The organism is Endozoicomonas sp. G2_1, assembly GCF_017744155.1.
Lineage (GTDB): Bacteria > Pseudomonadota > Gammaproteobacteria > Enterobacterales > Alteromonadaceae > JAGHQT01.
Genome location: NZ_JAGHQT010000002.1, coordinates 403,701 through 487,633, shown reverse-complemented (window position 1 = coordinate 487,633; position 83,933 = coordinate 403,701). Strand labels below are relative to the sequence as shown.

Here is an 83,933-nt window from a genome sequence, read left to right as displayed (position 1 = left end):
TACGGCATCAAGACAAGATGGAGAAACAAGAAGAGAAACGTCAATTACATTTACTAGGATAACCCAGCCCCCTTGTTTAGGGGGCTTACGCAAAGCCACCTTCTTTAGAAGGTGGATTCTTTACTTTCAGTAGTTTACATTTTTCGTTTCAGGAGAATGTTAATAGTGTCGAAAATAACTCGAGATCTTCGTGTATTATAAAAAATTGTTCAATGTTTGATAACGAGGCGTGGTATGAATAAACAACGTTGGAGTTGGCTAATGGAGTCGATGGGGCTAACGGCTTCATTTGACTGTTACGATTCGTTAGTAACAGCCTACTCAGAAAAGCATCGCTACTATCATACTAGTAAGCATATCAATGCTATGCTCAATCACTTTGACAAAGTGAAACACGTGTCAAAAAAGCCTGATGAACTTGAGTTGGCAATATGGTTTCACGATGCTATATATCAGCCTTTTTCCAAAACAAACGAGCTTGATAGTGCTAATTGGGCTAAAAATTTTCTTATCACATCTGGCATTGATTCTCAGATAAGTGAATTGGTTCATAGTTTAGTTATGGCAACAGATCACAGTAGTGATGTTACGACTAACGATGAGAAGCTGATTGTCGATATTGACTTAACAATTTTGGGGGCAGGAGCAAACGTCTACGATCAGTTTGAGCACAATGTTCGTAAAGAATACAAATTGGTGCCATCTTTTGTTTTTAATAAGAAGAGAAAAGAAATTTTGGTATCATTCCTCCAGCAAGATAGCATTTATCGACTCGATTATTTTAAAGATAAATTTGAAGCGACTGCGAGAAAAAATCTTGAACGAACTATTAGTCGTTTGTAATTTTATTTAGGTCATATATCTTCGGCGTTTAAGTTAAGCCAAGTGCCAAGTTACGCGAACAAATAAGCATTAAGGTAAAAAGGTGAATCGATTAAATACAATAACAACAAGCTTAGCGATTAGTTTTGCTTCAACAGCTTTGATAAGCGCCCATGCCATTGCTGACGAGTTATTAGCCATTGATGCTCATGGTATTTCGAGCATTACAGCCACAGAAGACAAAGTTTTGTTTCTCGGGGAAACTGGCCCAAGTGTTTATGTGACTCAGTTTGATGATTTGCAAGCGGCATTTGAACAGGGCAGTGAGCAGGTCTATCAATTGACTGAAGTTACTTTAGTTGGCTTCCCTGAAGATGTCGACGGCGTTTCTTGGGAAGCGATAGCTGTTGATACCTCTGGTAAGCATGTTTGGTTACTTGCAGAAGACAGTGTAAACGGGCGTTACCAGCTTTTTCTAGCTGAGTTAACAAAGGTTGCGACGGGCTATCAGCTAGTAGCTGAGTCAACAGCTAAATGGCAAGGGCAAGGTCGCATTACTGAGCCTAGATTTAGCGCGCGATTGCGTAACGATGGCAAAACCAAGCAAAATTACGATAACTGGAATCACGGCTACGAAGCGTTAGCTCTGCTCGATAGTAACCGTGCTATGGTGTTTCATGAAACTAGCCTTATTGCCCCCGCTTCAATCGATAAGTCGGGCACCAGTGAGCTAGTTACTAGCTTTGAACACAGCTTTCGCTGGAGTGATGTAACTGTTATTCCAGAGTCAAACGGTCAGTGTTTGTTAGGTGTATCATTTTGTTGGCATGGCGATGCGGCTGAATTGTGTCACAGTAGTAAAACACAAAGTGCGTTTCACGTTTTTGGTATTAGTGTCGACGGCAAAAAGGTAACGCTTGATGGCATTTCAAGTAACTTACTCGCCAATTTACCGACAACGAAGTTCAACGCTGAAGGCATTTTTGCCAAAGCGGGCTATGTCTTTATTGCTAATGACAACAGCGCGCCAAAAGACGCCATCAGCTACTTGTATCGAACTGATATCAAATCGTTGAATTTAGCTCAATGGGACAGTGAAGCTTGGTATGAGCAATGTACTGTAAACGCTAATTAGTGTTTGACTAGGTTACCCTGACGGAATACAACGCCTTGGCTTGGGCGCTGATATCCGTCAATTTCTGGGTTGTTAGATAAATAACCGTGAAAGCCGAAAATACTGTATTTTCGGCGAATGTGTTCAGCCCACAAAACCCCTGTAATAAATCCTGCCAGTGCAAATAGGGCAGCTATGTAAGTCAATTCTGCTGGCGAAATGAAATAGAGAAGTACAAGGCTGGCTAGTGTTAATAGTGCCGTCGGTACTAGAACAATCTGTCCATAGAGAACGATAAAAATTAATGTTGCGAGCAAGTAGATGAATAGTTCTAGAGGAGCTGAAACAATTCGCTTAAACACGGCATTTTCCTTAATCGTTTCTTTTTTACAAAAACGCCAGCGATCATTGTGATGCTGGCGCTTTGTGTTTACATAAATCTTTTAATTATTAATCGAAGCTAAACTCGATAAAGGCTTTACCTTCAGCTGAACGCAATGGAATAATTACTACTGGGCCTTCAGCTTTGTGCTGGATGCTATGGCCAGGGCCTGAAACAACCATAGGGGTTGCCATATCAAACTCAAAACCTTTTTCACTGAGTTGACGCTTAGCACCACCAGTTACCATGTTGGTAATTTCACCCACTAAATCAGTAATTTCGTCGTTAACTTCGTCTGGGCCTTCACCAACCATTTTTTTCATGGTGGCAATCGCTAACGATGCTTCAAAAGTGATAGACAAAGAGCCTTTGGCTTGTTCACTAACCATACCAATTAAACCTGATACGTCACCTTTGGCAACTTGTTCTTTTTTTAATTGTGGCTTTTCTGGGGTTAATTCCATTTGCGCCATAGTAGACATGACATTGAGCATGGAAGATAAAAATGGATTAATAAACTCTACGTTCATGAGAAGCTTTCCAAGCCTTAATAAGTTTTATTTCTAAATAACTGGTCAATTTTGCCCGCTCAGCCGCCAAATGTAAATTGTTATCGCAAATAAGTTATTGCACAATTTGCTAAATAATCTTGACGCTTAAATCGACGGTTATTTTGTCTTTGATTAGTAACAGTATTTACCTGACGCGAACAAGTATCAAGCAGTAAATCAGTTTTTCTTGTGATGTTGATCAAAAAATCGACGCCACAGCCTTTTGATTAATAAAAATTTATTTTTTTGTTGTCTGTAATACCGACCTAGATTAGTCAGTTTTTCTTTCTTGAATAAATGAATACTCGTACTGCTAAGAAAGCAGTTAACGGGTGTTGAATTTTTGTGGAATGATTGGATTGCCTCAACAGCCTTTAACACTGCTGAGGTAGGTAACTATTTAAGGGCAGCGTTGGCACTTGCCGTGTGCTTCAACGATTTGGTGGCTAATGTTAAAGCCACTGGCATCAGCCATTGAACGAATAGCTAAGTCTAAGTTTTGTGATTGAATTTCTTCAACATGGCCGCATTGATCACAAATTAACAATTGTACCGGGTGGCTACAATCACTGAAGTGGTGACACATGACAAAGGCATTAATCGACTCAATTTTGTGGACAAAACCTTGTTGGCCAAGAAAGTCTAGCGCGCGGTAAATTGTTGCTGGCTTAGCAGCGGGATCTATGGTTTGTAACTCAGATAACAAATCATAAGCGCCAACCGCGTTACTGTGCTTTGCTAACAACAAGAAAACTTGTTCCCTCACCGGGGTGAATCTAACGCCGCGTTGTTGGCAAACATTTTTTGCTTGTTCAAGCAGTGCTGAAATTTCCATAAAAGACATTGATTAAACTTTTTTGCCAGTCTAACACAAGTTTTTTCAGTTTAGTGAATGAAAATCGCGATATATTGAAAGTCAATTTTACGATTGAGCAATACAGGTATTGGCAAGCCAGTGCTTAATTTCCTTAGCATATGTTGCTTGCCACTTTTGTGCTGCTTGTGACTCAGTTAGGCCGTCGGCAATAACATAGGCAGCAGCTTCGCTGATCATTGTATTGTTGAATTCAAGGTTACCAATAAACTGGTGAACACAAGGTTGGTACTTAGCAAGCCCAGGCCAGGCAGCTTTTTTAATCCAGCCTTGCTTAATATTACCGCAGTCGTGAACATAGTCGGGGTTGATGCCCCAACTTGGCTCTTGTTCACATTGTTTTGTGTGATCAGGAAACTCAACAAATTTGCCATCAATACGGCTATCAGTCCAGTTTGGTGACCAGTTTAACAAGACAATAGCTTGTTGTTGAACAACAGACTTTTTCAATTTTTTGACTAGTGTTAAATCGTCGTCAAACCTTTCAATGGTAAAGTTGAGATTAAGAGCGCGAATGATATCTGCGTCGAGATATTGCCAAGGGCCTGAAAAGTAAGTGCCTTTATTGCCTGTTTTAGCACTAAATAAGCTTGAGCATTGGTTAAGTGCTTGCCAATCAGGTAAGCCTGGACAAAGCTCTTCAACATATAATGGGTACCACCAATCTTCTCTGGAGACTGCTTGGTGTTTGCCAAGATCGACAATGTAACCTTGTTCAAAAAAACGCTGGGTCGCCATCTCCATCGACTGTTGCCAAACTTCTAATTGAAAGTGAATAATGCCTTGTCGCAAAGCGCCCCATTGATCGTTTACGCTGATGTCTTGATAGGTAATGTGGTAGTTATGTTTGGCCAGTGTTTGCCCGATTGCAAGTGACAACACGCGCTGACTAGTCCAGTTGTTTAGGGGAATTGTCAGTGAACGATGGCTTGAGCTTTGAGTAAATGCCGATTGACAAAGTCCAAGTCCCACGATCAAACAAAGTACTCTAAACATAGTGCCCAAGACATAAACTAAAAGTGGCGGTATTTTATTTTAAATAGTTGTCGAAGCAAAGACCGTTGTTGAATTATTACACTAGTTGTTGGCTAGGTTTGTCGTTAAATAATCGATTAAACTTCGCACTTTAGGGGATAAAAATCTGTTTTGTGGATAGACCGCCCAAATGCCCTCAATGGTTTGATTAAACTGACCAAGTACGGGAACGAGTTTGCCCGCTGAGATATAGTCTTGCAGGTAGTAATTTGGCAATTGAATAATACCAATACCTTTTAGCGCAGCATCAACCAGCCCAATACCTGAGTTACAGCGCAGATTCCCACTAACACGTACGCTTTTTTCTTTGCCGTTAACCTCAAACAGCCAGTAGTCTCTAGTACCTAATAAGCAATTGTGTTGATTGAGTTCAGAAAGTGAATGCGGCGTGCCAAAGCGGTTCAGATAATCAGGTGATGCGCAAACGTAATGTTGTCGTGTACCGAGTTTTTTAGCTACTAAGCTTGAGTCGGGTAGCTTGCCTAAACGAATTGCTAAATCACAGCCTTGTTCTATTAAGTCGACGCGCTGATTAGTCAGCTGGCATTCGAGTTCTATTTTGGGCTGTTGGCTTAAAAAGTCATTGAGCAGTGGCAAAATTCTTTGTTCGCCATAAGTCACCGGCGCGGTTAGCTTAATTTTACCTTGCGGCTGACTTTGCCATTGGCTAACTGCTTGCTCGGCGTGGTTGAGGCCGTCTAAAACGTGTCGGCAGTGCTGATAAAACACTTGCCCCTCTTGTGATAACGACACCTGACGAGTGGTGCGGTGCAGTAGTTTAACGCCAAGCCTTTGTTCAAGCGCATTAATTTGCCGACTAACCTGCGCCGTAGAAATAGCCAGATACTTAGCTGCTAGGGTAAAGCTATTGTATTCGGCGACTGCGACAAATTCGGTGATACCTTGCCATTGAAACATAGTAGTGAGTACAGAAATCGTGATGCTAAGACTTTATTATTACCATATGGTAAAAGTGATTTGCAATTTCGAGATATTATCATTAATGCTGAAATAAATATAATGCACTAATCTATGTAATTAATGTTGAAAGACTAAAAGCGTTCAAGGGGAAGACGATGACTGAACAATTTATTAAATCACGAGCAGCTGTAGCATGGGGGCCAAAACAGCCTTTAGTTATTGAAGAAGTCGATGTAATGCTACCGAAAAAGGGCGAGGTACTGATTAAAGTAGTTGCTTCAGGGGTTTGTCACACCGACGCATTTACCTTATCAGGTGAAGATCCTGAAGGTATTTTCCCGTGTATTTTAGGTCATGAAGGCGGTGGTATTGTTGAGCAAGTGGGTGAAGGTGTCACCAGTGTTGCCGTTGGCGATCACGTTATTCCACTTTATACACCTGAGTGTGGTGAGTGTAAGTTTTGTTTGTCGGGTAAAACAAATCTGTGCCAACAAATTCGCGAAACGCAGGGTAAAGGTTTAATGCCTGACGGCACCACGCGTTTTTACAAAGATGGTCAGCCAATTTACCACTATATGGGCTGCTCAACATTTTCTGAGTACACTGTTTTACCTGAAATTTCATTGGCTAAAGTAAACAAGAAAGCGCCACTAGAAGAGGTTTGTTTACTCGGTTGTGGTGTTACTACCGGCATGGGGGCGGTAATGAATACCGCAAAAGTTGAAGAGGGCGCAACCGTTGCCGTATTTGGTTTGGGTGGTATTGGTTTATCTGCTGTGATTGGCGCTACTATGGCCAAAGCAAGCCGAATTATTGCTATTGATATCAATGAGTCTAAATTTGATTTAGCCCGTAAGCTTGGCGCGACAGATTGTATTAACCCGAAAAATTACGACAAGCCAATTCAAGAGGTCATTGTTGAATTAACCGATGGCGGTGTTGATTACTCATTTGAATGTATTGGCAATGTTGATGTTATGCGCTCAGCACTTGAGTGTTGCCATAAAGGTTGGGGTGAGTCTGTCATTATTGGTGTTGCTGGTTCTGGTCAAGAAATTTCAACGAGACCATTTCAGCTAGTCACTGGCCGAGTATGGCGCGGTACCGCTTTTGGTGGCGTAAAAGGCCGCAGTGAATTACCTGACTATGTTGAGCGCTACTTAGATGGCGAATTCAAGTTAGATGACTTTATCACCCACACCATGGGATTAGATAAAATTAACGAGTCATTTGATTTGATGCACAGCGGTGAAAGTATTCGTTCCGTCATTCACTTTGACAAATAGTCATTGTGATAACTACATGTTTCGAGAAATAACCAGTCGAAAAGGGTTCAACTGATGGAATTAGAAAATCTTGCCAGTAATAAAGTGGCAGGCGGGTGGCATAAACAGTATAGCCATCAATCAAACACGGTTAACTGTTCAATGCGCTTCGCGATATTTTTGCCGCCGCAAGCTAACGATAATTATCGCGTGCCAGTGATGTACTGGCTCTCGGGCTTAACCTGCACGGATGAAAATTTTATGCAGAAAGCAGGGGCTTTTAAGCTTGCCGCTGAGCTCGGTATCGCGATTGTCGCGCCTGACACCTCACCGCGTGGTGACGGCGTTGCAGACGATGAAAATGGTGCTTACGATTTAGGACTTGGCGCGGGCTTTTATGTCAATGCGACGCAAGCACCGTGGCAGCAACATTATCAAATGTACGATTACATTGTGCATGAACTGCCTGAATTGATCGAAGCCAACTTTCCGGTCAATCAGCAACGCGTTATTAGTGGTCACTCTATGGGGGGACATGGTGCACTAACCATTGCTCTGCGAAACCCTCAGCGATATCAGTCGGTCACTGCTTTTGCACCAATTAGTAACCCAATGAATTGTCCTTGGGGACAAAAAGCATTTTCGGCTTACTTGGGAGACGATCAAACAAGCTGGCAACAATACGATGCCAGTGTGCTCATGGCAAAAGCAGCAGCTGAATCACAACAGTTGCCGACGTTAGTCAGCCAAGGCGACGGAGATAGCTTTTTAGTTGAGCAGCTTAAACCAGAGAGCTTAGTTGCAGCGGCTGAACAACATGGCTATCCGCTGACCGTTGAAATGTGTGAAGGTTATGACCATAGCTACTATTTTATTAGCAGCTTTATAGAACAACACCTGCGCTTTCACGCTGAGCACTTAACTGAAGTGTAACGGCTTGGCTCGGTAACTAGTATTTTTGGACAGGGATGTCTAGTACTAGAGCGTATTCATAAAGATCGGCATTAACAGTACCAAAGCTAGTAGCACAATATGTGGATAGGCAACTGTAGGTCGACAGGCGTTTTTAACGTATTCAGTAATCAGTTTGCCAGCGCCTGCGCGGTTTTTTAAAAAGTGCTGATTAAACTGACATGGTGCTGTCTCGTTGTTGGCTTCATTTACGTTAGTGTTTGGGGCAAGCGCAACTTCAACTACCAATAACCGTTGTTCAATGCGTTGTTGGAAGGTTTTCCAAATACCGTCTTGTAACCATACTATGCTGATGATCACCAGGCTAATTAGCGTTGGCATTGCTAGTGTAATAGAGAACACAGTAAAGCCAATATTAAACAGCTTAATGACTAGCGAAAACTTTTCGTAACTATCAAATTGAGTTTGCAGTATTTGCCATTCTTGGCTCAAGAGCTCTTTGTTTTGATTAGGGTTATCACTCATTACTATTGTCTCGATAAAAGGCTGTTTGCTGAAAAAATGCCTTAGTAAACCGAGCTTAACGCAATTTGTTTAAGGCGTGTTGACCTTTCAGGATTATTTTTGCAGCAGTCTGTTTGGTTTTTATGCAAGGCGGAGCAGATGTCGTGTAGTTATTCTACATCAATCCTGCGACAACGCCGCAGAAAGGCCAAACAGGCGCTGCCCTTTGGGTTCATCTAAACGCTTCCTGCTCATTGTTGCTCGGTTTTTATATAGAACAACTATACTACAATCCGAGCGTCGCGATCAGAAAGCGTTTAGATTGAACAAAACTTAATCTCGAAAGATTAACACGCCCTCGTTTTTAGAAAAAAAGCAATCAAGTGCCTAGGACGATGACACTTGATTACCGGGGAAGGTTAAACACTAGAATTAGTGTGCTAGCCTAAAGAGGTTAAGGTTGCTGCTTAGTGGCAGCGAGCACGATTTCTCGAATACAAACACTTTGCGGTTGTTGGTAGGCAAAGTTGATGGCGTTAGCAACGTCAACAGGAGCTAATACCGTGCCCATTTGCTCTTTCCACGCTTCGTAACCCGCAATAATTTCTTCTGAAGTTGTATGTGATAGCAACTCAGTTTCAACCGCACCTGGTGCAATGGTGATGACCCGAACATTGGCGTCAGCCACTTCTTCACGAACGTTTTCAGAAATAGCATGAACCGCGAATTTAGTACCACAATAAGCGGCGTGGTTGCCAAAGGTTTTGCGACCGGCAACAGAGCTAATGTTGATAATAGTACCCGTGTTACGCGCTTTCATATCGGTAAGTACGGTTTGCATACCGTTTAATAAACCGAGTACGTTGACGTTGTACATAGTTTGCCACTCGCTGGCGTCTTGAACATCAATTTGTCCAAGCTGCATAACCCCAGCATTGTTAATCAACAAATCAACTGGACCATATTGCTCAGTTGCTTGCTCAATAGCTGCTTTAAATACGTTTTTGTCGGTGACATCTACCTGCGCACAAATTGCGTTAGGTAAATTAAGGGCTTTTAAGCGGTCAAGACGACGAGCAACTAACAGTAATGGATGACCTTGGGCACTGAGTAACTTAGCTGTTTCTTCACCAATACCTGAACTTGCACCTGTAATCACAACGAGCTTTTTCATAAATCACCTTTTAGTTAAGAAATTTTATGATGTTATGGTAAAGCGATTTATTTTGATGATATATAGTGTTTAAATTACATCTTTGTTTACTATTAGTTGACAATTGGGTGGATTATTGTGCTTGCCAAAAATAATATTAATCTCGCCGATGTTAGAACCTTTGTTGTACTTGCCCAAGCGGGCAGTTTTACTAAAGCTGCGGAGGTACTCGGGTGTTCACGCTCCCATATTTCGAAACAGCTGGCGCAGTTAGAAGCTGAACTGGGTGTAAGTTTGTTAGTGCGTACTACCCGTAGCCAGCATTTAACACAACAAGGGCTTCGACTTTTTGAGCAGTGTCAGCAATCACTACATACAATAAATAGCGCCGTTGAAGAAGCGGTTGGCAGCGCTGAGCGCGCAGCTGGAGAAATTCGTATCAACTGTGTAGGTGGAGCGATTGGCGAAGACATTGTCGCTCCTTTGGTAACAGATTTTATGGCGCGCTATCCAGATATTAACGTTGAATTAGACTTTGCCAGTCGTAGAGTTGATTTAGTTGCTGGCGAGTTTGATTTTGTCTTTAGAATGGGGGCATTACAAGACTCAAGTTTGATCGCACGCAAGCTCACCGACTTAACTATTAACACCTATGCTAGTCCTCAATACCTAACGCAATTTGGTCGACCAACGGCACCTAAAGAGTTAACGGAACACCGATGTATTAGCGGCAGCTTACGGCAATGGCGCTTTATCGATAAGCAAACGGGTAGTGAGCAAGATTGCGTTATTAGCAGTGTTTTGACCTGTAAAAACGGTCGAGTGATGTTGTCGGCAGCACTTGCTGGGCAGGGTATTATTCGGGTGCCAGAGCTCTATTGTCGCGAGCATGTTGAACAAGGTTTACTCGAACCCGTATTTGAAGATTGGCAAGTGGCTTCAACGCCTTTTTATTTGGTGTACTTGCAAGACAATTATCAACCCGCCCGTTTGAAGCTGTTTAAAGAATTTGTTGTGAGTGAATTTTCTCGCTATTTAATCTAGTTGCTTTCTTGGGCTTCTTTGCCTTAGCTGCGATAGCACTAATTTTCTTTGTCTGGATTAGCAACAGCGATTATAATTGCACGATTGTGGCTGATATTAGCCACTAACTGGCTACTTTCAACTTAACTGTCTTTAAATTAACCAATATGATTTCTCATAAACTCTCTGTTGCCCCGATGCTCGATTGGACTGATCGCCACTGTCGTTACTTCTACCGTTTAATGTCAGCTAATACTGTGCTTTATACCGAAATGGTGACAACTGGTGCGATTATTTACGGTAAATGGGATTATTTGAAGTTTAATCAAGAGGAACAGCCGGTTGTATTGCAACTTGGTGGTAGTGATGTTGCCGCTATGGTGGAATGCGCTAAAAAAGCCGAACAATACGGCTACGATGAAATTAACATCAACGTTGGCTGTCCGTCTGATCGCGTGCAAAATGGTCGTTTTGGTGCTTGTTTAATGGTTGAGCCTGAGCTAGTTGCTCAGTGCGTTAACCAAATGCAAGCAGCGGTAAAAATTCCGGTGACGGTAAAATCTCGTATTGGCATTGACGACTGTGACAGCTACCAGTTCTTACACGACTTTATTCGCATTGTTGGCGAAGCAGGGTGTCAGCACTTTATTGTTCACGCTCGCAAAGCTTGGCTTTCGGGTTTAAGTCCAAAGCAAAATCGCGAAATTCCACCGCTCGATTACGATCGCGTTTATCAAATCAAACAAGACTTCAGTGATTATCAAATTTCGATTAACGGCGGTATTAAAACTTACGCTGAGTCACTTGAGCATTTAAAGCACATTGATGGTGTGATGATCGGGCGCGAAGTCTATTCTAATCCATATATGTTAGCTAAGGCAGATCAAAACATTTGGCAGGCAGATAAGCCGATCATTTCTCGTCGTGAAGTTGTCGAACAAATGGTGGAATACATTGATCGTCATATTGCCGAAGGTGGCAAGGTTGGTCATGTCGCTCGCCATATGCTTGGCCTATGCAATGGTTTGCCAGGCGCCAAACAATTCAGGCGTTACCTCAGTGAAAACATGGGTAAGGTGGAAGCAACTGGACAGTTGTTGTTAGACGCTTTTGCGCTAGTTGGCGACGCTGCCCCAACAACTGTTGCTCAAGACACTTAAGCTCTTATTATCTCAGTGAAATCAGAGTTGTTAATTTAACCAATAGTTAGTCAGCTCTGCTAACTGTGATGACTAAATGTAACAATGAGGGGAATTTAAAATTTTCCCATAAAAATAAAAACTTATATTTTTCAATGATATGAAAAATAATTTGAGTTTGGCACAACCTTTGTAAACGTTATTGCGACTTAGTTAATACAACTTGTAAATAGTTTGTCTGAATTTGTAACTTAGTGCGTTAACGTGAGGGGAAGGAAAATGCCGAGTTTAATGATGGTTTTTATTTTGATGATGGTACCAGCGCTATCCGTTTTATTGATTTCACTGTTGGTGAGTGTTTTTGAAAATAATACCGAGTTTGAGCAAGACGCTGACAAACTCAGTATTTCAGCATAGCAGTGCAATTATCACTTCACTGCTTTTCTCGATACCTATTTCCTAGTTACCGCCCGGTAATGGTGTATCTGGTCTAACTAAGCCAAGGTGCTTAAGCTCTGCCCAGAAGTCACTATTAATCTCCATATTAAATAAATCGATTGTTTGCTGAACGCGACGAACATTACCCATACCCGGAATAACGCTGGCCACGCTTGGGTGCGCTAATGAAAATTGCAATGCAGCGGCTGCCAATGGCACTTGATAGCGTTCGCACAGGTCTTCGATTTTTGCCACTTTATCGATAATGTGTTGTGGCGCGGGGCCATAATCGTAATGTACCGTGCCGCCTTTTTTAACGCCTGTGGCAAGAATGCCTGAGTTGTAAGCACCACCAATAATGATTGAACAGTTTTGTGCCTCGCATTTCGGCAAAAAGGTTTCTAACGACTCCTGTTCTAACAGGGTGTAACGACCAGCGAGTAAGAAACAATCCCATTGTCCATACTCCATTGCCTGTTCACACACTTGGTATTCATTAACACCAAGGCCAATCGCTTTTACCAAGCCTTGTGAGCGCAACTCATCCATAGCTTTGTAGCCGCCTTCCATGGCAATAGGGAAATGGTGCTTGTTGTTATCGCCATGGGTCACTTCGCCAATATCGTGCATATATAAAATATCGATGCGATCGAGGCCAAGGCGCTGAACGCTGTCTTCAAACGAGCGCATAACACCGTCGTAACTGTAGTCGTAATGAATATCAAACGGCATTGGCGACTGATAACAGTGACGTTCTTTGGCATAGCCAGCAGGCTTTAATAGTCGGCCAACCTTAGTTGATAAGACGTAATCTTGCCCTTGGAGCGGTCTTAAAATATCTCCAACGCGACGTTCACTGAGGCCTTGACCATAATGTGGTGCGGTATCGTAATAGCGAAAACCGTGTTGCCATGCCGTATTTAATAGTTCGTCGGCGTCTTGATTTGTCACTGGTGTATACAAGTTGCCCAGTGGTGCACAGCCAAAGCCTAAGGTGTCTACCTTAAGGTCGGTATTGCCGATTATTCTTTGTTTTATTGTTGTCATCGTTAACCTTAGCGAGTCAGTTGCTGCTGTTGTACTTGCAGTAAAAAGTTAATTAAATCAGCTGTTGAATAATGCCAAGTGGGTATTTGGTCGCAATAATTAACCCAGTTCACTAGCTTACCTAACTTAGGTGATGATATCTCAACTCTATCGCCTACTTTATGGGTGAAACCCATACCGGGTTCGGCGCGGTCTTCCGTTGGCGCAAACATAGTTCCCAGCATAATGGTTAAGCCATCAGGATATTGATGAGAGCGATTGCAAACTTGCGCAATAATACTGCCGGGTGTACGGCTGATTTCCGACATAATGTTGGCGCCAGAACTAACAAAGCCATCTTCACCGGTAATGGTTAATGACACCTCGGCATTAGCGGCATCGGCCAAGCTGTAGGTATGATCAAACAATCGGAACATAGGGCCGATTGGACAGCTACCGTTTTGATCTTTCGCTTTACCTAATAACAGTGCACTGCGACCTTCGTAATCGCGCAAGTTAACATCATTAGCTAAAGTAGCGCCAAGAAATTTACCTTCGGGCGATACCAAAAAAGCAATCTCTGGTTCTGGGTTGTTCCAACCACTGGTGGCTAAAATTCCCAATTGGCTGCCATGAGCAATAGCCGACATAGGTTGTGATTTAGTGAATACTTCGGTGTCTGGGCCAATGCCAACTTCTAAGTATTGCGACCAAATACCCTCAGCAATCAGCTTCTCTTTCAACGCTTGTGCTTGTTCACTGCCAGGCACAATATCTTGTAGATTATCACCAATAGCGGAATGAACTATCGCGCGAATTTCTTCTGCTTTGGCCGCATCGCCAAGTGCACGCTCTTCAATTACTCGTTCAATTAAACTGGCGGCAAATGTTACGCCAGCGGCTTTAATTGCTTGAATATCATTGGGTGCTAATAATACCGGTTTATCGGCATCTGCAATATTTTCTGGCACTTGGTGAAATAAACTGTTGTCGAATAATTCACTTAAGCGACAAACGGTGCTGCCAGTTGCTTGTTGCACCGCGGCTGTTGGCTCTGGGTGTCGAGTAACATCGGCAATGGTTTTAAAGCTCGAGGATAGCTCGACAATGTCCTCGCCTCTAATGGTGATGACATGAGGGCCGGCAATACCGCTTGGACTAAAGCCAGCTGGCAGCCATGCGCGCCCAAGCCACGTGCCTTCTCGGCCGTTGTTTGGCAAGCTGTCTTGCAAGGAAATGTCTTGTACTGTTTGGTAGTGTTTAATTGTCATAGTAATACCTGTTGTGTCACTTGCCGTTATACCGTTGTTTGACTGAACTCGCCGTCGACTAAACGCCAGATACCCAGTGGATTGGCGTTTTGCAAGGCCGCGGGCAATAAATTATCAGGGCAGTTTTGATAGGCCACGCGACTAACAAAGCGGTTAATGGCGGCTGTGCCAACACTGGTTGCCGTTGCTGACGATGAGGCAGGGTAAGGACCGCCGTGAACCATTGATGGGCAAACCTCAACGCCGGTTGGGTAACCGTTAAATAGCACGCGACCTGTAGTAGCACTTAATGCGGCAAGTAAGCTTTTTACTGCGTCATCATCAAAAGCTTGAGTGTGAATGGTCGCGGTTAAATTACCTTGAATGTGCTTAGCAACTGCTTGCATTTGCGTTACTGAGTCACACTCCACCACTAGTGACACCGGACCAAATAACTCTTCGAGCAGTTCATCGTCGGATAGAAATGTTTCCGCGCTTACTTTCATTAAGCTGTTACAAGGTTTTAGTGGTGTTTCTTTTGCTAAACCGCCGGTGAGTAGTTCAACTTTACTATTGCCTAAACGCTCTTGAATACCACTGTTTAACGCACTAGCAATGCCTGGGTTAAGCATAACACCCTGTGGCTGTTCGCTCAGGTGAGCTGCGGTTTTCTCTGCAAGCTCGCTTTTTAAGGTTACTACCAGCCCTGGTGATGTACAAAATTGGCCAGTACCCATGACAATTGATCCGGCTAAACCAGCGGCAATATCATCCAAGTTATTATCGAGGGCGTCAGGCATAACAAATACTGGATTGACACTGCCCATTTCAGCGTAGACAGGAATCGGCGTTGCTCGTTTGGCGGCAATGTCCATTAAGGCGCGACCACCACCTAATGAACCAGTAAAACCAACAGCTTTAATTGCTTCGTGCTCAACTAAAGCGGTGCCAAGCTCGTGGCCACTGCCTTGTAATAGTGAAAATGTTGCCGTTGGGAAGTCACATTTTTCAATGGCGGTCGCCGTAGCTTTAGCAAACAAACTTGAAGTTTGTGGATGACTTGGGTGACCTTTTGCTATAACCGCATTGCCAGCAGCGAGTGCGGCAGCAGTATCACCACCTAAACAGCCAAAGGCGAATGGGAAGTTTGATGCGCCAAAAACGGCAATTGGCCCTAGTGGCTGAAAACAAGCGCGAATGTCAGGCTTAGGCAGTGGCTGGCGATCAGGTTGCGCAAGGTCAATACTGGCTTGCAAATAGCTGCCATCGGCAACCAAATTGGCAAAGGCGCGAATTTGGCCACAGGTGCGGCCACGCTCTCCTATAAGTCGAGCTTCAGGTAAGCCTGTTTCAGCCATACCGGTTTCAATCAACTCGCTGCCAAGTGCTTCTATTTCATCGGCAATGGTATTGAGCAGCTTGGCAATGTCATCGGTTGATTTTGCTCTTAGCACAGGCATTGCCGCTGCGGCTGCATTTGCTGCTGTTTCGACATCTTCACGCGTACAACTGCTAACTTCTGCGATAGCGCTATCGGTGACCGGATTCCACGACGAAAATTTGCCACCTGTAGGTACGACCCATTGACCGTTAATATAAGATTGCCCTTGAATGCTCATGTTTTGCTCCTGATCTTGTCAATATACCCGCAACATTGATTAAGCGTTTGGCGCGAGCAGTAAATTACATTTAAAGTTGATAGAATTTTTCAGCGTTATCAGCAAAAATTTGCTGCTGTTGTTCTGGTGTTAGCTTGACTAACAGTGATTTGGCCATGGTGAGCCATTCTTGATAACTCGTATTCGCCAGTTGTACTACTGGCCAATCGCTGCCCCAAATTAAGCGCTCAGCACCGAATAAATTCACTAAGGCATTAACATAAGGTTGCAACTTGGCGGCGCTAGGTGAGTCACCCGCTTCCGTCACTAACCCGGACAATTTGCAATATACGTGTTTAAAGTTGGCAATCTCAGTCATTGATTGCTGCCATCTTGCAATTTCGTTATTGGCGATATCCGGCTTAGCTGCGTGGTCGATGACCATTGGTAATGTTGGGTAGCGTTCGATTAGTGTTTTGATATTGGCTAAGTGTTTTGGCAGTACTAAAGCGTCGAATCTAAGTTTGTGCTTTAACAAGGCATCAAACACTGGTGCTAACTGGTCTTGCAAAATCCAATCGACGTCAGCGATATCTTGCAACATAGGTCGAATACCTTTGAATTTAGCGTGTTGGCTCAACCTTTCTATTTGTTTTACGGCATCTTCACTTTGCATATCTACCCAGCCAACAACACCTTGAATAAAGTCGTGTTGGTCAGCCAAACTCAGCATGAAGTCAGTTTCTGCAACTGATGCTGCTGCTTGTACTAATACCGTTTTACAGACACCCGCTTGTTCGAGTTGTGGTGATAAATCTGTTGGTAAGAAGTCTTGATAAATAGCACTGAGTTCGGGTGTTAGCCAAGTGTAGTCGCCTCGATTAATTTGCCAAAAGTGCTGGTGACTATCGATGATCTTCATATTGTCTGCTCTGTTAACTTATTTTTGTCATAGTTTTATCGGCTCTTTGGCGAGTAATAAAGACTATTCTTTAAATCTTATTTGTAAAATATCATTTCTTATATAAAATGCAAAGTGATTTTATATTTAACTTGGCGTTTTTTATTTACCACTATTTAGTTGACTTACTTATCGTTATCAGCAACTTTAGTGTTAAAATAACAACACTTTAATTATCACAACATTTGAAAGGTTATCGATATGACCACTGAGGCTAAGAGCAAAACCCAGTATTCAGCTCCTGCGTTGAGTAAAGGTTTAGACATTTTAGAATTGTTGGCTAAACAGTCTGAGGCATTTAGCTTAAAGCAGATCAGCGACATGCTTGGAAGACAAAAAAGTGAATTATTTCGCATGCTGGTGGTATTGGAAGAGCGCGGTTATATCCAACTGGATAACGATTCAGATAAATACTCTATTACCATGAAGTTACTTGAGCTTGCGCATCAGCAACCCGACGTAAAGAGGGTGTCTGCGATAGCGGCACCATTTATGGCAAAGTTAAGTAATGCAATTCGACAGTCGTGCCACTTGGTAATAGAACGTGGTGAGTCAGGGATTGTTATTGTTAAAAAAGACAGTCCTTCAGACCTAGGGTTCTCAGTTCGAGTTGGTGCGCGTGTTCCTATTCAAAATACGTGTTCGGGCCATGTATTACTGGCGTTTTCTGATAAAGAAAGTAGAACCGCAATGCTTGATTGTGTCAGCAAAAACAAACGAATGTCGAAAAAAGCACTTAACGAAATAGTTGAGCGTGTTCAAGAGCAAGGCTATGAATGTATTGAAAGTCAGCAAGTTAACGGCGTTCAAGATATCGGTTTTCCAATTTTTAACTACACGGGTAAAGTTGTTGCCGCTTTGGTTGTACCGTTTTTGTCTCATTTAGATAATTCACATCCTGTTGATCATGAACAAGTTATTTCACTGTTGGGTGAAACGGCAGAAAACATCTCAAGAGCGCTTGGAAAAACGGAATTATCAGACACGTAATTTGAGTTTTTACTCAAGGTTTATTATCACTAAAAGCTAACTGTCGGGAAGTTTTACAAAAGATTAAAGTTAACACTTTAATCTTTTTTTTAACTTTTTTATTATTGATTTACAATAGGTTAGATTTTGTTTTTGATGTTTTTTTAATGGTGCTGAAAATATTTTGAATGTTTTGTAGAAAAAACGTTGTTTTATGTGTAAGGTGATTGTGGGGTTGCTACTACACAAATCCAACTTCGGATAAAAAATAGTTAAAAACGATAAACCTAATAATTATTATTCCAAGTTGAAGTTTAATAACAGATATTCATAGAGACACTATGACAAGGTAGCAAATTTATTTACAACAAATAATATAGTCGAGCGGTTGGACCATGTCAGAGAGTTCGAAGCAAGAATATACATCGGTGGTCGATGTCTACAACGAAATGAGAACGTCACTTGTACGTTTTGCATATCGTTACTTAAAAAAGCCAAATGACATCGAAGATGTCGTCCAAGAAGCATTTGTCAGAGTTATTCACAGTGCTCAGAAAAATGAAATAACACATATAAAATCATACATTTTTCAAACAGTTAAAAATTTATCATTTAAGCAGATGGAAAAAGCTGAATATAAATTGGCAGATTCAGTAGGGGATTTCACGGAACCAGGACTCTTATTAGATAGTCAAACGCTTGAACAAGAATTTGAGTCGCGACAAAGGTTCGAATTATTTTGTCGCGCTGTTCGCGTTTTGCCTGTAAAATGCCAAAGAGTGTATATACTGAGAAAAGTATATGGCTTTTCGCAAAAAGAGATTGCTGAGCGCTTAGATATTAGTGTGAAAACCGTAGAAGCACATTTAACTAAAGCGATCGTGAGATGTACCGATTACATGGACGAACACGAGAATAAATGCGCAGATCAGCAAGAGGACTTAACACGCCGATTAGGCTAACTTATGAAACCAACTGATAACAACTCGAACGTTACTGCTTTTCCTGATAAAGCAGCCATTAAGGAAGAAGCAGGCACTTGGATCGTTAAAATCGATCAAGGCGAACTGAGTCCTGAACAAGTTATTGAGTTTCAAGCTTGGTTGTCGCAAAGCCGTTATCACAAAGAATGCATTGAAAAGCTCGCGCAAAACTGGGATTCAATGTCTATCCTATCAGAGCTTGCTGAGCTCTTTCCACTGCCTGAATCTGTGCAAGAAGAAAAAAAGTCGCCTAACGTAAATTGGTTGCCAATGTGGGTAATGACCAGTGTATCAGTCTGCTTTCTTGTTGCAATGCTGGTTTTCGATCTCAACTTAAATTTCACTAAAACAGAATATATGACTGTGGTTGGCCAACAAAGCGATGTTACGTTGGACGATGGTTCTATCGTCAGCCTGAATACGGATAGTCATTTAGAAGTCGATTTTTCTGGCGATATTAGAATGGTGCGCTTACTCAAAGGAGAAGCGCATTTTGAGGTTGCCAAAAACCCGAAAAGACCATTTGTTGTTTATGCCGGCAAAGGCATGGTGTGGGCGGTGGGCACCGCGTTCAATGTGCGATATACCGATGTTAATGTCGATGTGATGGTTACCGAAGGGACAGTAAAAGTATATGCTGAATCTGAAGACATTAAGCCGGGCAGCAGGCGATTATCACCAGCACATAGTCAAATAGATGAATCGGCGGTCAGCGCTATCACTCAGCATGAGGTCATTGCCAATGCGGGGCAAACGGTGAGCTACCGTGAGGCGATTGAAGAACACATAGAAGTAACGCCGCAAGTTGTAGACAAAAAGCTCGCTTGGCAAACGGGTTATTTAACTTTTAGCGGCGAATCTTTAGAGCATGCTTTAGCCGAAATCGCTCGTTACACTGATAAAGAAATTATTATCATGGATGACAGTATAAAAACACTGCAAATTGGTGGTCACTTCAAAACCAATGATATCGATGGATTATTGGTTAGTTTAGGTCAAGGTTTTGATTTAGACATTCGTTACACAAGCGATAATCGTATCCGCATTTCTGACAAAGCTCTATAGCCTTAAGCTTACCTGCTTAAATACACGAGTGATATTGTATTCGTAATGATTCGCTAACATTTACGACGTGCTTCTTTGTCGTGTTACAACTTATTTTAAGACCGATTAAAGTAATTGTTTTGTGATGAAATGTAGGGCTCGGTTTAGGTTATAAAAAATAGAAATAGTGATAATTCTTTTGTTTTATTTCTGTTGTGTTATTTTAAATATGAAATTTTTTTTAGTTTTGAATAGGGGATTATGATTCGCTATCGGTCTCAATACTCAGGAACACCCGCAGGAGGTAAAGATCTCTCTCCTGTTGTGGTGATGTGTAACGAAGTCAAGAAGAGTAGTGCCATTAAACGTACTGGCTTTACTTGGTTAATATTCTTTGTGTTGTTGTTTATTAGTGTCTTGGGGAAGGCTCAGGAACAGCAGGAAAGCATAGAATTTAACATTCGTTCACAACAAGCAGACAAAGGGTTGAAAACCTTTGGTCGGCAAGCTGATGTGACCGTACTGTATCGTTTTGGTATCATTAAAAAGTACCAAACGAATAAGCTAATAGGTAATTATACAATTGCTCAAGCAATTGATATTTTACTTAAAAATACTCAGTTGACCGGCCAGTTTGATCAATCTGGCAATTTGCTCATTAAAGAAAAACAACAAAGTCAAACTGAGGACGAAAACATGATTCCAGGAACCAAGCGTACACTAATAGCTGCAGCAGTTGCTGCTAGCTTGTCACCATCGGTTAACGCGCAAGAGCAGCAAGCAAGCCAAGCCGAATCTGAAACTGAGGTTATTGAAGTTAGAGGGATTTGGTCTAGTTTAGAAAAATCAATGGCGATTAAGCAAGATGCTACTGGTTTTGTTGATGCCATTAGCTCTGAAGATGTAGGTAAATTACCAGATCAAAATGTCGCTGAAGCACTACAACGTATAACCGGTGTTTCTATTCAACGTAATCGCGGTGAGGGTGACTTCGTATCAATTCGCGGGTTAGGACCTGATTTTGTTCGTGGTACAGTAAATGGTAGGTCATTGCTAAGTGCTACTGAGTTTGTTGATCCGAATATCAATGGCGGTATTGACACTAGTACAGGTCGAGCAGCAAACTTTGATGTACTACCATCTGAAATGATTAGTACTTTAGAAGTTGTTAAATCAGCATCAGCCAAGCATGTCGAAGGTGGTATTGGCGGTGTTGTCAATGTTAGAACAGCACGCCCATTAGCAATGGGAAATAAAGTTGTTGGTTCTGTGCAAGGTGTTTATCGTGACTTTAACGAAGAGACTGATCCTATCGCATCTGTACTCGGTAGCTGGAAGAACGATGAAGATACCTTTGGTATCTTAACAACTCTAGCCTATTCAGAGAGAAATATTAGAGAAGATTACACTCGTACATTTGGTTATTTTCCTTCTTCAGCGGTTGGAACTACAGGTCCTTTTGATTTGAACAATGACGGAGTCACTGACAATGTTACTAGCATTCCATTTCCATTATCCAATAACTTAGAATCAATTGATGAAGAGCGTGAGCGTTTAACAGTATCATCAACACTACAATGGCGACCGGACGAAAATACAGAGCTTTCAGTTGATGTTTTGTATAGTGATAGAGAAATATCATCTAGTGGGTCAAATTTTATTTTTCTACCCATTCCAACTGCTGCAGACTTAGCTGGGCAAACAGTTAACCCTGACGGTAGTATTCAAGTGGGTAACTTGGTCACTAATGGTGGTTTCACTACGTTAAATACTTCACTGAGACCAGAAGCGACGACTGATTTGCAGCAAGCAGAAGATGATGTGGTTTCAGTAGGTGTTAACTTCAGCAAAATCATTAACGAGTGGACATTGACAGCTGATTTAAGTTACTCAAAAGCTGAAGGTAGCAATGATTTTACTCGTGCGAGATACGATGCAAATAATGGTACCTTTAATTTTACAACGACGGTAGCAAACGACGAATTTATTATTAATCAAAATAACTTTGACGCTAACAACCCAGCTACTAGTTTAGGTAATACCGGCAACTATGTATTATCGCTATTTGACCTACGTGCCGCCGTTAATGAAGATAAAGAAACGGCCTTTCAACTAGACGCATTACGCGAAATAGAAAGCGATGTTATTTCAAGTATTGAAATGGGTATCAGAGTGCGTAAGCGTGAAAAATTCCGTACTGCTACTCGTAAAGATACTGTTGTTGGCAGCGCTGGTATTTTAGCCACTAATGCCGGTTTTAATCGCGGTGCTTCAAACTTCTTGGACGGCGATTTCAATGCCTCTTTCGCATATAATGACATCCCTTTCCCTAACCCAACGTCGGCTATTGCAGCATATAGTGCCACTACTGGTGCTGAGAGCTTAACCCCGGTCGCTAACCCTTTTGGTACTTATGATGTTGAAGAAGTTACTTATGCAACTTATTTCCAGTTGAATTTGGATGGTGAAATTGGTGGTGTGCCATACGTTGGTGATGTAGGTTTTAGAATTGTTACGACTCAACAAGATATTAGCGGCTTTGATGCAGAGCTTAGAATTACTGACACAGGTGGCCAAGCGACCACGTCTCCAGATGTTCTTGCCATAGGTAGTGCAACGCCATTTTCATCTAATGAAACATATACCAATGTCTTACCAAGTTTCAACTTGCGTTTTGAATTGGCAGATGATTTATTCTTACGTGTGGCAGCGTCAGAAACGTTAACCCGTCCAACATTTAATGACTTACAGCCTGGTCTAACACTTAATCCTAACTGTTCGTGTGACAACAATGGTGATAACTTTGCTATTGCTGCAACGGCAGGTAACCCTGGCTTAGCACCTTATGAAGCGACTAATTATGATTTAGGTTTGGAGTGGTACTTTGGTGAAAAAGGTGCAGCTTACGCTGGCTTCTTCCATAAAGACTTAGAAAATTACATTGCAGTTGTTACTAACGAACAAGTTAGTACTCTGGGTAGTGCGCCGATTCGTGCTATTGGTATTGAGCAAAACGGCACATCTAACAGCATACCGTTGGATCAAGTCAGCCAACCTGACAACCAAGGTGAAGCTGAAGTTACAGGTCTGGAAATTGGCTATTTACAATCGTTTGATAACGGTCTTGGCTACAACTTGAATGCGAGTTTTACTGAAAATTCAGCTGAGTTTACTGAAACCGGAGCCGATATTGATTTCCCAGGTGTTTCTAAAAACAGCTATAACGCAACAGTGTTTTATGAAAATCATGGTTTCTCTGCTCGTTTGAGTTATAGCTACCGCGGTAGCTACTTACTAGTGCCAGATGGTGTTGGTGGTTTAGGTAGTCAAATTGTTGCTGAAAGCTACGGCCAATTAGATGGCTCAGTGAGCTACGAAATTAATGAAAATTTCACGGTTTTTGCTAATGCCGTTAACTTAAATGACGAAGAGCAACAACTAAGGGAAGAAATTCCTAACGTTGGTAGTCGTTTCTACTCACGCTCTCACATTGGCCCGCGTTTCACGTTAGGTGTTCGTGGTTCATTCTAAATCTTAATATGTAGTCTTTGTAAAATGGCCAAACTTAGTTTGGCCATTTTTTATCAGAGGTTTAAGCTGTTCTACTATTTAAAAGTAACAGTCATAAAGGCGCTGGAATTGTATACAATTTCAGCGCCTTTTTTTAATGGTTGAAAACCAAAGATTAAAGATGTTTGTTTTGTAATTAATTTATTGATTTAAATATAAAATAATGGTGTGACTTTTAATGAGCTTATCTATTTGCGGTTTTAAAATATAAAATTTGTTTGTTTTTTATTCGATCGGGTAGGGGTTTTTTGTTGCTCAACAGTCTCAACTTTTGAATGGTTGTTCTATTTTGGTGCGACTTGCACTCAGTTGGTTAAGCAACTATCTAACCATGGGGATTAGTAATGAATAAAAATCACAATAAGATTACTTGTACTTTGTTAAGTAACCTTTATAAGACAACAGGTATTGTCGCTCTTACCGCGTTTAATGCGGCGGCTATCGATATTTATGTGTCACCAACAGGCAACGACTTTTTTGCTGATGGCAGTTCATCTGCACCGTTTAAAACGCTGCATCGTGCACAGATGCAAGCGAGAAACGTATCAAAACCTCTGACAGAGAATGTTAATATTATTTTGAAAGACGGTACTTACTATCTGCCTTCAACGTTAAATTTAACTTCTGCTGACTCAGGTACTGACAGTTTTAAAGTGACTTATCGAGCGGAAAATCCAGGTCAAGCGACAATTAGTGGTGGCTCATTGATTACCGGCTGGAGCGATAGCAATAATGACGGTATATGGGAGGCTACAGTTCCTGCTGGCACCGACTCGAGGCAATTATTTGTCAATGATAGTCGAGCTGTGCGTGCACGCAGTGTTGATGGTGCCGGTTGGACTGAGAGTGGCAATGGTTATGTCACATCATCTGGCGCTGGAAATTGGAATAATATTCAAGACATTGAACTTGTCTTTGAGTTTCGTTGGAAACAAAATCGCGGTGGTGTCTCGTCAATAAATAATGCAGGTTTTGCGGCACTCGATAGTGAGTTCACCAGCGCTTCTGGGCTTGAACCTTTTGGCCGTCGCTCACAAACCAATGGCCCTTCTTGGGTTGAAAATAACTTAGCCTTACTCGACGTCGAAGGTGAGTGGTATTTAGATAAAAATACTAATACCTTGTATTACAAACCACGAGCGAACGAAAGTCTTACCGGAGCGAATGCCGTCCCTGTCATTATACCTCGATTAGAAACCTTAATCGCCGGTGATGGTGTCGAACACATTCGCTTTGAAGGCTTAACGTTCTCTCACGCCACTTGGCTCTTTCCAAACACGTCTACAGGCTATGTTTCGGTTCAAGCGGGTGTCACAATGCGTGATATCAATTACGTGTCCATTGAAGATGCCTTTGAAGGTGTAGAGGCAACACCTGGTCATGTTACTTTTGACAATGCTAAGCATGTTGTGTTTAGTGGTAACACCTTTAAGCGCTTGGGTGGAGCAGCGTTAGAGTTTGGTCCAGGTACCCAAGATAGCACTATGTATAACAATGTCTTTGAAGACATCTCGTCTAGTGCGATTGTTATTGGTTCAGCCCAGCAACATCATCCAGTTGGTGAACCAACCAAAGACAACTTAGTCGATAACAACTTGGTGAGAAATGTTGCGGTCGAGTATCGCGATAATCCAGCAATTATCAGTTTATGGGCTGACGGTAGTGTGATTACCAATAACGATATTCAGAATGTGCCATATTCTGGTGTTTCTGTTGGCTGGGGCTGGGGGCGTTATGATCCCGATGATTTTGCCTTTACCAGTGATAACTCAGGTAAGGCCTTCAATAAGCCGACAATCTTGCAAAACACTTTGGTTATGGATAACGACATCAACGGTTTGATGTTGGTACTACACGATGGTGGTGGTATTTACAATTTATCAGCTAACCCTAATGCGCGCGTGTCAGGCAATGTCGTTACTGGAGCCGCTGATTTAAATGGTGCTGTTTATTTAGACGATGGTTCTCGTGGTTTCCAAGTTAACAATAACGTCTCATATAACAACCGTGGACCGCGCAGAAACGAGCATATTAAAGGTGGTCAGTACCATGTTGTGCAAGGTAATGATTGGTCTGGTACTAATGCAAGTTTCAATCCTGCTTTCCAAAGTGTTGTTGATGCCGCAGGTCGCAAAGCGTCACCGGTCGAACGCACTATTGCGACAATTCGCGCTGGCTTACCTGCTGCCTTACCACTGCCTTCGGGGTCTGTGCCTTTGGAAGACGGCTTGGTGATTGGTAAAACTGCCACTGCCAGCGTCAATAGCGCAGGTGCTAACAATGCTATTGACGGCAACACTCAAACCGCATGGGAAGCCGGAGCTGGTGTTACTTCAGGTTCATTAACCATTGATTTAGGCGCAAACTTTAATCTTGGTCACGTCGCGATGGCCTTTGGTCGTATTGTCAATGGTGAGCCTCAATACATTCGCAATAATATTGAGTTTGAAATACAAAGCTCAACCGATAATGTGACTTATACGACTCAAACCTTCTCAGCTGGTGGTGCAGCGCCAATTCCTAGCACTCAGCGCTTTACCACGCGTCAAGCAATTAACGACGCTTTGATTGCTAATAACCCCGAAGCTCGTTATGTACGCATTAATGTGACTAACTCTAACGGTCAAGACTTTGGTATTTTACGCGCCAAAGTTAAAGCTGAAAACGTGCCTGATCCACTTCCAGGTGTCAACTTAGCCTTAGCTGGTACTGCATCGCAACCGACAACAGATTTTGGTGGCGTCGCCAGTCGGGCCAATGACGGTAATACTAACGGTTCATTCGCTAGTGGTTCAGTGACTCATACGACACCGGGCGATCAACGCTATTGGGATGTCGATTTAGGTGCAGTGAGACAAATCAACGCCATTCGCTTGTGGAATCGCACTGATTGCTGTTCTGATCGTTTAGCTGATTTCTACGTATTTGTTTCGGACGTGCCGTTTACTAGTACAACCGTCGCTGGTTCACAGGCTCAATCTGGTGTTTTTCAGTTTAATCACCCACAAGTAGCAGACTCTTTTGAGGATGTTCAGGTCAATCGCACTGGTCGCTATGTCCGTGTGCAGTTAGGTGCTAGTGATCGCGTATTGTCGTTGGCCGAAGTGGAAGTTTACGGTGTCGGACCAACTACGCCACCGACAGACCCAGGTACAAACTTGGCTCGCCTATCGGGTGCTTCAGCCACTCAAATTAGTACTTTGTTTGGAGGTGTTGCAAGTCGTGCCATTGATGGTAATACCGATGGTGGTTTTGGCAATGGTTCAGTAATTCATACAGGTGATCACCCAGAACCATACTGGACATTAGATTTAGGGGCCGTTAAGCAAATTGATACCCTTAAGCTGTTTAACCGCACTGATGCTTGTTGTAATGCGGCACTAGACCAGTTCCACATCTTTATTTCAGATACCGCCTTTACCGGAACTTCTGTTGCCGCTAGTCAAGCACAGGCTAACGTGATGACCATTAACAGTACAGGTACAGCCGGAGCCAGCGAAGACTATCAAGTTAATCGCACTGGTCGTTATATTCGCGTTCAAAAGAACAGTAGCAGCTCAACCCGTTCTCTAGTATTTGCTGAGTTGCAAGTATTTGGTAGCAATATTAGTACAACACCAACAAACCTAGCGTTAGCGGGTACTGCGTCACAGTCATCAACGACAACTCACCCCTCGTTAACATTCCCTGCAAGCAAAGCGATTGATGGCAATACCAGTGGTAACGCTGCGGATAATTCACTGTCACATACTCACTTGCAAAGCCAAGGCTATTGGGAAGTTGACTTAGGTGAAGTGAAGTCTATTGATAATGTTCGTATTTGGAACCGAACTGACTGTTGCTCAAACCGTTTAACCAACTTCCATGTGTTGGTTTCAGATACGCCTTTTGCGGGAACATCATTAGCTGATGCTCAAGGCACTGCTGGTGTCTTTGATCATCAAAACGCAGGTACTGCTGGAACCACGACTAATGTTGCGGTTAATCGCAGTGGCCGCTATGTTCGCGTGCAACTTGCCAATACCGCAGTGGATGGTGAGAACGTTTTAGTATTAGCTGAAGTTCAAGTATTTGGTCAGTAATAATGTCAAGTCAACGGTTGTTTAGCCGTTGGCTTAATTATTGACTTTCGTCGGCTTGTCATTAGATAAGCCACTTATAGAGAAGGAAGTAAATATGAAAAAATTATTATGTGCTTTATTGTTACTAGGCTCTTTTTCGAGCCATGCTGGCTTAATTGATTTTGAAGCGTTACCCGGTGGGCCTGCAGACCCAATTAATACAGATGGTTTTATTTTTGATTTTGAAGCTTCTGCCTTTGGTGTTTTTGTAGAGCCGGATCCTTTTCCAGGTTTAAGCTCCAATGGGACAACGCGAATTGGTGCTCAGGGCGGTGGAGCCGCGCCTGCAAGGTTGACAATGTTTGCTGATGATAATTCGTTGTTTACCGTGTTAGGCTTTGATTTAGCATCACTATTTTCATCATTGTCAGGAACTGTTGTTGTGGTAGGGACTTTGGCAGACAACTCAACCGTATCTCAAATTTTCAATGTGTCGGGAAGCTTCACTACATTTAGTTTAGATGCCTCTTTTAGTGATCTACAGCGAATTTCGTTTGCTGAGAATTTAACGCCACCAAATACAGGAGCATTTGGTCAAACAGCTGGTTTTTTTGTTGACAATATTCAAACGGCGGAGGTACCAGAGCCCGGTTCAATGTTGTTATTAATACTAGGTTTAGCTGGTATCAGCGTTTTAAGAAGAAAGCACAGCTAAGACACTGAGCATTTTTGTTAAGACAACTGCTAGTTATTTAACAGGTATTTGATGTGTAGCGAAGAGCTAGAGTTGTATACAATTCTAGCTTTTTTATTTTTAAATGGCCTTGTTAAAACCACCATTGCTTAGGGCGTGTTGATCTTTCAGGATTGTTTTTGCAGCAGTCTGTTTGGTTTTTATACAAGGCGGAGCAGATGTCGTGTAGTTATTCTACACAAACCCTGCGACAACACAGTAGAAAAGCCAAACAGGCGCTGCCCTTTGGGTTCATCTAAACGCTTCCTGCTCATTGTTGCTCGGTTTTTAAATAGAATAACTATACTACAACCCGAGCGCCGCGATCAGAAAGCGTTTAGATTGAACAAAATTTAATCTCGAAAGATCAACACGCCCTAGTTAGTACTGTGGTTTTAGTGTTTTTGTTTGGTGTTCGTGGGTTGATTGTTTGTCACGAATAAAAGTGTTTTATTTTTATGCTGTCTAGTAAGGGGTTTTAACTTGTCATAAGTCTTATCTTTTGAATGGTTGTTCGATTTTTGTGCAGACTGCACTCAATTGGTTAAACGGCCATCTAACTAAGAGGACTAGTAATGAATAAAAATCAAAATAAGATTACTTGTGCTGTATTAAGTAACCTTTTTCTTACAACAGGCGTTCTCGCTTTTGCCGCGTTTAATGTTGCTGCCGTCGATATTTATGTCTCGCCAACAGGCAATGATTTTTTTGCCGATGGCAGTGCATCTGCACCATATAAAACGCTGCATCGAGCGCAGATGCAAGCGCGAAATATTGCCCGGCCATTAACAGAAGAGATTAATATCATTCTAAAAGATGGTACTTATTATCTATCTTCACCGCTCAATTTAACCGCAGCCGACTCTGGTTCGGCGAGCTATAAAGTGACTTACCGCGCTGAAAACCCGGGGCAAGCGACGGTTAGTGGTGGCTCTCCTGTAACTGGTTGGAGCGATGTCGATAACGATGGTATCTGGCAGGCGACAGTACCCGCAGGTATGGATTCTCGCCAGCTTTATGTTAACGACCAACGAGCTACCCGCGCCCGTAGTGTTAATGGTGCTGGATGGGCCAGAAATGGCTCAGGCTATAGTACGCCAGCTGGCGTTGCTAATTGGGGAAATCACAGTGATATCGAGTTAGTGTTTGGCTTTCGCTGGAAAATGTATCGCGGTGGTGTCGCTTCTGTCAGTGGCAATCAGGCGACGATGGATGCCGAATTTTTCAGTGCTTCAGCGATGGGACCGTTTGGCTTAGTTGACCAAGGCGCTGGTGTTTTATGGGCTGAAAACGCATTTGAGTTGTTGGACTCAGACGGCGAGTGGTACCACAACAAGTCAACTAATACCTTGTATTACAACCCTAAGGTCGGTGAGAACTTAACGGGACCGAATGCGGTTTCTGTGGTTATGCCTCGTTTGGAAAAGCTGGTTGACGGCAATGGCGTCAGCCATGTTGAGTTTGATGGTTTAACCTTTGCCCACGCCACTTGGTTATTGCCAAATCAGCCGGTTGGTTACGTTTCTATTCAATCCGGCGTTACCTTGCGCGATGATATCAACTTCCGCAATATTGAAGATGCCTTTGATGGCATTACCGAAATGCCGGGCAACTTACACTTTGTTCACTCTGAAAATATTGTCTTTAAGAATAACCGCTTTGTCCACTTAGGTGCCAATGGCATCGCCTTTGCCCGTGGTACAAGGTTAAACACGGTATTTAACAATGTTTTTGAAGATATTTCAGGGAGTGCCGTTGGTATTGGTACCGCGCAAGATCATCACATTGAAGATCCGAGTTTTGCCGTTAAAGATAACTTAATTGATAACAATTTAGTTAGATTTGTTTCGGTTGAGTACGACGATAATCCAGGTATTACCAGTCTTTGGGCTGAACGCACGGTGATCACTAATAACACAGTTGAAGACGTGCCATACACAGGTATTTCAATCGGTTGGGGTTGGGGACGTTACGATGTCGATGAATGGGCTTTTACCACAGACAACTCTGGTAAGGCTTATAACGATGAGACCCAGCTCAAAGAAACCTTAGTATTAGAGAATCAAATCACGCGCTCGATGTTGGTACGTCACGACGGTGGTGGTGTTTATAACTTGTCGTCTAATATGAATAGTCGAGTAACGGGTAATGTGGTTACTCAAGCGCTTGATTTAAATGGCGCTGTTTATCTGGATAACGGTTCTCGCGGTTTCCAAGTAGATAAAAACGTTTCTTACAACAATACTGGACCAAGGCTGAATCTGCACATTAATACCGCCGGTGGGCCACCTAGCTACCACAATATTCCAACCACTGGCCCTAACGCTAATGACTGGTCTGGCGGTAGCCCAAATTTCCAGCCAAGTTCACAAGCGATTGTTGACGCCGCTGGTCGCAAAGCTAACCCAGTACAACGCACTGTTGCTGACATTGTCGCTAGCTTACCTGCAGCTTTACCTTTACCTCCAGGGACAACGCCACCAGCCAATGGTTTAGTGGTGGGTAAAACGGCAAGAGCATCGTCTAACACTTCAACTGCGGGTAATGCCATTGATGCCAATGCTTATACCTATTGGTATGCTGGCGATGGTCAAACCTCGGGCTGGTGGCAAGTCGATTTAGGCTCGCCAATAGGGCTTGATCACGTTAGTTTAGCCTTTGGTCGAGTGGACGGTAATAATGAAGTTAATTACATTAAAAACAATATTACTTTTGGTATTCAAGGTTCCGTTGATGGTACTAACTTTACCGATTTAACCTTCAGAACCTTTGGTGGCTTGGGTGTGACCATACCACCGACAACTTCTTATACCAATTTACAAGCGATTAACGACACCATTATTCAAGGTAATCCAACCGCGAGATATGTTCGGATAAACGTAACCGATTCAAATAATCAAAACTTTGGCCTTTTACGGGTTAAAGTGACTGGCGAAACCAGTATTGACCCTGTCGGTAACAATATTGCAGTTAATGGTACAGCGACACAATCATCAACTATTTTTGGTGGTACTGCCGATAAAGCTATTGATGGCAACACCAATGGTACCTTTGTTGTTAATGGGGGGTCGGTTACTCATACCGCTGATACCGAAGGTCAACCCTCTTGGACGCTAGACTTGGGTTCTGTTGAAGACCTTAATTCTATTCGCATCTACAACCGTACCGATTGCTGTAGTGGTCGCCTCAATAACTTCCACGTGTTTGTTTCAGACTCGCCGTTTACCGGCACCAGTGTCAGTGATAGTCAAAACCAAGCTAATGTGCTCGATTTATTCCGTTCAGATGCTGTTGGTACAAGAGCTGATTTTGCGGTAAATCGCAGTGGTCGTTACGTGCGCATTCAAGCGGCTAATGAGGTTATCAGTGGCGATAACGTGCTGACTATTGCTGAAGTCGAGGTATACAGCAGCACAACAACAACGCCGCCGAGTTCAGGAAATAACCTTGCGCTTGCTGGTACCGCTAGTCAGATTAGTACGCTGTTTGGTGGTGTTGCCAGCCGTGCGATTGACGACAATACCAACGGTTTGTTTGGTGGTGGTTCAGTGATTCACACCGGGGATCACCCAGAACCGTATTGGACACTGGACTTAGGTGAAGTTAAGCAAATAGATACGCTTAAATTGTTTAATCGCACTGATCCTTGCTGTACAGATGCATTAGAGCAATTCCATATCTTTGTTTCTGATACTGCCTTTACTGGCACCTCAGTTGCCGCTAGCCAAGCGCAGGCGAATGTGATGACCATTGATAACACGGGTGTTGCTGGCGCAAGTGAAGATTACCAAGTTAATCGCACTGGTCGCTATATTCGCATTCAAAAGAACACTAATAGTACAACCCGTTCTTTAGTGTTTGCTGAATTACAAGTATTTGGTAGCGACGTTAGTACAACACCGACCAACCTTGCCTTAACTGGTACTGCCTCACAGTCGACGACCTTGAGTTTCCCTGGTTTTGATTTTTCCGCAGATCAAGCGATTGATGGCAATACCAGTGGCAATGTCGGTGATAACTCACTGTCACATACTGATCTTGCTAGTCAAGGCTACTGGGAAGTGGATTTAGGTGAAGTGAAAACGATTGATAATGTCGTGATTTGGAACCGCACCGACTGTTGCTCAAGCCGTTTGACTAACTTCCATGTTTTAGTTTCAGACGTACCTTTTGCTGGTGAAACGCTGGCAGTTGCTCAAGCGACCGCAGGTGTTTTTGATCATCAAAACGCTGGTACTGCGGGCAACAGCACAGATATAAGTGTTAATCGCAGTGGCCGTTATGTCCGTGTTCAATTAGCGAATACCGCCGTGAATGGTGAAAACGTTTTAACGTTGGCCGAAGTGCAGGTATTTGGCCAGTAGTGATGTTAAGCCAACGGTTATTTAGCCGTTGGCTTTTACAATTCGAAATTGTTTAATGTTTTGTTTAACTTAGATACTGAAACTTTTACGTACTTCTATACATGTTGTTAAGTTATCTCTATTTAATATTCGGTATTTAGTCGGTACTACTAACTGAAATTTTATTAAGATCTTTCTATTTGTTAATGGTCGGAAGATAGTAATAAGTTTTTATTTAAAATGTTGTTTTATATTTTGAATAGCTTATGGTAGTTTATATTGAAAAAAATAAGAGTTTAGTTATGAATGTACAATTATCTTTCAAAGAGAAGGTTGGTTTTAGTTTAGGCGATATGGCGGGTAACTTTGTTTATACTTCGGTCGTATTTCTTTTATCCTATTTTTATACTGATATCTTTGGCCTTGATGCAGCAACGGTGACTGCTATTTTTTTAGTGGTGCGAATTTTTGATGCGGTTACTGATCCGTTAATGGGAGCGATTGTCGATCGCAATGAATCCCGCTGGGGGAAGTATCGTCCGTTTTTATTGTTTTTATGTGTGCCTTACGCAATCTCTTCAGTATTAGTTTTTACTGTGCCAGATTTAAGTGCAGACGGTAAAACGATTTATGCATATGCAACCTATGCGTTATTAATGTTGTTGTTCACCGCAACCAATATTCCTTATTTTTCTCTTGGCAGCGTGATGACGGCAGATCCGAAAGAGCGGGTCTCGCTTAATTCTTATCGCTTTGTTGCAGCTACCGCTGGCGGCTTGATTGTCACTACTTGTGTATTACCACTGGCGGATTTACTGGGAGGAGATAACAAAGCCGAGGGCTATCGCCAAGCGATGATGGTGATGGCAGCACTATCTGTAGTGTTATTTTTGATTTGTTTTGCCAGTACGACAGAGCGCGTTAAGCCTGTTGTTACTGGCAAGAAAAATGTTAAACAAGACTTCTTGCAAGTTTTTGCCAATGACCAATGGCGCTTGCTGGGTTTAGCTGTACTGATTTTAGTCACTTCGCAAACTATCAAGGGCACAATGGCGGCCTACTATATTAATTATTATGTAGAAGATGGCGGCACGACTTTGGCAGTATTTCTTTCGGTGTGGATGGTCGGTGGCATTATTGGTAGTGCCTTAGCCAATCCTTTGACCAAGCGCATGTGTAAGCGCAATGCCTGGGTAATGTTGTGCTTTATTAGTGCGCTGCTGTCGGCAGCGACTTACCTTATTGGCAGTCAGTTTATTATCGCGATTTTAGTGATGCAGTTTTTTGTTGGCTTGTTTAACCAAATGATGGCGCCTTTGATATTTTCTACTATGGCAGATGTTACAGATTACGGTGAGCTGAAAAATAATCGTCGTTTAGATGGACTCATTTCATCATTTACTATTTTTTCATTAAAGGTAGGGCTTGCCATTGGTGGTGCTTTTGCTACCTACATGTTGACTGTTTACGGTTACCAAAGTGGTGGCGTTGATCAGAGCCAAGAAACTGTTTCGGGCATTTTAACCGTTTTCACTTTATTACCCGCGGTTGGTTTTATTATTACCGGTATTGTTATTTATCGTATGAAGTTAACTGGTGTAGTAGTCGAGCAGCAAGCGCAAGAGCTTGTTGAACTGAGAGCTGCTAGTTAATTAATTATTTAGTTGAGGAAGAAGAATGTCGCAATTTAATGGTTTAGGCGTAGATATGGGCAATTTGTCCCGTCTGTCAAAAGCAAAAACCCGCTCAATCAGTGCTGAAAACTTTACCGGTGAACCGGGCAAAGGTGGCATGGCAACTGAAGGCATGGGCGCGGGGCCTGGTCGAGACTTAGGTCAAGGTTGGAAAATTTCACCTTGTATTGAAATGGAGCCGAATGAAACCTTTACCTTAGCTGATATTAAAACTGGTGGTGCCATTCAACAAATTTGGATGACCACTTTAGGCCCGAAAAAACGCGATTTAATTTTGCGCATGTATTGGGATGGTCAAGAACACCCATCGGTAGAAGTGCCGTTAGGAGACTTTTTCTGTAGTGGCTTAGAAGATTTTGCTCAAGTCACTTCGTTGCCGGTTTGTGTTAATCCAGGTTTAGCGTTTAACTGTTTTTGGGAAATGCCGTACCAAAAGAGCGCCCGCATTACGATAGAAAATCGCGACCCGCTGCAAAAAGTTATCGTTTATTATCAAATTAATTATACCGAAACTGAAGTACCTGCCGATTGCGCTTATTTCCACGCTCAGTTTCGTCGCACTAATCCTGTACCATATAAAGGACTGCACACGTTGTTAGATGGTGTTGAAGGCCAAGGTCATTACGTTGGTACCTACATGACTTGGGGCGTTAATAATAACGGCTGGTGGGGTGAAGGTGAGATTAAATTCTACATGGACGACGATGGCGAGTTCCCGACTATTTGTGGTACCGGCACAGAGGATTATTTCTTAGGTTCGTATAATTATGATATTGGCACTGCTGTGCCAGGTCGCCCAAATGCCTACACCGAATACACCACGCCTTACGCTGGTGTTCCAGAAATTCATCGCCCAGATGGCGTTTACAAGTCGCAGCACCGCTTTGGCATGTACCGCTGGCATATCCCTGATCCTATCCGTTTTGAAAGTAAACTGAAAGTTGATATTCAAGCGCTTGGCTGGCGTGATTTTGGCAAATGGGGGGGGGATATTGAACAGCGCCGTTACTTGCCGTTGCAAGACGATATTTCGTCGGTGGCGTTCTGGTACCAAACTTTACCGAGTAAACCGTTTCCTGAATTGCCGCACCGAGACTTTTTAGAAGTTAACTAATGGTATTAACTTTTTAGGTTGAATTTGGTTCTACTGAAACAGGCTCAAATATTACTTGGCGAATAAATATACTCAAGCCGCCTCAAAATACTTATTCAGTTGGAATTAAAAGTGATTTAGACAAGGCATTGATTGCAAAGAATGGTTATTCCCTTGTTAAAATCAATAACGATGTATAAATCACTTTTAAACCAACCCTTCGGGCGCTTCACAGGAACTTACTCTCTGCGTTGCAGCTAATTGAAAGGGAATGACCATTCCTGCTAGCTGCGCCTTGATATTAAGTCCCTGTGATAGCGCTGAATCATGCATCTTGAGGTGGTTTGGGTATAAATAACTGTCTATTCGTCGAGTTCGGTTAATAAAAGGGGTATCACTGTGACACTTGGATGGCAAAATCAAAAGCGTCAATACACCGCATCTTCGCAGCGCTATGAGTCGATGCCTTATCGCCGTTGTGGCAATAGCGGCTTAAAACTGCCAGCTATTTCGCTAGGGCTTTGGCATAACTTTGGCCACGATACCAGCTATGACCATCGCCGTGAGCTGTGCTTTAGCGCGTTTGACTTGGGCATTAATCACTTCGATTTAGCTAATAACTATGGCCCACCAGCGGGTTCTGCAGAAGAAAACTTCGGTCAAATTTTAGCGAAAGACTTTGCCAGTTATCGCGATGAACTGATTGTCTCAACCAAGGCTGGCTATGAAATGTGGCCAGGGCCTTACGGCGAGTGGGGCAGTCGCAAATATTTATTGGCGAGTCTCGATCAAAGCTTACAGCGCATGGGCTTAGATTACGTCGATATATTTTACTCTCATCGTTTTGATCCCGATACACCGCTTGATGAAACTATGGGGGCATTGCAGCGAGCGCTTGATTCCGGCAAAGCGCTTTATGTGGGTATTTCATCTTATAGCCGTTTGCGCACTGAACAGGCGAATCAGTTAATGCGTGAGTTTGGTTCGCGCTTGTTGATTCATCAGCCGAGTTATTCAATGCTAAATCGATGGCTTGAGCGCGACGATTTATTAGCGTGTCTTGACGTCCAAGGCATGGGCTGTATTGCTTTTTCGCCCTTGGCACAAGGTATGTTAACCAATAAATACTTAAATGGGGTACCAAACGACAGCCGAGCAGCTGGAGCTGGTGCCTTGTCGCCAGAGTTACTAACCGAGGAAAATATTGTTAATATTAAAGCGCTTAATGACATTGCCGTCGCCCGCGGTCAGTCTTTGGCGCAAATGGCGATTGCTTGGGTATTGCGCGACAGTCGCGTAACCTCAGCGTTAATTGGTGCTAGCAAAGTTAGTCAAATTGAAGACTGTGTTGGCGCGCTCGATAACCTGAGCTTTTCTGAGGATGAATTAGCCGCTATTGAACGTCACGCCGCCGACGGTGGCATTAATCTGTGGCAACAGTCGAGTGACGCTTAGTCATATCAAATAGGAACAACTATGTTAAAGAATATCAACCCAATACTAAGTCCTGATTTATTGGCAATACTCAGGGCCATGGGGCACGGCGATGAAATTGCCATTGTCGATGCTAATTACCCGGCCGAAAGTAATGCTCAGCAACTGGTTCGTTTGGATGGTTTAAGTGCTACTGAAGTTTTAGATGCGGTATTGTCGGTGTTGCCATTAGACAGTTTTGTTGAAAATGCTGCCTTCACCATGCAGGTCGTTGGTGAACCTGATGCAGTGCCAGAAATTGTTACTGAGTTTCACCAATTGATCGACAATCACGAGACCATTGACATTGAGCCAGCAAGCATAGAGCGATTTGCCTTTTACGACCGAGTAAAAGAGGCGTTCGCTGTCGTTGCCACCGGCGAAACCCGACTTTACGGCAATATCATTTTGAAAAAAGGCATTATTGCTTAATTGACAAGTGGTTGATTGATAAGCCTCAGCCTAGCTCGTTAACGCGGGCTAGGTAGCCTTGTTCCGACGGCTCAAAAATGAGCTGGTGACTGATACAGCGGAGTTGCTCACTAGGGTTGTGGCTAACAAATAATATGTGACTGCGACCGTGTAGCGCAATGTGGTCTATCAGCGCTAATACTTTTGCTTTGTTGGTGTTATCGAGTCCTTGGCAAGGCTCGTCTAAAATCAGTATAAGGGGCATTTTTACCATGGCTCTAGCGATGAGTACTAAGCGTTGTTCGCCATAAGATAGGTCTTTAAATGCGGATTGCTTTTTGTCGAGTAAGCCAAGTAAAGCAAGCCATTGGTTGGCTAATACCACTTGTTGTTTAGTCGCTTGGTTGTACAAGCCAATGCTGTCATAAAAGCCTGAAATTAACGTTTGTTGCACGGTACCTGTACGCAGCGAGTCTCGGTGCAGTGCGTTGCTAACAATGCCGTAGTGCTTTTTTATGTCCCAAATGGATTCACCAGTGCCCCGCTTGCGGCCAAATAACAAAATATCTTGACCATAGGCTTTACTGCTATCGCCAGAAATCATGGCTAATAATGTTGATTTACCACAACCGTTTGGCCCTAGAATTTGCCAATGTTGGCCGTGGTCAAATTGCCAGTTTAAGCGGTTAAACACGACTTTCTCTGTGAAGCTGACGGTAACGTCAGTTAGGTTTAAGAGTGGCAGTTCAGGCGATAGCTCTGGATAAAAACTCGTTTCAGTTAACTGTTCTGGCAATTGATACTGACTTTGTTGTCGCTGCCAAATATCACTGTTAACAAGTTGCTCCTTGTGGTCAAAAGCGACTAATTCACCCTCGACAAGATAACCAATATATTTAATTTCTGGTGGCAAATCTTCTCGGTAAAAATCGAAAATCAAGATTTGGAGACCAGTTTTGATTAAATCTGATATTAGGCAACTCAAAAAGTGTTGTGATTGAAAGTCGAGACCGGCATATGGGTTGTCTAAAATAAGTAATTTGGGCTTGGTCAACAGTGCTTTGGCAATTAGTACTTTTCGGGTTTCACCGGTTGATAGTACTTTGAAAGGCTTGGTTAATAACGATTCTATTTGTAAAAGCTCAGTGACATTGTTGAGTACTTTATTCTGTCTAAGCGCTTCTGTTACCTGCTGTTCAGATACCGGAAACCGGAAATGCTCAGCTTGATCTGTTACCACAGCAATTGCCGAGCGCCCCATATCAATGCCGTCGCCACTAAATTCACTATCGTCATTCTTGCGATCTTCCGCCAAAATTTCGGCCTCTAGATCAAAGCTTAGCCAAGCCGTTCGCTCAGGTACATCAATAGTACCTTGATAACCATCTAGCTGACCACTGATGAGCTTTGCCATTGTGGTTTTACCACAACCATTAGCGCCGGTGAACAACACTGACATAGATTTACCTATATTGAGCTTTTCGATAGATATTTTGTAGTTCTTGCTAATTGAATAAGACAAATTATCAATTGAAATCATAGTGCTATTGGCGTGGTTTAAGTTAATCATTGAAGTTTTTTATTTTAACTTTTGTTTTATATATAAGCTAGTTGGTTGTTGTGTTTTGTTTTTAAGTTGTTGTTTTGTATTGTTTTGTTTTGTTTTTGAAATTATTGGTTGTTATTTTTTAGGTTGTTTAAGATGGCAAATGGTTGAAATAGTCATTGACAATAAACATTCAAAATATAAAATGAAATGACGTTTTATATTTTAAATGATGTTTTGTGTGGCATCATCGATTTTGGTAACGCATGATGAATGATAAACGCTTTGTACTATTGAGTGATGAAGACAACGTTTTGGTCTGTTGTGGCAAGGTTGCCGCTGGCGAGAAAGTAATCGTTGAGCAACAGGAAGTTGAAATGGCCACTGAAATTACCGTCGGCCATAAAATTGCTCGCACGCCGCTAGAAGTTGGCGAAAAAATCATAAAGTACGGTGCGCCGATAGGTTCAACGGTGAAGCCAGTTGGTTTTGCGGAACACGTTCATATTCACAATATGAAAAGTGATTACATGGCCAGTTACACAAGACAAGCTAAGGTTGGGGAATAATCATGAAAGGCTATTTACGCAGCGACGGCCGCAAAGGTATTCGCAATGTTATTGTTGTCACCTATTTAGTCGAGTGCGCACATCATGTTGCACGTACGATAGTCAATAAGGCTGACGACAGTGCTGTTCAGTTGATTGGTTTTCCCGGCTGCTATCCAAACGACTATTCATTAAAAATTGTTAAACAGCTTTGTACTCATCCTAACGTTGGTGGTGTCGTTTTGTTGTCACTTGGTTGTGAGGGTTTCAACCGCGAAGCATTAGCAAAAACCGTCACTGACAGTGGTAGACCAATTGAAACCTTAGTCATTCAAGAATCCGGTGGTACTTTGTCGACGATTGAAGCTGGCTTAGCAGCAGTCGATAAAATGAAAGCACAGATTGCCGATGTTGCTATGGTCGACATGTCAGTCGATGAGCTTGTTGTGGGCACTATTTGCGGAGGTTCCGACGGCACTAGCGGTATTAGCGCTAACCCAGCTGTGGGACGTTGCTTCGATATGCTCGTTGAACAAGACGCGGTTTGTATGTTTGAAGAAACCGGCGAGCTCATTGGTTGTGAGCAAATTATGGCTGAACGCGCGGCAACACCTGAGCTTGGTGAAGAAATTATGCGCTCGGTGGCAAAAGCTGAAGATTATTATCGCGCCATGGGCTATGGCAGCTTTGCACCGGGTAATGCTGAAGGTGGCTTAACCACCCAAGAAGAAAAATCTATGGGGGCTTATGCCAAGTCTGGCGCGTCTAAAATTCACGGTTTAATTAAGCCGGGTGATTTAGCACCGCAGGGCGGTTTGTACTTGATGGATGTGGTGCCAGATGGAGACCCTAAATTTGGTTTCCCCAATATTTCTGACAATGCCGAAATCACCGAAATGATCGCCTCTGGCAGCCACGTTATTTTGTTTACCACTGGCCGAGGTTCAGTGGTTGGTTCTGCCATTTCTCCGGTGATTAAAGTCTGCGCTAATCCTGAAACCTACCAAAAGCTGGAAGGCGATATGGATGTCAATGCGGGCAAAATTGTTGAAGGTAAAGCCAGTGTCGATGAGGTTGGCAGCGAGATTTTCGAACTGGTTAAACAGGTTGCCGCTGGTCAAGAGTCGAAATCTGAAGCCCTTGGTCATCAAGAGTGTTTAATTACTTATAAACAGTTTGAAGCGATTGGCCCTGCTTGTTTGCCTGTCCGTCAAATTGGTAGTTAGTGTTGAGTAGTGATAAAAGAAATGAATAGATTTGAAAACAAAACAGCAGTGATTACTGGTGGTGGCAGCGGTATTGGTGCTACTGCGAGTTTGCGTTTGGCGAACGAAGGCGCCACGGTACTTGTCCTTGATCTAAATCTTGAAGCTGCTCAATCAGTGGTTGAGCAAATTAGAGAGGCTGGCGGTCAAGCTTATGCATATAGCTGCAATGTTGCGAGCACTGAAGATGTTAATAAGCTTATTGCCGACATTTTAGTTGATCACAAAGTTGATGTTTTAGTTAATAACGCCGGTATTGCGCATGTTGGCAATTTAGAGCAAACCACAGAGCAGGATTTGGATCGCTTATATCAAGTCAACATTAAGGGTGTTTATAACTTAACTCATGCGCTTATTGGGGCGATGAAAGCACAGCAAAAAGGTGTGATTTTAAATCTTGCCTCAGTAGCGTCAAACGTTGGTGTCAGCGAGCGATTTGCTTATTCGATGACTAAAGGCGCGGTCTTGGCGATGACTTATTCTATTGCTAAAGATTACGTCAATTACGGTGTCCGTTGTAATTGTATTGCACCAGGGAGAGTACACACGCCATTTGTCGACAATTTTATTGCTAAGAATTATCCCGATAATCAAAGTGAAATGTTTGAAAAGTTGTCACAAACCCAGCCTATTGGTCGAATGGGGACAACCGAAGAGATTGCCGCGCTCATTGCATTCTTGTGCTCCGATGAATCTGCCTTTATCACTGGGACTAATGTGCCGATTGATGGCGGCTTTATTACCTTAAACAGCTAACAACAACTCGAATTAGCAAGTTATTCAAAGTAAGAGAAAATTATGAAATTATTGAGATTTGGTGAAAAGGGTCAAGAGTCACCGGGTATATTAGATGGACAAGGGAATATTCGCGATTTGTCAGGCCTTGTCAGTGACTTTAATGCCGAATTTCTGGCCAGTGGTGGTCTGGAAAAGCTAACTGATGTCAATGTTGATGCTCTGCCACTGGTTGAGGGAGCTCCGCGCATAGCAGAGCCTGTTGCCAGTGCGGGCAAAATGATTTGTGTTGGTTTGAACTATTCCGATCACGCCAAAGAATCAGGCATGGAAGTACCGCCTGAGCCAGTAATTTTCTTTAAAGCAACGTCGTCAATTACCGGACCAAATGACCAAGTTGAACTACCGCCTAAGTCAGAAAAAAGTGATTGGGAAGTTGAGCTTGCTGTTGTCATAGGTAAAGAAGCGAAGTATGTCAGTGAAGCCGATGCGCTAGATTATGTCGCTGGCTATAGTGTTGTGAATGACTTGTCTGAACGGGAATATCAAATAGAGCGTCATGGTCAGTGGTGTAAAGGTAAAGGTTGCGATACTTTTGGCCCGATAGGTCCATATTTGGTGACACCAGATGAAGTGCCAGATCCTCACAACCTCGATATTTGGCTCGAGTTAAATGGCAAGCGCATGCAAGACGGCAATACCAGAACCATGGTCTACAAGATTGCTTATATTGTCAGTTATTTAAGTCAGTTTATGAGTTTACAGCCAGGCGACATTATTAGTACAGGAACACCGCCTGGTGTCGGTTTGGGTATGAATCCACCACTTTACCTCAAAGAAGGTGATGTTATGCGCTTAGGTATTGAAGGCTTAGGTGTACAAGAGCAAAAAGTCGTTCGTTACCAAGGTTAATACATTTTAAAACAGTTCCCATAGGAATAATAACTCCCAAGTTATTACTTTTGCCAGATATCGAAAGGTATCTGGCTTTTTTATACATGGCCTTTACCGCTATCCCTTATCTTTATCAACGACTAATACATCCTAGAGTCTACCTTTCTACCTTTCGTGGTTCTCCACGTCTTGCAATTTGGTCACAGCTACTGAGCTCAATGTGATCAGTTTCTTTGGTCATGGCATGAATAAATTGAATGTGGTTAATTTTGTTACTTATGTGGTCAAAAAAACTAAAAAATAGTAAGACATATTATGTCTTGTTTTGGTTGGTGTGTCTGTGTTTTTTATTATTTTTAATAAAATCAAGTGGTTAAAAAATATTTTCGAGCTGGCACATAGCTTGTTATAGGTATATCAAACAATCAGATATGTCGTTGATTGATTACTTAACCAGAATACAAAAGGATACAAGCGATGAAAAATTTAATCAGCAAAAAACTAGCAGCAAGTGTTTTATTAATCGGTGGTTTAACAGCAGGTTCAGCAAATGCTGAGCAGGTTTCTTTTGAAACTCTTGTTACTCACACAGTAGTGACACAAAGCGAGCAAGCGATTGCCGTAATTGCACAAGAAGTTGAGCAAAGCATTCAACAACATATCGAACAGTTTAGCTTATCAGCACCTTTGTCATGGTTTGACAATGCTAATGACGAAGATGCGCAAGTGGAAATGGCGGAACAAGTTAAGCAACCACAAGACAAGAATTCAGCAGAGTAATAGGAGGAGAAATTATGGGTATGTTTTCACGTTTTACAGACATTATTAACGCCAATATTAACAGCATGTTAGATAAGGCCGAACACCCTGAGAAAATGATTCGTTTAATCATCCAAGAGATGGAAGAAACCTTGGTTGAAGTGCGCTCAGCCGCAGCGAAGAACATTGCTGAGAAGAAAAGCATTGTGCGCCAATCTCAGTATTTACAAGGACGTGTTGAACATTGGCAAAGTAAAGCTGAATTAGCTTTGGCCAAAGATCGCGAAGACTTAGCAAGAGCTGCACTGGCTGAAAAACATAACAGCCAAGCAGAGCTAGACACGGTAACTGAACAGTTGGCGCAACTAGATGAAGTACTTGCCGCTGTCCAAGAAGATAGTAATCGATTGCAAGAAAAGCTAACCGAAGCCAAGCGACGCCAAGAAGTTTATGTGTTACGTCAGCAGTCAGCAGAAGTTCGGTTAAAAGTGCGAGAAAAAGCGGTTGTACACAATATTGACCAAGCAATTGCTAAATTTGAGCGCTATCAACAAAAAATTGATGATGTCGAAGCTCAAGTGGAAGCTTATGACTTGACCTCAGCAAAAGATTTAGACAGCCAAATTAAAGCACTCGAAACTGATGATGCTATTGAGCAAGAGTTGGCGCAATTGAAACAACAGACTGTGAAAGTCGTCAACGGTTAATGGTTATGGCAAGTGATAACGGATTGATTTTGCTTGCCATTACATTGGCACCCGTAGTGACTTTTTTTACCGTGGCTTGGCTGTTTATGGTTGCTAAGCCACTGTTGAAGCAATGATCTAAGACTGATTTTGACGTCATTGATTTCAACGAGTGTTGTAACCGATTAGGAGAATAACGATGAGTTATAAAAGAGAATATTTATCACGCAAAACCTTAGCAAAAGATTTAGTTAATAAACAAGTGTCAGGTGTTTGTTCTGGCATTGCGAAACACTATGAGGTGCCAAGATTATTGGTTCGAGTTGCTGCATTATTTGCCTTGTTTAGTATGCCTGTTGTCACCGTTGTTGCCTATTTCGTTGCTGCAGCCTTAATGCCAACCCGCTATTAAGCAACGTCTACGAGTCAAAGGTGGAACCAATACCAGCGTTTCAACGCGAGAGTAACCGTTAAACTAATCAACGAACCAACAACTAAAAAAGGAAGCGAAAAATGTCATTTTTAAAATCATTAATATTAGCCATTATTGCGACGCTATTTATTACCTATGTGCTAGGTTCAAGTTTGTTGGAATTACTCGATGTTGACGTTTACATGGGGTCTGAATTGGTTGAGCCGTTACAGGCGATTAGTATTTCAGCGGTTGTCTCAGTTATTCTGGTTTTAGTGGCATTGGCAATTGTATTAACCGTATTTGGATCTTTGATTTTCGCGGTCTTATTAGTTGTAGGCTCAATTGTGATGTTAGCGTTAGGTGTATTTTGGCCGATATTGTTAGCCGCATTGATGATTTGGTTAGTGGTTAGGGACAAGCCCCAGGTGCAAAGCCACTAGAAAATACTAACGCTTCAAGCAGGTGCAACAAAATGGCACCTGCTTTTTCGCGTATTAAAGTGTTTATCTATATTGGGTATAGTTGTGAATGAGTATACAATGCCAACTAATCAACTTAGTTAAAGAGTAAAAAGGATGGTATTTCGATTATGTCAGTGAAAAGTGGTGTAACTAATTTATTGAGGTTTACCAAAACATTGGGCTCTTTACGCATCTATTTACTAATAACACTCTCTATTTTTAATTTTTTGGCTCTGACAAAAGCATTGGCTGAAGCCGGTATCACGGTAGAAGATGCCTATGTCAGAGAAACGATTCCCGGTACAACCATTAGCTCTGCATACATGAAGATTACCAATGCGAGTGCAAAAGACTTAGCCATAGTAAAAGCAACGAGTTCGGCTAGCCCAAGAGTTGAATTACACGAGCATAGTATGGCCGATGGCATGATGCGGATGCGCCAAGTAGAAGATATTAGCTTACCCGCGCAAACTTCTGTCGTTTTGCAGCCTTCAGGGTTACACGTGATGCTTTTTGATCTTAAGCAACCTCTTCAGGCTGGGCAATCAATCGAGCTGGTCTTACATTTTGCCAACGGCTCAGAGCAGCTAGTGCGCGTAGAAGTGCAAAGTATTAAGCAAAAACGTGCGCAGCAAACGCATCATCACCATCATTAAATCGTCTTTTAATTTCAATTACAGGTACTGTTATGGCTGTTAATTTTTCGACAAAAACTGTTGTTGCTATCGCGACTTCAGTGATCGCATTGTTTTATTTTATTGGTGTCTATTGGAGCTTTGAACCGAATAGCTTTGATATTAAAGCTGTGGTTACTGAAGATGCTAAGCAAGAGCAAGTAATGCCCGTGGTTGGTTACACAACAACGACGGCGCTGATTAAAGTAACGGAAACCCTTTTGGATAAACCTGGTGGTTATCTTGCCAATGATGCGATGCCGCCATCTGTATTGCTCGACAATATCCCTGCTTGGGAGTTTGGCGCGTTAGAGATGTCGCGTGATTTAGCCTTAGTTATGCGCCAAGAACTCAGCCGTTCACAATCACAATCTTTAGAAAATCCATTTTTACAGATGGCACAAAATAAATTAAACATCGACCACAAAAGCTGGGCGTTTCCCAGTGCCGAGAGTGAGTATCGCAAAGCTATTGCCGAACTTTACCAATACCGCTTGGCACTAACGGACGTTAATAGTCAAAATGCACAGTTCTATGCGCGTGCTGACAACTTAAGAGATTGGCTCAAAGAAGTAGAAAAGCGCTTAGGTAGTTATTCTCAGCGCTTGAGTGCCAGTGTTGGTCGAGACCAAATTAATGTCGACCTTGCTGGCGATGACGTTGCACAACAGTCAACCACAACAGCGAGCAGCATGCAAGTGAAAACTAGTTGGTGGCGTTTAGACGATGAGTTTTACGAAGCGCGCGGTGCAACTTGGGCACTGCTTCACTTCCTTAAAGCAATTGAAATTGATTTTAACGATGTTTTAATGAAAAAAAATGCTAAGGTTAGTGTGCAGCAAATAATTCGCGAACTTGAAGCGAGTCAACAGCCTGTTTGGAGTCCGTTAATTCTAAATGGCGATGGTTTTGGTATGTTGGCCAATCACTCGTTAGTGATGGCAAACTACATCTCGCGAGCGAATGCTGCATTAATTGATTTAAATGAACTACTAAGCCAAGGGTAAAGCGATGAAAAAAGCAGTGATTGCAGCAGGTGTTGCAAGTATGTTGTCTGCCGGTGTTCAAGCAGATGTATTAGGTGTTTATGTAGGTGGCCAGTATTGGGACGTTGAAGCGGAAGGTAACTTCGGCGAAAACCCTAATAATTTGGTCGATTTCAATCTTGAGGATGAAAAGCAGGGCAGTTACTTTATTGCTTTTGAGCATCCAGTGCCATTTATCCCCAATGTTAAAGTAGCGAGTACCACTCTGGATACGATCGGTGCAACGCAATTAACACAAAGTTTTGACTTTGGTGGTCAAAACTTTACAACCAACCTCAATGCTGATGCTGTTTTCGATTTGAGCTATATCGATTACACCTTCTACTACGAGCTTTTTGATAACGACGTTTTATCTGTTGATTTTGGCTTAACGGGTCGAGATGTTGATGGCGACGTTAGCGTAACAGCAACAACGACAGCAACGCCACCAGTGACCTTAACTGGGCGCGAAGAGTTGTCACAAATTATTCCTATGTTGTACCTAGCGACTAATGTTGGCATCCCTGGCACCGACTGGAATGTGTTTGCCGAAGGTAATTTTTTATCGTTTGACGATCACACCTTGTATGACTATCAAGCCGGGATTAGCTATGAGTTGGTCGACAACCTTGCCGTCGACGTTAACTTAACCTTGGGTTACCGCGCCGTTAAGTTAGAATTAGACGACCTTGATGACTTGTATTCAAATATTGATTTTAAAGGTGTTTTTGCCGGTTTTGTTATGCACTTCTAAGTGCTAATACAACGGCGATAAGGCCAATACTTGTTATAAGTATTGGCCTTTTTTATTGTTTATTTATTCTGTTTCACTCGCGCCGTGACTATCGATATAACGCTGGCGTTTTTTGTCTTTTAATTGGTGAGTGTCAACCAATACTAAGCCATCGACACAGTGATTAAAGTCTGGATCGACACCAAAGGCGAGAAAGTTAACGCCACCTTGATGGCATAATTCACTGTACTGTTTATAGAGAGTTGGAACACTGACGCCGATATTGGCGAGCAAGTGTTTTAACTGAGTAAAGTCAGCTTGATAATCCTCACCGACGAAAGTTTGCTTTAAATCGGTTAGCGCCAATTGTTGGTATTGATATGGCTCTGGTGATTCGGCAATTTTTTCTGGGTAGCCAAAATAAAGGTTGTAAAAGTAGACCATCAAATCCTTCGCTGTTTGTGGAAAGCTATTACTCATACTGACAGGACCAAACAAGTAGCGACATTGTGGGTTTTTGTGCAAAAACGCGCCGATGCCAAACCACAAGTAATCCAAGCTGCGTTTACCCCAGTATTTTGGCTGAATAAAACTACGGCCAAGCTCCAAGCCTTGCGCTAAGTAATTGTCCATTTCAGGTTGATAGCTAAACAGCGAATGAGTGTATAGAGCCGACTTACCTTGTTCAGCCATGACTTTTTGAGCGTCGGCGAAGCGATATGCGCCGACGATCTCTAAATCTTGTTGATCCCATAAAATCAAGTGGTAGTAATAGGCATCGTATTTATCGATATCTCGCTTTAATCCGGAGCCTTCACCAACCGCGCGAAAGGCGATTTCTCGCAAACGGCCAATCTCCCGCATAATGGGCGAGCTTTCACTGTGTTGATACAAGTAAATCTTTTTGCCATCTTGGGTTTGTCCCAACAATTGACAAGCCTCTAACGCGGCTTTCAGTACTTGTCGCTGCTCCGGTTGCGCAATCGCGGTTTGAGTTTTAAACAACCCAGATTTATTGGTGGCGAGTCGATAGAGGTGTTTTTTAAATAGGCGAATTATCGTTTTACGTGGAAATTGTTGATCGCTGTAACTGTCAAACTCGATTGCTTCACCAATGCGCACTGCGACGTTCTTTTTTTGCTGCTTAAACATTTCTCTAACTAACAACGCAGTGGCTAGTGGTTTGTAGAGCATCGAGGCCGAGTAAAAGATAGCAGAGTTTTTACCGTCGACGAATATTGGCAGAATTGGCGCTTTGGCGGCCTTAGCAATGCGGTAAAAACCTGAATTCCACGCAGTGTCTTTAATACCATTAGGACGCAAGCGGGAAACTTCGCCAGCCGGGAAGATGATAACCGCACCTTCATTGGCTAAATGTTTATTAATGTTTTTTAAGTTGTCTTTAGGTGTGTTGCCTTGCATGTTGTTAACTGGCAACAACATAGAGCGCAGTGGTGATATTGCCATTAACATATCGTTGGCTACGGCTTTTACATCGGGTCTTATTTCTGAAATTAACTTCAGCAAGGCCAGTCCATCGAGTGAGCCGATGGGGTGGTTGGCAATAATAACCACTCGCCCACTGCTGGGAATGCGTTCTTTTTCCTTGCTCGATACCGAATAGGTAAAGTCAAAGTAGTCGAGCACCTGTTCAATAAAGTCGAGACCTTTAAGGTGTGGGTAAGCTTGTTCGAATGCTTGAAATTCTCGCTCGTGCAGTAATTTGCGTAGGATGGCTTTGATCGGTCGAGCAAACAAGGTGTTGTTGTGTAATGACGGTAGTTGTTGCTCAATAATGTTGTCAACGCTAATCATAGCTTGGATCTAGGTCAGTGATTTTGCCTCAAGATAGTCAGTTTCTGTGACATTTTGGTGTCAGTTTAATGCCGTTTTGATGACAACAGATGAGTTTAATTGTTGTCGAAAAACCGCCAATTGTTGTTTTATTTTTGTTCGCCTCGCGAGTGTTTGATTAACCACAATAAAAATAGCAGTATGCTTTTTTGGAATAAAAAATTGTTTTCTATTCTTTTTCATTTTGTAAGTGAGCATCTAAAATTTGACCATTAATTGAAATGGGCGAATTGAAACTTATGTTGCCAGAGCAGCAAAATCTAAATCAAACAATGCTAGATGCTAATCAATTGGCGTCTTTACAACAGACTATTAGCGGTTTTTCGCCGCTGCAATTAGCTTGGGCAAGTGGCTATTTAGCAGCAAAAAGCGAAAATTCTTCAGTGGCCACTTTACCAGCAGCTGCCGTGGCAGCGGCAAGTAGCCAATTAACTATTTTATATGCTTCGCAAACGGGTAATGCCAAGGGTGTTGCTAGCCAGTTAGCTGAACAAGCTAAAGCTGCGGGTATCGATGTTAATTTGAAAAACGTCGCTGAGTACAAAGCCAAATCATTAAAAAATGAAAGTCATTTATTGATTGTTGCCAGTACTAATGGTGAAGGCGAGCCACCTGATGACGCGATAGAATTCCACGAATTCTTGTTCTCAAAGAAAGCGCCTAAATTACCAAACTTACAATATAGCGTGTTATCACTTGGCGACAGTAGCTACGAGTTTTTCTGTCAAACCGGTAAAGACTTTGACCTGCGCCTAACTGAACTTGGTGCTAAACGCGTCGCTGATCGTGTCGATTGTGATGTCGATTACCAAAGTGAAGCAAAAGCTTGGAGCACTAGTATTGTTGAGCAGCTAAAAGATGAGCTTACGGGTGATGCTAATGTTGCACCAGTAGTGAGCTTGGCGCCAGCAGCTGTCGCAGAAAGCCAATACAATAAAGAAAATCCGTTTAGCGCTGAGTTACTTACGAGCCAAAAAATTACTGGCTCACGATCAGCGAAAGACGTCCGTCACGTTGAAATTGATTTAGCTGACTCTGGTTTAACTTACCAAGTGGGCGATGCGTTAGGCATCTGGTTTGACAATGACCAAGCTTTAGTCGATGAACTGATCACTGCATTAGCATTAGACGGTGAACAAAGTGTTAAGGTTGCTGAACAGTCGTTAAGCTTAAAACAAGCATTAGTTGAAAAGCTTGAAATTACCCAAACTGCGCCAAACTTTGTTGAGTTTTGGGCGGGTATTTCAGGCGATGAAAACTTAGCTAAATTAGCACAAGACAAAGCGAGCGCTCGTGAGTTCGCGGCCAATCACCAGATTGTTGATATTGTTAAGCAAGCACCAGCTAATGTTGAAGCACAAGCGTTTGTCGATGCTTTGCGCAAAATTACTCCGCGTTTGTACTCAATTGCTTCTAGCCAAGCTGAAGTTGAAGAAGAAGTGCATTTAACCGTTGGTGTGGTGAGTTATCAAGCGGGCGAGCAAACGCGTTTTGGCGGTGCTTCTGGCTTCTTGTCACAGCGTTTAGACGAAGGCGCTAACGTTAAAGTATTTGTTGAACACAACAACAACTTCCGCTTACCTGAAAACGACGATACGCCAGTGATTATGATTGGCCCAGGCACAGGTGTTGCACCGTTCAGAGCATTTATGCAAGAGCGCGATGCCCGCGATGCCGAAGGGGATAACTGGATGTTTTTTGGCGACCAAACCTTTACTCAAGATTTCCTTTACCAAGTTGAGTGGCAAGGTTACTTAAAATCTGGTTTGTTAACCCGAATGGATGTTGCGTTTTCACGTGACCAAGCAGAAAAAATCTATGTTCAAGACCGCATTCGCGAAAACGGACAAGAACTATATCAATGGCTAGAGCGCGGCGCTCACCTATATATTTGTGGCGATGCTAATCGCATGGCAAAAGATGTTCACAATGCCTTAATTGAAGTAATTGCCGAGCAATCGGGTAAAGACCAAGAGCAAGCCGAAGACTATTTAAAAGCTATGCGCAGTGCCAAACGCTACCAAAGAGATGTTTACTAATGAGTGATGAAAAAATTGTACAAGGCCCGTTAGCTGATAACGAGCGCTTAAAATCTGAAAGTGAGCATCTGCGTGGTTCAATTGCTCATGACTTAAATGACCGCATTACCGGTGGTTTTAACGGTGACAACTTCCAGTTGATTCGCTTCCACGGTATGTACCAACAAGATGACCGCGATATTCGCGCTGAGCGTCAAAAGCAAAAACTTGAGCCTATGCACAACGTGATGTTACGCGCTCGTATGCCAGGCGGTATTATTACCACCGACCAATGGTTGGCGATTGACAAGTTTGCGCAAGAAAATACTGAGTACGGTTCAATTCGTATTACTACCCGTCAAACTTTCCAGTTTCACGGTGTTTTAAAGCCGCATATCAAGCTTATGCACCAAACACTAAACAGTGTTGGTATTGACTCGATTGCTACTGCTGGTGACGTTAACCGCAACGTATTGTGTACCACTAACCCGGTTGAGTCAGAGTTGCATCAGCAAGCGTATGAGTGGGCAACGCGTATTAGTGAGCACTTACTTCCAAAGAGTCGTGCTTACGCTGAAATCTGGTTAGATGAAGAGAAAATCGAGACCACTGAGCAAGAGCCTATTTTAGGTGACACATACTTGCCGCGTAAGTTTAAAACGACAGTCGTAGTGCCGCCAAATAACGAAGTTGACGTTCATGCCAACGACTTAAACTTTGTTGCCATTGCCGAAAACGATCAACTCGTTGGTTTTAATGTGTTAGTAGGTGGTGGCTTGGCCATGACTCATGGCGATACCTCTACTTACCCGCGTAAGGCTGATGATTTTGGCTTTATTCCATTGGACAAGACTTTAGACGTTGCCGCGGCAGTTATTACCGTGCAGCGCGACTGGGGTAACCGAGTTAATCGCAAAAACGCAAAAACTAAGTACACCTTAGATCGCGTTGGCGTTGATGCCTTTAAAGCAGAGGTAGAAAAGCGCGCTGGTGTTACTTTTGGTGATAGCCGTCCATATGAATTCACTAGCCGCGGTGACCGTTTTGGTTGGGTTGAAGGTATTGATGGCAACTACCACTTAACGGTATTTATTGAAAATGGTCGAATTTTAGATAAGCCAGGCAAGCCAATTAAAACCGGTATGGCTGAGATTGCGAAAGTGCACAAAGGTGATATTCGCATGACAGCAAACCAAAATATTATCTTTGCCAAAGTACCGAAAGAAGACAAAGAACTAATTGAAGGTTTAGCACGTGAATATGGCCTTATCGATGATGCTGTTACCGTTCAACGTCAAAATTCAATGGCTTGTGTCGCGTTTCCAACCTGTCCATTAGCGATGGCAGAAGCTGAGCGTTATTTGCCGGGTTTTGTCACTGATTTTGAAGGTTTGTTAGCGAAAAACAACCTTGCGGATGAACATGTCATTTTACGCGTTACTGGCTGTCCAAATGGTTGTGGCCGCGCCATGCTTGCCGAGATCGGCTTAGTGGGTAAAGGCCCTGGTAAGTACAACTTGCATTTGGGTGGCAATAAAGCAGGGACCAGAGTACCTAAGCTTTATAAAGAAAATTTAACTGAAGAAGCGATTATTGCTGAATTAGATCAATTGTTAGCACGTTGGTCAGCTGAGCGTTTAGCCAACGAAGACTTTGGTGATTTCGCCATTCGCGCAGGTATTGTCGCTGAAGTGATTATTAGTATGCGAGACTTCCATGCCTAAAGCCGCAATTAACAGCAAGTTTCCGGCGTCATTGCCGGAGCCTTGGTTAAAACAGTGGAATGAACTGTTAGAGCAACAATCTGCCAGCGAGCGAGTCGAGTGGGCGATGGAAAACTTGCCTGGTCATTTCGTCTTGTCATCGAGTTTTGGTATTCAATCTGCGGTCATGTTACATATGCTGACCGAGATTGATCCTAATATTCCGGTGTTGCTGACGGATACTGGACATTTGTTCCCAGAAACCTATCAGTTTATCGACCAATTAACTGAACGTTTAAAACTTAATTTACACGTTTACAGCGCTAAAGAAAGTGCTGCATGGCAACTTGCTCGTTACGGTGAAGAATGGGCAAAAGACGAGGCGAGTTTGAAAGCCTACAACCGTCGCAATAAAGTTGAGCCGTTAGAGCGTGGCTTAACTGAATTGCAAGCGGAAACCTGGTTTTCTGGTGTTCGCCGTCAGCAGTCTGAACACCGTCAAGGTTTATCCGTGGTTTCAATTTTGCGCGGTCGTTTTAAAGTTCATCCGATTATCGATTGGACCAACCGCGATATTCACCAATATCTAACCAAACACAGCTTGCCGTATCACCCGTTGTGGGACCAAGGCTATGTTTCTGTTGGTGATGCTCATAGTACCAAGCCGCTTGTTGCCGGCATGGATGAGAGCGACACTCGCTTTGGCGGCATGCCGCGAGAGTGTGGTTTACACACCGACGGTGACGGTATTTAATTTGATTGTTTTGTTCGCTGGATATATTCAGATGGCGAACATTGGTACCAGCGAGCAAACGCTTTGTTAAATGAGCTTTGTTCGCTGAAGCCACATTTACTGGCAATTGTGCCAATTGACTCTCTGCCAATTAACTGCTGCGCTCTTCTTTGTCTTTCTTGATCGACGAGCTTAACAAAACTTGTTCCTTCCGCCTTCAACTTACGTTGCAATTGCCTCACTGAGATATGAAATAGTTGTGCAATATCATGTATCTGGCAATCAAACAGCTCTACTTTACTGATCAATAGTGTTTGGATGCGCTCAGTTAAGCCGTTGTGTTGCTGAAACTGCGCCAATTGTTGCTCTGACAACTTTTCTAAAGAGGCGTATAGCATTGGGTTAGCGCTGTTAATATTGAGCTTTAAATAAGCGCTAGAAAATTCAATGTAGTTTTTCTTTGCGCCAAAGGTGATTGGACAAGCAAACCAGTCTGACAACTCTTCTTGTTCCTGTAATGACCAATTATTGGTAAGTGAGACCTTAGCGGGGGCGAGTCCTGTGCCTAATAGCTGTCTTGCGATCGCTACCCAAGCGGTAAAGTTGCGTAGAATCACTTGTCGGCTGCATGCCTGATGCGGTTGCCAGTAAATTCTAGAAAATTTGCCCTCATTGACAAATTCAGCATGACCAATGTTGGCAACTAATTGATCGTACTTTAGTAGCGAACTGATAGCAGCAGTTAAATTGCTGCTCGATTCGATCAAATAACCCAAAACGCCAAAATCGGCACTCTTAATATCTTTGCCTAAGTCAAAGCCAAAAAGTGGTTGTTCAAGTTGTGATTCAGCATAGCGCAGCAGTTGGTCATAGTGATCAAATGAGACCCTTTGCTGGTTATTGTCTTGATCGCCGCGGCCGTGAACACTGAGGTCGAAATCGTCTAGACCAATGGCTGCTAGTGCATCACAAGTTGAGGCACCGCGTTCTTCAAGAAAGTTTAAGATGCTTAAAAAATAATTGGCTGAGCTGCTAAATGTCATTTGATAAATATGTCGCGCCAGGACAAAAAGTTGTCGTTTTACCGCAAGTTTGCCATAGGCCAAACGATTAAGATAGTAGGCTAGAAAAATAATAGGTTTGGTATTGATGATCAATATTCACGTTAAACAGCAAATTGACGCTAGCAAAAGCCAGCTTTTAGCTGAGCTGCTTGATCACGTTAATTTATCGCGTTTTTTTAATGCTAAGTTTGAGTTAGTGCGCACTCAAAAAGCAGGAGAAATTACCGGCGGTGCTGGCAGTATGCGTCAGGTTTCAATGTTGGGTACTAGCTTTATTGAAGAAATTGTCTCAGCCAGCGACAGTGGTATTTGTTATCGCATTGTTGGCAGTAAGCCTCTTAAGCAACACGCAGGTAAAATTTTGTTTACTGAGGTAACACCAACAACAACGATGGTTGATTACCACATCTCGGGCACCGGCCCTTGGTTTTTACCCGATAGTTTACTGCAGTTTTTCATTGGTCGAGACATTGAAAAAGCCGTTAACAAGTTAGCAAGGTTGTATTTATGAGTGTAGAGTTAATTTTAATTGCGTTGAGCCCGATATTTGCCATTTTTATCGTGACTGAATTTATTAAGTTTAGAAAGTTTTACGATATTAAGGACAGCGCGGCCAATGTTGTGTTAGCGCTCAGTCATCAATTGAGTGACGGCTTAATCTTACTGTTACTAATGCCGTTTTTTGTTTGGCTGCATCAGTTTAGTCTGTTCGACATTCCGTTTACTGGCTGGACGTTATTTGGCGCCTTTATCTTGCAAGACTTTTTATATTATTGGTTCCATCGAGCATCTCATTTTATTCACTGGTTTTGGGCTGCTCATGTGGTTCACCACAGCTCAACCAAAATGAATTTTTCAACCGCATTGCGCCAAAGCATTATGTATCCGATAGCTGGCATGTGGATCTTTTGGTTACCCATGATTTTTTTGGGTTATCAACCGACTATGGTATTTGCCATTGTTGCTATCAATTTAGCATTTCAGTTTTTTGTTCATACTCAAGTTGTTGGTAAGCTCGGCTTCATCGAAAAGGTGTTTAATACACCATCTCATCACAGAGTTCATCACGCCACTAATAAAGAGTATATCGATAAAAATTTTGCCGGTGTGCTGATTATCTGGGACAAAATCTTTGGCACTTATGTTGAGGAGAAAGAAAGCGTGCCGTGCAAGTTTGGTATTGTGGGTCAAATTCAGACTAATAACCCTATCACCATTAATTTTCATCAATGGCAGCATATTTATCGCAAATTCAAGCAAGCGAACAACTGGGCTGAGCGCCGACATGCGTTATTTGGTTATCCAACTCATGAATGATTGAAAACTTAACCCGTCTCGACAATAGCAGCTTAACAGTTAAAGTGACTGTTAAGCTGTTTTTTTAGGTAGCTAATAAAGTCACTATCGGGATTATCATTTATCAGTTGCGCCAGTTCAGTCCCCGTTGGGGTGAACTTGTAGAAGCTTAAAATACTGTTATTTTTTTTAGTGGTTAAGGTCAATGATTGGCCGTTGTATATAAAGTGACTTTGTTGACCTTTGGCAAAGCAACCCGATTCTGTTTCCTGTTCAAATAGCAAGTGGTTGTCTGCTAAGGTCAGAATATCAGTGTAGCTCAAGCCGAATTGACTGAGATCAAGACACTGCTGACGATTACCTGTTATAAAGTTGATCAAATTAGCTTGTTGATAGCAGCCAGTAATAATACGCCAGTTTTTCTTTTGGTTGTCGCGCACTGCTAGGGCACATGCTTTGGCAAACAATTTCGCGTCTTGAATACTCAGCAAACGAAATGTTCTCAAGGTTTTAAGCGAGAATGAACCGGGTTTATTCAATTCTGACGCTAAAATCTTTGCCCACAGTCCTTGCATGGTGGAGTTACTGACATTTTCAGCGAGACTACTGAAATGAGCAAACCAGTCTTGATCTGGTTTGTGGCTGGTGTTTTCTTGGTCGCAATAATTCAGTGCTTTTTCAACAATCACTTCAAGGTTTTGCTGTTTGCGTAATGCTAATACGCGTTCGCGCTTGTGATGTCGATCTTCAATCGGCATTTGTTGATTGCCGGGTAGCAACTTAGCATCGAGAACGAAACCTTGAGCGAGAGTGATCAACTGACTATGAGCCGAACCAGTATTGCTCTTGGTATTCGGTTTAGCATTGGCTTGTTCTGCTTTTGTCGTAATAACTTTTGTCATAAGCGCGTTACTAGCTAGTTGCAATTATTAATTTTTGATTATAACTTTAATGTTATATTGATACCGAAGTTAACTCAAATATCGACTACTTTATCGAGTTAATCAGGCTATTTTTTTCATGGTATTTAGCGATTAAGTCCTAGCTGTATATACTAATTTTGTTGATGGAAATCCATTTTTGCATTTTTGGACAAGGTTTCGGTGAGTTGGCTTGAATAATGAACAATTGCCTCTTATTATGTAGCGACAAAAATGGATCCAGTTATTTTATCTTGGGTTTAGCTAACGCAGTTTGTTAGTTAATTGAGGACTCTATGCAATCACCTGAAAATATTAATGATGATTTCTTGTTTATCGATGACAGCGATGATGAGGAGATTTTAAGCCAAGGCTCTGATAGCTATTGGAAGGTATTGATTGTTGATGACGACCCGGAAATTCACGCGGTCACTCAATTAGCATTGTCAGATTTGGTCGTTCTTGGCCGAAAACTAGAATATATTCATGCCTATTCGGGTGAACAAGCCCGTGAAATGTTAGCTGAACATGACGATATTGTGTTAGTGCTACTTGATGTCGTGATGGAAAGTGATGACGCCGGTTTGCAAGTCGTGCGTTATATTAGAGAGCAGCTCAGTCGCCAAGATACTCGTATTGTCTTGCGTACTGGTCAGCCAGGTTACGCGCCAGAAGAGAGTGTCATTAAAGACTACGATATTAATGACTACAAAACTAAGACTGAACTGACTCGCAGAAAGTTAGTTACCACGGTTTATGCAGCCATTCGCTCTTATCAGCAGATTGCGACAGTAAATGAAAATAGGCAAGGCCTGGAGACTATTGTTAGCGCTGCAACTGAGTTATTTGAGTGCTATTCAATTCAAGACTACGCCGAACAAGTATTGGCTCAGCTCAGTAACTTACTTGGCAATATTGAGCAAGCAGTTTTTTGCGCGCGTGGCCAAGGTAAAGTAGCCGATGCTGACGATTTGAGCTTGTACACTTTCGGTCAACTCGGTTTGTCGGGTGTGTTGGTTGGTCAGAAGCTTGAGACTATGCGCGATGATGAAATGGTCGTGTTGGCCAACCAAGCGTTTAGTCAAAAAAAGCATATTATTAATCAAGAGCACGCTGCTTTTTTTCTCAGCAGTGGTGCCCGTAAAGCAGTTATTTGTTTTACACTTCAACAAGAGCTCAGTGCTGTTCAGCAGCAGCTTATCGAAGTTTTTCTCACCAATATCTCAGTGGGTTATGAGAATGTTCACCTATTTCAAAAACTGACTGATGCAGCCTATAAAGACTGGTTAACAGACCTGCCCAATAGAGCGCAGTTTGTTAATTTACTCGACGACTTCGCCAGTAGCCAAGATCAAAATTTAGTCGCAGCTCTTGTTGATATTAACCACTTTAGTGACGTCAACGAAGGGTTGGGTCAAGAGGTTGGTAACTTGCTGTTAAATGCCGTTAGCCAGCGCCTTTCTGGTATTTGCCCTGGTTGTAAAATTGCCCGAGTTGGTGCTGACGTTTTTGGCTTAATTGGCTCGAAAGAAGTGATTAACCCTGAGACGTTGAGTTTGTTGTTCAACCAACCGTTTGCTGCAGGTGATCACAATTTACCTATCAATGCTTGTTTTGGTTTTTGTACAGTAGATAACGCTGGCAGTCGCGGTGTTAACGTGCTTAACCAAATTAATATCGCACTAAACTTGGCGAAGAAAGACCGCCTTGTTAGTCACGCCTATTACAGCCCCGAGATGGAAGAGCAAACTCAGTGGCGTTTGCGAATGATTCGCCAGCTTAGAACCGATTTCGCTGATAATCGCTTGGCGTTGTGGTATCAGCCACAGCTGAGTTTGACTACTGGCAAAGTGATTGGTGCTGAGGCTCTGCTGCGTTGGCAAACTGCCGATGGCAGTTTTGTTTCTCCCGGTGTTTTTATTCCTCTCGCTGAGTACTCAGGGTTAATTCTAGATATCGGTGACTGGGTGGTAAAGCAGGCTTGTCAGCAAATAAGAGCACTTGATCAACAAGGCTTTGACGATATTAGTATTTCAGTCAACGTTTCAATTCCGCAATTTAGGCGAGAGGGCTTTGCAGAAAGTATTATTAATGCGACTAAGCAAGCAGATATAAATCCTAGCCGTCTAGAGTTGGAGATTACTGAAAGCATTTTAATGGATGATCCAAAGGCCATTGTAGCGGCCTTGGTTGAACTAAAACAAGAAGGGATTAGCATTGCTCTTGATGATTTTGGTACGGGCTATTCATCTTTGAGTTATTTGCAAAAATTGCCGCTTGACCGACTTAAAGTGGACCGCGCATTTGTTAACGACATCAATGATTCAGGCAATACTGTTATTGCCGATACAATCATCAACCTAGGTAAGCAAATGCACTTAAAAGTTATCGCGGAAGGGATTGAGAATCTTGAGCAACAAGAACATTTAATTGCTCAAGGTTGTGATGAAGTTCAAGGCTTTTACTACGCTAAACCAATGCCGAGTGAAGAGTTTTTCGCCTTTCTTAAACAACAATAATGTATCCGAATTGAGAGCTTTAATTAGCCGCTTTAGTTAGCGGCTTGTTCTACACTGTCATCTTTGAAACGCCATTCATGTCCTTGTCGTGGTGCTTGCGGCACCAAGTAAGCAAGTGCTAGAGAGCACGCCGCAAAACCTGCCCCAACAAAGAATACTAAACTGTGATCAATTAACCAAACTAAGCCAAGTAATGCAGGAATCACAACTGCGGCGATGTGGTTGATGGAGAAACTAACACCAGCTGTTGCGGCAATATCTTCTGGCGCGGCGATTTTTTGAAAGTAGGTTTTTATCGCAATAGCGAGGGCAAAAAACAAGTGGTCAACAACATAGAGCACGGCTGCAATAGTGCCATTTTCAACCAGACCATAACTGATGAAAACGGCAATTAAACCCACGTATTCAATAACCAAGGTTTTCCGTTCACCAATACGGCCGATTACTTTGCCAATTTTGGCGGCAAATAGCCAATTAAAGACATAGTTAATTAAAAATAATGCACTGACATCGGCAACACTATAACCAAATTTTTCGACCATTAGAAAGCCAGCAAAAACGACAAATATTTGCCTTCTGGCACCGCTGAAAAAGGTTAACGCATAAAATAACCAGTATTGCTTTCTAATGATCAGTTTTTTGGTTTGTTCGTGCTGCGGTGCGAATGACTTAAAGTGGGCTGCTAGCAAAAAGACTAAAACCAGCGCCAAACCGCCAAATAGAGTATATGTCGCTTGATAGCTCCAACTCAGTTGATCCATTAACAGCCAAACACTACTAAACGCCAATAACGAGGCTATAGACTTGACCGATAACATTCGTCCTAAAAAATGCGCACTGTTATCTTTGTCTATCCACTGTAAGGTTAAAGACTGGCTGACGGTTTCGAAGTAATGAAAGCCAACAGACATAATAATTGTGGTGATGTAAAGGCCTAAGGTACTTGGAAAATAACCCGTTAATAAAACGCCAACGGCAGTGAGTGCCAGTGATAATAGTGCGAGTTTTTGCTCTTTAATAAACAGCAAAACATAGATAGCGGTAAATGCTAAAAAGCCCGGTACTTCTCTTAAACTTTGTAAAATACCAATTTCTTTACCGGTAAACGCCGCTTTTTCGACAACAAAATTGTTCAGCAGTACCATCCAAATAGAGAACACTAAAGGCATGATAAATGCCATTGCTAGTAATAGGTGTTCGGGCTTGCGATATTGATTTAGCATGGTCAGCGAGGTCTAATTTCAAATGCTAGCAAGCTTACCACGATAGCGGTATGATGGGCGACCTGCTTGTTTGCAACAAATAGTTATTTACGTGCGCTTAGTCATTATATTTTTAATTGTTATACAGTGTTGTTTGCTGGGAAGCGCTTATGCCAAGGTTTTAAATTCTGGCCTTAACAAGGACGATCAACTCACCAGTACAGAGTTGTCAACGAACAACCCTAATCAATGCCGGCAGCTACTCGTTGGTGGCGCTCAAACTTGGTTTCCCTATGCCTTTCTCGACCAACAAGGTAAACAAGTCGGTATCGGTTATGAAGTTACAGAGCTTGTATTTCGCGATTTGAATATTGATATAAAATATCGAGAGCCAATTCCTTGGCGTCGCTTAACTGAAGAGCTCTCAGTGGGTAAATTAGATTTGTTGGTGGCTAACTATTGGACGGAGCAACGAGCACAACGGTGGTTGATGACCAATGAATTTGCCAGTGAAGCGCTTAATATTTTTACCTTAAAAAACCAACAATTCGATTTTACTCAACTAAGTGATTTAGTGAACAAGCGTGGCGTTGTAACTAGAGGGCTAGCGCTAGGCGCTGAGTTAGAAGCATATCGCAGTAAGCTCGAACTGAGAGACGTCAGCGGCCATAAACAGGGCTTTACCATGTTAAATCGCAAGCGCGCAGATTATCTGATATTAGCTAAATACTCGGCACTGCCTTATTTGCGGCAAAAGCAAAATCACAATATCGTTGCTTTGTCACAACCTCTCTCTCAATATTCTGTTCGAATGTCGTTTTCCAAGCAGTCTCGTTGTCGGCATTTGTTTGATGACTTTAACCAAGTATTAACTCGCCGTGTCGCTGATGGCAGCGTAGAGCGAATTGTTAACAAGTATTTAACTGAAGCTAAAATAGTTAGCTCAAGCGATTAAACGATAAATACGCTAATCTACAGCCACTGAAAATTGATGAATAAGCCCTTGTTGTAACCATTTTTGTAAATGCTGAACTGCGACCACAGGTACTTGCTGTTCAGAGTGCCAGGTTAATAGTCCTTCGCAAATTTCTGCGAACTGGGCACCTGTTAAATATTGATCAATCATATAACGCTCATCATCGGCAAGTGAGCGAAATTCAGTCAGCCTTTGGTGATTACGCCATAACAACCAGTGTTGCTCATCGGCATGCTTTGTGGCTGGCTCAGGTGCTCGTTCAGCTTTTAATGCTTGCCAGCTACTGACCGTGTTATAGCTTTCGGTAAAGAGCTGCATGCTCGGGTGAAATCGAATTTGTAACTGTGGCCATTGCTCAGGTGGTATTGCACTCAAGTCTTCCAAGGTTGCTCGTTTGATATCTGCCGCGTCAAAAGCTGCTAACAATAAACGCTCAAAACTTGCTAGCTCGGTTAGAATTGGGTGTTCACTAAACGGCGCAGTGGTCGCTAAATACTGTGGTAAGTGCTGGCAAAAGTGACGCAGTGAATCAAAGGTGGATGGGTGAGCATCCAGATACCCTTGAAACATCTGATCAAACAAGTCATCACCCAAATACAAGCCTAGCATTTCGTGGTCAGTCTCAACCACTTCTTGTAGTCTGACGCGATAGGCATTGCCATAAATCGACACTCGCTCAGCGGCATTGATGTTGCCTTGATCATTAACAACGTGCTCGGCCAGAGGTCCTTTACCGTGTAATAAAAACTGTAAAAAGTCTTGCTGAATTTGCTCGAGTGAACTCATTTAAGCCTCAATCTGTGAACGAATATCAGGAATACATTGCTCGGCAATAGAACGAGCGACATTGAGTTCGGCTTCAAGGTCCGCAAAGCTAGGAATATTGGCGTCACGTTCAATCATAGTGCTAACTGGGCCAAACAGTTTTAGTGCTTCTCGGTACAGTTGCCAAACGGGATCTGGGACATCGTGATCATGAGTATCAACGACATAGTCACCAAAGTCTGAATGACCTGCTAAGTGAAACTGTTGAATGCGCTCAGGGTTTAACGATTGCAAATAGTCCATGGCATTAAAGTCATGGTTACGCGCACTGACGTAAATATTGTTAATGTCTAACAACATTTTACAATCGGCTTGCTCGCAAACTTCGCGATAGAACTGCCACTCATTCATTTCATCTGTCTTGTAGGTCAGGTAGCTAGAGACGTTTTCCAATAACATCGGTCGACCAATAAAGTCTTGAACTTGCTTAATTCGGTTGACGACGTGGTTGAGCGACTCTTCGGTATAAGGCATTGGCAACAAGTCGTGGCTGTTAATACCACCCACCGAGGTAAAGCATAAGTGATCGGAAAACCACTCTGGTTGCACATCGGCAATTAAGGTTTTAAGCTTTTTCAAATAATCCATATTGAGCGGATCAGTTGAACCAATAGACATTGAAACACCGTGCATCACAATTGGATAGTGTTCTTTTATTGCATCGAGGTAATAACGCGGTTTGCCACCGGCAACCATGTAGTTCTCAGAAATAATTTCAAACCAGTCGATATCTGGTTTTTGCTCGATAACATCAACGTAATGATTGGTTCTAAGACCAAGGCCAAAACCTAAGAATTTTTTCAAAGTGAACACTCGCAATATGCAATGAACGGTTAGCTAACGCTAGGATAAGAAATTTTGGAAGTTTTTACTATGGTGAAAGATAGAGGATGACACTAAAGCTTAGTGTCATCCTGTGCGGTAAATGCTTATTTACCTACTGTGCCGCCGATGTCTGCACAAGATTTTGAAGTAGTTGCTACGAAACCTGTACCTTTACAAGTTGCGTGGCCAGCACAAGCGTTGTCTGCTGTTTTACAGTCGTTGTGACCTTTACAAACGTTAACGCCGTAACAGTGAACTAAATCAGCTGTTGCGATTTGACCTGTCCACTCGTCTGATACGGTACCGCCTACGTCTTTACACGCTTTAGTTGGCATGCCAACAAAACCAGTACCTTTACATGAACCTTGACCACCACAAGCATTAGTAGCCGTTTGACAGTCGTTGTGACCTTTACAAACGTTTACGTCGTAACAGTGAACCATTTCTACTGTGTTGCTGCTTGCTGCTGGAGCACTTGCTGTTTCTGTGGTTGAAGCTGTTGCGCCACAGCCTGCTAAAGTTGCAGCTGCTAATGCCATTGCTGCGCCTGATAAATGCGTTTTAGTTGCTTTGTTCATATCTTCTCCGATGCTTTAAAACGTTGTTTGTCGTACTTCGCTACTGTGAAGCTGGCTATAAAGACCTGATTGAGCGAAAAAAATTGTCATTTTTTTTGATCTTTTTTTCATACAACCAATTTAATCATAGCGAGTTATTTATTTGTTGCTAGCAATAATTGCTTGTACTGCTTTTTCTAATTTTGGATTGTTAGGGTCTGATTGGTTAGTGACCCACAACACTTCACCGTCTTTAGCGATGAAAAAAGTTGTTGGCGTACCTTGAACATAATATTGCTCAGCGACTTTTTCACCTTCTACTAAGGTTAAAAAATCGTAGCCACGGGCTTTAAGTTCATCTTGTGGCTTTGCACCTTCGTCTTCGCGCAAACTAATGGCTAACAGTTCTAGGCCTTGGTCTTGGTATTTTTTATGAAGCTTGACTAAGCCCGGTTGCAGTTTTTTACAGTAGGGACACCAAGTTGCCCAAAAATGCAAAACAATAGGCTTGCCTTGATAATCGCTAAGAGAAACCGAGCGACCATCTTGGGTCTGCAAGGTAAAGTTAGGCGCTTTGGCGGCAAATACTTGGCTGCTTGCGAGAAATAGTAAGCAAGCGACAAAAAACTTTTTCATAATTAAAAATCTCTTTCTGTTCAGTTATTTTGATATTGGCTTAGCAGACCTTTGAAATTGAACTATGCTTTCAAAGCTTGTGTTACGAATGTTATACACTTGATTTAAACGAGTGTTTGAAAATGCTTGCTTTCGTTTTTCTTTCGAGGCACACTCAGTCAGCTTAAAATAATTTTAACTATAATCACCGCAAGGTGGAGGAGACGAGACATGTTATTCAAAGGCGACAGTCTATCTGCTCAATTATTGGATGACGGCATTGTTGAGTTTAGTTTTGATGCTCAAGGTTCAGTCAATAAGTTTGATCAGGCGACTTTACATGAATTCAAGCAAGTAATTACCGCAATTAAAGAGTGTCCAGATGCGAAAGGTGTATTGGTCAACTCTGCGAAGTCTAGTTTTATTGCTGGCGCAGACATTACTGAATTTCTAACCACCTTCGCTAAACCAGAAGCTGAATTGCTTGAATGGGTAAAAGCAGCAACAGACATTTTTGACGAATTTGAAGATATCGATTTACCAAAAGTTGCAGCAGTCAATGGCTTCGCGCTTGGCGGTGGCTGTGAAATGATTTTAACCTGTGACTACCGCGTTGGTGACACCACAGCGAGCATTGGTTTACCAGAAGTGAAACTAGGTTTGTTGCCTGGTTTTGGTGGTACCGTGCGTTTAGCGCGTTTAATCGGTGCAGATAACGCTGTTGAGTGGATTTCTACCGGTAAAAGTCACAAACCAGAACAAGCATTAGCCGCTGGTGTTTTAGATGGTGTTGTTGCACCTGAGCAATTAAAAGCTTCAGCAATTAATATGTTGAAATCGGCCATCGCTGGTAAATTGAACTGGCAGGCTAAGCGCCAAGTTAAACTTGAGCCACTTAAACTTACGCCAACTGAGCAAGTGATGACCTTTAACACTTGTAAAGGCATGATCGCCGCAAAAGCGGGTAAACATTACCCAGCGCCTATGACCATGGTAAAAACCATTGAAGCAGCGGCAAATTTAGACCGTGCTGGTGCGATGGCGCTTGAGAATAAAGCGTTTGCTCACCTAGCTAAAACCGATGCAGCAACCGCTCAAATTGGTTTATTCCTTGGCGACCAAGTGGTTAAAGGCAAAGCTAAAAAAGCAACTAAGTCAGCAACAAAAGCGATTAACAAGGCTGCGGTACTTGGCGCCGGTATCATGGGCGGTGGTATTGCTTACCAGTCAGCTTACAAAGGCACGCCGATTGTCATGAAAGACATCGCTGATAGTGCACTAGACTTAGGCTTAACAACAGCTTCTGGCTTGTTAACTAAACAAGTTGAGCGCGGCCGCATGAAACCGGCAAAAATGGCAGGTGTGTTAAATAACATTACACCAAGCCTAAGCTACGACAGTATTAAAGACGTTGATGTTATTGTTGAAGCCGTTGTAGAAAATCCAAAAGTTAAAGGCGCAGTACTCGCTGAAGTTGAAGACATCGTTAGCGAAGACACTATTATCACCTCTAACACCTCAACGATTTCAATCGATCTACTTGCCGAGAGCGTTAAGCGCAAAGACAAGTTCTGTGGTATGCACTTCTTTAACCCAGTGCACAAAATGCCATTAGTTGAAGTTATCCGTGGTAAAGAAACCTCAGACGAAACAGTTGCGGCGGTTGTTGCCTATGCCGCGAAAATGGGCAAATCACCAATCGTAGTGAACGATTGCCCGGGTTTCTATGTTAACCGTGTCTTGTTCCCATACCTAGCTGGCTTGAGCCATTTAATCAAAGAAGGCGCCGATTTCGTTGCCGTTGATAAAGTCATGGAGAAGCAATTCGGTTGGCCTATGGGTCCAGCTTACTTAATTGACGTTGTCGGTATCGATACTGCTGATCACTGTACTGACGTTATGTCTGCTGGCTTCCCAACGCGTATGGGCAAAATTGACAATGACCCAGTGAGCACATTGTACAAAGCTGAGCGTTATGGTCAGAAAAATGGCAAAGGTTTCTACGACTACGGCAAAGACAAGCGCGGTCGTCCAACTAAAGTTCCAGCAGAAGCTGCTTATGAGTTATTGGCGAGTTCAAGTGCAGACAAGCGCGATTTCGACGGTGAAGAAATCATTGCTCGTTTAATGATTCCAATGGTTAACGAAGTTATTCGCTGTTTAGAAGAAGGCGTTGTGGCTAGTGCTGCAGAGGCTGACATGGGCTTAATCTACGGTTTAGGCTTCCCGCCGTTCCGCGGTGGTGCCATTCGTTATCTTGAAACAATTGGTTTAGATAACTTTATTGCAACGGCTGATAAATACGCTCACTTAGGTGAAATTTATCAGGTTACTGATGGTTTGCGTAAGATGGCTGCCGAAGGCAAATCTTACTTCACTACTGATGTTAAGACTGCTTAAGCCGAGGAGAAGATCATGAAAGAAGTAGTTATTGTCGATTGCGTACGCACGCCAATGGGTCGCTCTAAGGCCGGTGTCTTTCGCAACGTTCGCGCTGAAACTTTATCAGCACACTTGATGCAAGAATTGTTAGTTCGCAACCCGAACTTAGACCCAGCAGAAATCGAAGATATTATCTGGGGTAACGTTAAGCAAACTAAAGAACAAGGCTTCAACATCGCGCGTAACGCTCAGTTGTTAACTGACATTCCTAAGTCAGTTGGTGCGATTACCGTTAACCGTTTGTGTGGTTCATCAATGAGTGCATTGCACGAAGCGGCAGCTTTTATTATGGCTGGCCAAGGTGATGTTTACATGGTTGGTGGTGTTGAGCACATGGGTCACGTGCCTATGATGTACGATGTAGACTTCGACCCTGCGTTGAGCAAGCATATTGCGCGCGCTGCGGGTAACATGGGTTTAACTGCAGAACTTTTAGGTATGCAGCACGGTGTTACTCGTGAACAACAAGACGCTTTTGGTGCGCGTTCTCATCAACTTGCTCACAAAGCAACGCTTGAAGGTCGTTGGGCTAACGAAATTGTCCCGACATTAGGTCATGATGCCGATGGTGCACTAAGCCTCATTGAACACGATGAAGTTATTCGTCCTGAAACAACTGTTGAGTCACTAGCTGGCCTTCGTCCAGTATTTGATCCAGTTAACGGTACTGTTACTGCGGGTACTTCTTCGGCCTTATCTGACGGTGCTTCAGCAATGTTAGTAATGTCTGCTGAGCGCGCTAAAGCGCTTGGTTTAACGGCTCGCGCTAAGATTCGCGGTTTTGCTTCAGCAGGTTGCGATCCATCAACCATGGGTTACGGTCCGGTACCAGCTACTAACAAAGCACTTAAACGCGCTGGTTTGTCATTAGAAGACATCCAGTTAGCTGAGTTTAACGAAGCGTTTGCTGCGCAAGCGGTATCTTGTGTTCGCGCCCTTGGCTTAGAAGACAAGATGGACGATATGATTAACCTAAACGGTGGTGCAATTGCCCTTGGTCATCCACTGGGCTGTTCAGGTACTCGTATTTCAACGACGCTGATCAACTTGATGGAAGCACAAGATGTTAACATTGGCCTTGCCACTATGTGTGTTGGTTTAGGTCAAGGTGTAGCAACTATCTTTGAACGCGTATAACTAATTAATATAATTAGTAAAAAAAGCCGAGCTGTTGCTCGGCTTTTTTGATTTTGCGCAAAGTAAGCCGTTCTATTTTCGCTAGGATATTTTTGCCAATAACAAAGGGGAAGTGATATGATCGCCGCCGCTTAAAGTTGTCCTTTGATGTTACTCGTTGAGTGAAGAGTAAAAATCACGTGCAGCCTGATAACCATCAAGACCAAGGTCTTGTTAAATCTGATTTCATTTTAATGTAGTAGGGAGTCGGCGACCGTCGCCAAGTCTATGTTTGGTAAATTAATTAAACGTGCGTTTAGCACTATTAAAAGCAGTGAAAAACCAAATTGGTATTACTTCGAAGAAGTAGAAAAAGGCACGGAAGAGCAAATACAAGCGGAAAAACAGTCGTTGGAGTCATTGAGCCAACAAACCGATGACCAATCTGTCACTGAGCTATTGGCTGACAATGGCATGATTGATTCGCCAAAACAGCAGTTTCAAAAGTGCTTTTACCGGGCGTTGTTTGGCCAAATTGATGAACACGAGCAAGCTGACGAGCTTTCGCGCTATATTGCTAAGCGCGTGCAAACCTTGCTCAATCACCCTAAGGCATTGTTACAGTCGTTACCTGTATTACCTGCGTCATTGAATAGGGTCATTGCTCACCTCAATGATGAAGATTTTGACACCAATATTCTGATTGAACTTGTAAAGAACGAACCAGCAATTGCCGCCAAGGTTATTCAGTTGGCCAATTCGTCACTTTACAACCGCAGTGGCCGTCCGGTGACTGATTTAAAAAATGCCTTTATGTTACTTGGCGCTAATGGCTTATCATTGGGTGTTTTGAGGGGCTACATTAGCCAGCTGATTCCGCAATCTGATTTGTATTTTAAGTACTACGGTCAAAAAATTTGGCAACACAGTTTGATGACGAGTCAAATTGCACAGCAAATAATGGCTAAGTCAGAGCATAAAAAAGATGCTGGGCAGGGCTATTTAGTTGGCTTACTATCGAACTTGGGTAACGTCATTATTTATCAATTAATGTCAGAAGCATTTACTCATGTTCACCCTGATTGTAAACCAGGCTCTAAATTGTTTATTAATTTACTGGCAAAAAATGCCAGTCGTCTGAGCTATTTAATTGCCAAATATTGGAACTTCCCTGCCGAGATTACTGATGTGCTAGCGATGCAAGTTAAATTAGAGCAACAGCAACGACTAGACGATGTTTTCAAGCGTTTGCCATTGGCGGGCTTTCTTTACGAAGCGACTATTTTGAGTCAACTGTCGACCAGTATCGAATACCGCAAAGTTAATTTAGTAGAAGAACATAAGAAGTTAGACAAATTAATTTTGTCAGTGCCGGCCAAGGCCTATTTGAATACTATGCTTGACCAAGAAAAAGCAAAACAAAAATTGGTTTAGTATTTTTTACTTACAAAAAAGCCGGTAAAGCATTGCTTTACCGGCTTTATTTTTATCTATCACTTGTTGCAATATTTAATACGAGCAACAAGTAAAAGTGGCTAACTAAGCTTAAGCGAATGACTCTTGTAGCGGCGGTACCACTTGTTTCTTACGGCTCAATACGCCGTCTAACCACACTTTGCCATCAACACTTGCTTTGCCGTACGCTTTTTCAGTTAGGTTGTCGTCATCACTAACTACTAACACTTCTGAGCCTTCTTTCATGATGTCGGTAAGCAGTAACAAGACACTGTGGCGGTTGCCTTCGGCTTTTAGTGCTGCAATATCAGCTTCAAGGTCGGCTTTCATTTCATCGAAAATGCTCAAGTCGATCACTTCTAACTGACCGATGCCGACTAAGTTACCGTTCATGTCGAAGTCTTTAAAATCGCGCAATACTAAGTCGCGTACTGGCGTGCCTTCAACGGCTGATTTTACTTTGAACATTTCCATGCCAAGTGCTTTTGGATCTTCGATACCAGCGATTTCAGCTAATGCTTCAACACATTTGATATCAGCAGTTGTACAAGTCGGTGACTTAAAGATAACAGTGTCACTTAAAATCGCACACATCATGGCACCAGCGATGTCTTTTGGAATTTCAACGTCGTGGAAATCGTACATCATCTTGATAATGGTATTAGTACAACCTACTGGGCGAATCCAACACTCTAACGGTGCAGAAGTGGTGATGTCGCCAAGTTTGTGATGGTCAATAATGCCAAGAATAGTCGCGTCGTCGATATCATCTGGACCTTGGACGCGGTCAGAGTGGTCAACAATGTATAAGCTTTCACCAGCATAGCTAGTTTTTAGCTCAGGTTGTTCAAAGCCGAAGCGCTCTAAAATAAACAGAGTTTCAGGTGATAATTCACCTAAACGCGCAGGAACGGTTTCTTCACCTAAAGTGCTTTTCAAATAAGACAAGGCAATTGCTGAACAGATAGAATCTGAGTCAGGAATTTTGTGTCCAACAACATAATTTGGCATAACATTTCTCTCGTGCCCAAGGGCAACATTGATAGATTGATTAAAAAGAATTTGGCGCTATTTTAACAAAACTTTGCGGCGAATAAAAAGCCGCATGCTTATGATACATAAACATGCGGCATATATACTTTATTCGTTCGAATTGTTGGAGAATATTGGCTTTAGCTGTAGTAGCTCAAGCATTTTTCAACTTCGTTTTTCGAGCCTAGAATCACTTCAACGCGCTGGTGAACGTCAGTAGGTTCAATTTCCATAATACGACCTGTGCTAGTCACACTTAAGCCGCCTGCTTGCTCAACTAAAAAGCTCATTGGGTTTGCTTCGTACATCAAACGCAATTTACCTGCTTTGCTCGGATCTTTGGTGTCTTTCGGGTAAGTGAAAATACCACCGCGATTCAGTACTCTATGGACGTCGCCAACCATGGCGGCAATCCAGCGCATGTTAAAGTTTTTCTCGCGTGGACCTTCTTTACCTGCTAATAAATCGTTGATGTAGTTTTGCATTGGCGCTTGCCAGAAGCGCTGATTCGACATGTTGATGGCAAACTCTTGCGTCTCTTCAGGAATTTGTAGATTGCGCTCAACCAATAAGTAACCACCGTGAGTGCGATCAAGCACGTACATGTGAGTGCCATTACCAGTAGTCATCACCAACATGGTTGATGGCCCGTATAACACGTAACCGGCACAAACTTGCTTAGTGCCCGCTTGCTTGAACTGTGCCGGATCCCCAGCTTCAACACCCGGCAGTGCTTCATGAATTGAAAAAATAGTGCCGATGAGTGAATTGATATCGATATTTGAGCTGCCATCTAGTGGGTCAAACGATACTAGGAATTTGCCATCTTCGTCACCGGCAACTGAGTTGTCTTCTTCTTCCGATGAAATCGCTTTAACAAAGCCAGACTCGAGCAATACGTCTTTTAATAACTGATTGGCAACAACATCTAATTTTTTTTGTACCTCACCCTGAATGTTTTCATCTAAGGTTGAGCCCATTAAACCACTTAGGTGCGCTTGACTGACGCGAAATGAAATTTCTTTCGTTGCTGCTAAAATGGTTTTGATCAGAGAAATTAAATCAAGAGAAACGTTATCTTGACGTAAGGATGGCGCTAGTCGTTGCATCTTAGTACCTAATTGCCGTAGAGTTTGAGGAAGTTCGCGGTTTTTATTCGTTTTTTACCAATAATCAGTGAATTTATCTTATTGATATGAATGAAAACTTAGCAAATGACTTTCTAATTATTATAACGAATCTACTGCTTATTGCAGTAACTAATAAAGGGTAATGCATGAAATTTATTCGTTTTTGGCTGTTGCTGTTAGGCCTGAGCCAATTTAGCGTATTGGCTAATTCTGACTATGCCAAGGAGCTCGATAACACCACGAAACACAGTGGCTTTTTCACCTTCTATCACGACGATACCGACGGCAGAGTGTTATTAGAAATTGAGCAATTTGAGCAAGATTTCTTATTTCAAAGTGGCTTGCCCCACGGTGTAGGTTCAAATGATATTGGTTTAGATCGCGGTCAATTGGGCGATACTCGCTTAGTGCGTTTTGAACGAGTTGGTAAAAAAGTATTCTTGCGTCAACTCAACAGTTATTACCGCGCCAATTCAGATAATGCGCTTGAACAAGAGGCTGTTGAACAAGCATTCGCCAGCTCGATTATTTGGGGCTTTGAACTTATTGCCAGTGACCAAGGTAAGTGGCTGATTGATTACACGCCATTTTTATTGTCGGATATTCACAACTTAGCGGATCGACTAAAACAGCGTAAACAGGGCAGCTTTGCCTTGGATAAAAGTCGCAGTGGTGTTTACGCCAAGCGCAGTAAATCGTTTCCAGATAACACTGAGTTAGAAGCTATTGTCACTTTTAAGGGCAAAGGCACAGGCGATTATTTAAAATCTGTTGCGCCTGAAGCCAATGCGATCACGGTAAATTTACATCACTCACTTATTCGTTTACCTGACGACAACTACCAAACACGAGCGTTTCATCCGTTTAGTGGTTTTTGGTCAGTTGAATATGCCGACTACGCGACACCAATAGAGCGCGATATTGTTAAACGCGTTATTCCTCGCCATCGCCTTACCAAAAAAGATCCCAAGTCAGCGGTTAGTGAAGCGGTTGAACCGATTGTTTATTATCTCGATGCCGGTGTACCAGAGCCAGTGCGCAGTGCCTTGATTGACGGTGCTTTGTGGTGGGATCAAGCGTTTGAGGCCATCGGTTATAAAAACGCTTTTCAAGTGAAAATGCTGCCAGCAGATGCTGATCCCATGGATGTTCGTTACAACGTTATTCAATGGGTGCATCGCGCTACGCGAGGCTGGTCTTATGGTGCTTCGGTGATCGACCCGCGCACAGGAGAAATTATCAAAGGGCACGTTACCTTAGGCTCTTTGCGCGTGCGTCAAGACTATTTAATTGCTCTAGGTTTAACTTCGCCGTTTACCGATAATAATCATGAAAACGCAGATACCAGTGCGATGAAAGAGATGGCATTGGCGCGTATTCGTCAGCTTTCTGCCCATGAAGTCGGTCATACCTTAGGCATTGCTCATAACTTTGCAGCCAGTGTTAACGACCGCGCATCTGTGATGGATTACCCGCACCCATATGTATCGATCAAAGACGAAAAAATAGATTTATCTCAGGCATACGATGACAAAATTGGCGTTTGGGATAAATATGTTATTGCTTACGGCTACGGCGACAATAATCAAGCGTCACACTTAGCAAAATTAGTTGCTGACGCTCAAGCCCAAGGTTTGCAGTATATTTCTGACCCAGATGCCAGACCTCGATCAGGTGCCCATCCTGCGGGGCATTTATGGGACAATGGCCAAGATCCAGTTGCTGAGTTGAAACGCGTGATGAAGGTGCGTCAACTAGCGCTGAATAATTTTGGCTTAAACAGTATTGCCGTCGGTACACCATTGTCTGAGCTTGAGCAAACTTTAGTGCCAATTTACAACTTTCACCGTTACCAAGTGGAAGCTGTGGTAAAATTGGTTGCCGGCGTTGATTATTATTATGAGCTTAAATCGGCTGAGTCAGCGCAAGGTGCAGTTACTGTCAGTGGCGATAAACAAAAACAGGCGTTAAGTGCGATTTTGGCAACGTTATCACCAGAGGTGTTAACCCTGTCTGAAGATATTGTTCGCTTAATTCCACCAAAAGCTTACGGTTATCGCCGCAATCGCGAGAGTTTCCCAAGTAATACCGGCCTGACATTTGATCCAGTGAGTGCGGCAAGTGCAAGTGCTAGCCACAGCCTGAACTTATTGTTGAACAAGCAACGCTTAGCGCGCTTAGCACAGCAAGCGGCACTTGATGAGAATATTCCAAGTGTTGCATCGCTATTGATGCAGTTGATGAAAAATACTATTGCGGTCAAGCCACACAAAGGTTTGTCGAGTGTCATTCAACAACGAGTCAACCAGCAAGTAATTGAGCAACTGGTTGCGTTATGGCAGCAAGAAGACGTGGTACCGGAAGTTAAAGCGGATGTTTATGCCCATTTAGTAGAGCTAAAAACTTGGCTGAGTAAAAATGCTAGCAGCCGCAAATATCGTAGCTTTGAGCATCACTTTGTCTGGCTAGCTAAGTCGATTGAATTGAGCCTAACTAAAGGAAAATTAGTGTTGCCAACTAAATCGGTAAAACTACCACCGGGCTCTCCGATTGGACAACACTAGTCATTAACAGGTCTGCATATTCAGACCTGGACTAGTTGAAGATAAGAAAAAAGCGGCATAGGGGGAAGGAAGGTCCTATGCCGCTAAGTACTATTTAAGCAATAACATGTCTATTTTGTGTTGCTTAGGTCAGTACAAAAACGGTTAACTGTGCTGAGTATCTTTAATCACAGCGTCTAACTTAGTGTATTAGTATGACCGCCGTGTTAAGCAATTTGTTTCCACACTAATACTTTTGACTTTAATTGAGCCAGTTGTGCTGGTTTTAACAGCATGGCAACGTTGCCCGCCATAATGCTAACAAAACCAATTACCGTGTAGTGATTCCAAACAAAACCTTCGAAAATCGTTGATAAAACGACGGCAACGGCTGGGAACAATATATTGGCATACGAAGTTTTATCGGCGCCAATGCGAGTCATCAAGGTCAAGTAGCAAGTAAATGCGACCACAGAGCCCAGTATTGATAAAAATAGTAACGAGCCAACATAGGCCGGCGTCCAAGCAAAGCTAAAACTCTTACCCTGTACTAACAGTAATACTGACATCACCAAAGCGCCGTACATCATGCCCCAAGCGTTTGCTGACATCACAGGCAAGGCCCGTTTTTGCGTTGATATCGACAACATATTGCCGGTTGACGCGAACGCGGTGCCAATTAAGCACAACACTAAGCCATATAAAACATCGTCGGTTAAGCTTAAGTGTTCTATTTGTGGCCAGAATAAAATCACAATACCGATAAGCCCTAAAGCGCCGCCAAGGTAGGTTTGCTTGCGAATTTTGGTTTTAAACCAAATGCGACCGTTGACCATGTTCATCAGCATTAAGGTGGAAAAAGCAATACACGACAGCGCTGAGTTAATTTTTGTTTGTGCTTGATATAGCATAAAGTAGTTAAAACAAAATAAGCACATGCCAAATGCCGCCATGCGCAAGTGATCGCGCAGACCAAAGCTGAGCCGTTGTTTGCGTATCAAGCAAATGACAAATAGCACCAAAGCCGCTAAACCAAAGCGATAAGCGATTGATGCCTCAGGCGCAACATCTCCCAACTGATAGTTAATTGCCAGCCAAGTTGAGCCCCAGATGAGTACAGTAGTGAGATAAAGCAAAGTGTTATTCATCTGTGGCCTTAGCGTGATTAGTCAGTGTTAATGACATTGTAGGTAATAACTGTTTTAATAACATATACAAAAAAATGAAAATGACACCTATACAGTTTGGGGTGGCAAAATTTCTATGGGGTGCTTATGCAATTGCTCGACAAGCAGTCATCAACCTTTTTATATCAGCAAGTCATCGACTTTATCGAACGTCAGCAAAGTAATGGCTTACTGACGCCGGGCGATAAATTACCGAGCTTGCGCAAGCTTGCTGGTCAACTCAGTATTAGCGTGCCAACGGTGAAACAAGCTTATATTGAATTGGAGCGCCGCGGTTTAATCTGTGCAAGGCCTCAGTCGGGTTACTATTTGAAAGCACAGCAAGCTAAAAACTTACAACCCAAACCCAATAAATGGCTACCCGCAGGCCCGGTTGACCTAAATTGTCGCAGCTTGATTGAGCAAGTTTACGAAGCTGTTCATTTACCCGATACCGTACCTTTGGGTATTTCAAATCCAATTCAAGCGCATCCGCCTGATAAGGCGCTAGCTCGTTTAATGCGCGCGGTAATAAGTAAAGTGGCCGACAAAGCGGTTAGTTATGGTTCGGTCAATGGCGATCCAAAGCTGCGCAGTCAGCTTGCTTTTCGTTATCAAGAGCTGGCGGTTGATGTTACGCCCAACGATATTTTAATCACCAATGGTGCTCAAGAGGCGCTGTCGATCGCGCTGCAATGTGTTGCTAAACCCGGTGATGTTATCGCTATTGAGTCGCCGTGCTTTTTTGGCTTAATTGAGTTGATTGAATCTTTGGGTATGCGGGCGTTGGAAATATACACCTGCCCGGAAGATGGCGTTTGCTTAACGGCATTGACTAAAGCCTTGGCTCAACACCCGATTAAAGCCTGTGTCTTTTCAACAGCGATCAACAACCCTCTGGGTTCTATGATGCCGGAAGCGAGTCGGCAGCAATTAGTGCAACTATTGGAGCAGCATCAGGTACCACTGATTGAAGATGACGTTTACAGCGAACTCTATTTCACTGAAGCACGGCCCAAACCAGCACAATTTTACAGTCGAGCTGGTTTAGTACTAACGTGTTCATCGTTTTCGAAAACAGCGGCGCCAGGTTATCGCGTCGGCTGGTTGGTAGCGGGGCGATTTGAAGAAGATGCCAAGCGCATTAAGCGTGCTCAGTCGTGTTCTACGGCGATGTTACAGCAATGGACCTTGATGGAATATTTGCTCTCAGGAGACTACGATCGCCACCTTGCCTTGCTGAGAAAAAAATTGACGCTTAGTTCAGAGCGCATGCGTGCTTTGGTCGCCGAACACTTTCCTGAACAAGTGCGGATATCACAACCGCAGGGAGGCAGTGTGTTATGGCTTAGGTGTCCTGCGCAAATTAATACTACTGCACTGTTTAAACTGGCGGTGAGTGCTGGTGTTAGTTTTGCTCCTGGTGAAATTTTTTCAGTATCGGGTAAATATACCAATTACTTGAGGATCAGTTATGGCGTTAAATGGTCGGATAAAATAGAGCAGGCAATTATCAGCTTAGGCAAAATATTTCACTGTGCTTTTGCCGAACTTGAGCAAAGTACGCTCTTAGCGGAAATTTAACAGCTCTATGCTGTGTTTACATTGATGCCTAAATACTCGCTCGAGAATAAGCAGGGATGCTAAGACTACTAAATCAACAAAAAGTTTTTTGCCAATGTATGACAAAAGTTAGTTATTTGTATGGCGTGTTTAGCTTGATATTTCTTCCTGTCTGCTTTCAAGGCATACTACAGAAAATTTACTGAAAGTTGTTTTCGTTTGCGTCATCTGTTTTTGTCTATTTATGGTGGTATTGTTGCTAGTGTCTTGCTGGTAACCATGGGCATGTATTTTGCCATCCAACATATTAATCAAGCGCGGTATTTAAGCTACCTTGATGACGTCTCTAAGCTCACCGTGACGCTGGTCAATAACGGGGTTAACCGACAAAAACCAGAAAATCGGGAACGTTGGTTAAACTTAGTAGCCTCTCTAATGGACGTCGAATTACAGTTGTTAGATGCTGACACTGGTTACCGCAAAACTGGTGTCGACAAACAGTTCGAACAGTATTGGATTTCTGGCCCTCGTGAGTCAGGGCAGTCATATCAAGTACTGATGATCAGTTCAGGGCTAACGGAAAAATGGTTGTCGGCAACGACCTTTTTAGCACTTAATGAAATAGGTCATTACCCCATTGAGCAGCGTCAACAGGTGTTCGATAGCATTAAACAATCGGCTACTTTTCAAGTGGAAAGAATTCACAGCAGCGGGATTGAATTAACCAGTAAACAACAGCGCCAACTCGAGCGCGGCGATACTGTATTAGTGCGCAGTGCTAATCTCGGTCAGCCAGAGTGGATTAGTGCTTATGCTCCTTGGGGCAATACTGGCGATGCCTTAACCATAGGGCCAATTCCATTTTTCCAACCTTATCCACTGCACTTATTGCTGCCCGCGCTCGCTATTACGCTTGTTTTGATCGCCCTGACTGTTTGGTTGATTTTAAATCAACTGCGCAAGCGCCTTGTTGGTATCGAAAAAACCGTTGATGCCATTGGCCCTAAATTTTACGACGGCGAGCAAGTGACTGGTTCCGGCGATGCCATTGCTGCACTCAACAGTAAAATCATCAGTATGCGCAAACGCATTGAGCGCTTACTCGATGAACAGGCTTATATGGTGAGGGCAGTATCACACGATTTAAGAACGCCAATATCGAAGCTACACTTTCGCCTTGAAACTATTGCTATGTTGTTACAAGAGCAACCCAACTTGGTTGAACAGTGTCGCCAAGATCTCAATAGTTTGAATGCATTGATTGACGAGTTACTAACCTATGAACGTTTGTCGAGTAAACCAGATTTAAAACTTGAAAAAGTTGACTTAAAAGCGCTGTTGATCAGCGAAGTTGACGAACTCAACCAGCAATCAACATCGATTACTAGCTCTTTTGATACGATATGTTCTGAACCGTTTTATGTTCAAGGTAATACATTACTACTTAAGCGCCTGATTGCTAACCTTCTGACCAATGCCAACAAATATGCCAATACTAAGGTAGTGGTTAAGGGGCAAAAGCAAGAACACGCTTGGTTGATTTCAATTCAAGACGATGGTCCTGGTTTTGCGCCGGAGGTGATCGAACATGTTTTTAAACCATTCTTTAAAGCCGACAACGCTCGCACAACGTCAACTGGGCAGGCGAGTTATGGTTTGGGTTTAGCGATTGCCCGCCAAATTGCAATTCAACATCAAGGCGATATTCAAGCGAGTAATAGCGCCAAAGGCGGTGCTTGTTTGACCATTACTCTACCTATAAGCCCTGCTGAGAATACGTCGGTGGTATCTGACTAATGAAATGCCACCTGTTAGCCAAGTCCTGCATTCATTTAGTGCTCACTATTGCGCTAATTAGCTTGTGCGTCACCAGTGCTGATACGTTTGCTCAAAATCAACAAAAACCAGAGATAGCGGCTGCAGCAAGTAAGCTCGAACAAGACCACGTCGATGATTTGCTCGGCTGGGGTGATTGGCAGCAAGGTGTTCTGGCAATTGACTTGAGCACTTTGCCATTAACGCCAAAACAGCGTTCTATTTTGGCGGATAAAATTGCTCAATTGAAAGCTGACTTTGGCGTTGGCGTTAGTGGCGAAATTGAGCAAGCGATTAGTGAACTTGATGCCAGTAATTTGGTCAATGACAGTACCGGTAAAAAACGAAGTAATCGCAGTGAAGATTCACCAATGAACAGTAAATTTCACGATGATTTACTATTAGAAGAGGAAATTCTAGCTTTGGAATTTGCCAACGCTAAACCTTTTGATGATCCCGAGGGGCTCGGCACTGAAAATAAAACAAACAAGTTGTTATTTGACACTATTTTTGCCAGACTTTTGCAGCTAGAACAGCAGCAACTACAAGCGCTTGACGAAAAAATTGAGAGGTAAATAGCTTGTTTAATCTTTTTAATTGTAAACATGTCTCTATTTATTTTGTTACTGCCTTGTTGGTTTTATCGTCGTTTAATGGTCAGGCGCAAGAGTCAATTAAAACTCGTTTTGAGCAAGCCCTTGCCGCCATTGAACAAGCTCGTTATCAAGAAGCCGAAGCAAAACTCATTGCATTACTTAAGCAATATCCACAGCTGCACCGCGCTCGAGCTGAGCTCGCTAGGCTGCAAGTAAAAACTGAACAATGGCTAAAAGCACAGGTCAATATCGAGCACTTGTTGGTGCTTGATAATTTGCCGGCATCGGTACGTCGAGATCTACAGTTGTTAAACGCCACGGTTGAACAAGCACTAAGTGAACCACAGAAGCAACAAAAACATCAATTTGAAGGTTCAATACTCGCCAGTTATGGCTACGATACTGATTTTTCTCTCGGCAATGTTAGCGAGTTTTTGGTGGATGATATTGGTGCAGATATCGAGACTATATTTAGCGGTAGCCTCTTGTACAGTGATTTTTGTGATAACCAAGATCTCACTCAACCTTGCGAAGTGCTCAACGATTTTTTAACTAATAGCGGCCAACAAGCGGTTGAAATACAACAAACGGGCATTGTTAATCAAAATCAAGAATTTGTTCCATATATCGAATTACTTGCCGTTGTTGATCAGCGCTTTAACGTTGACGACAGTGGTGATTTTGTTCGCAATCAAGCGAATTTTCGCCATATTTATACCTCTGGTGATAATACTTACCAATGGCGTAACCAAGTAAACTACAGTTTAGATACGCCGCTCGATTCAGAGCTTTCTGAAAAACAACTAGTAAGAGGGGATTCAGAACTCAGTTGGCGAATCAGTGAGCATTGGCTAGCCTCCACGCAAGTTTTTTACAATGATTTTGACCGAGACCAAGATGATAGCTTCAAATACTATGGTATTCAGCCAGAGCTAAGCTATTTGTCAAACTATGGCAAGTGGTCAGTGCGTACAGACTGGTATAAAAAAGAAGTATCAAGCTTTGAGGATTTGCAACAAGACTCTATTTACAAAAGTATCGCCGGCTCGTGGTCAAAACAACTAGAGGATTTAGGCCTGCTAGTGAGTGTAAGCTCTCGATATACTGATAGTGATGCCGAAGAGGACTTTTTTGATTTCAATTCTCTCGGCTTTTCCCTGAAGAGCCTGTATAACATTAGCCAAACTTGGCAGTTGAGTGCGGCACTGAGCCATACCGAATTTGATTTTAGTCAACGCCCTTCAGTTACGGTAAAACAAGTTTCTATGAAAATTAATTATGCACTTGCTGTGCGATGGCACGCTTTTTTGGCTTGGGAATACAATCGCATAACCACACCTGAGATGGTCAGTGGTGCTAATCGAAGTACTGTTCAGCTGGGCATTAAATGGCAATTTTAATGATGAGGATGTAATGAAAAAACACAAGGTAATTATTGTTGAAGACGATGTCGATTTAGCTAATTTAACGGCAGATTTTCTTCAGTCTTTTGAATTTGAATGCCAATTGTTACACTCCGCAGCAAATGCAGTACAAGAGATCATCGCACAGCAACCGAGTTTGGTGCTACTAGATGTGATGCTACCCGATGGTGATGGCTTAGATATCTGTCGTCAAATCACGTCTCAATATCATGGCAAAGTCGTGATGTTGACCGCTCGAACAGAGCTGATTGATCAAGTATTAGGTCTGGAAATTGGCGCTGATGATTACATTACTAAGCCTATTGAACCTCGTTTGCTATTGGCGAAATGCCGAGCTGTTTTGCGTCGAGATCAGGCTGACACCTCTGTGGAAAAAACGTTAGCGGTTGAGAGTGATGACCAAAGTACTACTTATAGTTTTTCAGACTTTGAAGTGAATACAGTTCGACGAGAAGTCCGCAAACAAGGAACCTTGCAAGCGTTTAGCAACCCAGAATACGAACTGTTAGTTTTACTGATCGAGCGCAAAGGTCAGATAGTCAGTCGCGATGATGTTTTTCAACGTTTACGCGGTATTGATTACGACGGCCAAAGCCGACAAATTGATATTTATATTTCTAATATTAGACAAAAATTAGGTGATAACAGTTTGATTAAAACGATTCGCTCAAAAGGGTATGTTTTTGTCGGTTAACCGAGAATAAAGCTAATTAAACTCCAAATAGCCAAAGCCGATGCTTTGGCTATTTTCGTGCTAACCTTTACATCAGCTAAACTGATGTCACTTGAATCGTTTTCCAAACTAACATTGAGTTATCGCTATTGCGCTCGTGACTAAAGATGTGTCTGGCAATATTACTGGCGTCGAACACACCATCGTTAATGTTTGGTGTGTCTTTTGCGCCACGACTCATGTATTCGGAATGAGCAGTGTAAATTTCGCGGTTGAGGTTGTCGTTAAAAGCAAGCTGTGACACTAAACTCTGGACATTGTTGTTTCTCAATTGCAAGTGAATATGAGTGGTGCGACCGGGATACCATCCGGGGAAACATGTTTTAAAATAGACAATACCGTCACTGTCGGTAATTTGTGAGCCTCTAAACCAGCGTGATGCCAGTGCTCGACTGTTAGAGCTCGTGCAAAAAGCAGGGTCAAACTGTCGGGCATCTGAGCTACCAGTATTACGACCTGAGTACAAGCCCTCGCGGTTAGTATGCCAAATTTCTACTTCCCACGCTGAAATTGGCCGACAATTTCGATCAACAATTCGCAATCCGAGAATAACAGGTACCCCAGTTTCGCCATCAGAGATGTCTTGTCGCACACTGTCTGGATTGAAGTAACACGGCCCTAGAGTAAAAGGCGCGGTAATTTGACACATGCTGGCGGGATCATTGGCAAATGGATTTCTCGGCGGGACATTCACGGTAATTGCATTAGTACCGCCAGCAGCCCATGTGCTGCTAGGTGTTGGTGTTGGTGTTGGTGTTGGTGTTGGTGTCGGAGCAGGTGCTGGTGTTGGGCTTGGCGTAGGTGCCGGGGCTGGGCTAGGCGTAGGCGCTGGTGCAGGGCTTGGAGCCGGGGTTGGCGCTGGTGAGGAACTGCCGCCACCACAACCAGATAAGGCGAATACTGAACCGCCGGCTAATGCGCCCAAAGAGGCCAGTGCTTTTCTGCGTGAAATGTGTTTTTGTTGAACTTGGCTCATATTTAAACCCTGCATGAGTGAAATTTGCTATTTGTTTGTTTTAAAGGTGTTTGGTTAAACTTTTACACCTAATCTTTTTTCTCTGGCTATCATATGGGGCTTGCTAAGGTGTTTCTATTGGCTAAATGTTGGCGGAATGTAGTCTTATGTTTATTTTGCAAATCTATTTTCGCTATTACTTACGTTTATAGGTGGGCGTTTGTATTCTTCAGTAAGATAACGCTTCTAATACAATGATTAGTCAAGCTAAGTTGCGACAAGCTGGTGTAAAAATTATGATTCGAGTGTTGTTTAACAAAAAAGGTGGCGTCGGAAAATCGAGTTTGGTGGTCAATTTGGCGGCAATTTCTGCTGCTCAAGGCTTGAAAACCCTAATCTTAGACCTGGATACGCAATGTAATACGAGTGCGTATTTATCGGCATTAGCTATTAGCGAAGAAGACTCAATTGCCGCGCTATTTGAACAGCAAATTACTTTTCATTTGCGCAAGCGGCCAGCTATTGATTATTGCCAGCCAACGCAATTTGACAACCTCTATATCATTCGAGGCTCTGAACGGATCAAAGAGCTTGAAAGCGAACTCGACAGTCGTCACAAAATTTATAAGTTGCGCGATGCCCTTGAAAGCTTGCGCGAACACTTTGATCGTATTTATATCGATACACCGCCAGCACTAAATTTTTACAGTTTGTCGGCATTGATTGGCGCTGATAGTTGCTTGATTCCGATTGATTGCGATGATTTTGCTCGGCAAGGACTTTACAGCTTGCAACAGCAAATATTCGAAATTCAAGAAGACCACAACGAAAACTTGACTATTGAGGGCATTGTAGCCAATCAATATATGAGTAACGCCAAGTTACCGGGTAAAATCATTGATGAACTCATCGCAGAGGGCTATCCAGTTATTGCAGAGTATATTCCTCAATCGGTAAAAATGCGCGAGTCACATCAAAGTAAAACACCATTGATCTACCTCGCACCTAAACACAAGCTGACCGAGGCCTTGTTTAATTGTTATCGAGCGCTTGAAACAAACTAACACTAGGGATTACAAATTGGATAACAAAAGCCTAACACTTCACTAAAATACTTTTTAATCAAGGTACTTATACTCGTTCACAATTAGTTTCATTAGGAATGAGTAAAGATGTTAAGCCCAAATCAATTATCAACAACCTTGATTGCCGCTGCTATTAGTTTAACTTTAGCCGCTTGTGGCGGCAGTAGCAGTACTCCGACGCCAACACCAAGTCCAGCGCCAAGCCCAGCACCAGCGCCAAGCCCTACGCCAACTCCAACGCCAACGCCGACACCAGCCCCAGTATCTGCGGTTGAAAAAGCATTTCCCAAATTTACCTCTGTTTTTGGCGTTAAACTGAGAGCGACAACACAAGTACCGGATGCAAAGTTACTGCACGCGGCAAAGATTATGGCAGAGTATTTAGATAATAACGACGATGGTGTTGCCGAGAATCAGCAAGTCGTTGAACAGTTGGCTAAGCGCAAAGCAACCTTGATTATGGCGCGCGACGAAACCGAACTCAACTCACTGACCAGCGCACTTAACAATGTACAAGACCCCGATCGCTTTCAAGATTTACAGGCCAGTGAAACACACCCCAATGGTGCGGCTAATGGCCAATTTGATGGCAGTTTAGAAGAAGTTTTGCACTTAATTACTCATGTCGGCTATTCCACTGTTTACCCTGAAATTTTCGCTGAAAAAGTCGATTCAACTATCGCTGATG

The 83,933-nt window shown here is 42.8% G+C and carries 72 protein-coding genes (1 of these 72 only partly in view); 47 read left to right on the top strand and 25 right to left on the bottom strand.

What is annotated here, in order from left to right:
* Positions 1 to 234 precede the first annotated feature (234 nt).
* A complete protein-coding gene (locus J7384_RS05220) occupies positions 235 to 843 on the top strand; it encodes a hypothetical protein (protein ID WP_209111812.1) in 609 nt (202 codons plus the stop codon).
* A gap of 82 nt (positions 844 to 925) precedes the next feature.
* Positions 926 to 1,957 (top strand): hypothetical protein, encoded by a 1,032-nt coding sequence (locus J7384_RS05215; protein ID WP_209111811.1) that lies wholly within the window; start codon positions 926 to 928, stop codon positions 1,955 to 1,957.
* On the opposite strand, the gene J7384_RS05210 is transcribed toward J7384_RS05215, so the two are convergent.
* The 5 genes from J7384_RS05210 to J7384_RS05190 all read right to left on the bottom strand — a co-directional run bounded on the left by J7384_RS05210 (position 1,954) and on the right by J7384_RS05190 (position 5,696).
* Positions 1,954 to 2,298 (bottom strand): hypothetical protein, encoded by a 345-nt coding sequence (locus tag J7384_RS05210; RefSeq protein WP_209111810.1) that lies wholly within the window; start codon positions 2,296 to 2,298, stop codon positions 1,954 to 1,956. The genes J7384_RS05215 and J7384_RS05210 overlap by 4 nt on opposite strands.
* A gap of 88 nt (positions 2,299 to 2,386) precedes the next feature.
* Positions 2,387 to 2,848 (bottom strand): chemotaxis protein CheX, encoded by a 462-nt coding sequence (locus J7384_RS05205; protein ID WP_209111809.1) that lies wholly within the window; start codon positions 2,846 to 2,848, stop codon positions 2,387 to 2,389.
* A gap of 421 nt (positions 2,849 to 3,269) precedes the next feature.
* Positions 3,270 to 3,713: a zinc uptake transcriptional repressor Zur gene (gene zur / locus J7384_RS05200; protein ID WP_209111808.1), complete on the bottom strand. Its 444-nt coding sequence runs from the start codon at positions 3,711 to 3,713 to the stop codon at positions 3,270 to 3,272.
* A 78-nt stretch (positions 3,714 to 3,791) separates the two neighbouring features.
* Complete coding sequence (locus tag J7384_RS05195) at positions 3,792 to 4,715, bottom strand: ABC transporter substrate-binding protein (RefSeq protein WP_348523843.1); 924 nt, start codon at positions 4,713 to 4,715, stop codon at positions 3,792 to 3,794.
* 105 nt (positions 4,716 to 4,820) lie between these two features.
* Entirely contained in the window at positions 4,821 to 5,696 is an 876-nt protein-coding gene (locus J7384_RS05190) for a LysR family transcriptional regulator (protein WP_209111806.1), read from the bottom strand.
* A 158-nt stretch (positions 5,697 to 5,854) separates the two neighbouring features.
* Between J7384_RS05190 and J7384_RS05185 the strand changes: the two genes are divergently transcribed.
* Together J7384_RS05185 and fghA are read left to right on the top strand one after the other, a co-directional pair.
* Positions 5,855 to 6,985 (top strand): S-(hydroxymethyl)glutathione dehydrogenase/class III alcohol dehydrogenase, encoded by a 1,131-nt coding sequence (locus tag J7384_RS05185; RefSeq protein ID WP_209111805.1) that lies wholly within the window; start codon positions 5,855 to 5,857, stop codon positions 6,983 to 6,985.
* Between the two features lie 54 nt (positions 6,986 to 7,039).
* A complete protein-coding gene (gene fghA, locus J7384_RS05180; RefSeq protein WP_209111804.1) occupies positions 7,040 to 7,897 on the top strand; it encodes an S-formylglutathione hydrolase in 858 nt (285 codons plus the stop codon).
* 45 nt (positions 7,898 to 7,942) lie between these two features.
* Here fghA and J7384_RS05175 read toward each other — a convergent pair whose 3' ends face one another.
* Together J7384_RS05175 and J7384_RS05170 are read right to left on the bottom strand one after the other, a co-directional pair.
* Positions 7,943 to 8,401: a hypothetical protein gene (locus J7384_RS05175; protein ID WP_209111803.1), complete on the bottom strand. Its 459-nt coding sequence runs from the start codon at positions 8,399 to 8,401 to the stop codon at positions 7,943 to 7,945.
* Positions 8,402 to 8,834: 433 nt separating this feature from the next.
* Positions 8,835 to 9,554: an SDR family oxidoreductase gene (locus J7384_RS05170; RefSeq protein WP_209111802.1), complete on the bottom strand. Its 720-nt coding sequence runs from the start codon at positions 9,552 to 9,554 to the stop codon at positions 8,835 to 8,837.
* Between the two features lie 117 nt (positions 9,555 to 9,671).
* Between J7384_RS05170 and J7384_RS05165 the strand changes: the two genes are divergently transcribed.
* The 3 genes from J7384_RS05165 to J7384_RS05155 all read left to right on the top strand — a co-directional run bounded on the left by J7384_RS05165 (position 9,672) and on the right by J7384_RS05155 (position 12,112).
* Positions 9,672 to 10,577, top strand: a complete 906-nt coding sequence (locus J7384_RS05165; RefSeq protein ID WP_348523842.1) for a LysR family transcriptional regulator — start codon at positions 9,672 to 9,674, stop codon at positions 10,575 to 10,577.
* Positions 10,578 to 10,723: 146 nt separating this feature from the next.
* Positions 10,724 to 11,716, top strand: a complete 993-nt coding sequence (gene dusA, locus J7384_RS05160; protein WP_209111800.1) for a tRNA dihydrouridine(20/20a) synthase DusA — start codon at positions 10,724 to 10,726, stop codon at positions 11,714 to 11,716.
* Positions 11,717 to 11,974: 258 nt separating this feature from the next.
* Entirely contained in the window at positions 11,975 to 12,112 is a 138-nt protein-coding gene (locus tag J7384_RS05155) for a hypothetical protein (protein ID WP_209111798.1), read from the top strand.
* A gap of 42 nt (positions 12,113 to 12,154) precedes the next feature.
* On the opposite strand, the gene J7384_RS05150 is transcribed toward J7384_RS05155, so the two are convergent.
* The 4 genes from J7384_RS05150 to J7384_RS05135 all read right to left on the bottom strand — a co-directional run bounded on the left by J7384_RS05150 (position 12,155) and on the right by J7384_RS05135 (position 16,929).
* On the bottom strand, positions 12,155 to 13,180 hold the full coding sequence (locus tag J7384_RS05150) for an aldo/keto reductase (protein WP_209111797.1): 1,026 nt from the start codon (positions 13,178 to 13,180) through the stop codon (positions 12,155 to 12,157).
* An 8-nt stretch (positions 13,181 to 13,188) separates the two neighbouring features.
* On the bottom strand, positions 13,189 to 14,430 hold the full coding sequence (locus J7384_RS05145) for a fumarylacetoacetate hydrolase family protein (RefSeq protein WP_247741627.1): 1,242 nt from the start codon (positions 14,428 to 14,430) through the stop codon (positions 13,189 to 13,191).
* 26 nt (positions 14,431 to 14,456) lie between these two features.
* Positions 14,457 to 16,028 carry an aldehyde dehydrogenase (NADP(+)) gene (locus J7384_RS05140; RefSeq protein WP_209111796.1) on the bottom strand — a complete coding sequence of 524 codons (1,572 nt, stop codon included), beginning with the start codon at positions 16,026 to 16,028 and terminating at the stop codon, positions 14,457 to 14,459.
* 70 nt (positions 16,029 to 16,098) lie between these two features.
* On the bottom strand, positions 16,099 to 16,929 hold the full coding sequence (locus J7384_RS05135; protein WP_209111795.1) for an amidohydrolase family protein: 831 nt from the start codon (positions 16,927 to 16,929) through the stop codon (positions 16,099 to 16,101).
* 240 nt (positions 16,930 to 17,169) lie between these two features.
* Between J7384_RS05135 and J7384_RS05130 the strand changes: the two genes are divergently transcribed.
* The 11 genes from J7384_RS05130 (at position 17,170) to J7384_RS05080 (ending at position 37,363) form a co-directional block, all read left to right on the top strand.
* On the top strand, positions 17,170 to 17,958 hold the full coding sequence (locus tag J7384_RS05130) for an IclR family transcriptional regulator (protein ID WP_209111794.1): 789 nt from the start codon (positions 17,170 to 17,172) through the stop codon (positions 17,956 to 17,958).
* Positions 17,959 to 18,332: 374 nt separating this feature from the next.
* The gene (locus J7384_RS05125) at positions 18,333 to 18,899 is read left to right on the top strand and encodes an RNA polymerase sigma factor (RefSeq protein WP_209111793.1); all 567 of its coding nucleotides are present in this window, start codon (positions 18,333 to 18,335) and stop codon (positions 18,897 to 18,899) included.
* A 3-nt stretch (positions 18,900 to 18,902) separates the two neighbouring features.
* Positions 18,903 to 19,985: a FecR domain-containing protein gene (locus J7384_RS05120; protein WP_209111792.1), complete on the top strand. Its 1,083-nt coding sequence runs from the start codon at positions 18,903 to 18,905 to the stop codon at positions 19,983 to 19,985.
* Between the two features lie 240 nt (positions 19,986 to 20,225).
* Positions 20,226 to 23,495, top strand: coding sequence for a TonB-dependent receptor (locus J7384_RS05115; protein ID WP_209111791.1), 3,270 nt, complete (start codon positions 20,226 to 20,228; stop codon positions 23,493 to 23,495).
* 383 nt (positions 23,496 to 23,878) lie between these two features.
* Positions 23,879 to 27,616 carry a discoidin domain-containing protein gene (locus J7384_RS05110; RefSeq protein ID WP_209111790.1) on the top strand — a complete coding sequence of 1,246 codons (3,738 nt, stop codon included), beginning with the start codon at positions 23,879 to 23,881 and terminating at the stop codon, positions 27,614 to 27,616.
* Between the two features lie 94 nt (positions 27,617 to 27,710).
* Positions 27,711 to 28,310, top strand: a complete 600-nt coding sequence (locus J7384_RS05105; RefSeq protein ID WP_209111789.1) for a PEP-CTERM sorting domain-containing protein — start codon at positions 27,711 to 27,713, stop codon at positions 28,308 to 28,310.
* 593 nt (positions 28,311 to 28,903) lie between these two features.
* On the top strand, positions 28,904 to 32,692 hold the full coding sequence (locus J7384_RS05100; RefSeq protein WP_209111788.1) for a discoidin domain-containing protein: 3,789 nt from the start codon (positions 28,904 to 28,906) through the stop codon (positions 32,690 to 32,692).
* A 281-nt stretch (positions 32,693 to 32,973) separates the two neighbouring features.
* Entirely contained in the window at positions 32,974 to 34,323 is a 1,350-nt protein-coding gene (locus J7384_RS05095; protein WP_209111787.1) for an MFS transporter, read from the top strand.
* Positions 34,324 to 34,348: 25 nt separating this feature from the next.
* Positions 34,349 to 35,479, top strand: a complete 1,131-nt coding sequence (locus J7384_RS05090) for a glycoside hydrolase family 172 protein (protein ID WP_209111786.1) — start codon at positions 34,349 to 34,351, stop codon at positions 35,477 to 35,479.
* A gap of 378 nt (positions 35,480 to 35,857) precedes the next feature.
* Positions 35,858 to 36,913 carry an L-glyceraldehyde 3-phosphate reductase gene (mgrA, locus tag J7384_RS05085; protein WP_348523841.1) on the top strand — a complete coding sequence of 352 codons (1,056 nt, stop codon included), beginning with the start codon at positions 35,858 to 35,860 and terminating at the stop codon, positions 36,911 to 36,913.
* A gap of 21 nt (positions 36,914 to 36,934) precedes the next feature.
* Entirely contained in the window at positions 36,935 to 37,363 is a 429-nt protein-coding gene (locus J7384_RS05080; RefSeq protein ID WP_209111785.1) for an RbsD/FucU family protein, read from the top strand.
* A gap of 25 nt (positions 37,364 to 37,388) precedes the next feature.
* On the opposite strand, the gene J7384_RS05075 is transcribed toward J7384_RS05080, so the two are convergent.
* Positions 37,389 to 38,912 carry an ATP-binding cassette domain-containing protein gene (locus J7384_RS05075; RefSeq protein WP_209111784.1) on the bottom strand — a complete coding sequence of 508 codons (1,524 nt, stop codon included), beginning with the start codon at positions 38,910 to 38,912 and terminating at the stop codon, positions 37,389 to 37,391.
* A gap of 242 nt (positions 38,913 to 39,154) precedes the next feature.
* Here J7384_RS05075 and J7384_RS05070 point away from each other — a divergent pair, with 242 nt between their 5' ends.
* From J7384_RS05070 to pspA, 6 genes are all read left to right on the top strand, one after another.
* Positions 39,155 to 39,457, top strand: coding sequence for a UxaA family hydrolase (locus J7384_RS05070; protein ID WP_209111783.1), 303 nt, complete (start codon positions 39,155 to 39,157; stop codon positions 39,455 to 39,457).
* Between the two features lie 2 nt (positions 39,458 to 39,459).
* Complete coding sequence (locus J7384_RS05065; protein ID WP_209111782.1) at positions 39,460 to 40,662, top strand: UxaA family hydrolase; 1,203 nt, start codon at positions 39,460 to 39,462, stop codon at positions 40,660 to 40,662.
* Positions 40,663 to 40,683: 21 nt separating this feature from the next.
* Entirely contained in the window at positions 40,684 to 41,457 is a 774-nt protein-coding gene (locus J7384_RS05060) for a glucose 1-dehydrogenase (protein WP_209111781.1), read from the top strand.
* Between the two features lie 42 nt (positions 41,458 to 41,499).
* Positions 41,500 to 42,348 carry a fumarylacetoacetate hydrolase family protein gene (locus J7384_RS05055; RefSeq protein WP_209111780.1) on the top strand — a complete coding sequence of 283 codons (849 nt, stop codon included), beginning with the start codon at positions 41,500 to 41,502 and terminating at the stop codon, positions 42,346 to 42,348.
* 459 nt (positions 42,349 to 42,807) lie between these two features.
* Positions 42,808 to 43,110, top strand: a complete 303-nt coding sequence (locus J7384_RS05050; RefSeq protein WP_209111779.1) for a hypothetical protein — start codon at positions 42,808 to 42,810, stop codon at positions 43,108 to 43,110.
* Between the two features lie 14 nt (positions 43,111 to 43,124).
* A complete protein-coding gene (gene pspA / locus J7384_RS05045) occupies positions 43,125 to 43,796 on the top strand; it encodes a phage shock protein PspA (protein WP_209111778.1) in 672 nt (223 codons plus the stop codon).
* Here the strand turns inward: pspA and J7384_RS05040 are convergent.
* Complete coding sequence (locus J7384_RS05040; protein WP_209111777.1) at positions 43,786 to 43,935, bottom strand: hypothetical protein; 150 nt, start codon at positions 43,933 to 43,935, stop codon at positions 43,786 to 43,788. The genes pspA and J7384_RS05040 overlap by 11 nt on opposite strands.
* A 39-nt stretch (positions 43,936 to 43,974) precedes the next feature.
* On the opposite strand from J7384_RS05040, the gene J7384_RS05035 reads away from it, so the two are divergent.
* The 5 genes from J7384_RS05035 (at position 43,975) to J7384_RS05015 (ending at position 47,104) form a co-directional block, all read left to right on the top strand.
* Entirely contained in the window at positions 43,975 to 44,187 is a 213-nt protein-coding gene (locus J7384_RS05035) for a PspC domain-containing protein (RefSeq protein ID WP_209111776.1), read from the top strand.
* A 101-nt stretch (positions 44,188 to 44,288) separates the two neighbouring features.
* Entirely contained in the window at positions 44,289 to 44,630 is a 342-nt protein-coding gene (locus J7384_RS05030) for a hypothetical protein (RefSeq protein WP_209111775.1), read from the top strand.
* A 149-nt stretch (positions 44,631 to 44,779) separates the two neighbouring features.
* On the top strand, positions 44,780 to 45,307 hold the full coding sequence (locus J7384_RS05025; protein WP_209111774.1) for a copper chaperone PCu(A)C: 528 nt from the start codon (positions 44,780 to 44,782) through the stop codon (positions 45,305 to 45,307).
* Positions 45,308 to 45,339: 32 nt separating this feature from the next.
* On the top strand, positions 45,340 to 46,332 hold the full coding sequence (locus J7384_RS05020; protein WP_209111773.1) for a DUF2333 family protein: 993 nt from the start codon (positions 45,340 to 45,342) through the stop codon (positions 46,330 to 46,332).
* A 4-nt stretch (positions 46,333 to 46,336) separates the two neighbouring features.
* Positions 46,337 to 47,104, top strand: coding sequence for a TIGR04219 family outer membrane beta-barrel protein (locus J7384_RS05015; protein ID WP_209111772.1), 768 nt, complete (start codon positions 46,337 to 46,339; stop codon positions 47,102 to 47,104).
* A 63-nt stretch (positions 47,105 to 47,167) separates the two neighbouring features.
* Here the strand turns inward: J7384_RS05015 and J7384_RS05010 are convergent, their stop codons facing one another.
* The gene (locus J7384_RS05010) at positions 47,168 to 48,898 is read right to left on the bottom strand and encodes a lysophospholipid acyltransferase family protein (RefSeq protein WP_209111771.1); all 1,731 of its coding nucleotides are present in this window, start codon (positions 48,896 to 48,898) and stop codon (positions 47,168 to 47,170) included.
* Between the two features lie 260 nt (positions 48,899 to 49,158).
* On the opposite strand from J7384_RS05010, the gene J7384_RS05005 reads away from it, so the two are divergent.
* From J7384_RS05005 to J7384_RS04995, 3 genes are read left to right on the top strand one after another with little or no spacing between them, the layout of a single operon-like run.
* Entirely contained in the window at positions 49,159 to 50,976 is a 1,818-nt protein-coding gene (locus J7384_RS05005) for an assimilatory sulfite reductase (NADPH) flavoprotein subunit (protein WP_247741626.1), read from the top strand.
* Positions 50,976 to 52,679, top strand: coding sequence for an assimilatory sulfite reductase (NADPH) hemoprotein subunit (cysI, locus tag J7384_RS05000; protein WP_209111770.1), 1,704 nt, complete (start codon positions 50,976 to 50,978; stop codon positions 52,677 to 52,679). The genes J7384_RS05005 and cysI overlap by 1 nt, the downstream gene beginning before the upstream one ends.
* Positions 52,672 to 53,412 carry a phosphoadenylyl-sulfate reductase gene (locus J7384_RS04995; RefSeq protein WP_209111769.1) on the top strand — a complete coding sequence of 247 codons (741 nt, stop codon included), beginning with the start codon at positions 52,672 to 52,674 and terminating at the stop codon, positions 53,410 to 53,412. Before cysI ends, J7384_RS04995 begins: the two co-directional genes overlap by 8 nt.
* Here J7384_RS04995 and J7384_RS04990 read toward each other — a convergent pair.
* A complete protein-coding gene (locus tag J7384_RS04990) occupies positions 53,409 to 54,434 on the bottom strand; it encodes an AraC family transcriptional regulator (protein WP_209111768.1) in 1,026 nt (341 codons plus the stop codon). The two genes, J7384_RS04995 and J7384_RS04990, sit on opposite strands and share 4 nt — an antisense overlap.
* Positions 54,435 to 54,540: 106 nt before the next feature.
* Here J7384_RS04990 and J7384_RS04985 point away from each other — a divergent pair, with 106 nt between their 5' ends.
* Entirely contained in the window at positions 54,541 to 54,966 is a 426-nt protein-coding gene (locus J7384_RS04985; RefSeq protein WP_209111767.1) for an SRPBCC family protein, read from the top strand.
* Positions 54,963 to 55,772, top strand: a complete 810-nt coding sequence (locus tag J7384_RS04980) for a sterol desaturase family protein (RefSeq protein ID WP_209111766.1) — start codon at positions 54,963 to 54,965, stop codon at positions 55,770 to 55,772. Before J7384_RS04985 ends, J7384_RS04980 begins: the two co-directional genes overlap by 4 nt.
* Before the next feature lie 32 nt (positions 55,773 to 55,804).
* Here J7384_RS04980 and J7384_RS04975 read toward each other — a convergent pair whose 3' ends face one another.
* Entirely contained in the window at positions 55,805 to 56,653 is an 849-nt protein-coding gene (locus J7384_RS04975; protein WP_209111765.1) for a TIGR03899 family protein, read from the bottom strand.
* Positions 56,654 to 56,967: 314 nt separating this feature from the next.
* On the opposite strand from J7384_RS04975, the gene J7384_RS04970 reads away from it, so the two are divergent.
* Positions 56,968 to 59,190: an EAL domain-containing protein gene (locus J7384_RS04970; protein ID WP_209111764.1), complete on the top strand. Its 2,223-nt coding sequence runs from the start codon at positions 56,968 to 56,970 to the stop codon at positions 59,188 to 59,190.
* A 32-nt stretch (positions 59,191 to 59,222) separates the two neighbouring features.
* Here the strand turns inward: J7384_RS04970 and J7384_RS04965 are convergent, their stop codons facing one another.
* Positions 59,223 to 60,413, bottom strand: coding sequence for an MFS transporter (locus J7384_RS04965; RefSeq protein ID WP_209111763.1), 1,191 nt, complete (start codon positions 60,411 to 60,413; stop codon positions 59,223 to 59,225).
* 133 nt (positions 60,414 to 60,546) lie between these two features.
* On the opposite strand from J7384_RS04965, the gene J7384_RS04960 reads away from it, so the two are divergent.
* Positions 60,547 to 61,347, top strand: a complete 801-nt coding sequence (locus tag J7384_RS04960; protein WP_209111762.1) for a transporter substrate-binding domain-containing protein — start codon at positions 60,547 to 60,549, stop codon at positions 61,345 to 61,347.
* A gap of 12 nt (positions 61,348 to 61,359) precedes the next feature.
* Here J7384_RS04960 and J7384_RS04955 read toward each other — a convergent pair whose 3' ends face one another.
* From J7384_RS04955 to J7384_RS04940, 4 genes are all read right to left on the bottom strand, one after another.
* Positions 61,360 to 62,154 carry a DNA-binding domain-containing protein gene (locus tag J7384_RS04955; RefSeq protein WP_209111761.1) on the bottom strand — a complete coding sequence of 265 codons (795 nt, stop codon included), beginning with the start codon at positions 62,152 to 62,154 and terminating at the stop codon, positions 61,360 to 61,362.
* Entirely contained in the window at positions 62,155 to 62,997 is an 843-nt protein-coding gene (locus J7384_RS04950; protein WP_247741625.1) for a DUF692 domain-containing protein, read from the bottom strand.
* A 125-nt stretch (positions 62,998 to 63,122) separates the two neighbouring features.
* Positions 63,123 to 63,596: a hypothetical protein gene (locus J7384_RS04945; RefSeq protein ID WP_209111759.1), complete on the bottom strand. Its 474-nt coding sequence runs from the start codon at positions 63,594 to 63,596 to the stop codon at positions 63,123 to 63,125.
* 138 nt (positions 63,597 to 63,734) lie between these two features.
* Entirely contained in the window at positions 63,735 to 64,211 is a 477-nt protein-coding gene (locus tag J7384_RS04940; protein WP_209111758.1) for a TlpA disulfide reductase family protein, read from the bottom strand.
* A 210-nt stretch (positions 64,212 to 64,421) separates the two neighbouring features.
* Here J7384_RS04940 and fadB point away from each other — a divergent pair, with 210 nt between their 5' ends.
* The 3 genes from fadB (at position 64,422) to J7384_RS04925 (ending at position 69,182) form a co-directional block, all read left to right on the top strand.
* Positions 64,422 to 66,590, top strand: coding sequence for a fatty acid oxidation complex subunit alpha FadB (fadB, locus tag J7384_RS04935; protein WP_209111757.1), 2,169 nt, complete (start codon positions 64,422 to 64,424; stop codon positions 66,588 to 66,590).
* 15 nt (positions 66,591 to 66,605) lie between these two features.
* A complete protein-coding gene (gene fadA / locus J7384_RS04930) occupies positions 66,606 to 67,769 on the top strand; it encodes an acetyl-CoA C-acyltransferase FadA (RefSeq protein ID WP_209111756.1) in 1,164 nt (387 codons plus the stop codon).
* 267 nt (positions 67,770 to 68,036) lie between these two features.
* Positions 68,037 to 69,182: an HDOD domain-containing protein gene (locus tag J7384_RS04925; protein ID WP_209111755.1), complete on the top strand. Its 1,146-nt coding sequence runs from the start codon at positions 68,037 to 68,039 to the stop codon at positions 69,180 to 69,182.
* Positions 69,183 to 69,293: 111 nt separating this feature from the next.
* Here J7384_RS04925 and J7384_RS04920 read toward each other — a convergent pair whose 3' ends face one another.
* Together J7384_RS04920 and J7384_RS04915 are read right to left on the bottom strand one after the other, a co-directional pair.
* A complete protein-coding gene (locus J7384_RS04920) occupies positions 69,294 to 70,214 on the bottom strand; it encodes a manganese-dependent inorganic pyrophosphatase (RefSeq protein WP_209111754.1) in 921 nt (306 codons plus the stop codon).
* 161 nt (positions 70,215 to 70,375) lie between these two features.
* Positions 70,376 to 71,344: a class 1 fructose-bisphosphatase gene (locus J7384_RS04915; RefSeq protein ID WP_209111753.1), complete on the bottom strand. Its 969-nt coding sequence runs from the start codon at positions 71,342 to 71,344 to the stop codon at positions 70,376 to 70,378.
* Between the two features lie 167 nt (positions 71,345 to 71,511).
* On the opposite strand from J7384_RS04915, the gene J7384_RS04910 reads away from it, so the two are divergent.
* The gene (locus J7384_RS04910; RefSeq protein WP_209111752.1) at positions 71,512 to 73,929 is read left to right on the top strand and encodes a zinc-dependent metalloprotease; all 2,418 of its coding nucleotides are present in this window, start codon (positions 71,512 to 71,514) and stop codon (positions 73,927 to 73,929) included.
* Positions 73,930 to 74,135: 206 nt separating this feature from the next.
* On the opposite strand, the gene J7384_RS04905 is transcribed toward J7384_RS04910, so the two are convergent.
* Complete coding sequence (locus J7384_RS04905) at positions 74,136 to 75,056, bottom strand: EamA family transporter (RefSeq protein WP_209111751.1); 921 nt, start codon at positions 75,054 to 75,056, stop codon at positions 74,136 to 74,138.
* A gap of 126 nt (positions 75,057 to 75,182) precedes the next feature.
* Here J7384_RS04905 and J7384_RS04900 point away from each other — a divergent pair, with 126 nt between their 5' ends.
* The 5 genes from J7384_RS04900 to J7384_RS04880 all read left to right on the top strand — a co-directional run bounded on the left by J7384_RS04900 (position 75,183) and on the right by J7384_RS04880 (position 81,166).
* The gene (locus tag J7384_RS04900; RefSeq protein ID WP_209111750.1) at positions 75,183 to 76,658 is read left to right on the top strand and encodes a PLP-dependent aminotransferase family protein; all 1,476 of its coding nucleotides are present in this window, start codon (positions 75,183 to 75,185) and stop codon (positions 76,656 to 76,658) included.
* Between the two features lie 198 nt (positions 76,659 to 76,856).
* Positions 76,857 to 78,434 carry a HAMP domain-containing sensor histidine kinase gene (locus J7384_RS04895; protein WP_209111749.1) on the top strand — a complete coding sequence of 526 codons (1,578 nt, stop codon included), beginning with the start codon at positions 76,857 to 76,859 and terminating at the stop codon, positions 78,432 to 78,434.
* Complete coding sequence (locus J7384_RS04890; RefSeq protein WP_209111748.1) at positions 78,434 to 79,027, top strand: hypothetical protein; 594 nt, start codon at positions 78,434 to 78,436, stop codon at positions 79,025 to 79,027. The genes J7384_RS04895 and J7384_RS04890 overlap by 1 nt, the downstream gene beginning before the upstream one ends.
* A 5-nt stretch (positions 79,028 to 79,032) precedes the next feature.
* Entirely contained in the window at positions 79,033 to 80,448 is a 1,416-nt protein-coding gene (locus J7384_RS04885; protein WP_209111747.1) for a hypothetical protein, read from the top strand.
* Between the two features lie 13 nt (positions 80,449 to 80,461).
* Positions 80,462 to 81,166, top strand: a complete 705-nt coding sequence (locus tag J7384_RS04880) for a response regulator transcription factor (protein WP_209111746.1) — start codon at positions 80,462 to 80,464, stop codon at positions 81,164 to 81,166.
* A 76-nt stretch (positions 81,167 to 81,242) separates the two neighbouring features.
* Here the strand turns inward: J7384_RS04880 and J7384_RS04875 are convergent, their stop codons facing one another.
* Entirely contained in the window at positions 81,243 to 82,181 is a 939-nt protein-coding gene (locus tag J7384_RS04875) for an intradiol ring-cleavage dioxygenase (protein ID WP_209111745.1), read from the bottom strand.
* A gap of 275 nt (positions 82,182 to 82,456) precedes the next feature.
* Between J7384_RS04875 and J7384_RS04870 the strand changes: the two genes are divergently transcribed.
* On the top strand, positions 82,457 to 83,224 hold the full coding sequence (locus tag J7384_RS04870; protein WP_209111833.1) for a ParA family protein: 768 nt from the start codon (positions 82,457 to 82,459) through the stop codon (positions 83,222 to 83,224).
* A 108-nt stretch (positions 83,225 to 83,332) separates the two neighbouring features.
* Positions 83,333 to 83,933, top strand: the 5' end (the start) of a protein-coding gene (locus J7384_RS04865) for a hypothetical protein (RefSeq protein WP_209111744.1). Its footprint extends 926 nt past the window's final position; the window shows 601 of its 1,527 coding nt (coding positions 1-601); it begins with the start codon at positions 83,333 to 83,335; its stop codon lies beyond the right edge, outside the window.

Coding starts and splice junctions, on each gene's coding strand:
- J7384_RS04990 (WP_209111768.1), bottom strand. CDS start 54,434: ATGACATTTAGCAGCTCAGCCAATTATTTTTTAAGCATCTTAAACTTT.
- J7384_RS05140 (WP_209111796.1), bottom strand. CDS start 16,028: ATGAGCATTCAAGGGCAATCTTATATTAACGGTCAATGGGTCGTACCT.
- cysI (WP_209111770.1), top strand. CDS start 50,976: ATGAGTGATGAAAAAATTGTACAAGGCCCGTTAGCTGATAACGAGCGC.
- J7384_RS05185 (WP_209111805.1), top strand. CDS start 5,855: ATGACTGAACAATTTATTAAATCACGAGCAGCTGTAGCATGGGGGCCA.
- J7384_RS05110 (WP_209111790.1), top strand. CDS start 23,879: ATGAATAAAAATCACAATAAGATTACTTGTACTTTGTTAAGTAACCTT.
- J7384_RS05150 (WP_209111797.1), bottom strand. CDS start 13,180: ATGACAACAATAAAACAAAGAATAATCGGCAATACCGACCTTAAGGTA.
- J7384_RS05205 (WP_209111809.1), bottom strand. CDS start 2,848: ATGAACGTAGAGTTTATTAATCCATTTTTATCTTCCATGCTCAATGTC.
- J7384_RS04875 (WP_209111745.1), bottom strand. CDS start 82,181: ATGAGCCAAGTTCAACAAAAACACATTTCACGCAGAAAAGCACTGGCC.
- J7384_RS04970 (WP_209111764.1), top strand. CDS start 56,968: ATGCAATCACCTGAAAATATTAATGATGATTTCTTGTTTATCGATGAC.
- J7384_RS05175 (WP_209111803.1), bottom strand. CDS start 8,401: ATGAGTGATAACCCTAATCAAAACAAAGAGCTCTTGAGCCAAGAATGG.
- J7384_RS05105 (WP_209111789.1), top strand. CDS start 27,711: ATGAAAAAATTATTATGTGCTTTATTGTTACTAGGCTCTTTTTCGAGC.
- J7384_RS05030 (WP_209111775.1), top strand. CDS start 44,289: ATGTCATTTTTAAAATCATTAATATTAGCCATTATTGCGACGCTATTT.
- J7384_RS04905 (WP_209111751.1), bottom strand. CDS start 75,056: ATGAATAACACTTTGCTTTATCTCACTACTGTACTCATCTGGGGCTCA.
- J7384_RS04985 (WP_209111767.1), top strand. CDS start 54,541: ATGATCAATATTCACGTTAAACAGCAAATTGACGCTAGCAAAAGCCAG.
- J7384_RS05060 (WP_209111781.1), top strand. CDS start 40,684: ATGAATAGATTTGAAAACAAAACAGCAGTGATTACTGGTGGTGGCAGC.
- J7384_RS05035 (WP_209111776.1), top strand. CDS start 43,975: ATGAGTTATAAAAGAGAATATTTATCACGCAAAACCTTAGCAAAAGAT.
- J7384_RS04925 (WP_209111755.1), top strand. CDS start 68,037: ATGTTTGGTAAATTAATTAAACGTGCGTTTAGCACTATTAAAAGCAGT.
- J7384_RS04910 (WP_209111752.1), top strand. CDS start 71,512: ATGAAATTTATTCGTTTTTGGCTGTTGCTGTTAGGCCTGAGCCAATTT.
- J7384_RS04890 (WP_209111748.1), top strand. CDS start 78,434: ATGAAATGCCACCTGTTAGCCAAGTCCTGCATTCATTTAGTGCTCACT.
- J7384_RS04900 (WP_209111750.1), top strand. CDS start 75,183: ATGCAATTGCTCGACAAGCAGTCATCAACCTTTTTATATCAGCAAGTC.
- J7384_RS05120 (WP_209111792.1), top strand. CDS start 18,903: ATGAAACCAACTGATAACAACTCGAACGTTACTGCTTTTCCTGATAAA.
- J7384_RS05050 (WP_209111779.1), top strand. CDS start 42,808: ATGAAAAATTTAATCAGCAAAAAACTAGCAGCAAGTGTTTTATTAATC.
- J7384_RS05040 (WP_209111777.1), bottom strand. CDS start 43,935: ATGACGTCAAAATCAGTCTTAGATCATTGCTTCAACAGTGGCTTAGCA.
- J7384_RS05090 (WP_209111786.1), top strand. CDS start 34,349: ATGTCGCAATTTAATGGTTTAGGCGTAGATATGGGCAATTTGTCCCGT.
- fadB (WP_209111757.1), top strand. CDS start 64,422: ATGTTATTCAAAGGCGACAGTCTATCTGCTCAATTATTGGATGACGGC.
- J7384_RS05015 (WP_209111772.1), top strand. CDS start 46,337: ATGAAAAAAGCAGTGATTGCAGCAGGTGTTGCAAGTATGTTGTCTGCC.
- J7384_RS05130 (WP_209111794.1), top strand. CDS start 17,170: ATGACCACTGAGGCTAAGAGCAAAACCCAGTATTCAGCTCCTGCGTTG.
- J7384_RS05115 (WP_209111791.1), top strand. CDS start 20,226: ATGATTCGCTATCGGTCTCAATACTCAGGAACACCCGCAGGAGGTAAA.
- J7384_RS05025 (WP_209111774.1), top strand. CDS start 44,780: ATGTCAGTGAAAAGTGGTGTAACTAATTTATTGAGGTTTACCAAAACA.
- J7384_RS05010 (WP_209111771.1), bottom strand. CDS start 48,898: ATGATTAGCGTTGACAACATTATTGAGCAACAACTACCGTCATTACAC.
- J7384_RS04870 (WP_209111833.1), top strand. CDS start 82,457: ATGATTCGAGTGTTGTTTAACAAAAAAGGTGGCGTCGGAAAATCGAGT.
- J7384_RS05135 (WP_209111795.1), bottom strand. CDS start 16,929: ATGAAGATCATCGATAGTCACCAGCACTTTTGGCAAATTAATCGAGGC.
- J7384_RS05055 (WP_209111780.1), top strand. CDS start 41,500: ATGAAATTATTGAGATTTGGTGAAAAGGGTCAAGAGTCACCGGGTATA.
- dusA (WP_209111800.1), top strand. CDS start 10,724: ATGATTTCTCATAAACTCTCTGTTGCCCCGATGCTCGATTGGACTGAT.
- J7384_RS05170 (WP_209111802.1), bottom strand. CDS start 9,554: ATGAAAAAGCTCGTTGTGATTACAGGTGCAAGTTCAGGTATTGGTGAA.
- J7384_RS05070 (WP_209111783.1), top strand. CDS start 39,155: ATGATGAATGATAAACGCTTTGTACTATTGAGTGATGAAGACAACGTT.
- J7384_RS05220 (WP_209111812.1), top strand. CDS start 235: ATGAATAAACAACGTTGGAGTTGGCTAATGGAGTCGATGGGGCTAACG.
- J7384_RS05080 (WP_209111785.1), top strand. CDS start 36,935: ATGTTAAAGAATATCAACCCAATACTAAGTCCTGATTTATTGGCAATA.
- zur (WP_209111808.1), bottom strand. CDS start 3,713: ATGTCTTTTATGGAAATTTCAGCACTGCTTGAACAAGCAAAAAATGTT.
- J7384_RS04915 (WP_209111753.1), bottom strand. CDS start 71,344: ATGCAACGACTAGCGCCATCCTTACGTCAAGATAACGTTTCTCTTGAT.
- J7384_RS05155 (WP_209111798.1), top strand. CDS start 11,975: ATGCCGAGTTTAATGATGGTTTTTATTTTGATGATGGTACCAGCGCTA.
- J7384_RS05005 (WP_247741626.1), top strand. CDS start 49,159: ATGGGCGAATTGAAACTTATGTTGCCAGAGCAGCAAAATCTAAATCAA.
- J7384_RS04965 (WP_209111763.1), bottom strand. CDS start 60,413: ATGCTAAATCAATATCGCAAGCCCGAACACCTATTACTAGCAATGGCA.
- J7384_RS04940 (WP_209111758.1), bottom strand. CDS start 64,211: ATGAAAAAGTTTTTTGTCGCTTGCTTACTATTTCTCGCAAGCAGCCAA.
- J7384_RS04880 (WP_209111746.1), top strand. CDS start 80,462: ATGAAAAAACACAAGGTAATTATTGTTGAAGACGATGTCGATTTAGCT.
- fghA (WP_209111804.1), top strand. CDS start 7,040: ATGGAATTAGAAAATCTTGCCAGTAATAAAGTGGCAGGCGGGTGGCAT.
- fadA (WP_209111756.1), top strand. CDS start 66,606: ATGAAAGAAGTAGTTATTGTCGATTGCGTACGCACGCCAATGGGTCGC.
- J7384_RS05145 (WP_247741627.1), bottom strand. CDS start 14,430: ATGACAATTAAACACTACCAAACAGTACAAGACATTTCCTTGCAAGAC.
- J7384_RS04955 (WP_209111761.1), bottom strand. CDS start 62,154: ATGAGTTCACTCGAGCAAATTCAGCAAGACTTTTTACAGTTTTTATTA.
- J7384_RS04995 (WP_209111769.1), top strand. CDS start 52,672: ATGCCTAAAGCCGCAATTAACAGCAAGTTTCCGGCGTCATTGCCGGAG.
- J7384_RS04980 (WP_209111766.1), top strand. CDS start 54,963: ATGAGTGTAGAGTTAATTTTAATTGCGTTGAGCCCGATATTTGCCATT.
- J7384_RS05100 (WP_209111788.1), top strand. CDS start 28,904: ATGAATAAAAATCAAAATAAGATTACTTGTGCTGTATTAAGTAACCTT.
- J7384_RS05125 (WP_209111793.1), top strand. CDS start 18,333: ATGTCAGAGAGTTCGAAGCAAGAATATACATCGGTGGTCGATGTCTAC.
- J7384_RS05190 (WP_209111806.1), bottom strand. CDS start 5,696: ATGTTTCAATGGCAAGGTATCACCGAATTTGTCGCAGTCGCCGAATAC.
- pspA (WP_209111778.1), top strand. CDS start 43,125: ATGGGTATGTTTTCACGTTTTACAGACATTATTAACGCCAATATTAAC.
- J7384_RS05075 (WP_209111784.1), bottom strand. CDS start 38,912: ATGATTAACTTAAACCACGCCAATAGCACTATGATTTCAATTGATAAT.
- J7384_RS05020 (WP_209111773.1), top strand. CDS start 45,340: ATGGCTGTTAATTTTTCGACAAAAACTGTTGTTGCTATCGCGACTTCA.
- J7384_RS05095 (WP_209111787.1), top strand. CDS start 32,974: ATGAATGTACAATTATCTTTCAAAGAGAAGGTTGGTTTTAGTTTAGGC.
- J7384_RS04975 (WP_209111765.1), bottom strand. CDS start 56,653: ATGACAAAAGTTATTACGACAAAAGCAGAACAAGCCAATGCTAAACCG.
- J7384_RS04920 (WP_209111754.1), bottom strand. CDS start 70,214: ATGCCAAATTATGTTGTTGGACACAAAATTCCTGACTCAGATTCTATC.
- J7384_RS04945 (WP_209111759.1), bottom strand. CDS start 63,596: ATGAACAAAGCAACTAAAACGCATTTATCAGGCGCAGCAATGGCATTA.
- J7384_RS05065 (WP_209111782.1), top strand. CDS start 39,460: ATGAAAGGCTATTTACGCAGCGACGGCCGCAAAGGTATTCGCAATGTT.